The 115343-nt window shown below is 71.8% G+C and carries 88 protein-coding genes, 1 tRNA gene, 7 pseudogenes and 2 riboswitches (1 of these 98 only partly in view); of the genes and pseudogenes, 35 read left to right on the top strand and 61 right to left on the bottom strand.

The features are described from left to right. A pseudogene (locus ACH4PU_RS24375) lies at positions 1 to 519 on the bottom strand (IS5 family transposase); its annotated part reaches 313 nt to the left of the window's first position; the annotation flags it as partial. A gap of 235 nt (positions 520 to 754) precedes the next feature. Here ACH4PU_RS24375 and ACH4PU_RS24370 point away from each other — a divergent pair. Then, positions 755 to 1350 (top strand): annotated as a pseudogene (locus tag ACH4PU_RS24370) (IS5 family transposase); the annotation flags it as partial. Between the two features lie 53 nt (positions 1351 to 1403). Here ACH4PU_RS24370 and ACH4PU_RS24365 read toward each other — a convergent pair. Together ACH4PU_RS24365 and ACH4PU_RS24360 are read right to left on the bottom strand one after the other, a co-directional pair. Further along, positions 1404 to 1691 (bottom strand): hypothetical protein, encoded by a 288-nt coding sequence (locus ACH4PU_RS24365; protein ID WP_398275759.1) that lies wholly within the window; start codon positions 1689 to 1691, stop codon positions 1404 to 1406. A gap of 494 nt (positions 1692 to 2185) precedes the next feature. After that, positions 2186 to 3036 (bottom strand): annotated as a pseudogene (locus ACH4PU_RS24360) (DUF5655 domain-containing protein). Positions 3037 to 3116: 80 nt separating this feature from the next. Here ACH4PU_RS24360 and ACH4PU_RS24355 point away from each other — a divergent pair. The 7 genes from ACH4PU_RS24355 to ACH4PU_RS24325 all read left to right on the top strand — a co-directional run bounded on the left by ACH4PU_RS24355 (position 3117) and on the right by ACH4PU_RS24325 (position 10213). Then, on the top strand, positions 3117 to 3863 hold the full coding sequence (locus tag ACH4PU_RS24355; RefSeq protein WP_398275756.1) for a hypothetical protein: 747 nt from the start codon (positions 3117 to 3119) through the stop codon (positions 3861 to 3863). After that, entirely contained in the window at positions 3773 to 4345 is a 573-nt protein-coding gene (locus ACH4PU_RS24350; protein WP_398275830.1) for a tyrosine-type recombinase/integrase, read from the top strand. The genes ACH4PU_RS24355 and ACH4PU_RS24350 overlap by 91 nt, the downstream gene beginning before the upstream one ends. Positions 4346 to 4442: 97 nt before the next feature. After that, positions 4443 to 4624, top strand: a riboswitch (cobalamin riboswitch). Positions 4625 to 4801: 177 nt separating this feature from the next. Next, complete coding sequence (locus ACH4PU_RS24345; protein WP_398275753.1) at positions 4802 to 6325, top strand: CoA-acylating methylmalonate-semialdehyde dehydrogenase; 1524 nt, start codon at positions 4802 to 4804, stop codon at positions 6323 to 6325. 6 nt (positions 6326 to 6331) lie between these two features. Next, positions 6332 to 7480, top strand: coding sequence for an acyl-CoA dehydrogenase family protein (locus ACH4PU_RS24340; protein ID WP_398275750.1), 1149 nt, complete (start codon positions 6332 to 6334; stop codon positions 7478 to 7480). Continuing rightward, the gene (locus ACH4PU_RS24335) at positions 7477 to 8544 is read left to right on the top strand and encodes an enoyl-CoA hydratase/isomerase family protein (protein ID WP_398275747.1); all 1068 of its coding nucleotides are present in this window, start codon (positions 7477 to 7479) and stop codon (positions 8542 to 8544) included. Before ACH4PU_RS24340 ends, ACH4PU_RS24335 begins: the two co-directional genes overlap by 4 nt. Next, on the top strand, positions 8541 to 9437 hold the full coding sequence (mmsB, locus tag ACH4PU_RS24330) for a 3-hydroxyisobutyrate dehydrogenase (RefSeq protein WP_398275744.1): 897 nt from the start codon (positions 8541 to 8543) through the stop codon (positions 9435 to 9437). The genes ACH4PU_RS24335 and mmsB overlap by 4 nt, the downstream gene beginning before the upstream one ends. Next, positions 9434 to 10213: an enoyl-CoA hydratase gene (locus ACH4PU_RS24325; protein WP_398275741.1), complete on the top strand. Its 780-nt coding sequence runs from the start codon at positions 9434 to 9436 to the stop codon at positions 10211 to 10213. Before mmsB ends, ACH4PU_RS24325 begins: the two co-directional genes overlap by 4 nt. 151 nt (positions 10214 to 10364) lie before the next feature. On the opposite strand, the gene ACH4PU_RS24320 is transcribed toward ACH4PU_RS24325, so the two are convergent. Beyond that, positions 10365 to 11807, bottom strand: a complete 1443-nt coding sequence (locus ACH4PU_RS24320) for a short-chain fatty acyl-CoA regulator family protein (RefSeq protein ID WP_398275738.1) — start codon at positions 11805 to 11807, stop codon at positions 10365 to 10367. Positions 11808 to 12018: 211 nt separating this feature from the next. Between ACH4PU_RS24320 and ACH4PU_RS24315 the strand changes: the two genes are divergently transcribed. Genes ACH4PU_RS24315 through ACH4PU_RS24305 form a run of 3 tightly spaced genes read left to right on the top strand, consistent with a single transcriptional unit; the run spans position 12019 to position 15604 of the window. Beyond that, positions 12019 to 13527, top strand: coding sequence for an MmgE/PrpD family protein (locus tag ACH4PU_RS24315; RefSeq protein ID WP_398275735.1), 1509 nt, complete (start codon positions 12019 to 12021; stop codon positions 13525 to 13527). Beyond that, a complete protein-coding gene (gene prpB / locus ACH4PU_RS24310; RefSeq protein WP_398275732.1) occupies positions 13527 to 14447 on the top strand; it encodes a methylisocitrate lyase in 921 nt (306 codons plus the stop codon). Before ACH4PU_RS24315 ends, prpB begins: the two co-directional genes overlap by 1 nt. A gap of 20 nt (positions 14448 to 14467) precedes the next feature. Next, positions 14468 to 15604, top strand: coding sequence for a bifunctional 2-methylcitrate synthase/citrate synthase (locus ACH4PU_RS24305; RefSeq protein ID WP_398275729.1), 1137 nt, complete (start codon positions 14468 to 14470; stop codon positions 15602 to 15604). 19 nt (positions 15605 to 15623) lie between these two features. On the opposite strand, the pseudogene ACH4PU_RS24300 reads toward ACH4PU_RS24305, so the two are convergent. From ACH4PU_RS24300 to aceA, 7 genes and pseudogenes are all read right to left on the bottom strand, one after another. Further along, a pseudogene (locus tag ACH4PU_RS24300) lies at positions 15624 to 16400 on the bottom strand (tRNA sulfurtransferase); the annotation flags it as partial. Positions 16401 to 16426: 26 nt separating this feature from the next. Continuing rightward, positions 16427 to 17452: a class 1b ribonucleoside-diphosphate reductase subunit beta gene (gene nrdF, locus ACH4PU_RS24295; RefSeq protein WP_398275827.1), complete on the bottom strand. Its 1026-nt coding sequence runs from the start codon at positions 17450 to 17452 to the stop codon at positions 16427 to 16429. A gap of 44 nt (positions 17453 to 17496) precedes the next feature. Continuing rightward, entirely contained in the window at positions 17497 to 19665 is a 2169-nt protein-coding gene (gene nrdE, locus ACH4PU_RS24290) for a class 1b ribonucleoside-diphosphate reductase subunit alpha (RefSeq protein ID WP_398275726.1), read from the bottom strand. Continuing rightward, on the bottom strand, positions 19662 to 20093 hold the full coding sequence (gene nrdI, locus ACH4PU_RS24285; RefSeq protein WP_398275723.1) for a class Ib ribonucleoside-diphosphate reductase assembly flavoprotein NrdI: 432 nt from the start codon (positions 20091 to 20093) through the stop codon (positions 19662 to 19664). The genes nrdE and nrdI overlap by 4 nt, the downstream gene beginning before the upstream one ends. Before the next feature lie 172 nt (positions 20094 to 20265). Continuing rightward, positions 20266 to 20488: riboswitch (cobalamin riboswitch) on the bottom strand. Between the two features lie 244 nt (positions 20489 to 20732). Further along, positions 20733 to 21623 (bottom strand): 3-hydroxybutyryl-CoA dehydrogenase, encoded by an 891-nt coding sequence (locus ACH4PU_RS24280; RefSeq protein WP_398275720.1) that lies wholly within the window; start codon positions 21621 to 21623, stop codon positions 20733 to 20735. Next, positions 21620 to 23212, bottom strand: coding sequence for a malate synthase A (gene aceB, locus ACH4PU_RS24275; RefSeq protein ID WP_398275717.1), 1593 nt, complete (start codon positions 23210 to 23212; stop codon positions 21620 to 21622). The genes ACH4PU_RS24280 and aceB overlap by 4 nt, the downstream gene beginning before the upstream one ends. Before the next feature lie 98 nt (positions 23213 to 23310). Further along, a complete protein-coding gene (gene aceA, locus ACH4PU_RS24270) occupies positions 23311 to 24594 on the bottom strand; it encodes an isocitrate lyase (protein WP_398275714.1) in 1284 nt (427 codons plus the stop codon). A gap of 384 nt (positions 24595 to 24978) precedes the next feature. Between aceA and ACH4PU_RS24265 the strand changes: the two genes are divergently transcribed. Both ACH4PU_RS24265 and ACH4PU_RS24260 read left to right on the top strand, forming a co-directional pair. After that, complete coding sequence (locus tag ACH4PU_RS24265; protein WP_398275711.1) at positions 24979 to 26406, top strand: short-chain fatty acyl-CoA regulator family protein; 1428 nt, start codon at positions 24979 to 24981, stop codon at positions 26404 to 26406. A 1518-nt stretch (positions 26407 to 27924) separates the two neighbouring features. Then, a pseudogene (locus tag ACH4PU_RS24260) lies at positions 27925 to 28237 on the top strand (transposase); the annotation flags it as partial. Between the two features lie 1937 nt (positions 28238 to 30174). Here the strand turns inward: ACH4PU_RS24260 and ACH4PU_RS24255 are convergent. From ACH4PU_RS24255 to ACH4PU_RS24235, 5 genes are all read right to left on the bottom strand, one after another. Further along, positions 30175 to 30873, bottom strand: coding sequence for a hypothetical protein (locus ACH4PU_RS24255; protein WP_398275708.1), 699 nt, complete (start codon positions 30871 to 30873; stop codon positions 30175 to 30177). Then, positions 30870 to 32396 carry a hypothetical protein gene (locus tag ACH4PU_RS24250; RefSeq protein WP_398275705.1) on the bottom strand — a complete coding sequence of 509 codons (1527 nt, stop codon included), beginning with the start codon at positions 32394 to 32396 and terminating at the stop codon, positions 30870 to 30872. The genes ACH4PU_RS24255 and ACH4PU_RS24250 overlap by 4 nt, the downstream gene beginning before the upstream one ends. 1016 nt (positions 32397 to 33412) lie before the next feature. After that, a complete protein-coding gene (locus ACH4PU_RS24245; RefSeq protein WP_398275702.1) occupies positions 33413 to 34195 on the bottom strand; it encodes a hypothetical protein in 783 nt (260 codons plus the stop codon). Positions 34196 to 34331: 136 nt separating this feature from the next. Continuing rightward, on the bottom strand, positions 34332 to 34973 hold the full coding sequence (locus tag ACH4PU_RS24240; protein ID WP_398275699.1) for a Crp/Fnr family transcriptional regulator: 642 nt from the start codon (positions 34971 to 34973) through the stop codon (positions 34332 to 34334). Between the two features lie 50 nt (positions 34974 to 35023). Beyond that, on the bottom strand, positions 35024 to 35515 hold the full coding sequence (locus ACH4PU_RS24235) for a Pycsar system effector family protein (protein WP_398275696.1): 492 nt from the start codon (positions 35513 to 35515) through the stop codon (positions 35024 to 35026). A gap of 478 nt (positions 35516 to 35993) precedes the next feature. Here ACH4PU_RS24235 and ACH4PU_RS24230 point away from each other — a divergent pair. Further along, a pseudogene (locus tag ACH4PU_RS24230) lies at positions 35994 to 37070 on the top strand (tyrosine-type recombinase/integrase); the annotation flags it as partial. Between the two features lie 348 nt (positions 37071 to 37418). On the opposite strand, the gene ACH4PU_RS24225 reads toward ACH4PU_RS24230, so the two are convergent. After that, positions 37419 to 37495: transfer RNA gene (locus tag ACH4PU_RS24225), tRNA-Pro, on the bottom strand. A 193-nt stretch (positions 37496 to 37688) separates the two neighbouring features. On the opposite strand from ACH4PU_RS24225, the gene ACH4PU_RS24220 reads away from it, so the two are divergent. Then, a complete protein-coding gene (locus ACH4PU_RS24220) occupies positions 37689 to 37982 on the top strand; it encodes a YiaA/YiaB family inner membrane protein (RefSeq protein ID WP_185942180.1) in 294 nt (97 codons plus the stop codon). Positions 37983 to 38124: 142 nt separating this feature from the next. After that, the gene (locus tag ACH4PU_RS24215) at positions 38125 to 41364 is read left to right on the top strand and encodes an amidohydrolase family protein (protein ID WP_398275692.1); all 3240 of its coding nucleotides are present in this window, start codon (positions 38125 to 38127) and stop codon (positions 41362 to 41364) included. 177 nt (positions 41365 to 41541) lie between these two features. Here ACH4PU_RS24215 and ACH4PU_RS24210 read toward each other — a convergent pair whose 3' ends face one another. After that, a complete protein-coding gene (locus ACH4PU_RS24210) occupies positions 41542 to 42048 on the bottom strand; it encodes a hypothetical protein (protein ID WP_398275689.1) in 507 nt (168 codons plus the stop codon). Between the two features lie 506 nt (positions 42049 to 42554). Here ACH4PU_RS24210 and ACH4PU_RS24205 point away from each other — a divergent pair. After that, complete coding sequence (locus ACH4PU_RS24205; protein ID WP_398275686.1) at positions 42555 to 43010, top strand: hypothetical protein; 456 nt, start codon at positions 42555 to 42557, stop codon at positions 43008 to 43010. Positions 43011 to 43077: 67 nt separating this feature from the next. Continuing rightward, positions 43078 to 43650 carry a hypothetical protein gene (locus tag ACH4PU_RS24200; protein ID WP_398275683.1) on the top strand — a complete coding sequence of 191 codons (573 nt, stop codon included), beginning with the start codon at positions 43078 to 43080 and terminating at the stop codon, positions 43648 to 43650. 56 nt (positions 43651 to 43706) lie between these two features. On the opposite strand, the gene ACH4PU_RS24195 is transcribed toward ACH4PU_RS24200, so the two are convergent. The 4 genes from ACH4PU_RS24195 to ACH4PU_RS24180 form a co-directional block, all read right to left on the bottom strand. Then, complete coding sequence (locus tag ACH4PU_RS24195) at positions 43707 to 44264, bottom strand: hypothetical protein (RefSeq protein WP_398275680.1); 558 nt, start codon at positions 44262 to 44264, stop codon at positions 43707 to 43709. Between the two features lie 15 nt (positions 44265 to 44279). Beyond that, on the bottom strand, positions 44280 to 45464 hold the full coding sequence (locus tag ACH4PU_RS24190) for an MBL fold metallo-hydrolase (RefSeq protein ID WP_398275824.1): 1185 nt from the start codon (positions 45462 to 45464) through the stop codon (positions 44280 to 44282). Between the two features lie 228 nt (positions 45465 to 45692). Further along, positions 45693 to 46697 carry an aldo/keto reductase gene (locus tag ACH4PU_RS24185; protein ID WP_398275677.1) on the bottom strand — a complete coding sequence of 335 codons (1005 nt, stop codon included), beginning with the start codon at positions 46695 to 46697 and terminating at the stop codon, positions 45693 to 45695. Between the two features lie 212 nt (positions 46698 to 46909). After that, the gene (locus ACH4PU_RS24180; protein WP_398275674.1) at positions 46910 to 47557 is read right to left on the bottom strand and encodes an alpha-ketoglutarate-dependent dioxygenase AlkB family protein; all 648 of its coding nucleotides are present in this window, start codon (positions 47555 to 47557) and stop codon (positions 46910 to 46912) included. 260 nt (positions 47558 to 47817) lie between these two features. Between ACH4PU_RS24180 and ACH4PU_RS24175 the strand changes: the two genes are divergently transcribed. Continuing rightward, complete coding sequence (locus ACH4PU_RS24175) at positions 47818 to 48390, top strand: carboxymuconolactone decarboxylase family protein (RefSeq protein ID WP_398275671.1); 573 nt, start codon at positions 47818 to 47820, stop codon at positions 48388 to 48390. On the opposite strand, the gene ACH4PU_RS24170 is transcribed toward ACH4PU_RS24175, so the two are convergent. The 3 genes from ACH4PU_RS24170 to ACH4PU_RS24160 all read right to left on the bottom strand — a co-directional run bounded on the left by ACH4PU_RS24170 (position 48374) and on the right by ACH4PU_RS24160 (position 50717). Then, positions 48374 to 49201, bottom strand: a complete 828-nt coding sequence (locus ACH4PU_RS24170) for an SAM-dependent methyltransferase (protein WP_398275668.1) — start codon at positions 49199 to 49201, stop codon at positions 48374 to 48376. The two genes, ACH4PU_RS24175 and ACH4PU_RS24170, sit on opposite strands and share 17 nt — an antisense overlap. 385 nt (positions 49202 to 49586) lie before the next feature. Then, on the bottom strand, positions 49587 to 49847 hold the full coding sequence (locus ACH4PU_RS24165; RefSeq protein WP_398275665.1) for a DUF397 domain-containing protein: 261 nt from the start codon (positions 49845 to 49847) through the stop codon (positions 49587 to 49589). 3 nt (positions 49848 to 49850) lie between these two features. Next, the gene (locus ACH4PU_RS24160; protein ID WP_004941346.1) at positions 49851 to 50717 is read right to left on the bottom strand and encodes a helix-turn-helix transcriptional regulator; all 867 of its coding nucleotides are present in this window, start codon (positions 50715 to 50717) and stop codon (positions 49851 to 49853) included. Between the two features lie 146 nt (positions 50718 to 50863). Between ACH4PU_RS24160 and ACH4PU_RS24155 the strand changes: the two genes are divergently transcribed. Continuing rightward, a complete protein-coding gene (locus ACH4PU_RS24155; RefSeq protein WP_224346886.1) occupies positions 50864 to 51334 on the top strand; it encodes an ATP-binding protein in 471 nt (156 codons plus the stop codon). Positions 51335 to 51449: 115 nt separating this feature from the next. Here the strand turns inward: ACH4PU_RS24155 and ACH4PU_RS24150 are convergent, their stop codons facing one another. Further along, complete coding sequence (locus ACH4PU_RS24150) at positions 51450 to 52241, bottom strand: SGNH/GDSL hydrolase family protein (RefSeq protein ID WP_185942191.1); 792 nt, start codon at positions 52239 to 52241, stop codon at positions 51450 to 51452. 168 nt (positions 52242 to 52409) lie between these two features. Here ACH4PU_RS24150 and ACH4PU_RS24145 point away from each other — a divergent pair, with 168 nt between their 5' ends. After that, a complete protein-coding gene (locus ACH4PU_RS24145) occupies positions 52410 to 53204 on the top strand; it encodes a tyrosine-protein phosphatase (protein WP_398275660.1) in 795 nt (264 codons plus the stop codon). Positions 53205 to 53452: 248 nt separating this feature from the next. Here the strand turns inward: ACH4PU_RS24145 and ACH4PU_RS24140 are convergent, their stop codons facing one another. The 17 genes from ACH4PU_RS24140 to ACH4PU_RS24060 form a co-directional block, all read right to left on the bottom strand. Continuing rightward, positions 53453 to 54883, bottom strand: coding sequence for an aspartate aminotransferase family protein (locus ACH4PU_RS24140; RefSeq protein ID WP_398275657.1), 1431 nt, complete (start codon positions 54881 to 54883; stop codon positions 53453 to 53455). After that, entirely contained in the window at positions 54880 to 56775 is a 1896-nt protein-coding gene (dxs, locus tag ACH4PU_RS24135; RefSeq protein WP_398275654.1) for a 1-deoxy-D-xylulose-5-phosphate synthase, read from the bottom strand. Before dxs ends, ACH4PU_RS24140 begins: the two co-directional genes overlap by 4 nt. A gap of 151 nt (positions 56776 to 56926) precedes the next feature. After that, entirely contained in the window at positions 56927 to 58084 is a 1158-nt protein-coding gene (gene ispG / locus ACH4PU_RS24130; protein WP_398275651.1) for a flavodoxin-dependent (E)-4-hydroxy-3-methylbut-2-enyl-diphosphate synthase, read from the bottom strand. Positions 58085 to 58088: 4 nt separating this feature from the next. Then, a complete protein-coding gene (gene hpnH, locus ACH4PU_RS24125) occupies positions 58089 to 59111 on the bottom strand; it encodes an adenosyl-hopene transferase HpnH (RefSeq protein ID WP_398275648.1) in 1023 nt (340 codons plus the stop codon). Positions 59112 to 59116: 5 nt separating this feature from the next. Continuing rightward, on the bottom strand, positions 59117 to 59773 hold the full coding sequence (locus tag ACH4PU_RS24120; RefSeq protein ID WP_398275645.1) for a 1-hydroxy-2-methyl-2-butenyl 4-diphosphate reductase: 657 nt from the start codon (positions 59771 to 59773) through the stop codon (positions 59117 to 59119). Continuing rightward, on the bottom strand, positions 59773 to 61794 hold the full coding sequence (gene shc, locus ACH4PU_RS24115) for a squalene--hopene cyclase (protein ID WP_398275642.1): 2022 nt from the start codon (positions 61792 to 61794) through the stop codon (positions 59773 to 59775). The genes ACH4PU_RS24120 and shc overlap by 1 nt, the downstream gene beginning before the upstream one ends. Before the next feature lie 119 nt (positions 61795 to 61913). Continuing rightward, on the bottom strand, positions 61914 to 62978 hold the full coding sequence (locus tag ACH4PU_RS24110) for a polyprenyl synthetase family protein (protein ID WP_398275639.1): 1065 nt from the start codon (positions 62976 to 62978) through the stop codon (positions 61914 to 61916). A 70-nt stretch (positions 62979 to 63048) separates the two neighbouring features. After that, positions 63049 to 64497, bottom strand: a complete 1449-nt coding sequence (hpnE, locus tag ACH4PU_RS24105) for a hydroxysqualene dehydroxylase HpnE (RefSeq protein ID WP_398275636.1) — start codon at positions 64495 to 64497, stop codon at positions 63049 to 63051. A 103-nt stretch (positions 64498 to 64600) separates the two neighbouring features. Continuing rightward, positions 64601 to 65551: a presqualene diphosphate synthase HpnD gene (gene hpnD / locus ACH4PU_RS24100; RefSeq protein WP_398275633.1), complete on the bottom strand. Its 951-nt coding sequence runs from the start codon at positions 65549 to 65551 to the stop codon at positions 64601 to 64603. Further along, positions 65548 to 66447, bottom strand: coding sequence for a squalene synthase HpnC (hpnC, locus tag ACH4PU_RS24095; protein ID WP_398275630.1), 900 nt, complete (start codon positions 66445 to 66447; stop codon positions 65548 to 65550). The genes hpnD and hpnC overlap by 4 nt, the downstream gene beginning before the upstream one ends. Before the next feature lie 395 nt (positions 66448 to 66842). Further along, positions 66843 to 67631 carry an ABC transporter ATP-binding protein gene (locus ACH4PU_RS24090; protein ID WP_398275627.1) on the bottom strand — a complete coding sequence of 263 codons (789 nt, stop codon included), beginning with the start codon at positions 67629 to 67631 and terminating at the stop codon, positions 66843 to 66845. After that, the gene (locus ACH4PU_RS24085; RefSeq protein ID WP_398275624.1) at positions 67624 to 68568 is read right to left on the bottom strand and encodes an ABC transporter permease; all 945 of its coding nucleotides are present in this window, start codon (positions 68566 to 68568) and stop codon (positions 67624 to 67626) included. Before ACH4PU_RS24085 ends, ACH4PU_RS24090 begins: the two co-directional genes overlap by 8 nt. A 78-nt stretch (positions 68569 to 68646) precedes the next feature. Beyond that, positions 68647 to 69543 (bottom strand): glycosyltransferase family 2 protein, encoded by an 897-nt coding sequence (locus tag ACH4PU_RS24080; RefSeq protein WP_185943393.1) that lies wholly within the window; start codon positions 69541 to 69543, stop codon positions 68647 to 68649. Next, positions 69540 to 70319: a CDP-alcohol phosphatidyltransferase family protein gene (locus ACH4PU_RS24075; protein WP_398275620.1), complete on the bottom strand. Its 780-nt coding sequence runs from the start codon at positions 70317 to 70319 to the stop codon at positions 69540 to 69542. The genes ACH4PU_RS24080 and ACH4PU_RS24075 overlap by 4 nt, the downstream gene beginning before the upstream one ends. After that, positions 70297 to 71358 (bottom strand): iron-containing alcohol dehydrogenase family protein, encoded by a 1062-nt coding sequence (locus ACH4PU_RS24070; RefSeq protein WP_398275617.1) that lies wholly within the window; start codon positions 71356 to 71358, stop codon positions 70297 to 70299. The genes ACH4PU_RS24075 and ACH4PU_RS24070 overlap by 23 nt, the downstream gene beginning before the upstream one ends. Continuing rightward, complete coding sequence (locus ACH4PU_RS24065) at positions 71346 to 72083, bottom strand: sugar phosphate nucleotidyltransferase (protein ID WP_398275614.1); 738 nt, start codon at positions 72081 to 72083, stop codon at positions 71346 to 71348. The genes ACH4PU_RS24070 and ACH4PU_RS24065 overlap by 13 nt, the downstream gene beginning before the upstream one ends. Continuing rightward, a complete protein-coding gene (locus ACH4PU_RS24060; RefSeq protein WP_398275821.1) occupies positions 72080 to 73906 on the bottom strand; it encodes a DUF5941 domain-containing protein in 1827 nt (608 codons plus the stop codon). Before ACH4PU_RS24060 ends, ACH4PU_RS24065 begins: the two co-directional genes overlap by 4 nt. A 265-nt stretch (positions 73907 to 74171) precedes the next feature. On the opposite strand from ACH4PU_RS24060, the gene galE reads away from it, so the two are divergent. The 3 genes from galE to idi all read left to right on the top strand — a co-directional run bounded on the left by galE (position 74172) and on the right by idi (position 76970). Next, positions 74172 to 75158, top strand: a complete 987-nt coding sequence (gene galE / locus ACH4PU_RS24055; protein ID WP_398275611.1) for a UDP-glucose 4-epimerase GalE — start codon at positions 74172 to 74174, stop codon at positions 75156 to 75158. Positions 75159 to 75313: 155 nt separating this feature from the next. After that, complete coding sequence (locus ACH4PU_RS24050) at positions 75314 to 76255, top strand: cation diffusion facilitator family transporter (protein WP_398275608.1); 942 nt, start codon at positions 75314 to 75316, stop codon at positions 76253 to 76255. Between the two features lie 103 nt (positions 76256 to 76358). Next, positions 76359 to 76970: an isopentenyl-diphosphate Delta-isomerase gene (gene idi, locus ACH4PU_RS24045; RefSeq protein WP_398275605.1), complete on the top strand. Its 612-nt coding sequence runs from the start codon at positions 76359 to 76361 to the stop codon at positions 76968 to 76970. Here the strand turns inward: idi and ACH4PU_RS24040 are convergent. Beyond that, on the bottom strand, positions 76945 to 77499 hold the full coding sequence (locus tag ACH4PU_RS24040) for an ATP-binding protein (RefSeq protein ID WP_398275818.1): 555 nt from the start codon (positions 77497 to 77499) through the stop codon (positions 76945 to 76947). The two genes, idi and ACH4PU_RS24040, sit on opposite strands and share 26 nt — an antisense overlap. A gap of 256 nt (positions 77500 to 77755) precedes the next feature. Between ACH4PU_RS24040 and ACH4PU_RS24035 the strand changes: the two genes are divergently transcribed. Beyond that, a complete protein-coding gene (locus tag ACH4PU_RS24035) occupies positions 77756 to 78538 on the top strand; it encodes an enoyl-CoA hydratase/isomerase family protein (RefSeq protein WP_398275602.1) in 783 nt (260 codons plus the stop codon). A gap of 100 nt (positions 78539 to 78638) precedes the next feature. Here the strand turns inward: ACH4PU_RS24035 and ACH4PU_RS24030 are convergent, their stop codons facing one another. Both ACH4PU_RS24030 and ACH4PU_RS24025 read right to left on the bottom strand, forming a co-directional pair. After that, a complete protein-coding gene (locus tag ACH4PU_RS24030; RefSeq protein WP_398275599.1) occupies positions 78639 to 79268 on the bottom strand; it encodes a DJ-1/PfpI family protein in 630 nt (209 codons plus the stop codon). A 48-nt stretch (positions 79269 to 79316) separates the two neighbouring features. After that, complete coding sequence (locus ACH4PU_RS24025) at positions 79317 to 80282, bottom strand: GlxA family transcriptional regulator (RefSeq protein ID WP_398275596.1); 966 nt, start codon at positions 80280 to 80282, stop codon at positions 79317 to 79319. Positions 80283 to 80422: 140 nt separating this feature from the next. Here ACH4PU_RS24025 and ACH4PU_RS24020 point away from each other — a divergent pair, with 140 nt between their 5' ends. Continuing rightward, positions 80423 to 81310, top strand: a complete 888-nt coding sequence (locus tag ACH4PU_RS24020; RefSeq protein WP_398275593.1) for a hypothetical protein — start codon at positions 80423 to 80425, stop codon at positions 81308 to 81310. 75 nt (positions 81311 to 81385) lie between these two features. Next, positions 81386 to 83725: a Tex family protein gene (locus tag ACH4PU_RS24015; protein ID WP_398275590.1), complete on the top strand. Its 2340-nt coding sequence runs from the start codon at positions 81386 to 81388 to the stop codon at positions 83723 to 83725. 208 nt (positions 83726 to 83933) lie between these two features. On the opposite strand, the gene ACH4PU_RS24010 is transcribed toward ACH4PU_RS24015, so the two are convergent. The 3 genes from ACH4PU_RS24010 to ACH4PU_RS24000 form a co-directional block, all read right to left on the bottom strand. Then, positions 83934 to 85349, bottom strand: a complete 1416-nt coding sequence (locus ACH4PU_RS24010) for a M1 family metallopeptidase (RefSeq protein ID WP_398275587.1) — start codon at positions 85347 to 85349, stop codon at positions 83934 to 83936. A 1-nt stretch (position 85350) separates the two neighbouring features. Next, the gene (locus ACH4PU_RS24005) at positions 85351 to 89316 is read right to left on the bottom strand and encodes a Pls/PosA family non-ribosomal peptide synthetase (protein ID WP_398275584.1); all 3966 of its coding nucleotides are present in this window, start codon (positions 89314 to 89316) and stop codon (positions 85351 to 85353) included. 297 nt (positions 89317 to 89613) lie between these two features. Next, positions 89614 to 91251 (bottom strand): ABC-F family ATP-binding cassette domain-containing protein, encoded by a 1638-nt coding sequence (locus tag ACH4PU_RS24000; protein ID WP_398275581.1) that lies wholly within the window; start codon positions 91249 to 91251, stop codon positions 89614 to 89616. 137 nt (positions 91252 to 91388) lie between these two features. Between ACH4PU_RS24000 and ACH4PU_RS23995 the strand changes: the two genes are divergently transcribed. Then, entirely contained in the window at positions 91389 to 92351 is a 963-nt protein-coding gene (locus ACH4PU_RS23995) for an FAD-dependent oxidoreductase (RefSeq protein WP_398275578.1), read from the top strand. Between the two features lie 7 nt (positions 92352 to 92358). Here the strand turns inward: ACH4PU_RS23995 and ACH4PU_RS23990 are convergent, their stop codons facing one another. Continuing rightward, positions 92359 to 94320: a Xaa-Pro dipeptidyl-peptidase gene (locus ACH4PU_RS23990; RefSeq protein WP_398275575.1), complete on the bottom strand. Its 1962-nt coding sequence runs from the start codon at positions 94318 to 94320 to the stop codon at positions 92359 to 92361. Positions 94321 to 94407: 87 nt separating this feature from the next. Next, the gene (locus ACH4PU_RS23985) at positions 94408 to 96309 is read right to left on the bottom strand and encodes a Xaa-Pro dipeptidyl-peptidase (protein ID WP_398275815.1); all 1902 of its coding nucleotides are present in this window, start codon (positions 96307 to 96309) and stop codon (positions 94408 to 94410) included. 216 nt (positions 96310 to 96525) lie between these two features. On the opposite strand from ACH4PU_RS23985, the gene ACH4PU_RS23980 reads away from it, so the two are divergent. The 3 genes from ACH4PU_RS23980 (at position 96526) to ACH4PU_RS23970 (ending at position 99867) form a co-directional block, all read left to right on the top strand. Continuing rightward, positions 96526 to 98073, top strand: a complete 1548-nt coding sequence (locus ACH4PU_RS23980) for a M1 family metallopeptidase (protein ID WP_398275572.1) — start codon at positions 96526 to 96528, stop codon at positions 98071 to 98073. A 253-nt stretch (positions 98074 to 98326) separates the two neighbouring features. Then, positions 98327 to 99094, top strand: coding sequence for a MerR family transcriptional regulator (locus ACH4PU_RS23975; RefSeq protein ID WP_398275569.1), 768 nt, complete (start codon positions 98327 to 98329; stop codon positions 99092 to 99094). Between the two features lie 188 nt (positions 99095 to 99282). After that, complete coding sequence (locus ACH4PU_RS23970; RefSeq protein ID WP_398275566.1) at positions 99283 to 99867, top strand: hemerythrin domain-containing protein; 585 nt, start codon at positions 99283 to 99285, stop codon at positions 99865 to 99867. Positions 99868 to 100010: 143 nt separating this feature from the next. Here the strand turns inward: ACH4PU_RS23970 and ACH4PU_RS23965 are convergent, their stop codons facing one another. The 8 genes from ACH4PU_RS23965 to ACH4PU_RS23930 all read right to left on the bottom strand — a co-directional run bounded on the left by ACH4PU_RS23965 (position 100011) and on the right by ACH4PU_RS23930 (position 108879). Continuing rightward, positions 100011 to 100418: a hypothetical protein gene (locus ACH4PU_RS23965; RefSeq protein WP_398275563.1), complete on the bottom strand. Its 408-nt coding sequence runs from the start codon at positions 100416 to 100418 to the stop codon at positions 100011 to 100013. 191 nt (positions 100419 to 100609) lie between these two features. Then, complete coding sequence (locus ACH4PU_RS23960; RefSeq protein WP_398275560.1) at positions 100610 to 102820, bottom strand: 3-hydroxyacyl-CoA dehydrogenase NAD-binding domain-containing protein; 2211 nt, start codon at positions 102818 to 102820, stop codon at positions 100610 to 100612. A 71-nt stretch (positions 102821 to 102891) separates the two neighbouring features. Then, positions 102892 to 104106: an acetyl-CoA C-acetyltransferase gene (locus tag ACH4PU_RS23955; RefSeq protein WP_398275557.1), complete on the bottom strand. Its 1215-nt coding sequence runs from the start codon at positions 104104 to 104106 to the stop codon at positions 102892 to 102894. A gap of 48 nt (positions 104107 to 104154) precedes the next feature. Then, a complete protein-coding gene (locus ACH4PU_RS23950; protein WP_398275812.1) occupies positions 104155 to 105297 on the bottom strand; it encodes an acyl-CoA dehydrogenase family protein in 1143 nt (380 codons plus the stop codon). 8 nt (positions 105298 to 105305) lie between these two features. Continuing rightward, complete coding sequence (locus ACH4PU_RS23945; RefSeq protein WP_398275554.1) at positions 105306 to 106448, bottom strand: CaiB/BaiF CoA transferase family protein; 1143 nt, start codon at positions 106446 to 106448, stop codon at positions 105306 to 105308. Positions 106449 to 106661: 213 nt separating this feature from the next. Beyond that, entirely contained in the window at positions 106662 to 107030 is a 369-nt protein-coding gene (locus ACH4PU_RS23940) for an MmcQ/YjbR family DNA-binding protein (RefSeq protein ID WP_398275551.1), read from the bottom strand. Positions 107031 to 107145: 115 nt separating this feature from the next. Continuing rightward, positions 107146 to 108069 (bottom strand): dihydrodipicolinate synthase family protein, encoded by a 924-nt coding sequence (locus tag ACH4PU_RS23935; protein WP_398275549.1) that lies wholly within the window; start codon positions 108067 to 108069, stop codon positions 107146 to 107148. Between the two features lie 102 nt (positions 108070 to 108171). Further along, entirely contained in the window at positions 108172 to 108879 is a 708-nt protein-coding gene (locus ACH4PU_RS23930) for an endonuclease V (RefSeq protein WP_398275547.1), read from the bottom strand. A 47-nt stretch (positions 108880 to 108926) separates the two neighbouring features. Here ACH4PU_RS23930 and ACH4PU_RS23925 point away from each other — a divergent pair, with 47 nt between their 5' ends. Both ACH4PU_RS23925 and ACH4PU_RS23920 read left to right on the top strand, forming a co-directional pair. After that, on the top strand, positions 108927 to 109229 hold the full coding sequence (locus ACH4PU_RS23925) for a YciI family protein (RefSeq protein WP_185943420.1): 303 nt from the start codon (positions 108927 to 108929) through the stop codon (positions 109227 to 109229). A 321-nt stretch (positions 109230 to 109550) separates the two neighbouring features. Then, on the top strand, positions 109551 to 109964 hold the full coding sequence (locus ACH4PU_RS23920) for an SsgA family sporulation/cell division regulator (RefSeq protein ID WP_398275543.1): 414 nt from the start codon (positions 109551 to 109553) through the stop codon (positions 109962 to 109964). Between the two features lie 105 nt (positions 109965 to 110069). Here the strand turns inward: ACH4PU_RS23920 and ACH4PU_RS23915 are convergent, their stop codons facing one another. Continuing rightward, positions 110070 to 110576: an inorganic diphosphatase gene (locus ACH4PU_RS23915; RefSeq protein ID WP_398275540.1), complete on the bottom strand. Its 507-nt coding sequence runs from the start codon at positions 110574 to 110576 to the stop codon at positions 110070 to 110072. A gap of 190 nt (positions 110577 to 110766) precedes the next feature. Next, complete coding sequence (locus ACH4PU_RS23910; RefSeq protein ID WP_398275537.1) at positions 110767 to 111828, bottom strand: DMT family transporter; 1062 nt, start codon at positions 111826 to 111828, stop codon at positions 110767 to 110769. A 382-nt stretch (positions 111829 to 112210) separates the two neighbouring features. Between ACH4PU_RS23910 and ACH4PU_RS23905 the strand changes: the two genes are divergently transcribed. Next, positions 112211 to 113776: a flavin monoamine oxidase family protein gene (locus ACH4PU_RS23905; RefSeq protein WP_398275534.1), complete on the top strand. Its 1566-nt coding sequence runs from the start codon at positions 112211 to 112213 to the stop codon at positions 113774 to 113776. Beyond that, a pseudogene (locus ACH4PU_RS23900) lies at positions 113773 to 115343 on the top strand (VioB - polyketide synthase); the annotation flags it as partial. The gene ACH4PU_RS23905 and the pseudogene ACH4PU_RS23900, both read left to right, overlap by 4 nt.

Below are 115343 nucleotides of genomic sequence, written 5' to 3'. Positions count from 1 at the left end.
AGGAGCCGGGTGCCGGCGACGGAGTCCTGCACGCTTGCCGCGGTGACCAGCACGGCCAGCAGGAGACCGATGGTGTCGGTGACGATGCTCCGCTTCCGCCCGAAGATTTTTCTTCCCGGCGTCGACGCCCTGGCCGGCGGCGGGGACGCTGGTGGAGGTCTTGACGCTCTGGGCGTCGATCACGCAGGCCGATGGCTCGGCGTCCCGTCCTTCCTTCTCCCGCAGCAGCCGCCTGAGCAAGCCGTTGAGCTGAGCGAACACGCCTTCCTGCTGCCACTTGGCGAAGTATCCGTAGACCGTGTTCCAGTGCGGGAAGTCGTGCGGGAGGTAGCGCCACTGCACGCCGGTGCGGTCCACATACGAGATCGCGTCCATGATGTCGCGCAGATCGCGCTCGGGCGGCCGGCCGAAGTCCAGGGCCCTGCCGCCGCGCTCGAAGCGCCAGGCCCAGAGCACTGGCTCGATCAACTCCCAGCGAGCATCGGACAGATCACTCGGATACGGGCGTCGCGTCGGCATGCCTTTGGCGTACCGCCGCGAATCGAGTGCGCCCAGGCGCACAGCAGTGGCGACAGAAGCACACAGCCAGGAAGGACCGGGCTTCCTGGGATGAGACAGGCACAAGTCACATCCCGCCCCACCTGTCACCTCGCCAAGCACACAGGCCCCGACAACACCCGGCTACCTCTTCCGCACCGCAATACCACACCTCCAGAACCGCCCCATATGCAGGCAATAAAAACGAAAACGACCTCTGAGTGTGGACTCGACTGTCTGCCGGGCTCATCAGCATGCCGCCGGTGCCCGTAGGCGGCCTGCGAGGGTATCGGGCAAGCGCGCCCGGCCGGCCCACCACCGGAATGACGAGGGGCTGGGCCGGTCCCGTGGTGGATTCTCCAGAAGATTCACCTGGCCCGTGAAGGGGGCCTGCGTCCGCTGGCCTTACTGATCACCCCTGGGCAGTGGGGCGATGCGCCTCAGATGATCCCGGTCCTGGACCGCATCCGTGTCCCGCGCCCGGGTGGCGGACACCCGCGCACGCGCCCTGACCACCTGGGAGGCGACCGCGCCTACAGTTCGCTGCGCAACCGCCGCTATCTGCGTCGGCGGCAGATCAGGCACACCATCCCCGAGCCCAGAAATCAGCAGGCCAACCGCCGACGGCGTGGTAGCTGAGGCGGCCGGCCCACCGGCTTCGACCGGGAACGCTATGCACGGCGCAGTGAAGTGGAGCGAACCATTCTGGCGCTTAAGGGCTTCCGGGCGGTGGCGACGCGATACGAGAAGAGGGCCTACGTGTTTCAAGGTACGGTGACCACCGCTGCCATCCGTCTTTGGCTCCGTGCGTGATGCCCGAGTGGGCCGTTCACGTCAGACACGCTCTGGAGCTTGTCCGGTGGGTCTTAGATGCTGACGCTGCGTCCGCGAGGGACGACGGTGGATTGCCTCGGGGGAACCATCTGGGCCGGGCCCGTGCAGTCCATCGTGGTGAAGACGTGCGCTGCCGTGGTGGTTTTGTTCTGGACCGACAGTGGGGCGTTGAGGTTGCGGAAGCAGCCTGTGGGGTTATCGAAGATGCGTCCGTTGAGGACGAGCTGGCCTGATGCGGCGTATGACGAGCCGGGCAGGGCCAGGCAGAGGGCACCCGCTGCCGCCAGCACGCCAAGGGCCTTGGTGATGTGACCTCGCATGAACTACTCCTGTCGCGGTAGCTGGGGACGACGCTCGATGACTGCCCCACCCCCTCCGTCTCATGTGCACGCTGGCTCGCCAGAGACAGCGCCAAGTTGCGTTAGGAGGCGCTCTCCCGGCGGTCAGCCGCGCAGTGTCCCCTCACACCAGAGAATCCCAGTCCGGTACAGCACTCCGTTGAGCAGCGTCCGGTGATCGGGCCCACTGTCCACCTGCCCCACCGGCCTCCGGCATCGGAAGGTCAAGGTGTTGCCATTGAGCGTTGGTCAGTACATGCCGCCGCACCATGCACAGCTGCTGCCCGGGACGACAGCAGACCCATCAGCTGGCCAAGAGCCATCAGACACTGCCTAGCGAAACCGGGGATCCACTGCACCATAGGAAATCCACCGCCAGTCCATGACCGTCACGTCGAGAGGCCCCAACGAGACCGACCAACAACTCCATCCGCCGTCGCACGCCGCCCGGGCACAGGCCAAGCACCAGCCGGCGCCTACGCCGCTGTGTAGCTGAGCCGGAACAGATCCTGGGCGCGCTCCAGGTCGCGGTCCGTGCGCAGCTGCACTTCCAGGTCGCCGGTCCCATGGTGGCCGAGTCCCGTGACGTCTCGGGTGAAGCCGGGGACGAGGTCGACCTCCTTGGGATTGGCCCTGAGGTAGACGAGCAGCTTGTTCTTCTGCGGTGGGCAGAGGCAGGCGAAGTTCCGCAGGCGCTGGTACGCGCGGTAGCTCTTGCGCTGGACCTTGGTGATGTCGTCGCCGAGCCCCAGCAGAACCTGATCGACCTCGGCGTACAGCTCCTCCATCGCCCCATCGCCCCCTCGGCCACACGGGCACCAGGTGCCGCGGTCTCACTCGCCCGGCGGGTGCGCGGCACCGCCGTCTGGGCGGCGACGGAGGCGACAGTCTCCAGGCCGAAGTGGTCGGTGCCGAAGAAGCGGTAGCGGACCAGGTCGATGCTGCGCCGGTGCTCGCGGACGGCATGGACGTCGTAACGGGTGAAGTTGCCGGCGACGCAGATCAGCCTCGGCGCGCTCCAGAGCACCTGGGCCGCGGCCGCTGCCCCGAGCCGGTCGCGGACCAGGTGCCCAACCTCCGCCTTGTGGTCCACGAGCCAGGACAGGTAGAAGAGCCCCTGGTTGATCACGCCGGCATCCGCTGCGAACCAGCCGACGCTTCGGCGAACGCAATGAACGCCGCAAACTCCGAATGGTTCTCCACCGAGGAAGTCGCCCGCCTCCCCAAGCGTGACCCCTCCACGCTCCGCCGGTGGTGTACCGCAAGGCCGCCGCAAGGGCCGCCCTTCGTGCGGCTCTCGCAGCGCGCGGTGCTGTACAGCGCCCATGACGTTCGGCAGTGGCTCGCAGGCTGCCGGATCGACCCGGCGAGGCCCGCTTGATGATGAAACAGGTTCCGCCGATCGGCGTGAAGCTGTCAGTGGACGTCGAGTACCGGGAAGGCTTCCCCAACCCCCACCGGGCGCGTGTCCGCTGGTTCGACCCCGAGTCGGGCGAGCGCCTGTCCCGCTCGCGGATGCTCTCCACCGATGACGAAGCGCAGGCGTGGGTCGACCGAATGGAGCGCATCGCGCAGCGCGGCGTCAGCCCCGCAGTGGCGACCATGCCCCTTTCGGAATACGGGGAATTGGAATGGGACCTGGCCATGCGCGGCCTGGAGCCTAAGACCATGGACCCCTACGGGGCCGGCTGGCGGCTGTGCGTCGTTCCCGCGATCGGCCACCTCGAAATACCCGTCATCACCAACGGAGTTGTCGACCGTACCGTCTACGGCTGGATCGCCGACGGCCACGGCCGCTCCACGGTCAAGAACTCCATCGCCCCGCTGAACCGGGTCATGGAGCAGGCCGTCCGCGACGGCATCATCGACGTCAATCCGGCCAAGATCACCGGCTGGCAGCGGACGTACCAGCAGGTCGAAGACGAACTCGACGACCCCCGTTCCCTCACCCTGCGTGACTGGGACGCCCTCGACGTCCTGGCCAACGTCCTCGTCGCACGATCGGCCGACCAGTACCTCGGCTGGGGGGCGCCGTCCGCTTCGCCGCCTGCACCGCCGCCCGCATCGGCGAAGTCTCCGGCGTCCGCGCCCGGGACATCGACCGCCGCACCTGGACCGTCCGACGGCAGACCACGCCGGCCCCGGGCGGACTGATCGACAAAGGCACCAAGGACAAGGCCGCCCGCCGCGTGCCCTTGATCGAAGAAGTGCGGCCCCTGGTGGCCCAGCGCCTCCTAGTCGCCGGTCATGACCCCGACGCCCGGCTGTTCACCGGCCCGCGCGGCGGGCGCATCACCACCGCCGTCCTGCGGGACGCCACGCACTGGGACGAGGTCGTCGCCGAACTCGGCTACGAGCATCTGCGCCGTCACAGCCTCCGCCACACCGGGCTGACCTGGATGGCCGACGCGGGCGTGCCCCTGCACGTCCTCCGAGTGATCGCCGGACACGGCTCCCTGCGGACGACCCAGCGCTACCTGCACCCCGACCTGCAGGCGCTCCTCGCCGCCGGCAGGTCCCTCAGCCCCTGGGCACCTGATGCTCGACCAGGCGGCCAGGGCGCCAGGCCCCTGAGGAACGCCCTCTGTCCTGCGGCCTTCCGCGGACCAGACCATGACAAATATCGCCACGGCTAGCCCATGTCCGATTCGTCTCACCTGCGGACCGCCCTCGATGCCCTCGAGGCAGGCACCCAGGAGCAAGCACGCACTGGATTTACTAGGACGTCCAACTATATAGTCGCGAGCACAAGGCCCGCGGTGCAGGGAAGCCGGTGTGATTCCGGCACGGTCCCGCCACTGTGACCGGGGAGTACGCCGTCGAGCAGGACGCCACTGACGAGCACCATGTCGGGAAGGCGGATGGCGCGCGCTGATCCGGGAGTCAGGATACCGGCCGCGGGATGTTCCGTGTTGTCCACGAGGATGGAGCTGACACGCATGGCACCGGTGTATATCCACGACCCTGGTGAGCCCGCCCCCTGACGGGGCTCCGGCCATACGCGCTCTCGCGCCCCCGCGTCCGTACGCCACCCGCGTCCACGGACGGGCCGGCGCGCCATCCCGGATCCCTCCTGACGAGAGCAGGCAGTCATGGTCCGCGAGCACCAACGCGCCTCCGTGCGCGAGTTGACCCACTTTGTCGGCGGCAAACACATCCCGGGCACCTCGGGGGCCTTCGGCGAGGTATACGACCCCAATACCGGCGAGGTCCAGGCTCTGGTGCCCCTCGCGAACCGCACCGAGACCGAGGCGGTCGTCGCCGAGGCCGTCAACGCCCAGCGGGAGTGGGGCGAGTGGAACCCGCAGCGCCGCGCCCGGGTCCTGATGCGGTTCCTCCAGCTCGTCGAGCAGGAGAAGGACGCCCTGGCCCGGCTGCTGTCCGCCGAGCACGGCAAGACGATCGCCGACGCCCACGGCGACCTCCAGCGCGGTCTGGAGGTCGTCGAGTTCGCGGCGGGCATCCCGCACCTGATCAAGGGCGAGTTCACCGACAACGCCGGGACCGGCATCGACGTCCACTCCCTGCGCTCCCCGCTCGGAGTGGTCGCCGGCATCACACCGTTCAACTTTCCCGCGATGATCCCCCTTTGGAAGGCAGCCCCTGCCCTGGCCTGCGGAAACGCTTTCATCCTCAAGCCCTCCGAACGCGACCCGTCGGTCCCGCTGCGGCTGGCCGAACTGTTCCTGGAGGCCGGTCTGCCGCCCGGTGTGCTGAACGTCGTCAACGGTGCCCGCGAGGCCGTCGACACCCTCCTGGAAGATCCCCGCGTGGCGGCGCTCGGCTTCGTCGGCTCCACTCCCATCGCCGCGCACGTTTACACCACCGCGGCCGCCCACGGCAAGCGCGCCCAGTGCTTCGGCGGCGCCAAGAACCACATGATCGTGATGCCGGATGCCGACCTCGACCAGGCGGTCGACGCCCTGATCGGTGCCGGGTACGGCTCGGCCGGTGAGCGCTGCATGGCGATCTCCGTCGCCGTCCCGGTGGGAGAGGACACAGCCGACGCGCTCGTGGCCCGGCTCAAGGAGCGCATCGGTGGGCTGCGGATCGGCCGCAGCGACGACCCCGAGGCCGACTTCGGTCCTCTGATCGGCCGGGATGCGGTCGACCGGGTCCGGTCGTACGTGGACCTGGGTGTCGAGGAGGGCGCTGAACTGATAGTGGACGGGCGGAATTTCGTTCTGGAGGGGCACGAGAACGGCTTCTTCGCCGGCGCCTCCCTCTTCGACCGGGTGACTCCGTCCATGCGCGTCTACCAGGAGGAGATCTTCGGCCCCGTCCTGTCCGTCGTACGCGCCGCGGACTACGAGGAGGCACTACGCCTGCCCAGCGAACACCTCTACGGCAACGGGGTGGCGATCTTCACCCGGGACGGCGACACCGCCCGCGACTTCACCCGCCGCGTGAACACGGGCATGGTCGGTGTCAACGTACCCATCCCGGTCCCGGTCGCCTATCACACCTTCGGCGGCTGGAAACGATCCGGCTTCGGCGACTTGAACCAGCACGGACCGGACGCGATCCGCTTCTACACCCGTACGAAGACGGTCACCTCGCGCTGGCCCGCCGGCCTCAGGGAGGGCGCGAGCTTCACGATCCCCACGATGGGCTGAGCGGCCATGACCCACACCCTGCTCACGGAAGACCAGCGGGCCCTCGTGGAGACCACGCTCGACTTCGCCCAGGATCATCTCGCCCCGCACGCGCTGGACTGGGACCGCGACAAGCACTTCCCCGTGGAGGTGCTGCGCAAGGCGGCCGGGCTCGGCCTCGGTGGTGTCTACGTCCGTGAGGAGTCCGGCGGTTCGGGCCTCGGCCGAGCCGACGGCGTCCTCGTGTTCGAGACCCTCGCCTCCGGCTGCCCGTCCATCGCGGGCTATCTCTCCATCCACAACATGGTCGCGTGGATGATCGACCGCTATGGCGACGAGGCCCAGCGCGAAATGTGGCTGCCGCGTCTGTGTGCCATGGAGGACCTCGCCAGTTACTGCCTGACCGAGCCCGGAGCGGGCTCGGACGCGGCGGCCCTGACGAGCCGTGCCGTACGGGACGGTGACGGCTGGGTGCTCACCGGTGTCAAGCAGTTCATCTCCGGCGCGGGCGCCGCCCAGCTGTATGTGGTGATGGCCCGCACCGGTGGCGAGGGCGCCGACGGAGTGTCCGCGTTCGTCGTCGACAAGGACGACCCCGGACTCTCCTTCGGGCCGAACGAGCGGAAGATGGGCTGGAACGCGCAGCCGACCCGCCAGGTGGTCCTGGACGGGGTTCGTCTCCCCGCGAACCGGCTCCTCGGTCGTGAGGGTGACGGCTTCCGGATCGCCATGAACGGCCTCAACGGCGGCCGTCTCGGCATCGCCGCCTGCTCTCTCGGCGGTGCCCGCAGCGCCCTCGACCGCAGCCTGGCCTACCTCGGTGACCGGGAGGCGTTCGGCGCGCGGCTCCTCGACGCCCAGGCCCTGCGCTTTCGCCTCGCCGACATGGCCACCGAACTCGCCGCCGCCCGCGCTCTGGTGCGGCAGGCCGCGCAGGCACTCGACCGGAGCGATCCACAAGCGCCGTACCTGTGCGCGATGGCGAAGCGGTTCGCCACCGACACCGGCTACTCGGTCGCCGACCGCGCGCTCCAGCTCCACGGCGGTTACGGCTACCTCAGCGAGTACGGCGTCGAGAAGATCGTCCGCGACCTGCGTGTCCATCAGATCCTGGAAGGAACCAACGAGATCATGCGCGTCATCGTGGCCCGCGGCCTGACGGAGGCGTTCGGGTGAGTGACGTCCTGTTCCATACGAGTGGTCACGCCGCCCACATCACCCTCAACCGTCCCAAGGCCCTGAACTCCCTCACCCATGAGATGGTGCTCCGCATCGACGAGGCCCTTACGGAGTGGGAGCACGACCCGGCCGTCGAGGTCGTCGTCGTCACCGGCGAAGGGGAACGCGGCCTGTGCGCCGGCGGTGACATCCGGGCCATTCACGACGACGCACGGGACACCGGCGGAACCGCCTCGGCCGCCTTCTGGCGTGACGAGTACCGCCTCAACGCCCGGATCGCCCGCTACCCGAAGCCGTACGCCGCCGTGATGGACGGCATCGTGATGGGCGGCGGCGTCGGCATCTCCGCGCACGGCAGCGTCCGTATCGTCACCGACCGGTCCAGGGTCGCCCTGCCCGAGACCGGCATCGGCTTCGTCCCCGACGTCGGCAGCACCTACCTGCTCGCCCTCGCCCCTGGAGAACTGGGTACCCACCTCGCGCTGACGGGCACGCCGGTCGACGCCGCGGACGCCCTGCTCTGTGGGCTCGCCGACCACTACGTCCCCTCGGCCTCGCTCCGGCCCCTCGTCGAAGACCTCGCCGAGCTGCCCGTACGCGAGGCGCTCGGCCGTCATGTCCAGGACCCGCCGCCGGGGAAACTGGCCGGCCGACGGGACTGGATCGACGCCTGCTTCTCCGCGGACACCGTCGAGGACATCGTCGAACGACTCCACGCCCAGGACGCACCGGCCGCCACGGAGACCGCCAAGACCCTGCTGACCAAGTCCCCGACCGCGCTCAAGGTCACTCTGGCGGCTCTGCGCCGCGCCCGCCGGCTCGGCTCGCTGGAGCGGGTCCTCGACCAGGAATACCGCGTCTCCCGCGCATGCCTGCGCAGCCCCGACCTGGTGGAGGGCATCCGCGCCCAGGTCATCGACAAGGACCGCGATCCCCGTTGGTCACCGGCGACCCTCGGCGACGTCACCGACGCGGACGTCGAGCGCTTCTTCACCCCTCTCGGCGAGCGTGAACCGGGCATCATCGCCGTCCCCGACACCACCGAGGAGGTGGTCTGGTGAGCCGCACCGTCGCGTTCATCGGACTCGGACACATGGGCGGCCCGATGGCCGCCAACCTGGCCAAGGCCGGCCATCGCGTGATCGGCCACGACCTGGACCTCACGGCCGTGGAGGCCGCCGCCGGAGCCGGTGTCGAGCCCGCCGCGTCCGTGACCGAGGCCGTCGGCGCCGCCGACGTGGTCATCACGATGCTGCCTGCCGGACGCCATGTCCTGGGCCTCTACGACGACATCCTGGCCACCGCCCGCCCCGGCACTCTCTTCGTCGACTGCTCCACCATCGACGTCGCCGACGCGCGCACGGCTCATGAACGAGCCCTCGCCGCCGGGATGCGCGCCCTGGACGCGCCTGTGTCCGGCGGGGTGGTCGGTGCCGAGGCCGCCACTCTGACCTTCATGGCCGGCGGGGACGAGGGTGGGTTCGCCGAGGCGCGCCCGCTGCTGGAGGCCATGGGCCGGAAGACCGTGCACTGCGGCGGACCGGGTGCCGGACAGGCCGCCAAGATCTGCAACAACATGATCCTCGGCGTCTCCATGATCGCTGTCAGCGAGGCGTTCGTCCTCGGCGAGAGCCTCGGGCTGTCCCACCGGGCGCTGTACGAGGTGGCCTCCACGGCCTCGGGGCAGTGCTGGGCCCTCAGTGTCAACTGCCCCGTCCCCGGCCCGGTGCCGACCAGTCCTGCCAACCGCGACTACCGGCCGGGCTTCGCCGCCTCCCTGATGGCCAAGGACCTGGGCCTGGCCGCCCACGCGGCCCAGGAGGGGGGCGTGCGCGTGGAACTCGGTCTCCGCGCCTCCGAGCTGTACGCGGCCTACGCCGAACGGGTCGGTGACGCGGAGGACTTCTCGGGCATCATACGAACCATCAGGAACCGGAGCGGAGAAGCCACGTGACCACCGCCCACGAGACCATCCTGGTCGAACGCAAGGGCCGCACCGCCCTGCTCACCCTCAACCGGCCGAAAGCCCTCAACGCGCTCAACCTCCAGGTGATGAACGAGGTCGTGGCCGCCACCGAGACCCTCGACAGGGACCCGGACTGCGGCTGCATCGTGATCACCGGCTCGGCGAAGGCCTTCGCGGCCGGCGCCGACATCAAGGAGATGCAGCCCCAGGGGTACATGGACATGTACCTCACCGACTGGTTCGCCGCCTGGGATCGGCTCGGACAGCTACGCACCCCGACCATCGCCGCCGTCGCGGGCTACGCCCTCGGCGGAGGCTGTGAGCTGGCCATGCTCTGCGACATCCTGCTCGCCGCCGACACCGCGGTCTTCGGCCAGCCGGAGATCAAGCTCGGTGTGATCCCCGGTATCGGCGGCTCCCAGCGGCTGACCCGTGCGGTGGGCAAAGCCAAGGCCATGGAGCTGTGCCTGACCGGGCGCACCATGGACGCCGCCGAGGCGGAGCGGGCCGGACTGGTCTCACGGGTCGTGCCGGCCGACGAACTGGTCGGGGAGGCACTGGCGGTCGCCGAGACCGTGGCGGGCATGTCGCTTCCGGTGGCCATGATGGCGAAGGAGGCCGTGGGCCGCGCCTTCGAGACCACGCTCACCGAGGGCGTCCGGTTCGAACGCCGACTGTTCCACGCGGTGTTCGCGACCGCTGACCAGAAGGAGGGCATGACCGCCTTCGCCGACAAGCGGTCACCCGTCTTCCGGCACCGCTGAACCACGCGGGGCGTGGGTGGCTCCGGAAGCAGTCCGGGGCCGCTCACGCTCCGTCGGAACGACTACGAGAACAGGGGATCACGGGCCGCCTGCACCAAGCCGTCGCCGAGCTGTTGCGCCGGCCCGCGGGACATCCGGCTGAAGGACGCCATCACACCCCGGTGCTCTCCACCGGATACGGCACGTACGTCCGCCGGTTGGGGTCGGCGGCCAACCGCCCGCCCGCTGGCGGCCGGGCTCGCTGCGCGCAGTCGCGGCGTTCGCAGATCCGGCAGCCGAGGCCGATCGGGGTGGCGGCGCGGGGGTCGTCGAGGGCGACGCCTTCGGCGTAGACGAGCCGGTGGGCGTGGCGCAGCTCGCAGCCGAGGGCGACGGCGAACTCGGCGCGCGGGGCGTGATGGCCGAAGCCCCCTCGGGTGATGGTGCGCGCGACCCAGAAGTACCGCTTGCCGTCCGGCATCTCGGCGACCTGGGTGAGGATCCGGCCGGGCGCGGAGAACGCCTCGTACACCGTCCACAGCGGGCAGGTGCCGCCGAGCCGGGAGAAGTGGAAGTCGGTGGCGGACTGCCGCTTGGAGATGTTCCCGGCCCGGTCGACCCGGAGGAAGGAGAACGGTACGCCGCGTCGTCCGGTGCGTTGGAGGGTGCTGAGACGGTGGGAGACGGTCTCGAAGCCGACGCCGAAGCGGGCGGAGAGCAGCTCGATGTCGTAGCGCACCTCTTCGGCCACCGTGTGGAAGGCGGTGTACGGCATGAGGAGCGCTCCCGCGAAGTAGTTCGCGAGTCCGATACGGGCCAGCGCCGACGATTCCGGCGAGGTCAGCTCGGTGGCGCTGTCGGCGAGTCGGCCGAGGAGCGGGCCGTGCTCCAGCAGGGCGAGCTGGGTGGCGAGCTGGAAGGCGCGCTGGCCGTCGCTGAGCCACGGGGAGAGGAACAGCAACCCGGTATCCGGAGCGAAGCGCCGTGCGTCGCCGGCCCGCCCCGGTGCGGCCTGGACGACGCGGACGCGGTGGCGCTCGGCGAGCAGCGCCGTGAGCGGATCGGCTGCTTTGCCCGGACGCAGGTCGAGGGCGTCGGCGGTCCGTTCGGCCGCGGTGTCGAGCGGCTCGAAGTGGTTGTGGTGGGCGTAGAAGAAGTCCCGTACCTCGTCGTGCGGCTCGGCGGGAGACAGCAGACCACCGGCCGGTCCCGGTGCTCCGAGGGCGGCGGCCTGTTCCACCGTGTCGCGGTAGCGGCGGTGCAGGACGACCAGGGCGCGTGCCACGTCGGGGTGATCGCGCGCGGCCTCGACGATCTCCTCGGGGGCGGGCAGCGGCACCCCGCACGCCTCGTCCGCCAGCGCCGTGCGCAGGTCGGTGGCAAGCCGGTCCTCCTCGGCCTCGGAGAAGAACTCCGCGTCGACCCCGAAGACCTCCGCGATCCGCAGCAGCACGGACGCGGTCAGCGGACGTTGGCTCTGCTCGATCTGGTTGGCGTAGCTGGTGGAGATGCCGAGGGCGCGGGCCATGTCGACCTGGTTCATGCCGTGTTCGCGGCGCAGCCGTCGCAGCTTGGCGTGGGCGTAGACCTTGCGGTCGGCAGCTCCTCGTGGCATGGCGCACATCCTTGTCGCAAGCCGGGAAGTGGGGAGGTTCCTGCAGAGGCTGCTTGCGAACTTAGCATCCGCGTTCTTCGCAGGTTTCGCGGATTCGCAGCTCAGGGATGGAGGGATTCCGCAGTGTGGACAGGTGGCCTGGCGGCCTCGATGCGGGCACGGTCGATAAGACCAGCGCTCACCAGGATCGTCCGCACCCGTGAGGAGCCCCGTGATCGAGCATCACGTCCGTGTCCACCACAGCGCCGACCGCCTTCCGCGCGAGGACCAGCTCGCCTGGAAACTGGCGGCCGTGGCCACCGGCACCGAGGAACCGGACGCCGACAGCGCCGCCATGGCCGTCAACCGGGTGATCGACAACGCCTCGGTGGCCGTGGCGTCGTTGCTGCGCCGCCCGGTCGCCGTCGCCCGCGCCCAGGCCACCGCGCACCGCACCGCAACGCCCGGAGCGTCCGTCTTCGGCACGTCCATCCGGGTCTCCCCCGAGTGGGCCGCCTGGGCGAACGGCACCGCGGTGCGGGAGCTGGACTTCCACGACACCTACCTCGCCGCCGACTACTCCCACCCCGGCGACAACATCCCGCCGCTGCTCGCCGTGGCCCAGCACTCCGGCCGCACCGGCGCCGACCTGCTGCGCGGGGTCGTCGCCGCGTACGAGATCCACGTCGCGCTGGTCAAGGGCATCTGCCTGCACGAGCACCGCATCGACCACGTGGCCCACCTGAGCGCCGCCACCGCGGGCGGGCTGGGAGCGATGCTGCGGCTGCCGACCGAGACGGTGTACCAGGCCGTCCAGCAGGCCGTCCACACCACCACCGCCACCCGGCAGTCGCGCAAGGGCGAGATCTCCAGTTGGAAGGCGTACGCCCCCGCCTTCGCCGGCAAGGCCGCGATCGAGGCCGTCGACCGGGCGATGCGCGGCGAGACCTCCCCTTCGCCGGTCTACGAGGGTGAGGACGGCTTCCTGGCCTGGATGCTCGACGGTCCCGGGTCCGACTACACGGTCCTGCTGCCCGAGTCCGGTGAGGCGCGTCGCGCGATCCTCGACACCTACCCCAAGGAGCACTCCGCCGAGTACCAGGCCCAGGCGGTCATCGACCTCGCACGGCGGCTGCGGGAGAAGACCGGACCGCTCCGGAACGTGCGCTCGGTCGTCCTGCACACCAGTCACCACACCCACCACGTGATCGGCTCGGGTGCGAACGATCCGCAGAAGTACGACCCGACCGCCAGCCGGGAGACGCTCGACCACTCGGTGCCGTACATCTTCGCCGTGGCGCTGGAGGACGGGACGTGGCACCACGAACGCTCCTACGCCCCCGAGCGCGCCCGGCGCCCGGAGACCGTCGCTCTGTGGCAGAAGATCACGACGGTCGAGGACCCGGAGTGGACCCGCCGCTACCACGACCCCGACCCGGCCCGCCGCGCCTTCGGCGGACGCGCGGTGATCACTCTCGACGACGGTTCGGTGGTCGAGGACGAACTCGCCGTCGCCGACGCCCACCCGGCCGGCGCCCGGCCCTTCGACCGCCCCGCGTACGTCGGCAAGTTCCGCACGCTCACCGACGGAATCGTCACCGCGTCCGCCCAGGACGCCTTCCTGGACACCGCCGCCCGCCTCGCCGACCTGCCGGCGGACCGCCTGGACGGCCTGTTCCCGACCGTCGACACCGACGCCGTCGCCGCGTACGACGCGAGCCTGCCGAAGGGACTGTTCTGATGGTGCCGCACACGCGGACCACACCGGCCGAGCGCCGACGGACCTTCCGCGAACGGCTGGCCTCGGGCCGCCTGTTGCGTACCCCCGGCGCGATCAATCCGCTGTCCGCCCGGCTGATCCAGGACGCCGGCTTCGACGCGGTCTACTTGTCGGGCGCGGTGCTCGCCGCGGACCTGGGCCTGCCCGACATCGGTCTGACCACGTCCACCGAGATCGCGGCCCGCGCCCAGCAGACGACCCGCGTCACCGACCTCCCCGTTCTCGTCGACGCGGACACCGGCTTCGGCGAACCCATGAACGCGGCCCGCACCGTCCAGCTCCTGGAGGACGCCGGCCTGGCCGGGCTGCACCTGGAGGACCAGGTCAACCCCAAGCGATGCGGCCATCTGGACGGCAAGACCATCGCGCCCCGCGAGGAGATGGTCCGCCGGGTCCGCGCGGCCGTGGACGCCCGCCGGGACCCGGACTTCCTGCTGATGGCCCGCACCGACGCCCGCTCGGTCGAGGGGCTGGACGCGGCGATCAACCGGGCGAAGGCGTACGTCGACGCCGGCGCGGACGCGGTCTTCCCCGAAGCCCTCGCCGACGTCTCCGAGTACGAGGCGTTCCGCGCGGCGGTGGACGTGCCGCTGCTCGCGAACCTCACCGAGTTCGGCAAGACGCCCCTCCTCGACACGGCCACCCTGGAGAACCTCGGCTACAACATCGCCCTCTATCCGGTGACGCTGCTGCGCATCGCGATGGGAGCGGTCGAGGAGGCGCTCCGCACCATCGCCGCGGAGGGCACCCAGAAGTCCCTGCTTCCGGGCATGCAGACCCGCTCCCGGCTGTACGAACTCCTCCGCTACGAGGAGTACTCGGCCTTCGACTCGGCCGTCTTCGACTTCACCCTCCCGCCCGGCGACCGGCCCGGCACCTGACCCGTGAAGGCAGGCAACCCATGACCACCACCGCGCCCGGGATCCACCGCGGCCTCGCCGGTGTCGTCGTCGACACCACCGGGATCTCCACCGTCATCCAGGAGACCAACTCCCTCACCTACCGCGGCTACCCGGTCCAGGACCTGGCCGCCCGCCGCTCCTTCGAAGAGGTCGCGTTCCTCCTCTGGTACGGCGAACTCCCCGACAAGGGACAGCTCCGCGACTTCCGGGCCCGCGAACGCGCCCTGCGCCCGCTGGACCGCACCACGCGAGAACTGCTGGCCCGGCTGCCCGAGACCTGCCACCCGATGGACGTGCTCCGCACCGCGGTCAGCTTCTTCGGTGCCGAGGACCCCACGGAGGACGACGGCAGCCCCGCCGCCCACCGGGCCAAGTCCCTCACCCTGCTGGCCAGGCTGCCGACCGTGGTCGCGGCGGACCAGCGCCGGCGCCGGGGCCTGGACCCGGTCCCGCCCGACCCTTCCCTCGGGTACGCGGAGAACTTCTTCCACATGTGCTTCGGCAGCGTGCCCGCCCCGGACGTCGTGCGCTGCTTCGAGATCTCGCTCATCCTGTACGCCGAACACAGCTTCAACGCCTCGACGTTCACCGCCCGTGTGGTCACCTCCACCCTCTCGGACCTCTACAGCGCGGTCACGGCCGCGATCGGCGCCCTCAAGGGCCCGCTGCACGGCGGCGCCAACGAGGCCGTGATGCACATGCTGCTGGAGATCGGCGACCCGCGGCGCGCCGAGACGTGGCTGGACGAGGCACTGGCAACCAAGCGGAAGATCATGGGCTTCGGCCACCGGGTCTACAAACACGGCGACTCCCGCGTCCCGATCATGCAGGACGCCCTCGACCGGCTGGCGGCGCGTGCCGCCGACCCCGAGGTGACCAGGCTCGCCACCCTGCACACCGCCCTGCGGCACGCGATGGTCGACCGCAAGGGCATCCACCCCAACCTCGACTACCCGGCGGGCCTCGCCTACCACCTCATGGGCTTCGACATCCCCGCCTTCACGCCGATCTTCGTGATGAGCCGCATCACCGGATGGACGGCGCACATCACCGAGCAGTCGGCGCACAACGCGCTGATCCGCCCGCTGGCCTCGTACGACGGTCCGGGCCGGCGGGCGGTGCCGGGCGCCGCGTAGTCCGCTGTCAGGGGCCCTGTCCGAGCGCGATGACGTGCAGGGACCCGGGCGGCTGGTAGCGGTTGAGCTCCCGGGCCAGGGCGTACGCCTTGTACACGGACGACGGGTTGGTGTAGGGAGCGCCGTTGAAGTGCACGAAGTCGCAGGCCAGGCCTCGTCTCATGGCTCGGAGGGCGGCCACGGGAGAGTCGTACCCCCCGGACAGCAGGACCAGGGCCCGGCCGCTGCAGCCGACGGGCAGCCCGCTCAGGCCCGGGAGCCGTTCCCAGGACAGGTACGTCTCCTTGCGGTCGATCTCCACCGCCAGCGTCACGTCCGGACGGGCGAGGTCCACGCGCAGTCCCGGAACCCCGGCCAGGATCCTGGCTCCGAGGTGCGCGTCCACCTGGGACGAGGTCAGCGGGAACCGTTTGTCACGCCGCTTGGTCCGCACGGCGAACGTGGCGCCGTGCCGGGTGCCTCCCAGCGCGTCGACGGCCGCCGCGGTGATGGCGTCCGGATCGCTGGCCACCCGCACGGCCGGCTCGACGGAGTTGAAGCCGATCACCTTGCGCGCCCGTTCCAGCAACGCCTCTTGGGGTACCTGGCCGCCCAGTACGGTCACGTTCTGGGCGGTCTTGATCCAGGTCGAGCCGCCGATGCCGCGCAGTGCGAGACGCAGGTTGTCGTGCAGCCGCTCGACGAAACGGTGTCGGTTGCGGCCCTTGAGGAAGACCTCACCGTGCTTGAGCAGCACACACGAGCCGTAGGGGCCGGACGGGGTGCAGGGAGCGGGCACTCCGGATTCGCCGGTCATATCAGCCTCTCCGCCATGTCAGCCTCTCAGAAGTCCCAGTCGTCATCGGCCGTGTCCTCCGCCTTGCCCATGACGTAAGAGGAGCCGGAGCCGGAGAAGAAGTCGTGGTTCTCGTCCGCGCCCGGTGACAGGGCTGCCAGGATCTCCGGGTTCACCTCGGTCTCGTCCGCTCCGAAGCGGGCCGGGTACCCCAGGTTCATCAGTGCTTTGTTCGCGTTGTAGCGGACGAAGACGGCCACGTCGTCCATCAGCCCGAGCGGCTCGTACAGCTCACCCGAGTACCGCAGCTCCAGCCGGTACAGCTCGTCCAGCAGCTCGTACGTGAACGCCCGCATCTCCTCCCGCCCGGCCTCGTCGAGCTTCTCCAGGCCACGCTGGTACTTGTAGCCGGAGTAGTAGCCGTGCACGGCCTTGTCGCGCAGGATCAGGCGGATCATGTCGGCGGTGTTGGTGAGCAGTGCGTGGGTGGAGAAGTGCAGCGGCAGGTAGAAGCCGGCATACAGCAGCAGCGACGACAGCAGCGTGGAGGCGACCTTCCGCTTCAACGGGTCGTCGCCGTAGTAATGCGCCAGGACCGCCTTGCAGCGGCGCTGGAGGACGTCGTTGCCCACCGCCCAGCGGTAGGCGTCGTCGATCTCCGGTGTGGTGGAGAGCGTCGAGAACACCGAGGAGTAGCTGCGGGCGTGCACGGCCTGCATGAAGGCGATGTTGGTGTAGACGGCCTCTTCGTGCTCGGTACGGGCGTCCTGGATCTGGACGATCTCGCCGACCGTGGCCTGCACGGTGTCGAGCATGGTCAGGCCGGTGAACACGCGCATGGTGAGCGTACGTTCCTCGGCGGTGAGCCGCTGCTGCCAGGCGTTCACGTCGTTGGAGAGCGGGACCTTCTCGGGAAGCCAGAAGTTGGCGGTGAGCCGGTTCCACACCTCCAGGTCCTTCTCGTCGGTGACGCGGTTCCAGTTGACCGGACGCAACCGGGCGGCCGGGTCGTGGCGGTAGGCGGGAGGGGTGACCGAGGTTTCGGTCATGGGGGCGGCGGGGGCGGTGGTCATCGTCGGTGCCTCGGTGTCGCGGAAGGGGGCGGGGGCGGGGGCGGTCACAGGGTGCAGGACAGGCAGTTCTCGATCTCGGTGCCCTCCAGCGCTTCCTGGCGCAGCCGGATGTAGTAGAGCGTCTTGACGCCCTTACGCCAGGCGTGGATCTGCGCTTTGTTCAGATCGCGGGTGGTGGCCGTGTCCCGGAAGAAGAGCGTGCAGCTCAGGCCCTGGTCGACGTGCTGGGTGGCCGCCGCGTAGGTGTCGATGATCTTCTCGTAGCCGATCTCGTACGCGTCCTGGAAGTACTCCAGGTTGTCGTTGTCCAGGTGCGGCGCCGGGTAGTAGACGCGGCCGAGCTTGCCCTCCTTGCGGATCTCCACCTTCGAGGCGATCGGGTGGATGGAGGCGGTGGAGTCGTTGATGTAGCTGATGGAACCGGTCGGGGGAACCGCCTGGAGGTACTGGTTGTAGATGCCGTGCTCCCGCACGGACCGCTTCAGTTCACGCCAGTCCGCCTGCGTGGGCAGGGTGATCCCCGCGTCGGCGAACAGCTCGCGCACCCGCCGGGTGGCCGGCTCCCAGGCCCGCTCGGTGTACTTGTCGAAGTAGGAGCCGTCCGCGTAGGCGGTCTCCTCGAAGCCGTCGAAGGCCCTGCCGCGTTCCATCGCGATCCGGTTCGAGGCACGCAGCGCGTAGTAGGTGACGGCGTAGAAGTACAGGTTCGTGAAATCGACGCCCTCCTCGCTGCCGTAGTGGATGCGCTGCGAGGCCAGGTAGCCGTGCAGGTTCATCTGGCCGAGGCCGATGGAGTGCGAGAGGTCGTTGCCGCGCGCGACGGACGGCACCGCGTCGATGTGCGACTGGTCGGAGACGGAGGTCAGTCCGCGCACGGCCGTCTCGACGGTCGCGCCGAGGTCGGGTGAGGCCATGGCGGCGGCGATGTTCAGCGAGCCCAGGTTGCAGGAGATGTCCCGGCCGACCGTCTCGTAGCCCAGCGAGGCGTCGTAGGTGCTGGGCGTGTTGACCTGGAGGATCTCCGAGCAGAGGTTGGACATGTTGATCCAGCCCGGGATCGGGTTCGCCCGGTTCACCGTGTCCTCGAACAGCAGGTACGGGTAACCGGACTCGAACTGTAGCTCCGCGACCGTCTTGAAGAATTCCCGCGCGCTCAGCGCGGTCTTCCGGATGCGGGGGTTGGCGACCATGGCGTCGTAGTGCTCGCTGACGGACAGGTCGGACAGCGGCCTGCCGTACTCGCGCTCCACGTCGTACGGCGAGAACAGGTGCATGTCCTCGTTCCGCTTGGCCAGTTCGAAGGTGATGTCGGGTACGACCACACCCAGGGACAGCGTCTTGATGCGGACCTTCTCGTCCGCGTTCTCCCGCTTCGTGTCCAGGAACCGCATGATGTCCGGGTGGTGCGCGTGCAGGTAGACCGCGCCCGCCCCCTGCCGCGCGCCGAGCTGGTTGGCGTACGAGAATGAGTCCTCCAGGAGCTTCATCACCGGGACGACTCCGGACGACTGGTTCTCGATCTTCTTGATCGGGGCACCCTGCTCCCGCAGGTTCGTCAGCAGCAGCGCCACGCCGCCGCCCCGCTTCGACAGCTGGAGGGCGGAGTTGACGCCGCGGCCGATGGACTCCAGGTTGTCCTCGACCCGGAGGAGGAAGCAGGAGACCAGCTCTCCGCGCTGGGCCTTGCCCGCGTTGAGGAAGGTCGGGGTGGCCGGCTGGAAGCGGCCGGTCATCATCTCGTCCACCAGCCGGGAGGCCAGCGCCTCGTCACCGGCGCCGAGGAACAGGGCGGTGGCGACGACCCGGTCCTCGTACCGCTCCAGGTAGCGGGAACCGTCGAAGGTCTTGAGCGAGTACGACGTGTAGTACTTGAACGCACCGAGGAAGGTGCGGAAGCGGTGCTCGTGGGCGTACGCCCGCCGGTACAGGTCCTCCAGGAACTCCCACCGGTAGCACCGGATCGGCGCCTCCTCGTAGTAGTCGTTCCCGATGAGGTAGTCGATCTTCTCCTTCAGCGACCCGAACACCACCGTGTTCGGGTTGACGTGCTGGAGGAAGTACTGGCGGACGGCCTCTCGGTCCTTGTCGAACTGGATGCGGCCGTCGCAGTCGTACATGTTCAGCATGGCGTTCAGCGCGTGGTAGTCCTTGCGCGTGCCGACCGACTCGCGCCGGCCCGCGAGCGCCGTGACCGGTGTGACGAGGGTGTTCATGCCGCCTGCCGCTCCGCCGTCGACGAGTATCGTGTCCAAAATTCCCGCAACCCTTCCCTTACGGCGCGGACGTCGCGGTCTGTGCCCAGCAGTTCGAATCGGTACAGCTCCGGGACCCTGCACTTCGCCGAGATCACCCGGCCGGCCAGGCAGTAGTCGGCCCCGAAGTTGGTGTTGCCGGAGGCGATGACCCCGCGCAGCAGCACCCGGTTGGCCTCGACGTTCAGGAAGCGGATTACCTGCCTGGGGACCGCGCCGGCCCGTTCGCCACCCCCGTAGGTCGGCGTGATCAGCACATACGGCTCGGTCACCTCGGGCATGCCCGTACGGCGCGGATGCAGGGGAATGCGTGTGGCCGGCAGGCCCAGCTTCTCCACGAAACGCCTGGTGTTCTCCGAGACGCTGGAGAAATACACGAGACCGCTCATCGTTCGCCGCCTCCTCTCGCTCGTTCCCGTCTTCGCCCGAGGGCCGGGAGGGGAGGAACGGCGGGGCGCGTACGGCGGGAGACCGGGTGGCGGGAAAACCGATACGCCTCACCCGGGGCCGTGCGTCTGCCACCTGGCCCTCCCTCGGGGCCTCGGAGCGCGCACACCGCTGTCCGGCGTGCGCACCGGTGGCAGGTCTTCGGACTCACGGGCGCGTCTCGTGTCGTACGAGGCTCCTACTGGCCGTCGCTTCCCAGACCCCGTTCTTGGGCCCAGTGCGTATGACGGCGGTCGTTCCCGCTCACCGCTGCGGGGCAGTCCCGGATTCCCACCGGGTTCCCTCTTGCGACGCCAAACACAAAGATGCCCGGCGAACCACCAGCACCGCCAACACTACATCTAGGAATCCAGCGACCGCACACATCCCAGATGTTGTGTCGCGCCCGAAACTTAGGTATACCTAAGTCCTGCCATTGGCCAGAGGGCGGCGGGATCTCCTGTGGGCCGGTTCGCCGTTCCACGCCCGCCATGGCAGACCGGAAGCGGAACGCAGAGAGGGCGGGAAGCGCCGCACCCGCGCTTCCCGCCCCTCCCCCGCGCCCCTGCCAAGGCCCTCACCCCGGCGGTCGTGCGGTTCCCTCAGCCCGTGCCCCGAGCCGCTCGACCGTGGCCGTAGATGTGGAACCCCCGGCCGGCCTTCCGGCCCAGCAGCCCTGCCTCCACCATCCGTTGGAGCAGCGGCGGTGGCGCGTAAAGGGGTTCGCGGAACTCGTCGTAGAGCGACTCCGCGATGGAGACGACGGTGTCCAGGCCGATCAGGTCGGCGAGTTTGAGCGGGCCCATGGGGTGGGCGCAACCGAGCTCCATGCCCGTGTCGATGTCCTGTGCGGTGGCGAAGCCGGACTCCGCCATGCGAACGGCGGCGAGGACATACGGGATGAGCAGGGCGTTGACGACGAAGCCCGCCCGATCCTGGGAGCGGATCACCGTCTTGCCGAGCGTACGGGCCGCGAAGTCCTCGGCCAGGGCGGTCGTCTCGGCCGAGGTGTGCAGCGAGGTCACCACCTCGACCAGCGGCAGCACCGGCACGGGGTTGAAGAAGTGCAGGCCGATCACCCGGTCGGCGCGGGTGGTCGCCATGCCGAGCCGCATGACGGGCAGGGAGGAGGTGTTCGTGGCGAGGACCGCCGCCGGGTCCTCGACGGTCTTGTCAAGGGCGGCGAAGATCTCGGCCTTGGCGTCCGGGTTCTCGACGACGGCCTCGACGACGAGCTGCCGGTCGGCGAGGTCGCCCAGGCTGCCGGTGAAGACGAGCCGGTCCAGAGCGGCGTCGGCGGCCTCGCGGATCAGCTTGCCCCGTCGTACGGCGCGGTCCAGGGAGGCGGCCACGCGGTCCCGGGCGGCGCGGGCGGCGACCGCGTCCACCTCGCACACCACGGTGTCCAGCCCGGCCCTCGCACACACCTCGGCGATCCCCGCGCCCATCTGCCCGCCGCCGACCACGCCGACGCGGGCGATGCCCGCGCTCACGCCCGCTCCGCCGGGCGGCGCACGAGGTGGCGGGTGTAGGCGTCCGGGGTGAAGAACAGGGGCAACTCGCCTGTCATCGCCGTGCGTTCGAAGAGTGCGCGGATGTCGTCGACGGGTGCCCACGGGTAGTCGGCGCCCAGCGCGGCGACCTCGTCGTCGAGCAGCTCCGTCACGGTCTCCCGGTCGATCACCCGGTGCCGTAGCCACTGCCAGATCTGCACCCGGGCGATCTCGGCGGTGGCCGCGTCCTCCATCAGCCCGTCGAGTGCGACCGCTCCCTGGCCCCGCAGCCAGGCGGCGTAGTACCGCAGGGTGACGGAGATGTTGGTGCGCACCCCTTCAGGGGTGGGCGGCCCGCCGATCCGGCGGACGGACAGCAGGTCGGCCGCGGTCACCTCGACGTCGTCACGCGTGCGGTCGAGCTGGTGGGGGCGTTCGCCGAGGACGTTGTCGAAGGCGTCGCGGCAGACGGGGACGAGCGCGGGGTGGGCCACCCAGGACCCGTCGAACCCGTCCTCCGCCTCGCGCTCCTTGTCCAGGCGGACCTTGGCGAACGCGGCCTCGTTCACGGCCGGGTCCTTGCCGGGGACCTGGGCGGCCATGCCACCGATGGCGTGGGCGCCGCGCTTGTGGCAGGTGCGGACGAGGAGTTCGGTGTAGGCCCGCATGAAGGGCGCGGTCATCGTCACCTTCGCGCGGTCGGGAAGGAGGAAGTCGGTGCGGTGGCCGAAGGTCTTGATCAGGCTGAACAGGTAGTCCCAGCGGCCCGCGTTCAACCCGGCGCTGTGCTCGCGCAGTTCGTGGAGGATCTCCTCCATCTCGAACGCGGCGGTGATCGTCTCGATGAGAACGGTGGCGCGGACCGTACCACGAGGGATGCCCAGCAGCTCCTGGGCGAGCAGGAAGACGTCGTTCCACAGCCGGGCCTCGTAGTGGTTCTCCAGCTTGGGGAGGTAGAAGTACGGGCCGTGGCCGGCGTCGATCTGCCGCTGGGCGCAGTGGAAGAAGTAGAGGCCGAAGTCGACGAGCGCGGCGGGCACCGGGCGGCCGTCGTACTCCAGGTGCTCCTCGTCCAGGTGCCAGCCGCGGGGGCGGACCATGATGGTGGCGAGACGTTCGCCGAGCCGGTATTCCTTGCCCTCGGGCGTGGTGAAGTCGATGCGGCGCTCGATGGCGTCGAGCAGGGTGAGCTGTCCGCCGACCAGGTTGTCCCACAGGGGCGCGCTGGCGTCCTCGAAGTCCGCCATCCACACGTGGGCGCCTGAGTTGAGCGCGTTGACGGCCATCCGGCGGTCGGGCGGACCGGTGATCTCCACGCGGCGGTCGGTCAGCCCGGGGGCGGGCGGTGCGACGCGCCAGCCCGGGTCGGTGCGGACGGCCGAGGTGACCACGGGGAAGTCGAGAGGCGAGCCCGACGCCAGTCGCAGCATCCGGCGGCGGCGTTCCTTCATCAGATCCTGTCGGCGCGATGCGAACGCCTCGACGAGCCGGCCGACGAAGTCCAGGGCGGCGGGGGTGAGGATCTCGTCGTGCCGATGGCCGGGCGCGGCCAGGACACGGACCTTCCGGGTGAGTGCGGTGGTGGTCATCGGGCTCTCCTGAGGGGTCGGAGCGGAGGAGGACGGAGACGGTTCGCCCCCCTCCGCCGGCTGGGGGCCGGCCGGTCCGCGGGATCCGGCTCGGCGGCCTAGTGGAACTGCTCTTCCTCCGTGGACCCGGTCAGGGCGGTGGTGGAGGACGCGGGGTTGACGGCGGTGGAGACCAGGTCGAAGTAGCCGGTGCCGACCTCGCGCTGGTGCCTGACGGCGGTGAAGCCCTGCGCCTGGGCGGCGAACTCCCGCTCCTGGAGGTCGACGTAGGCGGTCATGCCGTGTTCGGCGTAGCCGCGGGCGAGGTCGAACATGCCGTGGTTGAGGGAGTGGAAGCCCGCCAGGGTGATGAACTGGAAGCGGTAGCCCATCGCGCCCAGCTCCCGTTGGAACTTGGCGATCCGGTCGTCGTCCAGGGCCGCCTTCCAGTTGAAGGACGGCGAGCAGTTGTAGGCGAGCATCTTGCCCGGGTACCGGGCGTGGATGGCCTCGGCGAACTCCCGGGCCTGCTCCAGGTCGGGGGTGCCGGTCTCGACCCAGATCAGGTCGGCGTAGGGGGCGTACGCCAGGCCGCGGGCGATCACCGGCGCCATGCCGTTGCGCACCCGGTAGAAGCCCTCGGCGGTGCGCTCTCCGGTGACGAACTCGGCGTCGCGCTCGTCGACATCGGTTGTCAGCAGGGTGGCGGCGAGCGCGTCCGTGCGGGCGATGATCAGGGTGGGCACGTCGGCGATGTCGGCGGCGAGGCGGGCCGCGTTCAGGGTGCGGACGTGCTGCGAGGTCGGGACGAGGACCTTGCCGCCGAGGTGGCCGCACTTCTTCTCGGAGGCGAGCTGGTCCTCGTAGTGGATGCCCGCGGCACCGGCGGCGATCATCGCCTTGGTCAGCTCGAACGCGTTGAGTGGCCCGCCGAATCCGGCCTCCGCGTCCGCGACGATCGGCGCGAGCCAGTCGGTGGTGTCGCCGGCGTTCTCGGCGGTGGCGATCTGGTCGGCGCGCAGCAGCGCGTTGTTGATCCGCCGCACCACCTGGGGCACCGAGTTGGCCGGGTACAGGCTCTGGTCCGGGTAGGTGTGGCCGGCCTGGTTGGCGTCGGCGGCCACCTGCCAGCCGGACAGGTAGATGGCCTGCAGGCCGGCCTTGACCTGCTGGACGGCCTGACCGCCGGTGAGCGCGCCGAGCGCGTGGATGTAGTCCTGCTCGTGCAACTGGCGCCAGAGGCGCTCGGCGCCGCGCCGGGCCAGGGTGTGCTCTTCGCGGACGCTGCCGGACAGGCGGATCACCTCGTCGGCGCTGTAGGTGCGCTCGATGCCCTGCCACCGGGGGTCGGTGGACCAGCGGCGTGTCAGGTCCTCGGCCGCCAGTGCCCTCGCTTCTGCCATGACTGTCACCGTCTCCTCGGTTCTGTGCCGGCTGCCAACCCCTGTAGCCCGTAGGAACAGAGGTGGCACTGCATGTCGTATCGCTGGGATATGCGGCCCGCCACCGCCGGGAGCGGGGCTGAGCAACGTTGCCGGTGCGGGCCTCTTCCGACGCCGGAGTCATCGACGCCAGGACAGAGTTGGAGCTCCGGTACCGGGCCTCGCACGCCGGGTCCGGCGGGCCGCACCACGACTCTGACACTGGCACTGAGTGCCATCAACCGGGGATGTATGCCAACCTTTGCAAATCTTCCTGCCGAATTTTGCCAACCTTGCGAAGCCTTGAGGGGTGGGTTGTTCCCCTAGGCTGACCGGATCGGGTTCCCTGCCGGGAGGAGCGGTTCGGTGAGCAAGACGTACGCGGGTGCGCGGCTGAAGCGGCTGCGGGAGGAACGCCGGATGAGCCAGGCGGATCTCGCCCGGGTACTGGGGATCTCCGCGAGTTACCTCAACCAGATGGAGCACGACTCCCGGCCGCTGACCGTGCCCGTGCTGCTCAGGCTGACCGAGGCGTTCGGAGTGGACCCCGGGTTCTTCTCGGAACGGGACACGACACGACTGATGGCCGACCTTCGAGAGGCGCTCGCCGGGGAGATCGCCGAGTCCCGGGTGTCCGCCGCCGATCTCCACGACCTGGCCGCCCGGCTCCCTGGGGTCGCCCAGGTGCTGCTCGAACTCGGCCGTCGCAACCAGCAGCTCTCCGAGCGCCTCGCCGGGGCGGCGGACAGCCGGGACCGGGGCCGGGGTCAGGGTGGGGCAACCACCTCCACACCCCACGAGGAGATCCGCGACTTCTTCTACCGCCGCCAGAACTACCTCCACGACACCGACCTCGCGGCCGAACGCCTGGCCGGCGAGATGGGCATCAGACCCGGAGAAGTGGTCAGGGCCCTCACCGCGAGACTCGCCACGGCACACGGCGTTCACCTGGCCACGGAGCCCGGCGCGCGACTGCACCGCTACGACGGCGGAAGCCGCACCCTTCACCTGTCCGCGCGGCTACGGCCCGGCCAGCGCGCGTTCCGCATGGCGACCCAACTCGCCCTGCTCGAATACGGCGAGGGGATCGACCGGCTGGCCGGCGAGGACTTCCCGCCCGGATCGACACCCCACGCCCTCGCCCGGATCGGCGTCGCCAACTACTTCGCCGCCGCCCTTGTCCTGCCCTACGCCGCCTTTCACGCGGCGGCCGAGGAAGCGCGCTACGACATCGAACGCCTCACCGACCACTTCGGTCTCGGCTACGAGACCATCTGCCATCGACTGAGCACCTTGCAGCGGCCGAGGCTGCGCGGAGTGCCCTTCTCCTTCGTACGCGTCGACCGCGCCGGGAATCTGTCCAAACGCCAGTCCGCGACCGGCTTCCACTTCTCCCGGGCCGGCGGCACCTGCCCCCTGTGGAACGTCTACGAGGCACTGGCCACCCCCGGGCGCATTCACGTCCAGGTCGCCGAAATGCCGGACGGCCAACGGTATTTGTGGACCGCGCGAGCCGTCACCCGAAACCGCGGCGGCTGGGGCGAACCCGGCAAGACGTACGCCATCGGCCTCGGCTGCGAGATCCGTCATGCCCACCGGCTCGTCTACTCCGACGGCCTCGACCTGGCCAATCCCTCCGTCGCCACCCCCATCGGCATGGGGTGCCGGGTCTGTGAACGCCTCGACTGCTCCCAGCGGGCCACACCACCACTCGGCCGTCCGCTGCTCATCGACCAGAACAGCAGCACCTTCGTGCCCTACCCGGTCGGGAACGATCCGGTAGCCGCCGACTGATCGGGCGGCGGTCTCCTCGACGACGTGGCTCGGCACAACGGGACAGGCCCCGGAGGGGCACTCCGGAACACCGCCCTTGGTCGCGTACGCCAGCCGATCGCCGTAGCGCCGCCGGGCGCACGATGGTGCTCGCGCGCCTGCTGTTGCCGCGCGCTCCCGTACGCTCTTGCATAGGCCGGTGACAACACCGGCACCTACTCTCGGGAGGAACGCGCCGCCGCTCTCCTCGACTGGCACCCGCGGTACACCCTCGAAGAGGCCATCCGCGTTTCCCTCGCCTGGTTCGAAAAGCGCGATTCCATCATCGGTACCGACGCATAGGCACAAGGCGCCATGAGCCTCGGCTACCTACCGCCTCTCGACCTGGCGGCCCTCTGACCTGGATGGCCGACGCAGGCGTGCCCCGCACATCTTGCGCGTGGCCGCCGGGCATGGCCCCCCTGCGGACGGCCCGGCGCCACCCGCACCCCGGCCTGCAAGCGCTACCAGCCGCCGGCGAGTCCCTTGTGAGCCACTCCGCAGCGCCCCGCCCTCGCAAAGCCGCTGCCAGCCGGCCTCCATGCCTTGTGAGAAGTCCACAAACGCCCGAATTGCCAAGTGATCTTGGTCCCCAGAGGCACAGGGCCTGATCAGCGGTTTTTCCGGGACGTGGCCCCCAAGTGGTCTCCAAGCGTCTGACGCCCCATCAGGTAGCCGATCGCCAGACCATTAAAAAAAGCCCTCTGACCTGCGTTTTCCCGCAGATCAGAGGGCGTTTTCCCGGTCGGGACGGCGGGATTTGAACCCACGACCCCTTGACCCCCAGTCAAGTACAAGGTCGCCATATCACAGATAACCAGGGCAAATCACCGTGACAGTTCGTTCAGTAACGCGCTGGTTGTCCGTTTACGTGCATGACGTGTGGTCCCCAACTGGTCCCCAGGGTCTCCATCACCTTGGTCGCCTCCCGCAGTTCAGGGTTTGTCAGCTGGCCACAAGGCCACCGCGCGAGCCGAAAGCGGCGCGGCCGATTGCGCACAACGCCTGCCCTGCGGTCGGTGACGCCCTCGTGGTCAAGGCCGCGAACCGGCATGGCACCCGCACGAACAAAGGTGGCGCATGGTGCAAAAATGTGGGCGAAGGGCCGCCGGCCGTGTGAGCATGAGCTCCGGTCACAGCGAGCGACACCCACGTGTACATGCCCCTGTCGACCGTCGTGCACCCCGCCCCCATGGCGGGGGACAGTACAGCGACGGAAGCAGCCGAGGCAACGCGCCTTTATTACGCACGTGCCGACGCTACGACCGTGAACCAGTCGACACCTGCGCCGACACACCGTGGACCGAACGGCCACGAGATCGCCGCACAACTCCAGCGCCCGGTAGGCGGGTACCGAGCCACAGAGTCCCACGGCGAACTGGTCTTCGCCAACATCATGGCCGCCGACCATACGCCCGTCACTGCGCTCAAGCCCTCGATCGCACACTTCGATGACGGGGCCCACAGAAAAAGGCCTCGGCCGACAAGCCCGACCACCATGCGATCGGGCGCTCCCGCGGCGGCCTGAGTACCAAGATCCACCTCGCGGTCGACGGCCGCTGCCGCCCGTTGTGCTTCGTCCTCACGCCCGGCAAGGCCGGCGACGCACCCGCATTCGAGCGCTCATGGCCGCACTGCGCATGCCGAGAGCAATCGGCCGACCGAGCTTCCGGCCCCACACGGTTCTGGCGGACGGTGCCTACTCGTCCCGAACTATCCGAGAGCACCTGCGCAGGCGCAACATCCGGCAGTGATCCCGCAGCCCGCCGACCAGATCGCCCGGCCGCCTTTGCCTCGTGGCTCAGGGGCAGGGACTGCGGGGCAGTTGGCTCAGGAGGGCCAGCAAGGGCTCGTCCCGGCGGTGTTGGTAGGTAGGAGGTCGAAGGGTCGGGGTAGCGGTCTCCGCTATCTTCTGATCGTCGCAAGGCAGTCGGCGCTCATTCAGGAGAGGTCACTTTCTTAGTTTCGGCCTCTATAATTCGCCACAGTTGAATGAGGGGGATTTCGTTCGCGTCTACCGTCTCCGTTTCGCCGCCTTGAGGCATGCAGGCCGCGGATAGATACTGAGGGAGTCCGAGCTCGTTTCGCAGACGACAGAGAACGGCCTGCTCTACGAGGTAGGCATCCTCCCCCGTGGCGATCCGGAAAATTTTAAAAACATCCCACCCATAGCGGCGGTGCACGGCGAGGCGATCAGTTCTGGAAGCGACCCCAGTGATGCCAATTTTATGGGCCCCGAGTTCACGGTGGGTTATCACGTAGAGGATTGCAGGCCCACTGAAGTCAAAATTGGAATTTGAGCAGTAGCGGCAACTGCTCCGACCGCCACGAACGTTACCCAATGTGGGCTTCACTACTCTGCCGCACAAGATGCAGCGGCAACGCCATGGAGTAAGTCGGCCGGGATATTCCTCTAAGGGCTCCAAGCCCGCCTTCCGCATGTCGGCGACGGCGACTGAGGGATGGATTGGCGCTCTCCCTCCACAGTACAGGCAACTGCGCCCGCTGCGAATTTTGCTCCGTGTCGGGTTGACTTCCTTTCCGCAGGTGAGGCAGCGACACCTCCAGGGATAGTTCGCTCCCGTGTATGGTTCGAGAGATTCCAGGCCAGCCTCCCGCATCTCGGCAACGGCAACCTCATGCTCGATCGGAGCGTTCCTTGCACAGTATCGGCAGCCATTCCCTCTACGAATAGTGACCAGCCTGGGCGTAATTTCCTTTCCGCAGGTGAGGCAGCGACACCTCCAGAGATGGTTCGCTCCCGTGTATGGTTCGAGAGGTTCCAGGCCAGCCTCCCGCATCTCGGCAACGGCAACCTCATGCTCGATCGGAGCGTTCCTTGCACAGTATCGGCAGCCACGTCCTCTAAGCACTCCACTCCGCGTCGGGTTGACTTCCTTTCCGCAGGTGAGGCAGCGACACCTCCAGGGATAGTTCGCTCCCGTGTATGGTTCGAGAGGTTCCAGGCCAGCCTCCCGCATCTCCGCAGTAGCGATGTCAGATCCGACTCGGATGTTCCCAGCGCAGTATCGGCAGCCGCTTCCTCTGTTGCGGACATGATTTAGCCTAGGGGCAACGGTGTTTCCGCATGTTGAACACCGCGCTCTCCACGGCTTCTGCGTCCCTGGAAACGGCTCCACGGGCTCCAGTCCGGCTCTGCGCATGTCGGCTACGGCTTGACCTTCAGGGAGGCGCCGCGAGAGGCCCCGTGTTGATTTTCCGCAATGCGAACATCCACCCTGACCGCCACGGATATTGCCGAGCCGGGGGCTGACTTGCTTGTCGCACGTCACGCAACGGCATGGCCAGGGAAGGTTCGTTCGACCCGGGTATGGGACCAGCGGTTCTAACCCGGCCTTCTGCATGTCAGCAAAAGCCTCTAATTCGTCGACCTTTTTACGCAACTTGTCGCCTTCCTGAGGGATATGATTCCACTAAAGAATTACTAGAAGGGTCGCTATTTGGAGCGTGGATGAACATTTTGCCCGACTGGCAGACTCTGAGCCCTGCGCCCCTCAGCCCCCGTTCAGTCGTGCTCGAATCCTCTTCAGGAACGGAAGAGGGTCCCAGAATCCGACGTCTGGAGAATTCCTTGCCTCCGAGACGGCGAGGTGCCGATCCCTGTGCCCGCCACACGGAGGGCACGCTCCTCACCCGCCGCGCCGGTCAGGCGTACGCGCAGGTGGTGGGCATTACAACGCCCTCCATTCCGGCCCGCCGAGCACCATGCACAATGGGTTAAAGTCCCAGTCAGAGCTCGTCGGCTAGGTCGTCCCAGTTCATCTGCTGCAGCACGACACGCGTTGTGGCCAGGAACTGCTGGTGGCGAGCCGGATCGCTCTCCAGCCTCTCCATGACTTGGGCGAGGACGACGGCAGCACGCATAGCTTTGGACTGAGGGTCCTGCGCATTGTGCACATACGGCAATATCTGGGCGTTGAACTCGTCCCACGAGATAGGGAGGTTGCCCTCTCTGTGAAGGTCGATCCACCAGGCACGCGCCGCATCAGCATTGACGAGTACTTCTCTCCTCAGATGGCTGATCCGGTCGACGTCGAGGTGATGTCGCAGCTGTTGCTCTCGACGAGCATCTTCGTACGACTGAGAGCGCGCGCGGTCGTCGGGGGCGAGGCGGAGTGCAATGCTCGCTCTGATCTCCACCGCAGAGCCTTCCGCTGCTGGTCCCCACTCGGACAACCGGAGCGCCAAGGCATTCTGCGCCTCATCGAGCTCCGATGGCATGTACTCGCCCGTGATGTGGCGAGCGATACCGTCGAGTGACTCTCGTGCCACGGAACGCACGATGCCCCGACCCCGTTCTCTCAGCTCGGCGTCGGGGCGGCAGCGCAGTACGCCACTGGCGCTGTAGCGTACGCCGAAGAGTGCTGTGGGCCAGGTGGCGGAGATGCGCAGGCGCATGCTCCGCCGTAGCCCGAAATAGGACATCACTCGGCGGCTTCCTTGTGGCGCTCGTGGTTCCGGATGACCGCTGCTTCGAGGATCTTGCCCCAGAAGGTCTGTTGGAATTCCTCGTCCCTCGCGAAGAAGCGTTTGAGGCTGCTCCGGTAGATCTTGGGCTCGTACACGTCCGCCAGCAGGTCAATCAGCTGATCGTCCGGAAGCTCCCCCTTCTCGGCGTCGGATCCCCACCGGGTCAGCTGTGTGTCCGCGGCCTCCCATGCGTCATCGTCCTTGAGTAACTGTTGCCAGGCCCGTACGAAGCGCGCTCGCCCGTCACGCTCATTCGTCGTGTCGAGCAAGAGCCGTGCCCCCACGGGGCTGGAGGCGAGGGCCAGAAAGGAGACTAAGGCGTGCCGCTTGGGTTGCTGCTCCTCCAGCCAGGTCTTGAGCGCCTTGGCCACTTCAGCCGGGTTGACTTCACTGAGCTTCGCGAAGGCTTCTACCATCGGCTGGGAGGAATACGCGGAATGGGTCGCGGCCCGGGCCAGACGAGTCACAGCAATTGCCGGCTGGCGGAGCGCCAGTTCTCCACCGCAGATCTCCGTGACCAGAGCGACCAGCTCGGCTGGTGGCTTCTTTACAGTCATCCATCGGTACAGCCGGTTCCTGACGTACCTTCCGATCTCAGGGTCCAGGGCTGCGGAGGTGAGGACTTCGACAGCCAGCGAGCGACGGTGCTCGGCGAGGTCTCTTCCGATGCTGTCGATGATGGTGTTGTCGTGTACCTCCGTGGCCAGGTTGAGGAGCGAACTAGCGACGATCCGCGCGTCGTTGTCAGGCAAGCTCTGGTCGGCTGCCACGGCAACGGCCCAGGTGCGCAGCAGTTCCCGCTGGGTCGGGAACTCCTCCCATAGGTGTCGCAGAATCGCTGGCGCCAGGTCGTGCTTGTTTGTGTTGTGGAATACGTGATCACCGTTGGGCGTGAGGTGCGCGGCTTCCAGCCGTCGGCTGGAGGTCGCATCCGAGAGGACGTCCACCGGCTCGCGGGAAAGCTTCAGGTTGTCCAGCAGCATATCGGCCGCTTGGATGACCGACCGTTTCGTCCCGCCGTGCAGCAGTGCGCCAGCCCAGACCATGGAGCGCGTGGCCACGAGCGTGGGCTCCCCGGGCCCCTGTTGCGACGGGCTAAGGAGGGCACCGATGTGCTGGTGCCAGCCCCGGAATTCGTCGACGATGGCGCTCTTGTCATCACCTTCCGCTGCCTCTTGGATGATCCAGGCCAGTCGGCGTGCGTCCTGAGCAGGCGGGTTGGATTCCCAAATACCTTCAAAGGCTCGGTCGTCAAGCCAGCTGATCCTGTGGCTGGCGCCTCGCCGCCGCAGCTCGTGACCGACCAGTGGCTTCGCGTCGGGGGAAGGGAGTCCCATCGTGAACGGTCGCGCTGCTTCCGTCCACGGCCCCTGCCAGCTCTGCGGCGTGGCCAGAACGACGAGGTAGCGATTCGCGACCCTGCCAGTCTCTCCGTAATCGCGCAGCGCGTCACCGAAACGCTGGCCGGGAGGTTCAGGCATCTCTGAGAGGTCCAGGAGATACCTGTGGCCTGGACCGACCGGGAGCTTCGTCACGTCAGGTTTGGACCACTCGGGTTCCAGGTCTATGAAAAGCGACGTGCCGGCAGAAGGACCCACCGTACTGAGCAGGCGAAGCGCTGCCGTCCGTCGTCCGTTTCCTGGGAGCGCGCACAGGACAACGACTCCATACTGAGCGAGGGCTTGCTGGGCCAGCTCCCATCGCCGACTGTCACGTGGTACGACGAAGCGGTCCTCAGCGCAGGCTTGCAGGTCGGTCATGGAGACCGGCTGCGGACGCACATAGTCGTTACCATAGAAGTTCTGCGTGTCCGCTTGGAAACCGTAGCCGCCAGGGGCCACGTCTTGCGTCAGCTGCTTGGCGGGTCGGGCAGGATCACCAGGCTCTGCATCTCCACTCGTTGTCTCCGGTGGTTCCGCAGTTGTGGACCCTTCGGTCTCTTCGTCGGCTTCGTCTTCACAGGCGGGCTCGCCCGTGGGGACGGCGGGAGCGTCAGTCCGGCCGTGCTCGTCCTTTTTTCCCCAGTGCGCTTCGGAATGTGGCCGGGTTCCAGAACTTGCATCCGGTTCTCCGCCATAAGGATGTGAGTCCGGCCGATCCAACGGGGCTCCGGACAAGTCGTCTACGTTGCCGGGCTGCCACGTCTTAGGAAGAAGAGGACCGCCTTCTCCTCGTGGGCTGGGGATTCCGTCCGCAGCAAGGGGCGCCATGGCAGCCGGGTCGATAACGTCCTGGCCGTACCCCCTTCCATCGGAGGCTTCCTGCTCGGGCTCGGGATCTCCAGTGGTCTCGGCTGGATGAGTGTCTCCCATTGGCAACCGGCCGATCCAACCCATGCTCGAGAAGTGCTGCTTGCCTTGCACTGGCGGTGACGGTTCCTCATACTCGGGCACAGTAGGCAGCCCGTCGCCCTGATCGTCGCTGGTGTCTTCGGCGCGAGCACTGGGGTTCGCATCCCGGCCAGACTCCCCGGCCCGCGCGAAGTAGGAATCGTCGGTCACTTCCGCCCCCCGAATCCGTTGAAGTGCTGGTGCTGGCCTTGATAGTTACCGTTTCCGTTTTGTGTGAACGACACCGCTGCGGGAGTGGGCGACGGCGTCTGGGCTTGATCGGGCGTTCGTGTAGACGACTGCTCCGTGCCAGCGTCCGATGTTTCGAAGATGGCAGGATCCGCCAGCCCCCAGTCGAGGCCCGGTACATGTAGCCATGCGGGCTGCTCAAAAGTTTTGACCTTGGCGAGGCTTCGCGCATAGTGCGCAGGAAGGATGCCACCCGTCGCCAGGCCGCTGTGGAACACGTCTTCATGGACACGTTGCGAGATGACGACAGCTGTATTGGTCAGCTCCGGATTAGCACGTGCCAGCAGGTCGCGCAGTGCTTGGTGATCAAGCAGCCGGTGGGTCTCGACCATCGGAACGCCGAGCCCGGTGGGAGGCAACGGGCCGACATGAATACTGACGCGTAACTGCAGGGCTGACTGGCCGGGGTTGTGCGTCCGATGATCGTGCAGAACCCAGCTGAGGGCATCCGGGAAACACCCGACCAGCGCAGGCAACACCTCCGGGTCCACGCCGGCGACGTAGCCATCCCCAGTGTGCTGTGGGAATGCTCGCTGCTCCCACCTCGCGCTCAGGCCCACTGCCGACAGTGCCTGTGCCAGTACCTGCTGGATGTCTGCGTTAACCTGCTGCATTCCGGTGCTGGTGTGCGCACTGAAGCTTCTCGCGTCGACCGCGAGGACTGCGCGGTAGGGCCACAACGGCTCCCAGGACGAGGTCATATACTCCCTCATTTCTTCGTGAAAGGTGCTGGCAAGGTGGTCGCAATTGACTGTGTCGGCAGACGGCGAGGGGCATCGTCCAGCACTGGACCCTCCAACAGTGACGTGGGCCACATTGCGATGTCGTTGCCATGCCCTATTCCTCGAAGAGCCTCGCCAGAGCGGCGGCGTCGTTAACTACCAGACGGCCACGCCCCAGGGTCAGCACCCCGGTGGCGTGGAGGTCCCGGAGAGCAGCCATCACAGATGAACGGCTCATCGCCGCCATGACGGCGAGTTCCTCCCGGTCCATGCCCAGTTGTACGCAGACAGCTCCGTGATCATCAGGAACGCCAACCTCGACTGCCAGATGGCTGACCACGCGCGCAACACGTGCCCGAATCGGCAATCGGGTCAAGGCGGCATGCAGATGTTCGTTCTCCTGCATGCGCTCAACGGCGAGCCGGTACACGGCTCCCTCCAAGGAGTACCGAGCGAGATAGCCGCGGAACGCGTGCGCGAGCACTACGTACCCGGTGCAGGTGGTCACAGCCGTCACCGAGGCCGATCTGGGCCGGTCCAGGAGCGCCCCCATCTCCCCCAGAACCTCGCCCGCACCACGCAGAGCGAGTGGGACACCTTCCCCACTCGGAACTGTCTGTACGACCTTGACGATGCCTTCGGCGAGGGCGATGACGACATTCGCGGTCTCCCCTTGTCTCAACAGCACCGCCCCTCGCGGGTACTGTCGGCGCTGCCCCCGTTTCACGAGATCCGTCCATGCCTCTCCCGACACCACACCGCGAAAGTTCACAGCTCCCCCGTTTGCTTTCTCGATCCGCGCTGCTGCTAACCGATCACCGCGGCGATGGCCAGCGCGCCTGAGCCGGATACCGCTGCCGCGAACGACCACTGCACCCGGCGGTGCTTAGCCCAGGCGATCTCACTCATGACCACCATCTGCCGCGACAACGCGGCCAGAGGATCCCTCTCCCGTAACGCGCCCTCCAGTTGCTCAGGCTCGAAGTGACGCAGATGGCCGAAGAACAAGTAGTCCCCGTCAGGTTCCGGGCCTCGTCGCTCGGACCGCAGATTGGGAGACACAGCCGCTGCTGCGAGGCAGGCGCCCGCCAGGAGCGTCAGAATGCCTGCCCACCCCAGCACCTGCGCCAGAACCGATCCTGTGCGGAATCCGTGGCTGGCCACGGTCAGCACCCCGACCAACGCCAGCAGCGCCGACTGCAGACTGAGCGCGATCGACGCCTTGGTATCCGCCTTCCCCGTCCAATCGGTCAGAGCCGATTGGACCTTCCAGGCTGTGTCTAACGGATCGACTGCCACCAGTGCTTCCGCCCTTCCCAGGCTCCGGACGGCCGCGCCAGCCGACACTCGGCACCAGAATCGCTCACCCTCCACCCGAACCGGCGCGGCACCCGCTCTTCGGCCGAAAATGATCCAGGCCCGAGCACACATATACCGCTCTTATCGTCATCAACCAGAGCATCTGTCTGTGACGGCATTGGAGAACTGCGGCTAGACACAGCTCAGGGACAACTCACGATCGCCACCGAAGGCGACCCAGACTTCGAGCCCCGGCCCCTCATCCAAACGCTGTTGCCTGACTCACTGCCGATCTCGGGCGGGCCTTCCTACCAGAGTGGCGGCAAAGTTGCCGGGCAGACCCTGCGCCCCACCAAGGGATCGCAGCAGGTCAGGGCTGCGCTGACGTCGACGTGGTCGCATGTGGTCGCGGGAACCGCCACGCCTGGATAGACACTGGATGTAGCAGTTCAATGCGCAACCTTTGGAAGCGATCACTATGCGCTCCGCCACTTCTCGAGGGCGCGTCTACCGGCGCTGCGGCTGCCGGGACCACCTGCATAAACAGCTCGGATCACGCTGTCCGCGCCTCCTCGCCGATCCTGATCACGGTGCCTGGACGTTCGCCGTCGACATTCCTCAGGACGCTCCCGGCCGCCACACCGTCCGGCGCGGTGGCTTCCCCGACCGGGACACAGCTGCACAGGCCCTGCGGCGGCTGATCGAGACTGCGGGCGCCGGACTTCTGGCCGATCCAAACGAGACCGTCGCCGACTGCCTGACCGCTTGGTTGCAGGCCAAGGCCATGACGCTCAAGCCGACGACCACGGTCCGCTACCGCGCCTACGTCGACAACGATCTCGTCCCCGCGCTGGGGAAATTCAAGCTCGACGACCTCGGCTACGGGCATATCGCCGCCTTCGTCCGAGCCCAGCTCTCGCGTGGACGAGGTCCGGTCACCGTCCACCGCATCCTCGCCACGCTGTCGAGTGCACTGGGCGAGGCCGTCCGTCACCACCGGCTTGAGCACAACCCCGCACGGCCCACGATCATCCCCCGCCCAGCCGCTGCCGAACGCCACATCTGGACCATCGACGAGGCCGTCAGCTTCCTGCGGTACTGCAACGCCGCGGATCCGCTCATGGCCGACCTCGTCGAAGTTCTCATCGGGACCGGCATGCGCAAGGGAGAAGCGCTCGCGCTGCGCTGGGAGGACGTCCACCTGGACAACCGCGTCCTCTATATACGCACCACGCTCTCCGCGATCGACAACAACCGCCTGGTGATCACCACACCCAAGACCAGGAACAGCAGGAACTGGGTCGCCATCTCAAGCCGCGTCGCCGCCGCCCTCCGCCACCGCAGGCAGGAGAGATGCCCGTCAACCGCCAACGGTCTCGAGGGCGACTTCGTCTTCCACCGCGACGACGGCCGGCCGCTGCACCCGCAGTACGTCCTCAACCACTTCCACTACCTGTGCCGCGAAGCCGGTATCTCCCGCACGACGATCCATGATCTCCGACACCTGTCGGCCACCATCTCGATCAACGCCGGCGTACCGCTCACCGTGGTCTCCAAGACGCTCCGCCATTCGACGCTCTCCACCACGGCGAACGTCTACAGCCACCTCACCACCCAGGCAGCCCGCGAAGCCGTCGACATTATCGACAAAATCCTCACCCAGGCCGACCGGCCACCCACTCCCCCACGACCGATCCCAGCAGCGCGACCGCCCTGCGACCACATCCCCCAGTTGCACAACCAGATGACCACCATCAGACAGCCCACCAGCGCCAGGAACTACCCCAGAACTGTCCAAGCAGCCGTGCGCGCGTGCGACCACCTTGCGACCACAAGCCGACACAACATCAGAAAGGCCGCCCTCGCATCCCTACGAGAACGGCCTCTGACCTGCGAAAATCGCTGGTCGGGACGGCGGGATTTGAACCCACGACCCCTTGACCCCCAGTCAAGTGCGCTACCAAGCTGCGCCACGTCCCGGTGCTCGTCCGGCTCGGGCTGGTGCCCTTGCCGACCGCGCAAGAGAACAATACCGCACGCCGTGGGGTGGTCGCGCACGGATGGGCGGGCGGGGGCGGGGGCCGGGCATGGGTACCGGGGCCCGGGCGGGGCGGGGGGAGATGAGTAGCGGTACTCATGTGGGCCGTGGGCCGGGTCCGCGACGCTTCGGGGCATGAGTACTCCATCGATACAGCGGCCGACGACCACCGCGTTCTACGTCCAGGCCGCCCTCTCGTTCGGACTGTCGCTGGTGGCGCTGGCGGTCGGGATCGTGCGGCTGCCGGTCGGGGCCTGGGAGCGGGGGTTCCTGGGGCTGGGGCTGGTCTTCGTGGTGTCGTCGGCGTTCACGCTGGCCAAGTGCGTGCGGGACCGGCAGGAGGTGGACGAGATCACCAACCGGGTCGACAAGGCGCGGCTCGACAAGCTGCTCATCGAGCAGGACGCGTTCAAGGTCGAGGGGCTGTGACCGGCCTGCGGTGATCCGCGGAGGGGGTGCGGGGGGCCGGCGGGCCCGTGGGGTGTTGACCCCGGCCCCCGCACCGTGAACGATGATCCGATCGAGATCTTCCTCTCGCGCCCCGCGCAACTCCCGCACCCCAGGAGGACAGTTGGACGTCCAGGGCCCCTCGGGCACTCGCCTCTCTCCCCTCTCCCGGCGCAGATTCCTCCAGGCCACCGCGGGCACCGCGGCCGTGGCCGGGATGGCCGGGGCGGTCGGGGTGGTTCCGACGCCGGCGGAGGCGGCACCGGTTTCCCCGGCCGGGGCGGGCTCCGGGGCGCCCGTGCTGTCCTTCACCGCCGCCACCAACGGCTCGGCGTCGCTCTTCGGCGACCGCGTCGTGGCCGAGGTGCAGAACGTCCTGTGGTCGCTGCCCCGCAAGGGCGGGGACGCGGTGGCGATCACGCCGCCGGACCTGGAGCCGACGCGGCCCGTGCACTCCCCGGACGGCCGGCTGCTCGCCGTCTGCGCGTACCGGGGCGGCGGCTTCCACATCTGGACCCTCCGCCCCGACGGGACGGGGCTGCGGCAGCTCACCGACGGCCCCTGGGACGACCGGGGCCCTTCCTGGTCCCCCGACGGCACCCGGATCGCGTTCGCCTCGGAGCGCCAGGGCGACCCGGTGGCCGGCAGCCCGTACCGGATCTGGACGGTGGACGTCCGGACCGGCGCGCTGACCCGGGTGACCGGGCTCAAGGACCAGGACGGGCCGCTCCAGGACGGCGGGTGGGAGGACTTCGACCCGGTCTGGTCGCCGGACGGCAAGCGGCTGCTGTTCGTCCGCGGCCAGGCGACCAAGGACGCGCTGGTGTCCCGGACGGTGGCGTCGGTGCCCGCCGACGGCCGCGGCCCGGTCCGCGTCGAGCACACCGAGACGGCGAAGGCGCAGGTCATGACGCCGACCGTGAGCCCGGGCGGACGGCTGGCGTACCTGCGGACGACCGCCGCCCCCACCGCGTCCTGCGCCCTGGTCGTCGACGGCGCGGCCGTGCCCGTCGACGGCGACGTGGAGCCGGTGCCGCCGCGGTGGATCTCGCGGGACGAGCTGCTGCTGACCGTCGAGGGGCAGTTCCGGGTCGTCCGCGTCACGCCCTCCAGCGGGGGGAAGGAGCCGGGAGCGACGACCGTCGCCACCGTCCCGTTCGCCGCGAAGCTGCCGGTCGACCGGCCGCGGTACCGCGTCAAGCGGTACGACGTCGAGGTCGGCGGCGTGGGCCGGGTACGGGCGGTGCACCTGCCCGCGCTGTCCCCGGACGGCCGCCGGGTCGCGTTCGCCGCGCTGAACGCGCTCTGGGTCGCCGACGTCGACGGCGGCGCGGCGCCCCGCCGCGTGGTCCGCGCCGACGCCACCCGCTACCTCCTCGGCCCGTCCTGGACACCCGACGGCAAGGCGCTGGTCTACGCCGACGACCGCTCCGGGCTGCTGGCCGTCCGCCGGCACGACCTCGACTCCGGCGAGGACGCCGAGCTGGCCGGCGGCGGCCGGGTGAGCCCGGCGCTCTCCCCCGACGGCAAGCGGCTGGCCTGCCTCGACCTCTCCGGCAACCTCCTGGTCCGCGACCTCGCCGCCGGCACCGACCGGGTACTGGCCGCGCCGATGGGCGGCGGCGGGCTGCCGGGCCGGCCGAGCTGGTCGCCCGACGGCCGGTACGTCGCGTACTGCGACCGCAACCGGCTGAACCAGCGCTTCCGCGAGGGCTACAACCTCATCCGCGTCATCGACACGTCCGACGGCACGTCGCGACTGCACGCCCTGGCCCCGCACGCCTCGGTCTCCGACCGCTACGACTCCGGCCCGGTGTGGTCGCCGGACGGCCGCCACATGGCGGTGATCAGCGAGTCCGCGCTGTGGCTGCTGCCGGTGAAGTCCGACGGCACCCCGGCGGGCGCGCCCCGCCGGCTCACCGGCGAGGCGGCCGACCACCCGTCCTGGTCGGCGGACTCCCGCCGGATCCTCTACCTGTCGGCCGGGAAGCTGCGCCTCCTGGATGTCGACAAAAACGAGGCGCGGACCGTCCCCGTCCGGCTCGACTACCGCCGCCCCACGCCCGTCGACACGGTCGTGCACGCCGGACGGTTCTGGGACGGCACCGGGAACACCGTCCGGGAGGACGTCGACGTCCTCGTCCGGGACGGCCGGGTGCACTCCGTCGAGCCGCACCGGGCGGGGCGCGCCGCGCGGCGCCGGGTGGACGCGTCCCGGCGGACGGTGCTCCCCGGCCTGTGGGACGCGCACACCCACCCCTGGCAGATCACCTACGGCGGCCGGCAGACCGCCCTCCAACTCGCCTACGGGATCACCACGGCCGTCTCGCTCGGCGGCGCCTCCTACGAGCAGGCCCGGATCCGCGAGGCCGTGAACGCCGGCGAGCTCGCCGGGCCGCGCCTGCTGACCTGCGGCGAGCTGCTGGACGGCAGCCGGGTCGCGTACAGCATGGGCCGGGCGCACCGCACCCGCGAGGGCCTGCGCCGGTCGCTGTCCCGGGCCGCGGCCCTCGACTGGGACTTCGTGAAGACGTACGTCCGCGCGCCCGGCTGGGTGATCGAGGAGGCGGCCCGGCACGCCCACGACGTGCTGGGGGTGCGCACCGGTTCGCACCTCTGCACCCCGGGCGTCCAGCTCGGCCAGGACCTGACGACCCATCTGCAGGCCACCCAGCGACTGGAGTTCGGGCACGCCACGTCGGCGAGCGGCCGGGCGTACGAGGACGTGCGGGAGATCTACACCCGGACGGACTTCCACATGATCGCGACCATCTTCACCTCGACCCCGCTCATCGGCGAACAGCCGGGCCTCGCCGAGGACCCGCGGGTGACGCGGCTGATGCCGCCGTGGGATGTGGACCTCGTCCGCAAGACCGCAGCCGAACGGCCGACCGGCGACCAACTGGCCACGCTCCGCACCGAGGTGGACGTCTACCGGCGGATCCTCTCCGGCGGCGGTCTCGTCGCCCTCGGCACGGACGCCCCGCTGGTCCCCGTGGGCCTCTCCCTGCACATGGGCCTGCGCGCCCTGCACCGCCACGGCCTCTCCCCCGCCGAGACGCTGCGCACGGCGACGGCGATCCCGGCCCGGGTGTTCGGCGCGGAACGCGACCTCGGCACCCTGGAGACCGGCAAGCTCGCCGACATGACGATCGTCGACGGCGACCCGTTCACCGACTTCGACTCGCTGGTGCGGACGGAGTCGGTGCTCCGCGGCGGCCTCCCCTTCGAGCAGCGGAAGCTCCTCGACGCCTACGCCGGCGACGCGGCCCCGGCGGCCCGGCACGGCAGCTCGACGCACGGCGAATGGCTGGAGGTGGGACGGCTGCTGCGGCGCGACTCGTGCTGCGACCCGGGGCACTGAGAGGCCGGGGGCACTGAGAGGCCGGCCGGCCGGTCCGCGCCGCTCCGAGAGCTCTCGGGCCTACGCGCGCGGCGGTGCCCGGGAGGTGGCCGGGGACCGCCGCGCGACGGTTCAAGCGGTGGCGGGCCGGCGGCGACGCGTGGCCACCGCGTCGGGGACGCGCGGCGCCCGGCTCACCTACTTGCCGTGGTCGCCGTGGTGGTCGCCGTGCCCGCCGTGCCCGTGATGGTCCCGGTCCTCGCCGCGGCCGTGGTGGTGGTCGCGGCCCTCGCCCTTGCCACGGTCGTGGTCACAGTCCGCGCCCCGGCTGGGGTGGTGGTCACAGTTCTCACCCCGGCCGTGGTGGTGGTCACAGTCCGCGCCCCGGCCGTGGTGGTCGCCGTCCCCGCACCCATGGCCGTGGTCGCAGTCGTCACCCCGACCGTGGTCGTCGTGGCCCTTCCCCTCCTTGTGGCCCTTCCCGCTCTCGTGGCCCTTCCCGTCCTTGTGGCCCTTCCGTTCGTCGTGCCGTCCGTGCTCGCAGTCGTGGCCGCACGGGCCGGTGGCCGTCGCGCTGCCCACCCGGGTGTCGGTCGGGGAGTTTTCGGCGGCCGAAGCGGCTCCCGCTCCCGTCATGAAGAGCGCCGCCGCGAACGGGACGGCAGCCATGAACGTGAGGACGCGTGCCTTGCGGGTGCTTGCCATGCCAGTCCTTTCGAACGGCCGGATCCACGCGGACGGCGGTCCGGTCCGAGTCGGCTTTCCGATCGCCTCCAGTTGACACCCGGCCGTCGGGCGAGGGCGTGGCAACCATGGGGTCCTTCATGCTCAAGGGTGTACAGGCCGGTTTAAAATCGCTCATCGATCCAGGCGCATCACGTGCCAACCGCCGTGCCGCGCAGGGCCGGTTGCCGACGCGTCGGAGCCGACCGCGCTTTTCGCCGGATTCCGAAAGCACACGGGAAAACACACAGGGAAACGCACGGGGAATGCGCGGGGAACGCGCGGAGGAACGTTCCCTCCGACGACTCCCGCCCTTTCCGGTCGGCCCATGCCTCCGCGCGCCCCCGCCGCGGCGCCTCGCGCCGCTCGGCCGGGTGAGGAGCCGGTCGACGCCGGCCGCGGTGGCGGCAATTGGCCTGATATGTGGTGTCGTTGTGGGCGAGCGGGCCATAAGTTCGCCGGGTATTCCCGATTTCCGGAGGTGCATCATGAGACGGCACATCCTCACCGGCACGCTCACCGGCGCGCTCGCCGCCGCCGGCCTGATCGTCCCCTTCCAGGCGCACGCCGCGGCTCCGGTCGCGCCGGCCACCCAGTCGTCGGCCACCGTCTGGGACAAGTGCGAGGCCGCGCTCGACTCACCGCACGAGTCCCACACCAACCCGGACGTCATCAACGTCCACGCCGACCTCAAGGGTTGCAAGCAGAAGATGCCGGAGTACTCGATATCCGTCACCCTCTACAAGGAAGGCACGCAGGTCGCGCACGACAGCGGCTCGGGCAAGAACAAGTTCAAGGCACGGGTCGTGGCCAACTGGCCTCCGCCGAAGGGGGAATGTTACTCCTACTCGGCAAAGGCCACCTTCACGATCAAGGCCGACGGGAAGACGCACAGCGCCTCCCTGGAGAACCACAGCCAGGGCAAGATCTGCATCAAGAAGTAGGCACGACCACGGCCGGTACGGCCCCCGTGCCTACCGGCCCCCACCGACCACCGGCGAGGCGAACGACATGACCGGGCACACCCTCTTCCTCGCGGTCACCGACCGAACCGGCCGGACCGGCCGCCCCGACCCGGCCTTCGCCCTCACCACGCTCGCCGTGGACACCGGACGCCTGGAGGAAGCCGAGCAGCGCGCGGCCGACGCGCTCACCGGCCTCGCACCGGACGCGGACTGGATCGGGCTGGCCCCGTCCGTACGACGCGAGGTCGTCGACCGGGTACGCGCGGTGCCGCACCACGCGGTCGACCACACCGAACACGACCGCGACCCGGCACGCTCCGCCTCTCCCCTGGCCGACTGCCTGCGCAGCCTCGCCACCGGCGACACCTTCGCCGGGATCGCCGCGCAGCCGTACGCCGTGTACCTCACCGGCGGCCTCCGCGTCCGCGACCCGGCGTCGGCCCCCCTCCTCGCCGGCGCCCGGTCCGTCCACCCCGACGCCGAAGCCCGCTTCCCCGCCCTGGCCCGCCTCACCACCCTCCTCGCCACGGCCGCCGCTCCCTCGATCGACGCCGTGGTCGTGGACGAGGAGGACCTGTACGACGCCTTCGACCGGTACACCCTCGGCGGACTGGCGTAACCGGAACGCGTCGCCGCTGACACGACCGGTTCCGCCCGCCCCTCCCGCTCCCGTTCTCACACCGCCCCGACGCCGCACCGCCCGCACGCCGTCGCCGGCGAGCCGGTGCCCGGCTCACCCCGCGTCCCGCCGCCGTATCCGCAGGCCCGGCATGTGGGCGCGTGCGACGCGTCCGTCGGCGGGGTCCAGTGGATGACGCGCTCGATCACGACCGGCAGGGGCTCGGTCGGGTGGACCGTCCAGTCGGGGCAGAAGGCGATGTTGTTCCAGCCCTGCCGCCAGGTGCGCCAGCCGTGCGCGGCGCGCCAGGCGGCGCCGGTGGGGTCGTGGCGGCGTCCCCGTGCCTTCTCCGCCAGCCGGTCCGCCGCGCGGGCCCGGACGTGGGCGTTCCAGAGGCACCGGGCGGCGTGGAGTTCGTCGGCGGCGCGGATCAGGGACGCGGGGTCGTCCTCGACGTTCTCCGGGATCCGCGCGCTCAGGGTGAGGTGGTGGTACGTGGCGTGGAAACCGTACGGCGCGAAGTGCACCAGGCAGGAGCGCAGGTCGGAGCGGCGCATCCGGGCCGGGAGGCGCTCGTCGTGGACCCGCCGCAGGTGCAGGTTAAAACTGCTCAACCGGGAAGCCCCCTCTCAGCGTTCGGCCGCGAGGTCCAGCCGTGCCGCCGGAGCCGGGGCCCGGCCGGCGCCGCGTTCCTGGGGGGCTTCCGCCGCGACGGTCTGCCACCAGGGGTCCGGGCGCAGTCCCGCCGCCGGTTCGAACGGCTGGCCGGGGCGGGGGACGGCGTAGCGGACGCCGGCGCGGCGGGCGGCGGTGACGGTGCGTTCGGCGGGCTCGTCCCACGGGTGCGGGGCGAGGTTGAAGGTGCCCCAGTGAATGGGGAGGAGGACGCCGCGCTCGGCGGGGGCGGAGCCCTGGAGGTCGAGGTGGGCGCGCAGGCCCTCCTCCGGTTCCATGTGGATGTCGGGCCAGAACTCGCTGTACGCGCCGATCTGGATCATGGTGGCGTCGAACGGGCCGTAGCGCTCGCCGATGCCGGCGAAGCCGGGGAAGTAACCGGTGTCACCGCTGTGGAACACGCGGTGCCGGGGGCCGGCGATGACCCAGGACGCCCAGAGGGTGTGTTGGGTGTTGCGCAGCGCCCGTCCGCAGAAGTGGCGGGCGGGGGTGGCGGTGAGGGTGAGCTCGCCGACGAACGTCGTCTCGTGCCAGTCGAGTTCGGTGATCTGCCCCGCCGGGATCCCCCAGTGCTCCAGGTGCGCGCCGACGCCGAGCGGTACGACGAACTCCGTGCCGGTCCGGGCCAGCGCGCGGACGGTGGGCATGTCCAGGTGGTCGTAGTGGTCGTGGGAGATGACCACGGCGTCCACCCGGCCGGTCTCGGCGAGCGGTATCGGCACCGGGTGCAGCCGGCGGGGGCCCGCGAAGGCGAACGGCGAGCAGCGCTCGGACCAGACGGGATCGATGAGCACCCGGTGCCCGTCGATCTCGGTGAGCACGGCGGAGTGGCCCATCCAGGTGAGCCGCAGCCCCGACTCGGCGGGTTCCGCCAGGTCGGCGACGGTGGTCGGGTGCACGGGGATGGGGTGGGCGGGGGCGCGGCGGACCCGCTCCTCCTTGCGGAAGTAGGTGGGCAGGTAGCCCAGCATCGAGCGGGTGCTCGGGGTCCGCTCGGGGCCCGGGGGGTTGACGAAGACGCCGCCCGCGAAGTGCGGCGAGCGCAGGATGCGGGCCATCCGCTCCCCCGACGGGTCGGCGCCGAAGGCGGCCGGGCGGAGCGCGTCGAGGGGGTTTCTGGGGACGCGGAAGCCGGTCACGGCACCTCCAGGCATGGGGAACGGTCCGTCTCATTATCGGACGGTCCCGCCCGCCCGCGCCATCGTTGATCGTTTTCCCGCCGGGGAGGCGCCGGATCCGGGGGTCAGGCCGGGTCCGGAAGCCGGGCCGGGAAAGGAAGTCGGGCCGGGTCCGGAGGCCAGGCCCACCCGGAGCTCAGGCCGGATTTGGAGGCCGGCCCGGGTCCGGAGGTCGGGCCGGCCCGGAGGTCAGGCCGGGAGCGGGGCGTCCGCGCCGACCAGCCCGCTCTCGCGCAGTTCCGCCCAGAACGCGGCCGGGATGTCCTCGTTCAGCGCGACCGTGTCCTCGGCGATGCGGCTGGGCCGGGTGGCGCCGGGGATGACGGCGGCGGCCGCCGGGTGGGCGAGGGAGAACTGCAGGGCGGCGGCCTTGATGCTCACGCCGTGCCGCTCGGTGAGGGCCTTGAGCCTGCCGACGCGCTCGACGATCTCCGGCGGGGCCTGCTGGTACTCGAAGTGGGTGCCGCCGGCGAGGACGCCGGAGCTGTACGGACCGCCGACGACCATGTCGACGTTCCGCTCCTGGGCCATGGGGAGCAGGCGGCCCAGCGCGTGCGCGTGGTCGAGCAGGGTGTAGCGGCCGGCGAGCAGGAAGCCGTCGGGCCGGGGCTCGTCCAGGGCCAGGGTCAGCTCGATGGGCTCGGTGCGGTTGACGCCCAGGCCCCACGCCTTGATGACGCCCTCGTCGCGGAGCCGGTCCAGGACGCGGAAGGCCCCGGTGCGGGCCTCTTCGAACTTCCCGACCCACGCGTCGCCGTGGAAGTCCTGGGCGATGTCGTGGACCCAGACGATGTCGAGGCGGTCGACACCCAGGCGCTTGAGGCTGCCCTCGATCGAGCGCTCGGTGGCCTCGGCGGTCCACTCGTGGAGCACCTTGTTGGGGTTGCCGTGCTCGAAGAGGCCGCCCTTCTCGCCGAAGTCGGGGGTGGCGGTCTCGTGCTCGTCGAGGATGACCCGGCCGACCTTGGAGGAGAGCACGTAGGAGTCGCGGGGCTTGCCGGACAGCACCTTGCCCAGGCGCTCCTCGGCCAGGCCGGCGCCGTAGAAGGGAGCGGTGTCGTAGAACCGGATGCCCTGGTCCCAGGCTGCCTCCACGGTGGCGAGGGCGTCCTCCTCGGGGATCGCCCGGAACATGTTGCCGAGGGGGGCGGTGCCGAAGCCCAGCCGGCCGGGCAGGATTTCCTTGAGGGACATGGTGGTGCCTTTTCGATCGGTGTCCGCGTTGCGCGGCGGCCCGGGCGCGGGGAGACGCGTCGAAGGGGCCGCGCGGCCGGGTACGCGGCGGGGTCTGGGCCCGCCGGGCCGGGGCCGCACCGCACGCCTATTTGCATGCGCCGCTTAGCTGCTCCGACAATAGTTGCAGACGCGGGCTAATGCAAACGCCTCACAACTCGTTGGTCCCCGTCTCAGAACCCGCTGACCCGGAGCGTGACGTTCAGCCGCCCGGTCAGCCCGAGCCCCGCCGGAGCCGTGCCCGGGAACGTCCGGGGCACCCCGTGGTACGCGAACCGGGACGGTCCGCCGAAGACGAAAAGGTCGCCGCTGCGCAGCTCGACGTCCGTCCACGGGCGCGTCCTGGTCTCCGTGTTGCCGAACCGGAAGACGCAGGAGTCGCCGAGGCTGAGCGAGACGACGGGGGCGGCGGACCGCTCGTCGCCGTCGCGGTGCAGGCCCATCCGGGCGCCGGCGTCGTAGAAGTTGACCAGCGCGATGTCGTACGGCTCGGGGCCGGCCGGCGTCCCGTACGCGCGCGCCACCGCGTCCCGGGCCAGCGCGCCGAGCCAGTCGGGGAACGGCTTGACCGGGGCGCCGTCGCCGTCGACGACCGTCCGGGCGTACCCGTACGGGTACCAGTGCCAGCCCAGGCACACCGTGCGGACGGACATCTCGCCGCCGTTCGGCATCCGGACGGCCCGCAGGCCCGCGGGCGGTCTCGCCCACTCCCGGCAGGCCCGGAGGAGCCGGTGCTGGGCGGCCTCGTCCAGCCAGCCGGGGACGTGCACGGCTCCCGGCGCCACCTCGGCCGGCGCCCGGGGGAACAGCTCGTCGTGCATGGGTCCAGGCTAGGCGCACCCGGTCGTACGAAGGGCGGGGGCCCGAAACACGCGACGGCCCGGGAATTCTCTTCCCCGAACCTGTCACATCCGCGCGCCCTCGCCCGTCCCCCTCCCGCAAGCGACCACAAGCGACCACAAGCGACCACAAGCGTCACGAGCGATTCCAAGCGATCGCAAGCGACCGCAAAACACGGACCCGGCGGCCGGAACGCACGTCCCGCCGCCGGTCCGAGCGACCCGAGAGGAACGGCACCGCCATGGCCCGCGTCTCCCTGAACCCGCCCGCCACCCCACTGACCCGCCTCGCCGCCCGGTACTGCCGCCGCGCCTACGGCAAGGTGCTCGACCCGCTGCTCGCCATGGGCCACCACGGCGGGGTGCTGCTGGCCACCTCCGTCTTCGAGCTGGCCGTGGGCCGCTGGAAGCGGCTCGACCCGGGCCTCAAGGCGCTGGCCGTGATGGCCTCGGCGGCGTCCATCGGCTGCTCGTGGTGCATGGACTTCGGCTACTGGGAGAACCGGCAGCACGGCATGGCGCACGAGAAGCTGCGCGACGTCCCGCGCTGGCGCGACAGCGACGTCTACACGCCGCTGGAGCGCGACGTGCTGGAGTACGCGGAGGCGATGACGGCGACTCCTCCGACGGTGGACGACGCCCTGGTGGAGCGGTTGCGGAAGCACCTGGACGACGCCCAGCTCGTCGAGCTGACCCAGATGATCTCGGTCGAGAACCTCCGCTCCCGCACCAACGCCGCGCTGGGACTGACCAGTCAGGGCTTCAAGGACAGCTGTGACATCCCGGCCGGGGGCCCGGTCACCGGCCGCCCTTGATCCCCACCCCGCCGTAGAACCCGACCTTGGCCAGCTCCGCCGGGGTCGGCGGCTCGCCGTCCGGGTGCCAGAGCGGCACCTGGACGACGCCGGGGTCCAGCAGCTCGAAGCCGTCGAAGAACGGGACGATGTCCGCGTACGTCCGCAGCGTCACCGAGGCCGTGGCGTTCTTGTAGGCGTCCGCGGCGGCCCGGGCGGCCTCGCTGTGGAAGTCGGTGGTGCCGTGGCTGAGGACGAGGCAGCTCCCCTCGGGCAGCGCCTCGGCCAGGGCGGTGACGATCCCGGCCGGGTCCTCCTCGTCCGGGATGAAGTGCAGGAGGGCGACGAGCAGCAGGGCCACCGGCTGATCGAAGTCGATCATGCGGCGCAGCTCGGGGTGGGCGAGAATCCGCTCCGGTTCCCGCACGTCGGCGAGCAGGAAGCTCGCGTTGCCGTTGTTGGTCAGCTTGGCCCCGGCGTGCGTCGCCACGATCGGGTCGTTGTCGACGTAGACGACGCGGACGTCGGGGTCGGCCTCCTGCGCCACCTCGTGGGTGTTGGGGGAGGTGGGGATGCCGGTGCCGATGTCGATGATCTGGCGCACACCGCTCCGGACGACCTTGCGCACCGCGCGCAGCAGGAAGTCGCGGTTGGCCCGGGCGCCGGGGCGTATGTCGGGTATGACCTCGATGAAACGTTCCGCCGCGGCGCGGTCGACCTCGTAGTTGTCCCAGCCGCCCAGGTAGTAGTCGTACATCCGGGCCGGGTGCGGCCGGCTGGTGTCGATCTCCTCGGCCGCGAATCCCCCGCCGCCCGTGCCCTGCTCCGTCACTCCCTGCCCCTTCCGAACTGTGCGGATCCCGCAAGTGCCCGGCCGATTCCGGTCGTTGCGGTCGTGCGACGGTCCGGCCCCGTGGCCCGTCCGGCGGGTTCCCCTCCCCCGGACCGGCCGACGGCCGTACCGCTTCCCCTGTTCGAGCCCCACTCCGCCGTACCCGCCGATTCACCGCCGGCACCCCCGTGGCCCGCGGTTCACCGTACGGGCGCCGCGGCACCGGGACGACGCCGGGGTCCCCGCCGTGCGGACCCCTCGTCTCGTCCGGTGCGCGGCACCGGCGGAGCGGGACGCCTCTGCCGTCGTCAGCGGCGCGGCGCGCTCCGAAAGGCGCCGAAGCACCGTGCGCCGCCCGGCCGTCGGCCCGCCACCGCTCCGCCGCTCACGGCCGCGGCCCCTCCGCCGCGCCGGCGAGCAGGAAGTCCGCCTCGCCGGCCTTGGCCCCCCTGATGAACGTCTCCATCTCGCTGTGCGTGTAGATCAGCGCGGGCCCCTCCGGGTCCGTGGACTGGCGCAGGGCGACCCGGCCGTCTCTCAGGCGCATGACCTCGACGCAGCTTCCCCCGTTGCCGCCGCTCCACGGCTTGCGCCAGCCCTCGGTGCCGAGGTCGGTGGCGGGCATGCCGTTGTATATGCGATCCATGGTTCAGATCTCCTTACGAATGCCACCCAGGAATGCCTTGGTGGTGTGTGCCGGCGCGGCCTGCGCGCACATCCGGTCCAGTGCCTCCAGGAAGGCCGAGACGTCCTCGCGCTGGTCGAAATAGGAGGCGCCGATGAGGTTTTCGGCGTACGCGATGTCCGGGAGCTCCTCGATGGGGAACCGGAAGATGTGGAACGGCCCGTACATCGCCGGGTGCGGCCCGGCGGCGTACGGGATGACCTGGAGCCGTACGTTCGGCAAGGCGGTGGCCTCGATGAGCCGGTCCACCTGGGCCCGCATCACCTCGGGGCCGCCGATGGGGCGGCGCAGCACCGTCTCGTCCATCACCACCCACAGCAGGGGCGCCTTCTCCCGGACGAGCAGGTTCTGCCGTTCGCGGCGGACGGTGACGGCCCGCTCGATCTCGGCGTCCGGCGCGTGCGGCTGCCCGGCGCGGAGCACCGCGCGGGCGTACGCCTCCGTCTGCAACAGCCCGGGGACGTAGTGCGGTTCGTAGGCGCGGATGAGGTTGGCCTCCCCCTCCAGGCTGACGAACGCGCTGAACCACTCGGGGAGCACGTCCCGGAAGCGGTGCCACCAGCCGGGCCGGTTGGCCTCCCGGGTGAGGGCGAGGAAGCCCTCGACCTCGGCGGGGTCCTCGACGCCGTAGATCCGCAGCAGCTTCTCCACGTACGGGACCTTCAGGCCGACCTCGGCCTTCTCCATCCGGCGGATGGTGGCGTGCGTGACGTCGAGCGCCCGGCCCGCCTCCTGGAAGGAGAGCCCCGCCTGTTCCCGCAGATCGTGCAGCCGCTTGCCGAGTACGACACGCAGCACGGTCGGAGCCCCTGCCGGCCGCGCGTCCCCCACTGTCCCCTCCTCCTGCCGCGCCAACTGCCGTCCTGATGCCCAGCAGTGTGCCACGCAGTTCGCAAAGCCGACAGGCTGTGCTTTCGATTCTGCAATTTACAGACTGAAGCTTGCCACACCTGACTCGCATCGCACATAGTTGCGGAGTGGTCCCCTCCCAAGACGCACCTTTGCTGGGGCGCCGCGGCGGCTGCTTCGGCGGGCGCCCGCAGGCCGCCTACGCCTACGGGTTCAATTTCCCGGCCCTCAACGCCTCGGTGGCGGAGGCGCGAAGACGAGTCCTCACCCGGCTGCGGGAATGGGGCATCGACGAAACCGCTTGCGACGACGCCCGGTTGGTGGTGTCGGAACTCTTCACCAACGCGGTGCGGCACACGGACAGCGACAAGGTCAGCTGCCATCTGCGGGTGAACGAGGCCCTGGTGCGCATAGAGGTCGCGGACCACGGCTGCGCCCCCACCGAACCGCGGGCGCGCTTCAGCGGGACGGACGAGGAGAGCGGACGGGGACTGCTGCTCGTCGGCGCCCTCTCACAGGCGTGGGGGGTACGGCCGGACGACGCGGGGCGCGGCCGGATCGTCTGGGCCGACCTGCCGCACCGGCGGCTCTGTCCATAGGCGGGACGCCCGCCCCCTCCACTTGAGGACCGCATCCGACGGATCGGGCCCCGGCCCTTCCCCCTCACGGGAAAGGACCGGGGCCCGATCCGTGCGCCGTCCGCCCCGTGGACAGCTACAGCGGCAGCAGATCCGGCCGCTTCGGCTCCACGTGGTCGCCCGACGACTCCCCGCGCAGCCGCCGCCCGATCCACGGCACCAGGTGCTCCCGCGCCCAGTGGATGTTGTCCCGCCGCACCTCGGCCGGCGTCCGCTGGTCCTCCGCCGGCCACGGCTGGTCCGGGTCGGCGGGCACCGCCAGGCCCAGCACCTGCGCGGCCCGCAGCGCCACCCGGGTGTGCCCGTCCGGCGAGAGGTGCAGCCGGTCCTCGCTCCAGGCCCGCCGGTCCTGCACCGAGCGCAGCGACCAGAGGTCGAGCACCGGGCAGTCGTGCCGGTCGGCGATGGCACGGACGTGCGCCGTGTACGTGGCGATCTTGCCCCGCAGGTGCTTCAGCAGCGGCACGTCCCGGGTGTCGAAGCCGGTGCACACCAGCACCGTGCCGACCGAGGCCCGGAGATCGGCCACCGCCGCCTCGTACCGCTCGGCCACGTCGTCCGGGTCGGAACCCGGCCGCAGGATGTCATTGCCCCCCGCGCAGAACGTCACCAGATCGGGCGCGAGCTCCTTCGCCCGCGGCACCTGCTCCTCGACGATCTGGTCGAGCAGCCTGCCGCGCACCGCCAGGTTGGCGTACCGGAAGGTGTGTTCCTCCCGCTCGTCGGCCAGGAGTACGGCCAGTCGGTCGGCCCAGCCGATGAACGAGTCGCCGGGCCCCGGATCGCCGACGCCCTCGGTGAAGCTGTCCCCGACGGCTGCGTACGACCCGATCGCGCTCTTGCTCATTGAATTCGAATCGTCTGCCACGTCAGCACATCATTCCTGCTCGTGAGTGACCTACGCCACCGTAACCAGGGGTTGACGTGCCGTGATGTATCCCACCCCGATTGAGTCACCTCATGCGGAATAAGGCGGACGTAAGGTCGGAGCGGCGCCGTGTGCCCCTCGGCGCCGCCGACGACCCGAGGAGCGCCCGTGCCCCAGACGCCGCAGGTCCCCACGACCGAACCCCTGCTCGCGGGGGTCCGCAACTTCCGCGACCTGGGCGGCCTCCCGGCCGCCGACGGACGGCGCGTACGGCCCGGCGTCCTCTTCCGCAGCGGCCACCTCGCGCGGGCCACCGGGCCGGACACGGCGTTCCTGGGCTCGCTCGGCCTGCACACCGTCCTCGACTTCCGCAACGCCGCCGACATCGCGAGCCAGGGCCCGGACGTGCCGCTGCCCGGCGTCCGGTACGTCAACATCCCCATGAGCGACCAGGCGGACGGCGACGAGTTCTGGCGGATGGTCCACCAGGGCACCCCGGAGCAACTACGCACCGTCCTCTCCGACGGCCGCGCCGCCGCCCGCATGACCGCCTCCTACCGGTCGATCATCACCCACCGCACCACCGAACACGCCCGCGTCCTGCGCACCCTCGCCGACGGCGACGTCCCCGCCCTCCTGCACTGCGCCGCCGGCAAGGACCGGGCGGGCCTCGCCGTCGCCGTCACCCTCCTCGCCCTCGGCGTCCCACGCGACGCCGTCGAGGCGGACTACCTGCTGTCCGACGCACCGCACCGGCGGTTCCCGGTGCGGCGGAAGGTCGCTCTGCCGGCGGAAGTGACGGAGCTGCTCTCGCCGTTGTTCGCGGCGCGGGCGGAGTATCTGGCGGAGGCGTTCGCGACGATCGACGAGACGTGGGGGTCGGTGGAGCGGTACCTCTCCGAGGGGTTGGGGTTCCCGGCGGAGGACCGGGAGCGGCTGCGGGAGCGTCTGCTGACGGCCTGACGGCCTGAGGGTGCCCCGGTCCCGCCCTTTCGCCGTTTCCTGGGGCTGCGGCCCCAGACCCCGCTTGTCGCGGCTTCGCCGCTCGCCCTCAATCGCCGGACGGGCTGAATCGTGCGCCCGGGCCGGAATTCAGCCCGTCCGGCACTTGAGGACAACCGCGCGAAGCGCGGTTTCGGGGGTCCGGGGGCTTGCCCCCGGGAATCGGCGAAGTGGGGGTGCCCCCTCTGGGGGAGGGACCGGGGCACCCCTCACCGGTTCACCACGGCCTGCTTCACCAGCGTCCGCCCGAAGTCCCACATCAACGACCCGCCCCCATGCGCCTCGTCCATCACGGCGGTGAACGCCGCGACGAAGCGGTCGACCTCCCGCTCCCCGATGACGAGCGGCGGAATCAGCTTGATGACCTCCAGGTGGTCCCCCGACACCTGCGTCAGGATCCGGTGCTTCTGGAGCAGCGGCACCACCACCATCTGCGCGAACAGCCCCTTCCGGGCGGCCTGCAGCATGGTCCACCGCCCGCGCAGCGCCAGCGACTTCGGCCGGCCGAACTCGATGCCGATCATCAGCCCCCGGCCGCGGACGTCGTGCAGCAGCTCGTACTTGTCGACGAGGGCGGACAGCCGCGACCGCAGCAGATCACCGGTGTCACGGGCGTTCTCGACGACGCGCTCGTCCTCCATCACCGACAGGACGGCCAGTCCGGCCGCCATCGCCTGGGCGTTGGAGCCGAAGCTGGCGGAGTGGACGAGGACGCGGTCCATGGAGGAGTAGACCTTCTTGAAGATCCAGTCCTTGCCCAGGGTGGCGCCGACGGGGACGTAGCCGCCGGACAGCGACTTGGCCACGCACACCAGGTCCGGCTCGACGCCCTGCTCGTGCTGGTAGGCGAAGAACTTCCCCGTACGGCCCAGCCCCGTCTGCACCTCGTCGGCGATGAGCAGCGCCTTGTGCCGGTGCAGCAGTTCCTGCGCGGCGCGGAGGAAGCCGGGCGGGGGCAGGTGGACGCCCTTGCCCTGGACGGGTTCGACGACGAACGCGGCGACGTCGCCGCGCCGCAGCTCCCGCTCCAGCGCGTCCAGGTCGCCCAGTTCGATCGCCGTGTCCGGGAGCAGCGGGGCGAAGCCGTCGCGGAACCCGCTCTCGCCGTTGACGGACAGGGAGCCGGTGGTGAGCCCGTGGAAGGCGTGGGCGCAGTAGAGGACGCGCGGCTTGCCGGTGGCGTACCGGGCGAACTTCAAAGCCGTCTCGACCGCCTCCGTACCGCTGTTGCCGAAGAACACCCGGTCCAGGTGCGGGGTGTACGCGAGCAGCTTCTCGGCCAGCAGGCCGGGCAGCGGCGGGCAGTCGAAGCGGGTGAGGTCGGCGAGGGAGGCGTCGAGCACGTCGTGCAGGGCCTTGCGGACGACGGGGTGGTGGCGGCCGAGGCCCATCACGCCGAAGCCGGCGAGCATGTCGAGGTAGTCGTCGCCGTCGGCGTCCCAGAAGTAGGCGCCCTCGGCCCGCTCGTAGACCTTGTCGAAGCCGATGGTGTGCAGCATCCGCGGCAGTTGGTGGTTGAGGTGCCGGGCGTGCAGCTCGTACCGTTCGCCCCCGCGCTCGGCGAGCAGCCGGGCGAGGTCGAAGCCCTTGGTGGTGGTGTCCTCGATGGCGGTGGTGTCCTCGGTGGGTCCGACGGTCATGCGTTCTCCTTGCGGGCCAGGACCGCGCTGATCCGGCCGGCGATCTCGGCGGGGGTGAGGCCCAGGTCGGCCAGCACCTCGGAGCGTTTCGCGTGGGCGAGGAACTGCTCCGGGATGCCGATGGTCTCGACGGGCAGGTCGACGTCCGCGTCGCGCAGCGCCTGGGCCACGGCCCAGCCGACGCCGCCGGTGCGGCTGTTGTCCTCGACGACGGCCACCATCCGGTGTCCGGCGGCGAGGGCGGGCAGTCCGGGGTCGACCGGCTTGACCCAGCGCGGGTCGACGACGGTGCAGCCGGTGCCGCGGGCGGCCAGCAGGTCGGCGGCCTCCAGCGCGACCTCGGCCATGGTCCCGACGGAGACGAGCAGCACGTCGTCGGACGTCTCCGCGGACGTCTCCGCGCGGTACAGGACGTCCATGCCGCCGACGCGGTCCACCGCCGGGATGTCCGCCCCGACGGTCGCCTTGGGGAAGCGGACGACGGTGGGGGCGTCGGAGACGTCGACGGCCTCGCGGAGCTGGTCGCGCAGCCGGGTGGCGTCGCGCGGGGCGGCGATCCGCAGGCCGGGGACGACCTGGAGGACGGACATGTCCCACATGCCGTTGTGCGACGGACCGTCGGTGCCGGTGACACCGGCCCGGTCGAGGACGAAGGTGACGCCGCACCGGTGCAGGGCGACGTCCATCAGCACCTGGTCGAAGGCCCGGTTGAGGAAGGTGGCGTAGACGGCGAAGACCGGGTGCAGCCCGCCCGTCGCCAGCCCGGCCGCGGACGTCGCGGCGTGCTGCTCGGCGATGCCCACGTCCCAGACCCGCTCCGGGAAGCGCTCGGCGAACTTCGTCAGGCCGACGGGATGGAGCATCGCGGCCGTGAGCGCCACCACGTCCGGCCGCTCGGCGCCGATGCGGGCCATCTCGTCGCCGAAGACCGAGGTCCACGAGGTGCCGGTGGCGGGGGTGAGCGGCGCGCCGGTGAGCGAGTTCATCACGCCGACGGTGTGGAAGCGGTCGGCCTCGTCCTCCAGGGCGGGCCGGTAGCCTCGCCCTTTCTCCGTCCGCACATGCACCAGGACGGGCCCGTGGAAGCGCTTGGCGCGGCGCAGCGCGGACTCGACGGCGGCGATGTCGTGCCCGTCTATCGGCCCGAGGTACTTCAGGCCGAGGTCCTCGAACATGCCCTGCGGGGCGAAGGCGTCCTTGAAGCCCTTCTTCGCGCCGTGCAGCGACTCGTAGAGGGGCCTGCCGATCAGCGGCAGGCCCTGGATCGTCTCCTTGCCGTGGGCGAGGAACCGCTCGTAGGCGTCGGTGGTGCGCAGGGTGGCCAGGTGGTCGGCGAGGCCGCCGATGGTGGGGGCGTACGACCGCTCGTTGTCGTTGACGACGATGATCAGCGGCCGGTCCTTGGCGGCGGCGATGTTGTTGAGCGCCTCCCAGGCCATGCCGCCGGTGAGGGCGCCGTCGCCGATGACGGCGACGACATGCCGGTTCCAGTGGCCGAGCACCTGGTTGGCCTTGGCGAGGCCGTCGGCCCAGCTCAGGACGGTGGAGGCGTGGCTGTTCTCGATGACGTCGTGCTCGGACTCCTCGCGGGAGGGGTAGCCGGAGAGGCCGCCCTTGCTGCGGAGCTTGGAGAAGTCCTGACGGCCCGTCAGCAGCTTGTGGACGTACGACTGGTGTCCGGTGTCCCAGAGGACGCGGTCGGAGGGCGAGTCGAAGGAGCGGTGCAGCGCGATGGTGAGCTCGACGACGCCGAGGTTGGGGCCGAGGTGGCCGCCGGTCCTGGCGACGGCGTGCACCAGGAAGTGGCGGATCTCCTCCGCCAGTTCGTCCAGGTCCTCCGCGCCCAGCGCTTTCAGGTCCCGCGGACCGCGGATGTTCTCCAGCAACGACACGCCGGCCCCCTCCTTAGCTCAGTCGGCCTTGTCTGTTCCGGGTCCCCGACCGGGCCTTCCGTGCCGTCCGGATCTCTCCGGGCACCCTCCGGCCCCGTCGGCTCCCCGGGTCGTCCCCGGCCCCTCGCGCCGGGTCCCGTGTCGGTCCTCGCTAGCCGGCCACGGTGACGGCGGGCGGCCCGGAGGGCGTACCCGCCGCCGCCATGTCACCGGCCAGCTTCATCGCTTCGTCGATGAGGGTCTCGACGATCTTCGACTCGGGGACGGTCTTGATGACCTCGCCCTTGACGAAGATCTGCCCCTTGCCGTTGCCGGACGCCACACCCAGGTCCGCCTCACGCGCCTCACCCGGACCGTTGACCACGCAGCCCATCACCGCCACCCGCAGCGGCACCTCCATGCCCTCCAGACCCGCGGTCACCTCGTCCGCCAGCTTGTACACGTCCACCTGCGCCCGCCCGCACGACGGACACGAGACGATCTCCAGCCGGCGCTGACGCAGGTTGAGCGACTCCAGGATCTGGATGCCGACCTTGACCTCCTCCGCCGGCGGCGCCGACAGCGAGACGCGGATGGTGTCGCCGATGCCCTCCGCCAGCAGCGCACCGAACGCCACCGCCGACTTGATCGTCCCCTGGAAGGCGGGACCCGCCTCCGTCACACCCAGGTGCAGCGGGTAGTCGCACCGCGCCGCGAGCTGCCGGTAGGCGTTGACCATCACCACCGGGTCGTTGTGCTTGACGGAGATCTTGATGTCGCGGAAGCCGTGCTCCTCGAACAGCGACGCCTCCCACAAAGCCGACTCCACCAGCGCCTCGGGAGTGGCCTTGCCGTACTTCCGCAGCAGACGCCGGTCCAGCGACCCCGCGTTCACCCCGATGCGGATCGGCGTGCCGGCCTCCGAGGCCGCCTTCGCGATCTCCTTGACCTTGTCGTCGAACTGCTTGATGTTCCCCGGATTGACCCGCACCGCCGCACAGCCCGCGTCGATCGCCGCGAACACGTACTTCGGCTGGAAGTGGATGTCCGCGATCACCGGGATCTGCGACTTCGCCGCGATCACCTTCAACGCGTCCGCGTCGTCCTGCGTCGGACACGCCACCCGCACGATCTGGCAGCCGGAGGCGGTCAGCTCCGCGATCTGCTGGAGCGTCGCACCGATGTCCGACGTCCGCGTCGTCGTCATCGACTGCACCGACACCGGCGCGTCCCCGCCCACCGCCACCGACCCGACCCGGATCCGCCGGCTGGGCCGGCGGACGGCGATCCGGGCGGGGACGGACGGCGTTCCCAGCGAAACCGTCGTCACGGCGTCAGTCCCGGTTGCCCGAGACGGTCTCGCGGACGGCGCGCAGCGACTCCTTGAGCGAGCCCATGGTCGCCAGTACGGCGGTGGGCTCGTAGCCGCAGTGCGCCATGCAGTTGGCGCACCGCGGGTCCTTGCCGCGGCCGTACTTGTCCCAGTCGGTCTCCTCGACCAGCTGCCGGTAGGTGGGCACGTACCCGTCGCTCATCAGGTAGCAGGGGCGCTGCCAGCCGAAGAGCGAGTAGTTGGGGATGGCCCAGGCGGTGCAGGGGAAGTCGGCCTTGCCCTCCAGGAAGTCCAGGAAGAGGGGGCTGTGGTTGAGCCGCCACCGCTTCCGGTTGCCGCCGGAGAACGCCTTGGAGAACAGCTCCCGGGTCTGCTCGACGCCCAGGAAGTGGTCCTGGTCGGGGGCCTTCTCGTAGGCGTAGGCGGGCGAGATCATCATCTCGTCCACCTTCAGGTCGTCGTTGAGGTAGTTGAGCACCTCGACGATGGTCTGAGGGGTGTCGGTGTTGAAGAAGGTCGAGTTGGTGGTGACCCGGAAGCCGCGCCGCTTGGCCTCCTTTATGGCCGCCACCGCCTCGTCGAAGACGCCTTCCTTCGCCACGGACTCGTCGTGCCGCTCGCGCAGCCCGTCGATGTGCACCGCGAACGCGAAGTACGGCGAGGGCGTGAACTTGTCGAGCTTCTTGCGCAGCAGCATCGCGTTGGTGCAGAGGAAGACGTACTTCCTCTTGGCCACCAACTGCCGCACGATCTCGTCGATCTGAGGGTGCATCAGGGGTTCGCCGCCGGCGATGGAGACCATCGGCGCGCCGGACTCCAGCACCGCGCCGACCGCCTGCGCCACCGGCATGCGCTGCTTCAGGATCCCCGCCGGGTGCTGGATCTTGCCGCAGCCCTCGCACTTGAGGTTGCACGCGAAGAGCGGTTCCAGTTCCACGATCAACGGGAACTTCTCCCGCCTGCGCAGCTTCTGTTCAGCGAGATAGGTACCGACGCGGATGGACTGACGAAGCGGCATTGCCATCTGGCTCACCTCCTGGGGAGCAGCAAAGAACGGTGCCATGCAAAAAAGGCCGGAAGGACGGTGCGCAGCACGCGGAATGCCGATATTCCACCGCGCAGGGTCCCGATGCGGACAAGCTCGTGTTCGGGAGCGTCCACGACCACTCGGACGGCCGCAACCGGACGCGGACCGGCCCGGACGGCGCTTCTGAGCGTGGCGGCGGACTCCATGTCCACCGCGAGCGCTCCCGAGGCGTGCAGGGCGGATCGTTCCGCCCCGCGCACCACATGGTCGGAACCTACCAGTGGGCCGGTGTGGATGGTCCGCCTGGGTACCACCCGGGCGAGCTCCTTGGCGAGGAGCTCCACACCGGCGCACTCGGTGTACCCCTCGGCGTCCCGGGTCTCGTCGGCGACGACCAGGTCCCCGGGGTGCATCCCGGGGGCGAGGCCGGCGCAGAAGCCGGTGGCGATCACGGCGGCGTCGGCGAGCGCGGCGTACCTGCCGTCGCCGCCGAGCGCCGCGGTCACGGCACGGTCCGCCGCCTGCGGGCCCATGCCCGTGCGCAGGATGGTGGCGGAGCCCGCCGCGCCGTGCCGGCCGCCGCGCAGGGCGAGGCGCTCGATGCCCAGGGCGCAGGCGACCAGCAGGGGCGCTACGGGTGGTTCCGTGCCGGGGGTCATCACGCCTCCCGGGCAGCGAAGGGTTCGCCGTGCAGGTAGCGGCCGAGGGCCGTGAGCGGGAACACCTGCCGGTACAGGTGGTAGTTGATGGAGAAGTCCCAGGGGAAGCCGGTACCGGTGAAGTAGGGCTCGTCCCACGAGCCGTCCGGGCGCTGGGTCCCGGCCAGCCAGGCCACCCCGCGTTCGACGGCGGGGCTGTCCCGCTCTCCCGCTGCCAGCAAGGCCAGCAGGGCCCAGGCGGTCTGGGAGGCGGTGGACTCCCCGCGCCCCATCCAGTCGGCGTCCCGGTAGGAGCGGAGGTCCTCGCCCCAGCCGCCGTCGGCGTTCTGGACGCTCTCCAGCCAGGCGACGGCCCGCCGGAGGGCGGGGTGGGAGCCGGGGAGGCCGGCGGCGACGAGGGCGGGGACCACCGCACCCGTCCCGTAGACGTAGTTGACGCCCCAGCGGCCGAACCAGGCGCCGCACTCCTCCTGTTCGGCGAGCAGCCACTCGATGCCCCCGCGGGCCCGGGGGTCGTGCTGTTTGCCGAGGACGGCCAGCGCCTCCACCACGTGGGCGGTCACGTCCGCCGAGGGCGGGTCGATGACCTCGCCGAAGTCGCAGAACGGGAGCCGGTTGGGGAAGGGGCTGGTGTTGTCGACGTCGAACGCGGCCCACGCGCCGTTCCTCGACCGCATGCCCACGGTCCACCGCATGGCCCGCCGGACGGCCTCCTGGACGCGCGCCGGGTCCGGGTGCCGGACGCGCAGCAGCGCGAGCACCACCTCGGCGGTGTCGTCGACGTCAGGGTAGTTGTCGTTGTGGAACTCGAACGCCCAGGCGCCGGGCTCCAGTCGGGGGCGCCGCACGGACCAGTCGCCGGGCCGCAGGACCTGTTCGTCGAGCATCCAGTCGGCGGCCTTGACCAGCGCCGGGTGGTCGGGGGCGAGGCCGGCGTCGGCGAGCGCGATGGTGGCCAGGCAGGTGTCCCAGACCGGGGACTGGCACGCCTCGATCATCCGGACCGGCTCGCCGTCGGCGTCCTCGTGCCAGACGGCGAAGCGGTCCAGCGACTTCAGGCCCGCGCGCAGCACCGGGTGGTCCAGGTCGTAGCCGAGGAGGTGGAGGGCGATGACGGAGTAGACCGCCGGGGGCTGGATGCCGCCCCAGCAGCCGTCGTTCTCCTGGCGTTCGACGATCCAGCGGGCGGCGGCGTTGAGCGCCGCGCGGCGCAGCGGGCGGACGGCGACCCTGCGGTAGGCGTGCAGCGCCTTGTCCAGGCGCTGGAAGAAGCCGTCCCAGCTGGCGGCCGGCGCGGGCGGGCGCGGCGGGTTGGGGCGGCGGGGGTCGGTGTGCAGCTCGTCGAGGGCGAACGGCGCGGGCCGTACGGGCCGGTGGGCGCCGACGACGGTGAGCGGCACGATGGTCTGCCGGGCCCAGCAGGCGAAGTCGTAGATGTTCAGCGGCATCCACTTGGGGAGGAACATGATCTCCGGAGGCATCTCCGGGAGGTCCTCCCACTTCCACCAGCCGAAGAGGGCCAGCCAGATGCGGGTGAAGACCCGGGTGGCGGCGATGCCGCCGCGCTCGCGGACCCAGGCGGAGGCGGCGGCCATGTGCGGCTCGTCCGGGGCGTCCCCGGCGAGCCGGAGGGCGACGTACGCCTCGACGGTGGCGGACAGCTCCCCCGGCCCGCCGAGGAAGGTGGCCCAGGTGCCGTCGGGCCGCTGCTGGGAGCGGATCCAGCGGGCGGCGGCGCGGGTGGTGCGGTCGTCCCTGATGCCCAGGAACTGGCGGAGCAGCAGGTCCTCGGCGTCCATGGTGACGTTGGTCTCCAGGTCGCCCTTCCACCATCCCTGCTCGTTCTGGTGGGACAGGAGGTACTCGGTCGCCCGGGCGGTGGCCCGCTCGGCGGCGGCGCGGACGGCGGCCGGTGCTCCGCCGGCCGCCTCCTCCTTCACTTCTGTCACAGCGATGGCGCTGTGACCGGCCTCGGCCGCACGGGGCAGCAGTGCCCCGGCGCCGTCGGTCGTCGCTGTCATGGTTTCCCCTAATGCAGTGAGTTGCTTCTCTGCCGTACTGCCGTACCTGGGGTTTCCGTCGACCGACGCGAGCAGCGCACCGGCCGGCGACCGCGATGGCTAGTTCGGGTGAATACTCATCATCTCTTTCGTACTACAACGAAGTCCGACAGCGCGACGAGACGGGCCCGGATCTCTGACGGGATGTCAACTCCGTCCAGCGCCTCGATCGCCGTCGCGTGCTGCCGGCGGGCCTCCTGGGAGGTCCACTCCCGGCCGCCGGCCTCCTCGATCAACGCCGCGCGGCTGGCGAATTCTTCCTCGTCGAAGTCGGCGAGCTGGGAATCCGTCAGCTTGGCGTCCTCGGCCAGGATGGTCGCGAGCCGCTCGGAGGCCGGCCCGCCCGCCGCCAGGGCGGCCACGACCGGCAGCGACTTCTTGCGCTGCCGCAGATCGCTCCAGGTCTGTTTACCGGTGGCCTCCGGGTCGCCCCAGATGCCGAGCAGGTCGTCGACCGCCTGGAAGGCCAGGCCCATGTGGTAGCCGTACGCCTCCAGGACGTCGGCCGTGCGGTCGTCGGCGCCGCCGAGCACCGCGCCGATGGAGGCGGCGCAGGCCAGCAGGGCGCCGGTCTTGTTGCCCTCCATCTCCAGGCACTCCGCCACGGTGACCCGCTCGCGGTGCTCGTAGGAGATGTCCTGGGCCTGGCCGTCGATGAGCTTGCGGGTCGCGGTGGTCAGCCGGCGGGTGGCCCGGCCGGCCTCGGCCGTGCCCAGCTCCAGCAACACCTCGTTCGCGAGCGCGAAGAGAGCGTCGCCGACGAGGATGGCCTGCGCCGGGCCGTGCACCTTCCAGACGGTGTCGCGGTGCCGGCGCTGCTCGTCGCCGTCCATCAGGTCGTCGTGCAGCAGCGAGAAGTTGTGCACGAGCTCCACGGCCACCGCCCCCGGCACGCCCGTCTCCGGGGCGGCGCCGGCGGCCTCGGCCGAGAGCAGGGCCAGGGCGGGGCGGACGGCCTTGCCGCTGTCGGCGTCCGTCGGCCGCCCGTCGACGTCGATCCAGCCGAAGTGGTAGGCGGCCACGGTGTCCATCGGTGCCGCGAGCCGGTTGACGGCGGCACGCAACACCGGCGCGGCGAGCGTCCGTCCGCGCTCCAACAGGGCGCTGACGTCGCCGGTATCGCAGGCTGGGATCGCCGAAGTCACGGTCTCTCCTCTGGTGATCGTGCTCACGCGCGCCCCGTTCGGGGGGCGGGCGCCTGGAGGGCTCGCTGGGTCATACCGCCTCCCGCACGGGGCTGCGATAGGTCCGGCCGAGCCCGGAGAGGGCCGCGTCGGCGGCGCTGAGACCACTGCGCACGGCGCCCTCCATGGTCGCGGGCCAGCCGGTTGCGGTCCACGCGCCGGCCAGGAACAGGCCGGGCGCGTCGGTCCGGGCGCCCGGCCGCAGCCGGCCGACGCCCGGTGTGGGGGCGAACGTCGCTGTCCGCTCCCGGGTCACGAAGAAGTCCCGCACGCCGGCGCCGCGGGCGGCCGGCAGCAGCCGCTCCAGCTCGGGCAGGTAGCGCGCCCGCAGCTCGGCGACCGGGCGCTCGATGTCGTCCTGCGCGGCCGACTGGGAGACCGCCAGGTACTGCCCGGTCGCGCTGCGGTCCGCCAGCCCGGAGGAGTGTGTCCGGTCGAAGACCCACTGCACGGGAGACCCGAGCGCCGTGAAGAACGGCTGCCGCAGGACTTTGCGATCATAAATCACATGCAGGTTGAGGATCGGCGCGGTGCCGATCTCCAGCAGCCGCCCGGCGTCGGGCAGCGCGCCGTCCGGCAGCAGCGCGTGCGTCTCGCGCTGCGGGACGGCGAGCACCACGGCGTCGGCGTCCAGCCGCTCACCGGTGCCGGGACCGCTCTCGGCCTCCACCCGCCAGCCGCCGCCGTCGGCCCGGGTGAGCCCGGTGACGCGGGTGCGCAGCGCGACCCGCACTCCGGCCTTGTCCAGCGCGGCGCGGGCCCGGGTGTCGTGCAGCTCGCCCAGCGGGACGCCCGCCCAGCCGATGTCGGCGGCGCCGGGCTCGGAGAGCAGCCCGGTCTTGAAGACCTTGGCGGCCAGCCCCAGCGACGCCTGGTCGGCGGTGGCGTTCAGCGTGGCGACGCCCACCAGGTCCCACAGCGCCTCGACGGTACGGGCCGACTGCCCGTGGCGGTGCAGCCAGGTGGCGAAGTCGACGTCGTCCAGCGCCGGGTCGGCGGGGTCGAGCCCGCGCAGCGCCAGCGCGGCGCGCCCGACGCTCATCCGCTCGGCGAACGACAGGTGCGGGTACGTGGCCAGGCTGGCGGCCAGGTGCAGCGGGACCGGCAGCGCGGCCCGGCGCAGCCGGCCCAGCCGCGGGCGTCCGGAGCGGTGGCCGACGTCCAGGACGGGGACGTCGAGGCGGTCCTGCACGGTGGCGAGGTGGCCCGCGTCGATCCGGTCGAGGAACCAGCGGTAGGCGGTGCAGCAGCGCAGGAAGACGTGCTGGCCGTTGTCGACGGTCAGCTCCCCGCGCCGGAACGAGAAGGCGAGGCCGCCCAGCCGGGGGCGGCCCTCCAGCAGCGTGACCCGGAGCCCGGCGGCGGCGAGTTCGAGCGCCGCGGTGACCCCGGCGAGCCCGCCGCCGACCACCACGGCGGCCGACCCGTCGGGGCGGCCCGACCGGCCGGCGGGTACGGCGGGTGCGTCCGTCTCCGTCATGCTCCCACCCTTCTGGCTGCTGTCAGGGACGCGTCCGCGCCGTCGGAGGTTGCGCCCGCAAGTGGCCGGCGCGCGTCCGGCCCGCCGCCGCGGGCGGGGCTCATCAAGCGCGCCCCCTGGCGGTCTGCCGGTGGACGCTGCGCGCGTCGTAACCGGACAGCCCGCGGACTGCCACCAGGGCCTTCTCCCGGCCGGGCAGCGAGACCCGGCCGCGCAGCACGGCCTGCGGGGTCTCGGCGATGCGGTCGAGCAGCCGGCGGTAGATGCCGGACATCGCGGCGACGCAGGCACCGCTGCGCCGGTCGAGCATCGGCAGCAGCCGCATGCCCTCGGCGAACAGCGCGCGGGCGCGCCGGACCTCGAAGGCCACCAGGCCGGTGAAGTCGGCGCCCTCCGGCGGGACGGCGGAGCCGAACCCGGCCGAGCAGCCGAACTTGGCGAGGTCGTCGGAGGGGAGGTAGGTACGGCCGTTGGCCGCGTCCTCCCGGACGTCACGCAGGATGTTGGTGAGCTGGAGCGCCAGCCCCAGCGTATTGGCGTACTCGGGGGCGCGTTCGGCATCCCGCGCGCCGGGCACGGTGCCGAACACGCCGAGCGAGAGCCGTCCGATCGACCCCGCGACACAGCGGCAGTACACCGCCAGGTCGTCCCAGGTCTCGTAGGTCTCGCCGCGAACGTCCATCTGAACGCCGTCGATCAGTTCGTCGAGCGCGCCGAGCGGAATGGGAAAGCGCCGCGCGGCGTGCGCCAGGGCGACGGCCACCGGGTCGGTGTCGTCCTCCTCGACGCCGCCGTCCCTTATCCGGTCCAGTACGGCGCGCGTCTCCTCCAGCCGGAGCCGCTTGGACTCGATGTCCAGCGGCCCGTCCCCGATGTCGTCGACCCGCCGGGAGAAGGCGTAGAGCGCCGACATGGCCCGCCGCTTGGCGGTGGGCAGCAGCCTGATCCCATAGCTGAAGTTGCCGGCCTGCTGTCCGGTGACGGCCTCGCAGTAGCTGTACGCGGCGAGTACCGGTGCGGACGCGTGTGGCGTTCCGATCACGGTCCCGCTCACCCCTCTCTTCGCAGTGTCGCCCCCACCTCGCGCAGCAGGCTGAGCTTGGTGGGCTTGGGCGGTCCGGGGAGTACGTCGTGTCCCGCGGCGGCGACCGCCCGGAGCGCGGCCCTCCCCCCGCCCACGAACCCCGCGAGCAACAGCTTCAGCCTGCCGTGGACGCTACCCACCAGGGGGGTCCCTTCATTCAGCAGGCACCGGGCGCGTTCCGCCTCGAACGCGACCAGGGCGCGCACCGACGCGCCCGCACTGGGCCGCGCGAGGTCGGCCTCACTCACCCGGAATCGGTCCATGTCCTCGGCCGGGAGGTAGATCCTGTCACGTGCCAGGTCCTCGGCCACGTCCTGGAGGTGCTCGACGATCTGGAGCGCCGTGCAGACCGCGTCCGAGCGGCGGATCCGCTCGGGGCTGGCCGTGCCGGTGACCCCGAGGACGAGCCGTCCGACGGGGTTCGCCGACAGCTCGCAGTAGGCGACCAGGTCGTCGTAGGTGGCGTAGCGGCGCACCCGCTGGTCCATCCGGTTGGCCTCGATCAGGCCCAGGAAGGGCTCCGGGGTGAGGCCGTGCCGGCGGACCATCGGCCGGATCCGCCGCAGCAGCGGATGGCGCGGGCCCGTGCCGTGGGCGGCGAAGACCCGCCGCAGGTCGGCCTCGAAGGCGTCGAGCATCGCGAGCCGGTCGTCCGCCTGCTCGCGGTCGAGGCCCAGCAGCTCGGCGTCGCGCCCGCCGGGGGCCACGTCGCCGTCGCCGATGTCGTCGACCAGCCGCGCGTACCCGTAGATCGCCATCAGGTCGTCACGCCGGGCGCGCGGCAGGAAGAACGGCGCGACCGGGAAGTTCTCGTGCGCGGCCTTGTCGAGCACGGCACGCGCGTGCGCGTCCGTCCCCGCGGTCATCGCGGGCTGCCCGGACCACAGACGGCGTATGCGCCTCTGATCTGGAGAGGCCCCGCAGCCATCACAGCCATCGCCGTCACATCTCCCGTTCTACACTGCCGACCCAGAACATCCTATTTCGGACACGCCGCAGCGCGGCCTCCTGCCCCGCTCCCCCGTGAGCCGCCCCTGAAACGCCCCCGGTGCCCGGCACCGCCGGGCGCCTCCCTGGCACAGCACGCTACAGCGTACGCCGTACAAGCACGCGGTCTTCGCCGAGGTCCGTGCTTGATCCATACAATGCCACGCCTTGCCGGACCCGTCCCAGTCAATATGCGCGTCCATGTCATTTTCCGACACGGAAACGGAGACGGGCCTCCCGCCGCGCGATCGCGGCGGGAGGCCCGATTCCGCCCTCAGCGGGCGGTCTCCTTCTCATAGGCCCGGACGACCTCGTCCGTGGGCCCGTCCATCAGCAGCTCGCCGCGTTCCAGCCAGAGGACCCGGTCGCACGTGTCCCGGATCGAGCGGTTGTTGTGGCTGACCAGGAAGACCGTGCCGGCCTCCTGGCGCAGCTCGCGCACCCGCGCCTCCGAGCGCTTCTGGAAGGACCGGTCACCGGTGGCCAGCGCCTCGTCGATCATCAGCACGTCGTGCTTCTTCGCCGCGGCGATGGAGAAGCGCAGCCGGGCCGCCATGCCGGACGAGTACGTCCGCATCGGCAGTGTGATGAAGTCGCCCTTCTCGTTGATGCCCGAGAAGTCGACGATGTCCTGGTAGCGCTCGCGGATCTCCTCGTGGGTCATGCCCATCGCGAGACCGCCGAGGATGACGTTCCGCTCGCCGGTGAGGTCGTTCATCATCGCGGCGTTGACGCCCAGCAGGGACGGCTGGCCGTCGGTGTAGACCTTGCCGCGCTCGGTGGGCAGCAGCCCGGCGATGGCCTTCAGCAGCGTGGACTTGCCCGAGCCGTTGGAGCCGATGAGGCCGATGGCCTGGCCGCGGTACGCGGTGAAGCTCACCCCCTTGACGGCGTGCACCTCGCGCACCCCGGCGCCCGGGGAGCGCTTGACGATCCGGTTGAGCGCGGCGGTGGCGCTGCCCCGGCCGGTGTTGCCGCCGTAGACGCGGTAGACGATGTGCACGTCGTCCGCGATCACGGTGGGGATAGGGGCCCCGTCGGGGGCGGTGCTCTGCTCAGCCACGGCCGTACTGCTCCTCAGCCTTCCAGAAGTACACGAAGCCCCCGAGGCCGACGAGGACGGCCCAGCCGACCGCCAGCAGCCACACGTGCGAGGGCAGCGTGATGTGCTTGCTCGCCGCGTGACTGGTGATCAGCGACGACCGCATCAGGTCGATGTAGACCGCGGCCGGGTTGGCGCTCAGCACGTCGACGAGCCAGCCGGGCGCGTGCGCCTTCTTCAGCGCCTCGACCATGTTGTACATCACACCGGACGCGTACAGCCACGTCCGCAGGATGAACGGCAGGAGCTGGGCCAGGTCCGGGGTCTTGCTGCCCAGCCGGGCCAGGACCAGCGACAGGCCGGTGTTGAAGACGAACTGCAGCACCAGCACCGGCACGATCAGCAGCCAGGACAGCGCCGGCATATGACCGAAACCGATCAGGAACACAAAGACCACGCACATCGAGAACAGCAGCTGCTGGAGCTGCTGCAGTGCGAAGGAGATCGGCAGCGCGGCCCGTGGGAAGTGCAGGGCGCGCACCAGCCCCAGGTTGCCCGAGATGGCCCGGACCCCGGAGAGGGCCGAGCTCTGGGTGAAGGTGAAGACGAACACGCCGGTCACCAGGAAGGGGATGTAGGTGCCCATCCCCATGCCCTTGCTCTGCTGCATCAGCAAGCCGAAGATCAGCAGATAGACCATGGCGTTCAGCAGGGGCGTGGCCACGTGCCAGAGCTGCCCCAGCTTGGCCTTGCTGTACTGGGCCGTCATCTTGGCCCGGGAGAAGGCAAGGATGAAGTGCCGCCGGTCCCACAGCTGCCGGGAGTACTCCGGCAGCGACGGGCGGGCGCCGCTGACCGACAGGCCGTACTTCCTGGCCAGCTCGGCGGCCGACAGTCCGGCGTCGGGTGATGGTGCAGCACTCATGGCGACCGCACTGCCGTGCGTTGTCTCGCTCACTGTTGACACTTTCGTCCTCAAGGTGCGCTGCCGGGGACGGGCCCCCGGCAGCGCCCGATGCTCTCAGACAAGAGCTTGTCAGATCACCGGCGGGCGACCCAGCCGGGTCAGGCGCCACACGGTACGCCACTTCATGGGCCGGCGCGGACCGCACGGCGTCGTCCAGCCCTCCTTGAAACCGCCGAACCAGGCGCGGAGCGCCGGCATCGAGGGCTTCCTGGCCAGGGTGAGCAGCATCCACACCCCGAGGTAGACCGGGACGAGGAGGGCCGGCAGGTTGCGGCGGGCCAGCCAGACCCGGTTGCGGGCCACCATGCGGTGGTAGACCGCGTGCCGGCTGGGGGCGGTGGTCGGGTGGTGCAGGACCATGTCCGCCCGGTAGTCGATCATCCAGCCCGCGTCGAGGGCCCGCCAGGCGAGGTCGGTCTCCTCGTGCGCGTAGAAGAACTCGTCCGGCAGGCAGCCCGCGTCGGCGAACACCCGGGTGCGGGCCGCGTTGGCGCCGCCCAGGAAGGTGGTCACCCGGGAGGAGCGCATCGGGTCCGAGGCGCGCAGCCGGGGGACGTGCCGGCGCTGGGTGACACCGGTGTCCGGATCGGCGATCCGGAAGCTGATGATGCCCAGCTTCGGGTCGGCCTCGAACGCGCGGCGGCAGAGCTCCGCCGTGTCCTGGTTGGGCAGCAGGCCGTCGTCGTCCAGGAAGAGGAGGACGTCGACGTCGCGCCCCGCCGGGCCGAACGCCTCGATGCCGACGTTGCGGCCGGCCGGGATGCCCACGTTCTCGGGCAGCTCGACGGTCCGCACCGACAGCCCGGGGACGTGCACCTCGGGCAGCGGCGCGCCGTTGCCCACGATGACGACCTCGATCGGGTCGCCGTCCTGCTTGGCGACCGACTCCAGCAGCGCGCGCAGCTCGGCGGGGCGGTTGCCCATGGTGAGGACGACCGCGCCGACCTTCAGGCCCCGGGCGCTCATCGCAGCCTGCTGGAGGCGAGGATGGACACGAGGTGCAGCAGCGTCTGCAGGACGGCGATGCCGGCGAGGACGGCGGTGCCGAGGCGGGTGAAGAAGAGGTCGCCCCGGGCCTGGTCCAGGATCGCGAGGAGCACGATCAGCAGCGACGCCTCGATGCCAAGGATCAGCCGGTGGAACTGCAGTGCCGCGGCGGCCTTGCGGGCCAGGGCCATGCCGGAGGAACGCGGCTCGGCCGCGGCCTCCTTGACCGGCGGCATGCCGTTCTGATGGCGGGCGACGCCGACGAGGTCGGTCTCCGCCTTGATCAGGACGGCGCCGAGCGCGGCGAGCGTGCCGAGGAAGGCCCACAGCCAGTCGATGCGGCCGCCGCCCCAGAGGTCGGCGGCGCGCAGGCCGAGGCCGAGGAGGACGGCGGCGTCGCACAGGTAGGCGCCGACCCGGTCCAGGTAGACCCCGGACATCGAGTACTGCTTCTTCCAGCGGGCGATCTCGCCGTCGACGCAGTCCAGCAGCAGGTAGAGCTGGACGGCGACGGCGCCGAGCACGGCGCCCGCGATCCCGGGCACCAGCAGGGCCGGGGCCGCGAGAACGCCCGCGACGGTCATCAGGTAGGTGAGCTGGTTGGGCGTCACACGGGTGTTCACCAGGTGGCGGTCCACCCGCAGCGAGATCTCCCGCATGTACAGGCGGCCGGCCCAGTGCTCACCGCTGCGCCGGTCCTTCACCCCCGCGGGGTGGACGACCGGCCGGAGTTCAGCGACTGACGGTTTCTGCATAGTCGGCGTATGCGTCCCTGATCTGGTCGGTGGTGAGGGCGAGGTGTTCCAGGATGGTGTACCGCCCGGGCCGGGTCTGCGGAGCGAACTCCACGGCGCGGACGAACTCGTCCTCGGTGAACCCGATGTCGCCGGGGAGCACGGGCAGGTCGTGCCGGCGCAGGGCCTCGACCATCAGCGCGGACTCCTCGCGGGCACCGCGGAGGTGCATGGCGAAGGCGGCGCCGAGGCCGCACTGCTCGCCGTGCGGGGCGGCGCGCTTGGGGAAGAGCAGGTCGAAGGCGTGGTTGATCTCGTGGCAGGCGCCGGAGGCCGGGCGGCTGTCGCCGGCCACGGACATCGAGATGCCGGTGAGCACCAGGCCCTCGGCGAGCACCTGGAGGAACCCGTCGTCGTCGACGTTGCCGGGGTGGCGCAGCACGGCCTCACCGGCCTGCCGGGCCAGCGCGGCGGCCAGGCCGTCGATGGCCTCGCCGCGCACCCGGTTGGCCAGCTCCCAGTCCGCGACGGCGGAGATGTTGGAGATGGCGTCGCCGATGCCCGAGCGGACGTAGCGGCCGGGGGCCTGGCGGATGACGTCGAGGTCGATGACGACGGCGATGGGGTTGGGCACGCCGTACGAGCCGCGGCCCGCGTCGTTGTCGAGGGTGGCGACCGGCGAGCAGAGACCGTCGTGGGAGAGGTTCGTGGCCACGGCGACCAGCGGCAGGCCGATGCGCGCGGCGGCGAACTTCGCACAGTCGATGATCTTGCCGCCGCCCAGGCCCACGACGGCGTCGTAGTGGCCCGACTTCATGGCGTCGGCCAGCTTGATGGCGTCGTCGAGGGTGCCGCCGCCGACCTCGTACCAGGTGGCGCCGGGCAGCGCCGGGGCGAGCCGCTTGCGCAGCGCCGCCCCGGAGCCGCCGCTGATCGCGACGGCGAGCTTGCCGGAGCTGGAGATCCGCTGGTCCGCGAGGACCATGGCGAGATCGTCCAGGGCCCCGGCCCGGATGTCGACGACGACCGGCGAGGGGATGAGCCTCGTCAGTACTGGCACGCGATCTCCCGGCCCTTGGCGAGGTCGTCGTGGTTGTCGATCTCGACCCACTTGATGTCGCCGATGGGGGCCACGTCGATCTTGAAGCCGCGGTTGACCAGCTCCTGGTAGCCGTCCTCGTAGTAGAGGTCGGGGTCCTTCTCGAAGGTGACCTTGAGGGCGTCGGCGAGCTCGGCGCCGGCCTCGGCCTCGATCAGGGTGACGCCGATGTACTCGCCGGTCGCGGTGGCCGGGTCCATCAGCTTGGTGATGCGCTGGACGCCCTTCTCGGGGCCCACGATGACCTTCATCTCCTCGTCGGCGAGGTTCTTCACCGTGTCGAGGGCGAGGATGATCTTCTGGCCGTTGCCGCGGGCGTCGAGCAGGGTCTTCTCGACGGAGACCGGGTGCACGGTGTCGCCGTTGGCGAGGATCACGCCGCGGCCGAGGACCTCACGGGCGCACCACAGGGAGTAGGCGTTGTTCCACTCCTCGGCCTTGTCGTTGTCGATCAGGGTGAGCTTGAGGCCGTACTTCTCCTCCAGCGCCGCCTGCCGCGCGTACACGGCCTCCTTGCGGTAACCGACGACGATCGCGACCTCGGTCAGACCGACCTCCGCGAAGTTGGCCAGGGTGAGGTCGAGGACGGTGGTCTCGCCGTCGACCGGCACCAGGGCCTTCGGAAGGGTGTCGGTGTAGGGGCGCAGACGGCGTCCGGCGCCGGCTGCCAGCACGAGGCCGATCATGCGGGTTCTCCTGTTTCGTCGTGTACTGCGGGCGCCCCGGAGGACACCCAGAAGCGGATGCTCTCGATGAGCACCGCCAGGGCGATGCCGGCCGCGAGGACCGTCAGCGCGATCGTGAAGCCTTGGCCCTGCCACAGGACGGCGGCGACGGTGACCGCCAGGGCCCGTCCCTCGTGGCCGCCGATCATCCGGACCAGCCAGTGCGGGGGCGCGCCGGTGCCGCCGCGGATGCGGTACACCGTGTCGTAGTGATGGTAGGCGACCGCGGCGACCAGTCCGAACGCCGCGGGAAGCGCTCCGTCGACGTCCGAACGCGCGGCCAGGATCAGGATCGCCAGGTATTCGGCGGCCCGGAGGACGGGCGGGAGCAGCCAGTCGAGGGGACCCTTGAGGGGGCTGGAGACCGCGAGGCCGGTGAGGATCGCGTAGACCGCGGCACCCGCGACACCCAGGGGGCTGCCGAAGGGCTTGACCAGCAGCGGGACCAGCAGCGCGGCGGTGCCGAGGAGGCCCAGCAGCGGGACGGTCACGGCGCCCTTGACGCGGGTGAGCCGGGAGACGGTCTCGGCGATCGGGCCGGAGTCGGTGAGCTCGTACAGCGCCCGGGCGGCGCGGTCGGTGCGGCGGGCCTTGCGGGTCACCGAGCGCAGGACGCGGCCCGCGGTGGTGTAGCAGGCGGCGAAGGCGCAGCCGATCAGGAGCACGATGAAGACGACGCGCGGCGTGGTGAGCGCGGTGAGGACGGCTATCAGCGCCCAGCGCTCGCCGATCGGCAGGATGATCATGCGGCGGGCCCAGACCGTCCAGCCGACGCTGTCCAGCTTCCCGGAGAGCGCCGCGGTCGGGCTGGTGTTCGCCGTGGCGTCGTGGTTGGCCTCGTTGAACGCGAAGTCCACCACGTGCCGGCAGGTCTGGAGGACCATCGCGCCGAGCGCCAGCGCCCACACGTCCTCACCGCCGCGGGCGGCACCCAGCGCCAGGCCCGCGTAGTAGGCGTACTCCTTGGCCCGGTCGAAGGTGGCGTCGAGCCAGGCGCCGAGCGTCGAGTACTGGAGCGAGTAGCGGGCGAGCTGGCCGTCGGTGCAGTCGAGCACGAACGAGAAGAGCAGCAGCAGGCCGGCGGCGACGAACCCGGGGCGGGTGCCGGTCGCCGCGCAGCCCGCCGCGATCAGCGCCGTCAGCAGCGAGGCGGTCGTCACCTGATTAGGGGTGAATCCGCGCCGGGCGCACCAGCGGGCGATGTAACGCGAGTATGGGCTGATGCAGAAGGTGGTGAAGAACCCGTCGCGGGACTTCACGGCGTTCCGCAGCCGCACGGCCTCGTCGTCGGTGGCCGCGACGGCCGCCTCGGCGTGCGCCCGGGCCGGGGCGTCCGGGGGGACGTCGGCGACGAGGACGCCCAGCTCGGGGCGGTGCACGGCGACGCCGTGCGCCTCCAGACCGGCGGCCAGGGCGTCCGGCAGGACGTCGAGCGGAGAGGCCGGCGCGGCCGGGATGCCGGCGTAGGCGCCCACCCGGTGCCGCCCGTCGGCGAGCGCGACGACATCGCCCAGCGCGGCCCGGGCCTCGGGCTGCACCGTGAGGGCGCCGTGCACCGCGGCGGCGGGGAAGCGGGGGTCGGTCAGCGCGAGCCGGAGGCTGTGGAGGTGCCCGACGAAGCGGTGGTCGACGAGGGCGAGCCGGGCGTGGGCCGGGGCGGCCGCCAGGACGGCGGACACCTCGGCGGCGTCGGCCGCCACGCGCACGTCGAAGCCCAGGGACCGCAGGTCGCCCTCCAGGGAGGAGCCGACGGGCGGCAAACCGGTGAGGATGGCGGTCGACAGACGAACTCACTCCTTGGAAGCGTGCCTGGCCGCCTCGGGTCCGCAGGTGTCCGGGCAGCGGTGGTGCCGCGCGGGGGCCCCGGCGTCGGTGGCGAGCGGCACGTCGGCAGAGGCTATCGGATCACTGGAAGCCGCCGTTCACCGCCGGGTGCGGCGGCCCGGGCCTCACGAGGAGGACGTCCGGGGCGCCGCCGTGGTTCCCGGCCCGTCCGGACCCGGCCCGGCGCGGGGCGGCGGGGTGCCCGGACTGGTCTAGGGTGCCGTCATGACGTGGCTGATCACAGGTGGGGCCGGGTACATCGGGGCCCATGTGGCGCGGGCGATGACGGAGGCCGGCGAGCGGGTGGCCGTCCTGGACGACCTGTCCAGCGGTGACGCGGCGCGGCTGCCCGAGGGCGTCCCTCTGGTGCGCGGCTCGGTCCTGGACCGGGAGGCCGTCGACCGCGCGCTGAAGGAGCACGGGGTGACCGGTGTGGTGCACCTCGCGGCCAAGAAGCAGGTCGGGGAGTCGGTCGAGCGGCCGCTGCTGTACTACCGGGAGAACGTGCACGGGCTGACCGTGCTGCTGGAGGCCGTCGTCGCGGCGGGTGTGCGGAGCTTCGTCTTCTCCTCCTCCGCGGCCGTCTACGGGATGCCGGACGTCGACCTGGTCACCGAGGCGACGCCGTGCCTGCCGATCAACCCCTACGGGGAGACCAAGCTGGCCGGCGAGTGGCTGGTCCGGGCCGTGGGCGCCGCGCACGGCCTGTCGACCGCCTGCCTCCGCTACTTCAACGTGGCGGGCGCGGCCCGGCCGGAGCTGGCGGACACCGGTGTGTTCAACATCATCCCGATGATGTTCGACCGGATCACCCGGGGTGAGCGCCCGCGGATCTTCGGGGACGACTACGCGACCCCGGACGGCACCTGCGTCCGCGACTACATCCACATCGAGGACCTGGCCACCGCGCACCTGGCCGCGGCCCGCCGGCTGGCGGAGCGGCCGGAGCCGGGCGGCCTGACGCTGAACGTGGGCACCGGCCGCGGGGTGTCCGTCCGGGAGATGGCGGACCTGATCGGCGAGGTCAGCGGCCGCCCGGGGCTGACGCCCGAGGTGGGCCCGCGCCGTCCGGGCGACCCGGCCCGGGTGGTCGCCGCCAACGACCTGATCACCGGGACGCTCGGCTGGAGCCCGCGCCACGACGTGCGGAGCATGGTCGTCTCGGCCTGGGAGGGCTGGCGGCTGCGCCACCCGGACGCGTCCGCCGACTGAACCCGGGACGTCCCTCGAACCGGTGGAATCCTCGCAGGTCAGCGGGGATGACAACGGTGTTCGGTGTCGCGTTGCCCAGGGCCCCCCGCCCGTAGTTCACTGAGGAGCCGGGCGGCACCCCGCCGCCGGGGACCGGTACGCGGGAGGCGGCGTTCATGGGTGCAGGGCACGACCACGGCCACGCGCACGGCGGTTCCCCGCCGACCGGCACCGCGGCGGCGGCCTACCGGGGGCGGCTGCGGATCGCCCTGGGCATCACGCTCGCGGTGCTGGTGGCGGAGATCGCCGGCACGATGCTGACCGGTTCGCTGGCGCTGCTGGCCGACGCCGGCCACATGGCGACGGACGCGGTGGGCGTCGGGATGGCGCTGGTCGCGATCCACTTCGCCAACCGGCCGAGCGGCGGCCGGCGCACCTACGGCTACGCGCGCGCCGAGATCCTGGCGGCGTTGCTGAACTGCCTGCTGCTGCTCGGCGTCGGCGGCTACATCCTCTTCGAGGCGGTCCAGCGGCTGACCGCGCCGACGGAGGTGCCGGGCGGAACGACGGTGGTCTTCGGTCTGGTGGGCGTGGTCGCCAACCTGATCTCGCTGTCCCTGCTGATGCGCGGGCAGAAGGAGAGCCTCAACGTGCGCGGGGCGTTCCTGGAGGTCCTCTCGGACGCGCTGGGGTCACTGGCGGTGGTGATCTCCGCCCTGGTGATCATGGCAACGGGCTGGACCCGGGCGGACCCGGTGGCCTCGCTGCTGATCGGGCTGATGATCGTGCCCCGGACGCTGAAGCTGCTGCGCGAGGCGCTGGACGTGCTGCTGGAGGCCGCGCCCCGGGACGTGGACATGGACGAGGTGCGGGCGCACATCACGGCGCTGCCGGGGGTGACGGGCCTGCACGACCTGCACGTCTGGACGATCACCTCGGGGATGCCGGTGCTGTCGGCGCACGTGGTGGTGGACCGGGCGGCGCTGGACGCGGCCGGGCACGAGCGGATGCTGCGGGACCTCCAGGGCTGCCTCGGGGAGCACTTCGCCGTCGAGCACTGCACCTTCCAGCTGGAACCGGGAGGGTACGCGGAGCGCGAGGCGCGGCTCTGCCACTGATCCGCGCCCGTCCGCGTGCTTCCGCCTGCCCCGGGTCCCCGCGTTCCGCCCGGGTCGCCGTGGGGCAGACTTGAGGGCCAAGACCGACACCCGAGGATGGTCAATGCCGATCACATCAGCCGAGGGCCGCTCCGCCGATTCCGCCGCGGCCCCCGCCTCCCCCGAAGCCGCTGAACCGATCATGCTGGAGCTGGTCGACGAGGACGGCAGAACCATCGGGACCGCCGAGAAGGTCTCCGCGCACCTCGCCCCCGGCCGGCTGCACCGCGCCTTCTCGGTCTTCCTCTTCGACGAACAGGGGCGGCTGCTGCTCCAGCGCCGGGCGCTGGGCAAGTACCACTCCCCCGGCGTGTGGTCCAACACCTGCTGCGGGCACCCGTACCCCGGCGAGCTCCCCTTCGTGGCGGCGGCCCGGCGCACGGCCGAGGAGCTGGGCGTGGCCCCCGAGCTGCTGCGGGCGGCGGGCACGGTGCGCTACAACCACCCGGACCCGCTGTCGGGGCTGGTGGAGCAGGAGTACAACCACCTCTTCGTCGGCACCGTGCGGGCCACCCCGGAGCCGGACCCGGAGGAGGTGGAGGAGTACGCCTATGTGACCCCCGCCGAGCTGGAGAAGCTGATGTCCGAGGTGACGTTCTCGGCGTGGTTCATGACGGTGCTGGACACGGCGCGGCCGGCCGTCCGCGAGGTCATCGGGGCCGGGGCGGGCTGGTAGGGCCGACGGGGCGGGGAGGGGCGGGCGCGGCGGCGAGGGGCAGGACGGCCCAGACGACCTTGCCGCCGCCCGCGGTGTGCTCGACGTCGTAGCTGCCGCCGGCCTCGTCCACCACGGCCTGCACCAGCAGCAGCCCCCGGCCGCCGATCCGCTCCTCGTCGGGGACCAGCGGGCGGGGCCGGTAGGGGTGACCGTCCTCGACGGCCACCCGCACCTCCGCCGGGCCGACGGAGACCTCGACGGTGAGCTCCGGGGAGAGCAGCGCGGCGTGCTGGACGGCGTTGGTGACCAGCTCGGAGACGATCAGCAGCAGGCCGTCCAGCAGATCGGCGGCGAGCGGCACCTTCTGACGGCGCATCAGGTCGGCGACGCCGTGCCGGGCCCGGGGCACCGAGGTGGGGAGCGCGGGGGCGGTGAACCGCCAGCAGCCCTGCCGGGCGGGGCGGCCGGCAGGGCCGGCCGGCTCGCGGGGCGCCGCGGGCGGCGGGGCCTGGCCCGGCTCGGGCGGGACGCTCCCGACGATCTCCATGTCCGATACCAACCCCTCGCCGTGGCTCCACCGCACACGACGAGTGTTGGGAAGACCACAGTCCGCGCGGACAGCTGATCAGAAGTCGCCGTCAATCGACGCTATTTGATCGCGTGCGTATGCCGCAGTCACTCTCGCGACTGTTCCTGGCTGCCCTGATCGTCGTTCGCGGAACGCTCCCGACCAGGTCGCTTCGCCCGCACTCACGAGCGTTCCCCGGCGGACCACCCCCGGCCGTCCGGTTAGCATCCGTCACATGGAGCCCGCACTGCACCTGGACATCGCCGGCGGCACGGCGACGATCCGCATCGCCCACCCCGCCAAGCGGAACGCCATGACACCCGCCATGTGGCGGGCGCTCCCCCCGCTGCTGGAGCGCTGCGCCGCGGACCCGGGCGTCCGGGTCCTGGTACTGACCGGCGAGGGCGACACCTTCTGCGCGGGCGCCGACATCGCCTCCCTCACCGCGGGCGGCGAGGGCGACCCGCGCGACCTGGCCGTCGCCGCCGAGGAGGCGCTGGCGGCCTTCCCCAAACCGACGCTCGCGGCCGTGCGCGGCCACTGCGTCGGCGGCGGCTGCCAGCTCGCCGTCGCCTGCGACCTCCGGTTCGCCGCCGAGGGCGCCCTCTTCGGCGTCACCCCGGCCCGGCTGGGCGTCGTCTACGCGGCCTCGTCCACCCGCCGGCTCACCGGCCTGGTCGGCCCGGCGGCCGCCCGGTACCTGCTGTACTCCGCCGAACTCATCGGCACTGAACGGGCGTTGCGCACCGGCCTGGTGGACGAGGTGTGGGCACCGGACGAACTGGACGCCCGCGTCGCCGGGTTCGCCCGGCTGCTCGCCTCCCGCTCCCAGCTCACCCAGGCCGCGGCGAAGGAGTTCACCCGGCCCGGGCCGGTGCCGGCGGAGCGCGTGGCCCACTGGGCGGAGCTCGGGCACGCCGGCGCCGACCTGACCGAGGGGGTCACGGCGTTCCTGGAGCGCAGGGAGCCGCGGTTCACCTGGAACGTGCCGGCCCCGGCCGCTCGGAACGGGGAGTGACGCCTCGCGGCAGTCCGGCGCCCGGACGGAGGACCGACGTCCCGCCGGGAGGCTGACGTCGCGCCGGAAGGCGGGCGGCCGTCCCGAGGTTGACGACCCGTCACTCCTTGCCGCGCACCCGCTTCCACTCGGTCACGAGCTCGGCGGGGGCCGAGTGGACCGACCCCGCCGAGTACGGCGGCCGGGGGTCGTACTCGACGATCAGCTGGATCGACTGCGCCGTGCGGTCGTCCGCCAGCCGGCCCGCCAGGGTCAGGCCCATGTCGATCCCGGCGGAGACGCCGGCGGCCGTCACGTACTTGCCGTCGGTCACCACCCGCTCGTCGGACGGCTCGGCGCCGTACCCGGCGAGCTGCGGCCGCGAGAGCCAGTGGCCCGTGGCCCGGCGGCCCGTCAGCAGCCCGGCCGCCCCGAGGATCAGCGCGCCGGTGCACACCGACGTGGTCCAGCGCGTGTGCCGGTCCGCCGTGCGCAGCCAGTCGTGCACGGGACCGGGTTCCAGGGGGAGGTTGGCCTCGGGGCCGCCCGGCACGACGATCACGTCGGGGTCGGTGACCTCGTCGAACACGGCGTCGGCGACCAGGGCGAGCATGTCCCGGTCGTCGCGCACGGGCCCGCGCCGCTCGGCGACGAGGACCGCCTCGGCGCCGGGGAGCCGGCTCAGGATCTCGTAGGGGCCGGTGACGTCGAGGACGGTGAAACCGGGGAAGAGGAGGATGGCGATCCGCACGGGTGGCCTTTCGAGTGGGTTTTCGGTGGCGTCAGGGGTCCGGTGGCATCAGGCGGCAGCGGGGCGGACGCCGCGCCGGTACGCGCCCGGCGGGGCGTCCAGGGCGCGCCGGAAGGCCCGGCGCATCGCCTCGGGCGTGCCGTAGCCGCAGCGCCGGGAGATCTCCTCGACGCCGTCCGCCGTCTCCTCCAGCAGCCGCCGGGCCGTCTCCAGGCGCACCCGGCCGACGTAGCGGCCGGGCGGTACGCCGACCTCCGCCCGGAAGGCCCGGGCGAAGTGGCGCGGCGACAGCCCGGCGCGGGCCGCGAGGGCCTCGACGCTCAGGTCGGCGCCGGGGTGCTCGGCGATCCACTGCTGGAGGTCCCGCAGCGCGGGGCGGCGGGGGGTCTGCGCGGCGAGCTGGGCGCTGAACTGCCGCTGGCCGCCCGGGCGCCGGAGGTAGACGACCAGATAGCGGGCGACCGCGAGGGCGACGGCCCGGCCGAGGTCCTCCTCGACCAGCGCCAGCGCGAGGTCCACGCCGGCCGTCACCCCGGCCGAGGTGGCGACGCTGCCGTCCCGTACGTACACGGGCTCGGTCTCCAGCCGGACGGCGGGGAAGCGCTCGGCGAAGCCGTCGCAGTACGCCCAGTGGGTGGTGGCCCGGCGGCCGTCCAGCAGCCCGGCGGCGGCCAGCAGGAACGCCCCCGTGCACACGGAGACCAGCCGGCCGGCGCGCGGACCGTGCTCGCGCAGCAGCCCGACGAGCCGCGGGTCCGGCTCGGTGACGCCCCGGCCGCCGGGGACGAGCAGCACGTCCGGGGCGGGCGCGGCGTCCAGGGCGCCGTCGGGCGTCAGGAGCAGGCCGCTGCCGGTGCGCACCGGCCGGCCGTCGACGGTGGCGGTCCGCACCCGGTACGCGCCGGGGTCGCCGACCGTCACCCCGGCCTGGGTGAACACTTCGAGCGGGCCGGTGACGTCGAGGCTCTGGACCCCCTCGTGGAGGACGATGAGCACGGTGCGGCGAGGCGTCATGATCACATGCTGGTCCCGGGGGCGGGTGGCGGCAATGACGTCCTTCCCACCTTTCCTGCCACGGCGGACGCCCTTGCCGGACGTTCCCGGGCGCTTTCCGGTCTTCCGCGCCGGGCCGCCCGCCGCCTAGCGTGCGGGGCATGACCACTACCGTGATCCTTTCCGCCGGCCGCCGCTGCCAGACCGCGCTCGAAGCCGTGCACGTCTTCTCGTACTTCAGCCCCGAGACCGTCCGGGAGTTCGCCGCGTTCGGCGTGGAGGACGGGCACACCCGGTACTTCGCCGAGCGGGCCGGCGCCATGGGGCGGGTCGGCGCGGGCGCGGTGACGGCGGCGTTCCACGTGTTCAAGCACGAGCTGGTGGCCCGTCACGTCCCCGTGGTGTGGGAGCGGGTGGCGCCGCAGGAGGCGGTGGCCGCGCGGCTGCGCGCCTGCGACGCGGCCCTGCGCCGGATACTCGGGGACGAGGCCGTCGCCTCGCCGGAGATCGCCGAGGCCGCGGAGCTCGCGCTGCGCGCGGCGGAGGCGGGCGAGCGCGCGTCCCGGCCGCTGTACGCCGCCCAGGCGGACCAGCCCGTTCCCGACGCCCCGCACCTGGCCCTGTGGCACGCGGCGACCCTGCTCCGCGAGCACCGCGGCGGCGGACACCTGGCGGCGCTGGCCGGTGCCGGCCTCGACCCCGTCGAGGCGCTGGTCAGCCATGCGGCCGGCCGGGACGGCAGTGCGCTGTCCCGGCGGCTGCTGCGCACCCGCGGGTGGAGCGCGGAGGAGCTGGCCGAGGGCGCGCGGCGGCTGCGCGAGCGCGGGCTGTTCACGGCCGACGGGACACTCACCCCGGCGGGCGCGGAACTGCGGCGGGACGTCGAGGAGGCGACCGACCGCCTGGACGCCGGGCCGTGGGAGCACCTGGGCCCGGCGGGCACAGAGCGGTTGACGGAGCTGGCCGGGGACCTGGCCGCCCGGATCGCGGCCGCCGGGGGGTCGCCGACGGGTTCGCCGCGCCCGGCGGACGGCTCCGCCGAGGGCTGAGCCGGGGGCGGCGCGGCCCGCGTTGTCCGAGGCACCTGCCACAATGCGAAGCGCAGTCCGAAGAGAAAGCGGAGCGTGATCGTGACGGCAACCGGTACGTCGGTCGAAGGCAGGATCGCCGAGGAGCTCGGTGTACAGGAGCGGCAGGTGAAGGCGGCCGTCGACTTGCTCGACGGAGGGGCGACCGTGCCGTTCGTCGCCCGGTACCGCAAGGAGGCGACCGGCGCGCTGGACGACGCCCAGCTCCGCACCCTGGAGGAGCGGCTGCGCTACCTGCGCGAGCTGGAGGAGCGGCGGGCCGCCGTCCTGGAGTCGGTGCGCTCGCAGGGCAAGCTGGACGCCGCGCTGGAGGCGCGGATCCGCGAGGCCGACTCCAAGGCCCGGCTGGAGGACATCTACCTGCCGTTCAAGCCGAAGCGGCGGACGAAGGCGCAGATCGCCCGCGAGGCGGGCCTGGAGCCGCTGGCCGAGGGGCTGCTGGCCGACCCCGGCGTCGAACCGCTCGCCGCTGCCGCCGCCTTCGTCGACGCGGACAAGGGCGTCGCCGACGCGGCCGCCGCGCTGGAGGGCGCCCGGGCGATCCTCACCGAGCGGTTCGCGGAGGACGCGGACCTGATCGGCGAGCTGCGCGAGCGGATGTGGACGCGGGGCCGGCTGGTCGCCAAGGTGCGGTCCGGGAAGGAGGAGGCGGGCGCCAAGTTCGCCGACTACTTCGACTTCGCCGAGCCGTTCACCGAACTGCCCTCGCACCGGGTGCTCGCCATGCTGCGCGGCGAGAAGGAAGAGGTGCTCGACCTCGTCCTGGAGCCGGAGCCGGCCGGCGAGGCGGCGGCGGGCCCGAGCGCGTACGAGCAGGCCGTCGCCCGCCGGTTCGGCGTGGCCGACCGGGGCCGGCCGGGCGACAAGTGGCTGGGCGACACGGTCCGCTGGGCGTGGCGCACCCGCATCCTCGTCCACCTCGGCATCGACCTGCGGCTGCGGCTGCGCCAGGCCGCCGAGGACGAGGCGGTCCGCGTCTTCGCCGCCAACCTGCGCGACCTGCTGCTCGCCGCCCCGGCCGGCACCCGCGCCACGATGGGCCTCGACCCGGGCTTCCGTACGGGCGTGAAGGTCGCCGTCGTCGACGCCACCGGCAAGGTCGCGGCCACGGAGACCATCTACCCGCACGTCCCGCAGAACAAGTGGGACGCCTCCCTGGCCACCCTCGCCCGGCTCGCCAAGGAGCACGGCGTCGAGCTCGTCGCCATCGGCAACGGCACGGCCTCCCGGGAGACGGACCGGCTGGCCGCCGACCTGATCGGCCGTCACCCCGAGCTCGGGCTCACCAAGGTGATGGTCTCCGAGGCGGGCGCCTCGGTGTACTCCGCCTCCGCGTTCGCCTCGCAGGAGCTGCCGGGGATGGACGTGTCGCTGCGCGGCGCGGTGTCCATCGCGCGGCGGCTCCAGGACCCGCTGGCCGAGCTCGTGAAGATCGACCCCAAGTCGATCGGGGTCGGCCAGTACCAGCACGACCTGTCCGAGGTGAAGCTGTCGCGCTCGCTCGACGCGGTCGTCGAGGACTGCGTCAACGGCGTCGGCGTCGACGTCAACACGGCGTCCGCGCCGCTGCTCTCCCGCGTCTCCGGCATCAGCTCCGGCCTCGCCGACAACATCGTCGCCCACCGCGACGCGAACGGTCCCTTCCGCTCCCGCAAGGCGCTCAAGGACGTGGCCCGGCTCGGCCCCAAGGCGTACGAGCAGTGCGCCGGCTTCCTCCGCATCCGCGGGGGTGACGATCCGCTGGACGGGTCCAGCGTGCACCCCGAGGCGTATCCGGTGGTGCGGGCGATGGCCAAGCGGACGGGGAGCGATGTCGCCGCTCTCGTGGGCAACACGGGTGTGCTGCGGTCGCTGCGGGCCGAGGAGTTCGTCGACGATTCGTTCGGTCTGCCGACGGTGACGGACATCCTGCGCGAGCTGGAGAAGCCGGGGCGGGACCCGCGGCCCGCGTTCAAGACGGCCTCCTTCAAGGAGGGTGTGGAGAAGATCGGGGATCTGGCGGCGGGGATGATCCTTGAGGGGGTCGTCACCAACGTCGCCGCTTTCGGGGCGTTCGTGGATGTGGGGGTGCATCAGGATGGGCTGGTGCACGTGTCCGCGATGTCGCGGAACTTCGTCAAAGATCCGCGGGATGTGGTCAAGCCCGGGGACATCGTGCGGGTGAAGGTGCTGGAGGTCGACATTCCGCGGAAGCGGATTTCGCTGACGCTCCGTCTGGACGACGAGGCTTCCGCTTCCTCTCGGCGGGAGCCTCGCGAGAACCGGCGTGGTGGGACGCCTCGGCCTCGCCGTGAGGCGCAGGCGCCCGCGGCGGGTGGGGCTATGGCCGATGCGTTGCGGCGCGCGGGGTTGGTGCGGCCGGAGGGCCGCCGGTAGGGAGCCCCAGTCCCGCCCCTTCGCCGATTCCTGGGGGCTGCGCCCCCAGACCCCCCTTGTCGCGGCTTCGCCGCTCGTCCTCAAACGCCGGACGGGCTGGGTTTCCAGCCCGTCCGGCGTTTGAGGACAACCGCGCGCAGCGCGGTTACGGGGGTGCGGGGGCTTGCCCCCGCGAGAAACGGTGAAGGGGCGGGACCGGGGCACCCCCCTACCGCCGGAACTCCGGCACCCGCTTCTCGTACAGCCACGGCCCCAGCACGTCCTCCACATCCCGCGCCACGACGCGCCCCGCGTGCGTGAGGAACCCGGGAGTGTCCGCGCTCCCGCCCCGCCGCGTCTCGTGCCACGTCCGCAGGACGCGGAAGAAGGGATCGTCGCCGACGGCCAGGCGCAGAGCGTGCAAGGCGCAAGCGCCCCGCACATACACCCGGTCGTCGAACAAATGCCGCCGCCCCGGATCGGCGATCCGCAGGTTCTGGCGGCGGCCCGCCAGGTCGGTGCGGGAGCGCCGGGCCAGGGTGTCCGCGTCGTCCTCGCCGAGGTGCTCGGACCAGAGCCACTCCGCGTAGGTGGCGAAGCCCTCGTTGAGCCAGATGTGCTGCCAGTCGGCGAGGCTGACGCTGTTGCCGAACCACTGGTGGGCCGTCTCGTGGGCGACGAGGGTCTCCCAGCCGCGCCGGCCGTCCATGTGGTTGCGGCCGAAGACGGAGAGGGTCTGGTTCTCCACGGGGGCGGCCAGTTCGGCGTCGACGACGGTGACGCCGTAGGACTCGAACGGGTAGGGGCCGAAGAGGTCCGTGTAGAGGCGGAGGATGCGGCCCTGGCGGGCGAGGTCGTGGCGGACGCGGTCGACGGCCCCGGCGGGGCAGGCGACGTGTACGGGGACGGGTGCGCCGGAGACGTCCTCCTCGGTCCAGGTCTCGCGGTGGAAGCGGCCGGTGTAGAGAGCGGCGAGGTAGCAGGCCATCGGGCCGGGGTGGTGGTAGGTCCAGCGAGTGGCGCCGTCCTCCTCCCGGTGGTCGACGAGGGAGCCGTTGGCGAGCGCGTCGTAGCCGGCCGGGACGGTGATCTCGAAGGTGTAGGCGGCCTTGTCGTCGGGGCGGTCGTTGCAGGGGAACCAAGATGGCGCCCCCACCGGCTGGGAGGCGACGAGCGTGCCGTCGTGCTCGTCGCCGGTGCGGTCCCAGCCGATCGGGCCGTACGGCGAGTGGACGGGCCGGGGACGTCCGCCGTAGCGGACGTCCAGGGTGAAGGGGCGGCCCGGTTCCAGCGTGCGGTCGGCCGTGATCCGGAGTTTGCCGTCGCGGTGCCGGAAGGCGACCGGGCGGTCGTCGAGGAGGACCTCGTCGACCGTGAGTTTCGCCAGGTCGAGTTCGACGGAGTCGAGGGCGCCGTTGGCCGTCGCCTCGATCCGGGCGCGGCCGTCGAGCCGGTGGCGGCGCGGGTCGTAGTCGAGCTCCAGGTGGTAGGCGAGGGTGCGGTGGGCGTACGAGCCGTGCTGCGGGAAGTAGCGCTCCTCGCGGGCGGGCCGGCGGTGACCGCCGCCGCCGATGGCGGCGGCGGTCACCGGGACGGCCAGCGCCGCGAGGAGGACGCGGCGGCTGCAGGTGTGTCGGGCTCCCATGTCACGCGGCGGCTTCCCGGTCCGGAGCGGCTGTGGGCGCCGCGGCGGTCCGCTGTCCGGCGATCGGGTTGCCCGCCCAGCGGGTGCCCGGCGGGACGGTCTCGCCGCGCATGACGAGGGAGGACGGGGCGATGGCGGTGTGGGCGCCGACGGTGGTGCCCGGGAGCACGATGCCGTGCGGGCCGAGGGAGGCGCCCTCGGCGAGGTGGACGGTGTCCATGCGCATGATCCGGTCGTGGAAGAGGTGGGTCTGGAGGACGCAGCCGCGGTTGACGGTGACCCCGTCGCCGAGGGTGATGAGGTCGGTCTCCGGCAGCCAGTGGGTGTCGCACCACACACCCCGGCCGATGCGGACGCCCAGGGTGCGCAGCCACCAGTTGAGCACGGGGGTACCGGTGAAGGGTCCCGCCAACCAGGGGACGGCGAGGGATTCCACGAACGTGTCGAAGAGTTCGTTCCGCCAGACGAAGGAGCTCCACAGCGGGTGCTCGCCGCTCCGGAAGCGGCCCATGAGCAGCCACTTGGCGGCGGTGGCGAGGAGCCCGGCGAGAATGCCGCCGACCGCCAGCAGGGGCGCGGCGACCAGCGCTGCGAGGCCGAGGCCGCCGTGGCCGAAGGCCCACTGTTCGCCGATCAGCACCATGTCGGCCAGGGCGAGGCCGCACATGAGCGGCAGTATCCGGCACAGTTCGACGCCGGCGCGGGCCAGGACGAGTCTCCGCGGCGGGGCGAAGGTGCGTCCGGCGTCGGCGACGGTGGCGACGCGGGGCAGCGGCATGGCGGGCCGGCCCAGCCAGGAGGTGCCGGGCTCGCTGTGCTCGGGCGCGTCGGAGAGGACGCCGACCAGGCCGTGGTCCGGGACGGAACGGCCGGGGCCGATGATGCCGGAGTTGCCGAGGAAGGCCCGGCGGCCGACGTGCGCGGTGCCCAGGCGGAGCCAGCCGCCGCGCAGTTCGTAGGGGGCGACGAGGGTGTCGTCGGCGAGGAACGCGCCGTCGTCGACGGTGAGCAGGGACGGCAGCGGCAGGACGGTGGAGAGTTCGGCGCCGCGGCCGATGCGGGCGCCGAGCATCCGCATCCATACGGGGGTGGCGAGGCTGGCGTAGACGGGGAAGAGGTTGCGCCGGGTGCCGTCCAGCAGCCGGGTGATCACCCAGGCGCGCCAGGCGACGCCGCCGCAGGCGGGGTGGAGGCCGGCGCTGATGCCCCGGTTGAGGACGCGGACCGTGCCGGCGACGACGAGCATCCAGCAGACCGTGGTGACGGCGGTGAGGACGGGGACGGCGAGCAGCAGGCTGACGGCGACCGAGGTGAGCGAGGCGCTGTCCTTGATCAGCCAGAAGGTGGCGGCGAGGGCGGGCGCGGCGGCGAGGACGGGCAGCAGGGGCATCCCGAGCAGGGCCAGGGCGTAGGCGGCGGACCAGCGCCGGGAGCGCTCGCGGCGGGGCTCCGGCCAGTCCTCGGCCGGGCGGACCGGGCCGCTCGCGTGGTGGGCGGCGGCGTCCGGGCGGGCGGGCGATCCCACCCAGGTCTCGCCCGCGGGGACGTGGCCGTCGAGGCAGGCGCCGGGCGCCAGTTCGGCGCCGTCGCCCAGTGAGGAACCGGGCATCAGCATGCTGCGGTGGCCGGCGCGGGAGTCGGCGCCGAGCCGGACCGGGCCGATGTGCAGGGTCTCGCCGTCGATCCACCAGCCGGCGATGTCGGCCTCGGGCTCGACGCTGGCCCCGTCGCCGAACTCGGCGAGGCCGGTGACCGGGGGCATGGCGTGGAGGGAGACGTTCCGGCCGGCGGCGCAGCCGAGGGCGCGGGCGTACCAGCGGGCCCAGGGGGTGCCCATCAGGGAGGGCACGCCGAAGGCGGCGACGGTGCGTTCGGCGGTCCACAGCCGCAGGTGGACGCGGCCGCCGCGCGGGTGGGCGCCCGGGGTGATCCCGCGGGTGAGGACGCGGGCGGCGAGGGCGCCGATCGCGAACCGTCCCGGGGCGCTGAACAGCAGCAGCCAGGCCAGGGCCACCAGCCACCAGGAGGTGTGCGGAGCCCAGACCTGCGGCGCGAAGACGCCGAGGAGGTTGTCGGCGACGGCGAGGCCGGTCAGCAGGCGCAGGCCCTGGACGCCGTAGAGGACGGTCTGCACCAGGATCTGCGCGGCGCCGGTGCGGCGGCGCAGTGGACGGACGATCCGGCGGGGCCCGGTGTCCTCGACGGGGGTGTCGAGCGCGTCGATGTGCGCGGCCATGTCCCGGAGGACGGTGTTCCGGTAGAGGCCGGCGACGGAGACGCCGGGGTGGTGCTCGCGCAGGGCCGAGGCCATGCGGGCGGCGGTGAGGCTGGTGCCGCCCATGGTGACGAAGTCGGAGTCGGCGCCGGGCCGGACGCCGAGCAGCTCCTCCCAGAGGTCGGCGAGCCGGCCGGCCGTACCGTGCAGTTCCTCGCCCGCTCCGGGGGCGGCGGCGCCGGTGGTGGGGAGCGGCCAGGGCAGGGCGTCGCGGTCGACCTTGCCGGAGGTGCGGGTGGGCAGCTCGTCGACCTCGGCGAGGACGGGGACGAGCGCGGCGGGCAGCCGTTCGGTGAGCCGGGCGCGGGCGGCGGCCGGGTCGAACCCGGGGGCGGGGACCAGGTAGCCGACGAGGAGCTGGGAGCCGGACGGGGTGGTGCGGACGGCCGCCGCGGCGCCGTGGACGTCGGGGAGCTCGCCGAGGGCGGCGTCGATCTCGCCGAGCTCGATCCGCCGGCCGCCCAGTTTGACCTGGTCGTCGGCGCGGCCGGTGAAGACCAGGCCCTCCTCGTCGGCCCGGACGAGGTCGCCGGTGCGGTAGGCGCGGTCGCTGTTGAGGGCCGGGCAGGGCGGGAAGCGGTCGGCGTCCTTGGCGGGGTCGAGGTAGCGGCCGACGCCGACGCCGGCGATCACCAGTTCGCCCTCGGCGCCGTACGGCACGGGCTCGCCGTCCTCGCCGACCACGGCGAGCTCCCAGCCGTCGAGCGGCAGGCCGATGCGGACGGGCTCGCCGGGCTCCATGCGGGCGGCGCAGGCGACGACGGTGGTCTCGGTGGGCCCGTAGGTGTTCCACATCTCGCGGCCGGGGACGGCGAACCGCTCGACGAGGCCGGGCGGGCAGGCCTCGCCGCCGACGATCAGCAGCCGCACCCGGTCCAGGGACTCCCGGGGCCAGAGGGCGGCGAGGGTGGGAACGGTGGAGACGACGGTGACGGCCCGCTCGACGAGCCAGGGGCCCAGCTCGTGACCGGCGCGGACCAGCGAGCGGGGGGCGGGTACCAGGCAGGCGCCGTGCCGCCAGGCCAGCCACATCTCCTCGCAGGAGGCGTCGAAGGCGACGGAGAGGCCGGCCAGCACCCGGTCGCCGGGGCCGAGCGGCTCGTCCTGGAGGAAGAGGGCGGCCTCGGCGTCGGCGAAGGCGGCGGCGCTGCGGTGGGAGACGGCGACGCCCTTGGGGGCGCCGGTGGAGCCGGAGGTGAAGATGATCCAGGCGTCGTCCTCGGGCAGCGGCTGCCGGGGTCCGGCGGCTCCGGGCTTTCGGCGGCCGAGGGCGAGCGCGCAGTCGCCGGTGAGGACGGCGCAGACCTCGGCCTCGCGGAAGACGGTGGCGGCCCGCTCCTCGGGGTCGTCGGCGTCGACGGGGACGTAGGCGGCGGAGCAGCGGAGGACGGCGAGGATGGCGAGGTAGAGCTCGGCGGTGCCGGAGGGGATCCGGACGCCGACCCGGTCGCCCGGCCCGATCCCGGCGCGGCGCAGCCGCTCGGCCCGGGTCTCGACCTCCGCGCACAGCTCCCGGTAAGTGAGGACACCGGTCTCGGTGTCGAGGGCCGGGGCGTCGGGGTGGCCGGCGGCGGTGGCGTCGAGGACGTCCATCAGGGTGCGCTCCCCCGGCGGCGGGGCGCTGCCGTACAGCGCCCGCCCCGCCGGCGGAGCCAGCGGGGTGGGGGTGGAACTGGAGAGAGTCGGGGACATGGCCTTACGCCTCAATTCGACGGTGGGTTGCGGACGCCTCTAGGACGTCCGCACCCACAGACGTCGCTCCGCGCCCACGGGTTCGTAAAAGCGTTGCCAACGTTCCGCATATCGAACGAGTGGCGGGGGATGCCTCGGGCGCACTCTTTTCTCACGGTACGTGCCGTTTCACAGGAAAACCACGGTTTTCGGCCAGACGGGCGACGGTGACGGCTTGGCGAAGAGTTGACCTGCGACGAAGGTTTTTTTCGGGCCGAAGTTCATCCGAAAGGATCAGGAGGACAGGGAACCGCGCCCTCATCGCTCCATGATCCGGCCGTCCTCGACCCTGATCCGCCGGGTGGTGCGCACCGCGTCCAGCATCCTCCGGTCGTGCGTGACCAGCAGCAAGGTGCCCGAGTACGAGGCGAGGGCCGACTCGAGCTGCTCGATGGCCGGCAGGTCAAGGTGGTTGGTGGGCTCGTCGAGCACCAGCAGGTTGACGCCGCGGGCCTGGAGCAGCGCCAGCGCGGCCCGGGTCCGCTCGCCCGGTGAGAGGGTCACGGCGGGGCGCAGCACATGCTCGGCCTTGAGGCCGAACTTGGCGAGCAGCGTCCGCACGTCGGCGGGCACCAGCTCGGGGACGGCCGCCCCGAACGCGTCCAGCAGCGTCTCCGTGCCGAAGAACAGGGCCCGCGCCTGGTCCACCTCGCCGACGATTACGCCCGGACCGAGCGCGGCCGAGCCCTCGGCCGGCGGGAGCCGGCCCAGCAGCGTGGCCAGCAGGGTGGACTTCCCGGAACCGTTGGCGCCGGTCACGGCGACCCGGTCGGCCCAGTCGATCTGGAGGTCCACCGGACCGAGGGTGAAGGAGCCGCGGCGCACCACGGCACCGCGCAGGGTGGCCACCACGTTGCCCGAGCGGGGCGCGGCGGCGATCTCCATCTTGAGCTGCCACTCCTTGCGCGGCTCCTCGACGGTCTCCAGCCGCTCGATGAGCCGCTCGGTCTGCCGGGCCTTGGACGCCTGCTTCTCGCTGGCCTCGATCCGCGTCTTCCGGGTGATCTTGTCGATGTCGTTGCCCTTGCGGCGGGCGTTGCGGACGCCCTTCTCCATCCAGTTCCGCTGGGTGCGGGCGCGGGCCTCCAGGGCGGCGCGGGTGTCCGCGTACTCCTCGTACGCCTCGCGCGCCTGCCGGCGGGCCCGCTCGCGCTCGTCCAGGTAGGAGCCGTAGCCGCCGCCGAAGAGGGTGATCTGCTGCTGGGCGAGGTCCAGCTCCAGCACCTGGTCGACGGTGCGGGTGAGGAACTCGCGGTCGTGGCTGACCAGGACGGTGCCCGCGCGCAGCCCGGTGACGAAGGTCTCCAGGCGCTCCAGGCCGTCCAGGTCGAGGTCGTTGGTGGGCTCGTCGAGCAGGAACACGTCGTAGCGGCTGAGCAGCAGCGAGGCCAGGCCGGCGCGGGCCGCCTGGCCGCCCGACAGGTCCGTCATGGGCCGGTCGAGGCCGACGGTGAGGCCGAGCGAGCCGACGACCTCCTCCGCCCGCTCGTCCAGGTCGGCCGCGCCGAGCGCCAGCCAGCGCTCCAGCGCGACGGCGTACGCGTCGTCGGCGCCGGGCGCGCCCGCGGCCAGCGCCTCGGTGGTGGTGTCCAGGGCGGCCTGCGCGGCGGCGACGCCGGTGCGCCGGGCCAGGAACGCGCGCACCGTCTCCCCCGGCCGCCGCTCCGGCTCCTGCGGGAGGTGCCCGACGGTGGCGGTGGGCGGGCTGATCCGGACCGAGCCCTCGTCGGGCTCCGCGAGCCCGGCGAGCATCCGCAGCAGGGTGGACTTCCCGGCGCCGTTGGCCCCGACGAGCCCGATCACGTCGCCGGGGGCGACGACCAGGTCCAGCCCGGCGAAGAGGGTGCGGTCGCCGTGGCCGGCGGCGAGGTTCTTGGCGACGAGGGTGGCGTTCATGTCGGGGCCGACTCTATCGGTCCGCGCCGGTCCGGCCCCGCCGGCCGGGGCGCGGGGCCCCCGCGACGAGCCGGTCATTCCCCCAGCGCTCGGCAATCCCCGCCCAACGGCCCCCGCCTCTCGGTACCTTCACTCCCATGGTGAGCGATGCGATCGTCATCGGATCCGGCGTCATCGGCCTGACCACCGCCGTCCTCCTCGCGGAACGGGGGCTGCGGGTCGAGGTGTGGACGCGGGAGACGGCCGTGCGGACCACCTCCGCGGTGGCCGGGGGCCTGTGGTGGCCCTACCGTGCCGAACCGGCCGCCGCCGTGGCCGCCTGGTCGCTCGCGTCCCTGCCCGTCCTGGCCGGCCTGGCCCGGCGGCCGGAGGAGACCGGGGTGCGCATGGTGGACGGGGTGCACGCCGGCGTCTCCGCCGGCGGACTGGGCGCGTGGGCGGCCGGGGTGCCCGGGCTGCGCGACGCGGAGCCGTACGAGACGCCGCGCGGCTACGACCGGGCCGTCCGCGCCCGGCTGCCGCTGATCGACATGCCCGCGCACCTGGGATACCTCCAGCGCCGCCTGGGCCGGGCCGGCGGCACCGTCACCCTCCGCCCGGTCGCCGCCCTCGCCGACGCGGCCCGCGCGGCCCCGGTCGTCGTCAACTGCACCGGCCTGGGCGCCGGACCGCTCGTCGGCGACCCGCACCTGCACCCGGTGCGCGGCCAGCTCGTCGTCGTCGAGAACCCGGGGATACGCGAGTGGTTCACCGCCGCCGACGACGGGACGGGCGACCCCGCCTACCTCCTCCCCCAGCCGTACGGCCTGGTCCTCGGCGGGACGGCCCGCGCCCATGTGTGGGACCGCACGCCGACGCCGTCCCTGGCCCAGGCGATCATCGCCCGGTGCGCCCGGGTGCACCCGGGCCTCACCCGGGCCCGCGTCCTGGCCCACCGCGCCGGACTGCGCCCCGCCCGGCACCGGGTCCGCCTGGAGGCGGAGCGGCTGCCGGACGGGGCGCGGCTGGTGCACAACTACGGGCACGGCGGGTCGGGGGTCACCGTCTCCTGGGGGTGCGCCCGGGAGGCGGCGGAACTGGCGCTGAACGACGGGCCGTAGGGCCGGGTCAGGGCAGTCGCGTCAGTCGCGGCGCCCCCAGGCCGTACGGGTGGGCCGGCCCGGCCGGGGGCCGGACCCCGCCCTTGGTGGCGCGGACGAACGCCGCGTAGCCGCCGACCAGCGGCAGGTTCGCCGAGGTCGAGGCCAGGTCGAGGGTCAACCGCGGGGTGGTGGAGGCCGGTTCGATCAGGCCGCGGTCGGTGCCCGCGACGATCAGCGCCAGCCGGTGGCCGGCCGGGACGACGTGGTCGGTCGCGGCGAGGTCGAGGGTGATGGTGTACGGGGTGCCGGGGGTGACGGCCCGGGTGCGCCTGCCGCTCCCCCAGTGGCCGAGGTCGGCCCAGCCGCGGCTGAAGACGGTGTGGTCGACCCGTGCGGTCTTGGCCTCGGTCCGCTGGAAGCAGCCGGTGTCCCCGGGGGTGCCGGCGCCCCAGCAGGTGCGGTCGGCGAGGGTGGTGATGCCCTCGGCGTCGTCGGCGTAGTCGCGGATGGTGGCCGGGCCGAGGTCGACGAGGACGGCGGAGAGGTGGGCGGACGCGGTGGACGGGGTCACCCGCAGCCGGACCGTGGAGGAGCCGGAGAGCCGCAGGTCACGGGCGAGCGGGCGGGTGACGAAGCCGGCCTTCGACGGGGTGCTCCGGTCGATCGCCGCCGCCCAGTCGTTCTCGCCGAGCGCCGGGTCGTCGGTGAACTCGGCGGTGCTGCCCGGCCGCGCGGGGTCCAGGCCGAGCACGCCCGGCCCCTGTGCGGGCCCCGCCGCCGGGCGCAGGGTGGTGGCCCGGGTGCCGGCGGGCGGCCAGACGCGGTCGGTGGTCCACTGGTCGGGCGCCCGCTCGACGTCGGCCATCGGCTCGCGCTCGACGCCGTTGTCGTAGCCCATCAGGTAGTGGTCGAACCAGCGGTGCAGCGTGCGCACCCAGGCGTCGCGCCGGAAGTCGAACGGGTCGACGTGCCCGGTCTGCGAAAGCCAGAGTTTCCGCTCGACGCCGTTGGCGGCGAGCGCGTCCCACCACTGGCCGAGGTTCTTGGTGCGGACGTTGAGGTCCTGCATGCCGTGCACGGCGAGGACGCTGGCGCGGACGTTGCCCGCGTCGCGGACGTAGTCGCGCTCGCTCCACAGCGGCGTCCGGTCGCCGTTGCGCGGCGCTCCCTCGACCAGCTTCCGCTGGACGTCCTGGCAGCGGGCGCGCGCCTCGTCGCTCTCGACGCGCGAGGCGAGGCCGTCGGGGCCGCTGCCGAAGAGCGCGGCGCCCTTGGCGAAGTAGTAGTCGTACCAGGAGCTGATGGCGCCGATGGGGACGATGGTCTTGAGGCCCTGGACACCGGTGGCGGCGACGCCGTTGGCGATCGTGCCGTCGTAGCTCTTGCCGATCATGCCGACGGCGCCGGTGGTCCAGTCCGCTTTCACCGACGTGCTCCCGGTGCGCGAACCGTACGCGCGCGCCCGTCCGTTGAGCCAGTCGACGACGGCCTTGGCGGACTGGACGTCCGAGCGCCCGCCGACGTCGACGCAGCCGTCGGAGCGGTTCGTTCCGGCGAGGTCGACGAGCACGACGGCGTAGCCGCGCGGGACGAAGTAGTTGTCGTAGAAGAGGGGGAACTGGACGGGCTTCCCCTGGGCGTCGTACGTCTTCTTCTGGCTCTCGTTGCCGCGTCCGCAGCAGGAGTAGTACGGGCTCGCGTCCATGATCACGGGGACGCGGACGCCCTTCTCGGCGGCCTCGCGGGGCCGGATGACGTCCACGGCGACCCGGTCCGTGCCGCCGGCGCGGGTGGGCGCCTCGACCCAGACGGACTCGCGGACGGCGCGGTCGTAGGAGTAGACGGGTCTGCTCTCGCCGGTGTGTCTTCCGGGGGGCGCGGCCTGGGCCGCGCCCGGTGGTGCGGCGAGGACGGCCAGCAGCGACGCCAGGGCCGCGAGGACTGAAGTGGTCCAGGATATGCGGGTGTTCCGCGTGGGTTTCGGCACGGGCGGGAGCGTACGCGCGTCGACCGCGGTGCAGAAGGGGTGCGGGGCGGCCTCCGGGAGGCGGGGGCCGCCCCGCGCACCGCCGTCTCAGGTCCGGTCGTCGCCCGTGGCGCGCGCGAAGGTCCGGTAGCCGCCGACCACGGGCAGTTCCGCCGCGCTGCCGGCGAGGTCCACGGTCAGCTTCGGCGTGGACGCCGGGGCGTCGATGTACGGCTTGTCCGTACCGGCCACGATCAGGGCCAGCCGGTGGCCGGCCGGGATCACGTGGTCGGCCGTGCCGAGGTCGAGGGTGATGTCGTACTGCTTGCCGGGCGTGATCTCCCGCCGGGGGAAGCCCGCGTAGTGGCCGAGGTCGGCCCAGCCGCGGCTGAAGACGGTCTGTTCGACCTTCTTGGTGGCGGGGACGGCCTTCTTGAAGCAGCCGGTGTCCCCGGCGGTGCCGCTGCCGAAGCACTCCTTCTCCGGGAGGACCGAGACGCCGCCGCCGTTCTTGTAGTCCCGGATGGTGTCCGGGCCGAGGTCGACGAGGACGGCCGACAGCGTCGCCGAGCCGGTGGTCGGGGTGACCTTCAGGGTCACCGAGCCATGTCCGGACAGCCGGAGATCACGGTGGAGCGGCCTGGTGGTGAACGAGGCCTTGGCCGGGGTCGGCCGGTCGGCGTCCGCCGCCCAGTCGAGCTCGCCGAGGGCGGGGTCGTCGGTGAACTCGGCCGTGGCGCCGGCCTTCGCGGGCTCGGCACCCAGCGTTCCCACCCCCGCGACCGGCCCGGCGGCCGGGCGCACGGTGGCGCGGCCGGTGCCGCTCGGCGGCCAGACCGGGTCGGTGGTCCACTGACCGGGGGCCCGCTCGACGTCGGCCATCGGCTCCTTGTCGATGCCGTTGTCGTAGCCCATCAGGTAGTGGTCGAACCACCGGTGGAGGGTGCTCACCCACTCCTGGCGGCGGAATTCGAACGGGTCGGTATGCGCCGCCGTCGAAAGCCAGATCTTGCGCTCGACGCCGTTCTCGGCCAGGGCGTCCCACCACTTGTCGAGGTGCTGGGTGCGGACGTTGAGGTCCTGGAGGCCGTGGACGGCGAAGACGCTGGCACGGACCTTGTCGGCGCCGCGCACGTAGTCGCGGTCCTGCCACATGCCGGTCCAGTTGCCGTCGCGCGGCGCGCCCTCGATCAGGGCGCGGTCCATGGCCTTGCAGCGGGCCTTGACCTCGTCGGTCTCGACCCAGCGCGCGTGGCCGGCGATGCCCTCGGTGGAGTTGGTCGACGCGCCCTTGTAGAAGTAGTAGCCGTACCAGGAGCTGGGCCCGGAGATGGGGACGACGGTCTTCAGGCCCTCGACGCCGGTGGCGGCCAGGCCGTTGGCGATCGAGCCGTCGTAGCTCTTGCCGATCAGGCCGACGGAACCGGTGGTCCAGTCGGCGTCGGCGCCGCCGTCCCCGGTGCGCGAGGTGTAGCCGTGCGCCCGGCCGTTGAACCAGTCGACGACCGACTTGGCCGCCGCGATGTCCGAGGGACCGCCCACGTCCGAACAGCCGTCGGAGCGGTTGGTGCCGGGCGTGTCGACCAGGGCGACGGCGTAGCCGCGCGGGACGAAGTAGTTGTCGTAGTAGAGCGGGAACTGAAGCGGTTTGCCCTGCTCGTCGTAGGTCTTGACCTGGCTCTCGGGGCCCCGGCCGATGCTCTGGAAGTACGGGCTGGCGTTCATGATCACGGGGACCTTGCGGCCCTGCTCGGCCGCTTCCCGGGGCCGGATGATGTCCACGGCCACCCGGTCCGTGCGCCCGTCGCCGTCGCTGTCCTTCCCCGTCTCGACGTAGACGGTCTCCCGGACGGCCTGGTCATAGGAGTAGACCGGAGTGCTCTCCTCGCCGCTCCGCCCGGAGGAAGCGGCCTGCGCGGGAGCCGGTGCCGCGACGAGAGCGGCCAGGAGCGCGGTGGCGGCGGCCGGAACCGTACGTTTCAAGAAACCCTTGTTGCGTATGTGACGCATGTTGTTCTGCACGGACGGACGCTAACCCAGCCAACTCCCGCGCTACAAAGGCGATATGACGTACCGTCGAGTCGGTACGGCGAGGCATAGTGTGCTGCTCCGCTCATGACGGCCGGATGTCAGTCGTATGTCTGGATTCGTCATGGACATTCCCACCCCGCAGGTGAGTGCATAGGCTGCGATCGATCTTCCGCCCCCTACGAGTTGGAGTGTCTCGTGCGTCACAGACTCCTCGTTCCGAGCGCCGCCGCCGCTGCCGCCTTCCTGCTGCTCGCGGTCCCCGCGTCGGCGGCCGACGGCACGCCGGGCGCGCCGGGCATCGGAGACTCCTACTACCCGGACGCCGGCAACGGCGGCTACGACGTCTCCCACTACGACCTGAGGCTCAAGTACCAGCCGAAGAACGACCGGCTGGAGGGCACCGCGACCATCACCGCCACCACGACGCAGGCGCTGTCCCGCTTCAACCTCGATCTGCTGCTGGACGTCAGCGACGTCCTGGTCAACGGCAAGAAGGCCGCGTTCAGGAAGACGGGCACCCACGAGCTGGAGATCACTCCGGCCGCGGACCTCCCCCAGGGCAAGCAGATCACCGTCGTCGTCCGGTACAGCGGCACCCCGTCCGCGGTGAAGGTGAACGGCTCGTCCGCCTGGCAGCGCACGCCGGACGGCGGCATCGCCGCGCAGGAGCCGGAGTCGGCCGCCTGGTGGTTCCCCAGCAACGACCACCCGCGCGACAAGGCCACGTACGACATCTCGGTGTCCGTCCCCGACGACGTGCAGGCGATCAGCAACGGCGTCCTCGCCTCGAAGACCTCCAAGCTCGGCTGGACGCGCTGGAACTGGCGCTCCACCAAGCCGCAGGCGAGCTACCTCACCACGCTGGCCGTCGGCAAGTTCGAGATCACCACGGACACCACGGCCAACGGCCTGCCCGTGATCAACGCCTACAGCAAGGACCTGGGCGACAACCTGGAGCCGGCGAAGGCGAGCGTCGAGCGGAGCGCCGAGGTCATCGACTGGGAGAGCACCGTCTTCGGCCCGTACCCGTTCACGGCCGTCGGCGGCTATGTGCCCAACGTCCCCACGCACTTCTCCCTGGAGACGCAGACCCGGCCGTTCTACAGCCCGGCGCCGTTCGCCAACGGCGCGAACGTCTCGCTCATCGTGCACGAGCTGGCCCACCAGTGGTTCGGTGACAGCGTCTCGGTGAAGAACTGGCGGGACATCTGGGTCAACGAGGGCTTCGCCACCTACGCGCAGTGGCTGTGGTCGGAGAAGGAGGGCGAGGGCACGGCGCAGCAGCTCGCCGACTACACCTACGCGCAGTCCCCGGCGGGTGACAAGTTCTGGACGGTCAAGCCCGGTGACCCGGGCGCGGACAAGCAGTTCGACGGCGCCGTCTACCAGCGGGGGGCCATCGCCCTCCAGGCGCTGCGCAACACGGTCGGCGACAAGGTGTTCTTCGAGACGCTCAAGGGCTGGACGGCGAAGAACCGGTACGGCAACGGGTCCGTGCAGGACTTCGTGGCCCACGCCGAGCAGGTCTCCGGCAAGAAGCTGAAGCCGCTCTTCGACACCTGGCTGTTCACCACGTCCAAGCCGAGCGCGGCGGAGGCGGCCAAGGCGGGGATCGGCCTGCCGGCGAAGGCGGGGGCGAAGTCCCAGGCCCGTGAGGGCGGTGCGTCGCTCGCCGCCCAGAAGCCGGCGCGGCCCGCGTCCTGGCCGAAGATCCAGGAGGCGCTCCGGACGCACGGGCACTGACCCGCACGGCACAGCACGGCACACCGGCCCGGATCCGAGCGGATCCGGGCCGGTGACGCGGGGACCCACTCCGGCGGCGCGACCGGCCGGCCGGACCGCCCTGTCCCAGCCGGTGATCGGCGGTCCGCTCTTACAGCGGTGGTGAGACACCCCTACTGTTGCACTGCCGCGTCCGCCGGACGCGCGAGGCATGGGTACGGGAGCGGCTGGTGCGGCCGGTGAGGTCCGTGAGCCGGGGAGCGAGGCGCAGGGCATGGCGACGGAGACGGGGGAGCCGGAGCTCCTCACCATCGACGAACTGGCCGCCCGCGCCGGGGTGACCGTCCGCACCATCCGCTTCTACAGCACACGCGGCCTGCTCCCGCCGCCCGCGCTCGGCCCCCGCCGCGTGGGCCACTACGGCCCCGGCCACCTCTCCCGTCTCGCGCTGATCGAGGAGTTGCAGCACCAGGGGCTGACGCTCGCCGCCATCGAGCGCTACCTGCGCCGGCTGCCGGACGACCTCAGCGCCCACGACCTGGCCATTCACCGGGCCGTGGTGGCCTCCTGGGTCCCAGACTGCACCGAGGAGATCACCCACGCCGATCTGGAGCGCCGCGCGGGCCGCCCGCTGGCGGAGGACGACATCGCCAAGCTCGCCGCCATGGACGTCCTGGAGCGCCGGCCGGGCCCCGGGGACTCCGGGGAGCCGGAAGGCGCGGCGCGCTTCCGCGTCGACCCGGGCCTCCTCGCGCTGGGCACCCAGCTGCTGGCCGTCCCCGCGTCGCTGGGCACGGTCCTCGCCGCGCGCACGGTCCTGCTCGACCACGCCCGGGCCACCGCGCACGAGCTGACCCGGCTGTTCCACGAGGAGGTGTGGGGTCCGTACGAGGCCCGGGAGACGGACCCGGCGGAGGTGGAGGCGATGAAGTCGCTGTCGGCGCACATGCAGCCGCTGGTGGTGCAGGCGCTGGTCACCGCGTTCCAGCGGGCGCTGCGGGAGGAGCTGCGCCGGACGTACGGGACGGGCGGACAGGGCTGACGACCGGGGTGCACGGGCCGCCGTGCCGCCCGCCCGTGCACCCCCTAGGGTGGTAATCCGGGGCCTGACGTTTCCCCGTGGCGTGTCCGGACATCCGCGAGTCACGTGATCGCCGGAGCACGGACGTCGTTCCACCGGCGTTCTTCCGGATCACGATCCGCGCCCGAGAACGACAGGGAGGCAACCTCATGAGTGGTGCGAAGTCCGACCGGGAACAGGCCGCCCGGCTGCCCGAAGGCGACGTCGTGGCCGTCCTGCTGGCGCAGCACGCCCGCATCCGGGAGCTCTTCGCCGACGTCAAGGCGGCGGACGGGGAGCACAAGAAGCAGGCGTTCGACGAGCTGAGGGCGCTGCTGGCCGTCCACGAGACGGCGGAGGAGATGGTCGTCCGGCCCGTGGCCCGCGACACCGCCGGCAAGAAGGAGGCGGACGCCCGCAACGCGGAGGAGGCGGAGGCGAACAAGGTCCTCGCCCGGCTGGAGAAGATGGACGTCGGCAGCCCGGAATTCGACGCGCAGCTGCGCGAGTTCGAGAAGGCCGTGGTGGAACACGCCGAGCACGAGGAGCGCGAGGAGTTCCCCACGCTGCGGGCGGGCCGCGACGAGGCCCAGCTCAAGCGCATGGGAACGATGCTCCGCGCGGCCGAGAAGGTCGCCCCCACCCACCCGCACCCGGTGGCGGCCGGCTCCACGGCCGCGCAGTGGAGCGTGGGCCCGATCGCGTCCCTGGTGGACCGCACGAAGGACGCGATCAAGGGGGCCATGGCGCACTGACGGCGCTTCGTGGACGGCACTCCGTGGACGCCGCCCGGTGGTCCTGTGAGGGCCACCGGGGCGGCGCCCGGGTGCCGCCCCGGTCCCGCGAACCCGGCGGGGACCCGTGGCCGCGGCCCGGCGGCCGGCCGGCGCCCCTCGGCTCAGACGGAGCGGGCCGCGTCCTCGACGAGCCATACGGCGGCGCCGGCCGCGGCCGGCAGCACCACGACCACCTGCGCCATCAGCGCCACCGGCACCTTGGCGCCGACCGCGGCCCGGCCGGACTCCGCGTACTCCAGAGCGAACCGCTTGATCACCGTCCGGTGCCCGACGACAGACAGCGGCGCCAGGAGCAGGAACGCGGCACAGCCCGGCACCATCGCCTGCGGCGGATAACCGCCCACGACACCGGCCCCGACGAGGAAGGCCAGCCCCGTCACCGCGGACACGCCGGCCTTCAGTCTGGCCTTGCCCGGTGGTCTGAGGGGCAGCCAGAACGCCAGGTCCACGACCAATCCGACGGCGACGGCGACCCACCAGACGTTCATGGGCAGATGTGCGGCGCGCATGGCGCTCCTGTCGTTCGTGGTCGTCCGGGGGCGCCCGGCGTCGTCCGTGGGTTCCGTGGCCGTCCGTGGTCGTCCGTCGAGGAGCACGGCCACCGCACAGCATAGGAAGCCCGGCCGTCGGCGCCCGGAGCGGGCCGCCTTGACGGCCCGTCCGGACGGCGCCGAAGCGCCGGCCCTTCGCGACCTCCCCGTCAGTCCTTGAAGAACTCCCCCCGCTCCGCCTTCTCCAGCAGCAGCGGCGACGGCGCGAAGCGGTCGCCGTACGCCGTCTGGAGTTCGCGCGCGCGGGCGGTGAAGCCGGCCGGCCCGCCGGGGTAGCCGTTGACGTACTGGAGGGCGCCGCCGGTCCAGCCGGGGAAGCCGATGCCGAGGAGGGAGCCGATGTTGGCGTCGGCGACCGAGGTGAGGACGCCCTCCTCCAGACAGCGGACGGTGTCCAGCGCCTCGGCGAACAGCATCCGCTCCTGGAGCTCGGTCAGCGGGATGTCGGCCGGCTTCACCGCGCGGCCGAAGTGCTCGGCCAGGCCCGGCCACAGGCCCGTCCGGCGGCCGTCCTCGTAGTCGTAGAAGCCGGCGCCGCCCGCGCGGCCGGTGCGCCCGAACTCGTCGATCATCCGGTCGATGACGGCGTCCGCCGGGTGCGGGGTCCAGGTGCCGCCGGCCGCCTCGGTGGCGCGGCGGGCCTCCTCGCGGATGCGGCGGGGCAGGGTGAGGGTGAGCTCGTCCATCAGGGAGAGCACCTTGGCGGGGTAGCCGGCCTGGGCGGCGGCCTGTTCCACGGTGGCGGCGGGCACGCCCTCGCCGATCATGGCGACGCCCTCGGAGATGAACCGGCCGATCACCCGCGAGGTGAAGAAACCGCGCGAGTCGTTGACGACGATGGGCGTCTTGCGGAGCTGCCGCACCAGGTCGAAGGCGCGGGCCAGGGCCTCGTCGCCGGTGCGCTCGCCCTTGATGATCTCGATGAGCGGCATCTTGTCGACGGGCGAGAAGAAGTGCAGCCCGACGAAGTCGGCGGGCCGCTCGACGCCCTCGGCGAGCAGGGTGATGGGCAGGGTCGAGGTGTTGGAGCAGAGCAGCGCGTCGGGGGCGACGACGTGCTGGATCTCCTGGAACACCTTGTGCTTCAGGGCCGGGTCCTCGAAGACGGCCTCGATGACGGCGTCGCAGCCGGCCAGGTCGGCCGGGTCGGCGGTGGGGGTGATGCGGGCGAGGAGCGCGTCCCGCTGCTCCTCTGTCGTCCGCCCCTTGGCCAGGGCCTTGGCGAGCAGCCCGGCCGAGTACTCCTTGCCCTTGCGGGCGTTGTCGAGCGAGACGTCCTTGAGGACGACGTCGATGCCGGCGCGGGCGCAGGCGTAGGCGATGCCGGCGCCCATCATGCCGGCGCCCAGGACGGCGGCCTTGCGGACCTTCCGCTGTTCCGGCCCCGCGGGCCGGCTGCGGCCGGCGTTGACCGCCTGGAGGTCGAAGAAGAACGCCTGGATCATGTTCTTGCTCGTCTGCCCGGTGGCCAGGTCCACGAAGTACCGGGACTCGATGGTCGAGGCGGTCTCGAAGTCGACCTGGGCGCCTTCGACGGCCGCGGCGAGGATGCTGCGGGGGGCCGGGTAGGGGGCGCCCGACGTCTGCTTGACGAGCGTCGCCGGGAAGGCGGGCAGGTTGGCGGCGAGGGCCGGGTGGGACGGCGTCCCGCCGGGCATCCGGTAGCCGTCGGTGTCCCAGGGCTGCCGCGACTCGGGGTGGGCGAGGACGAACTCCCGCGCCTTGGCGAGGAGTTCCTCTGGGCTGTCGACGACCTCGTGGACGAGCCCGGCCTCCAGCGCCCGCCGGGGGCTGTACTGGGTGCCCTGGACGAGGACCTTCAGCAGCGCGTCGGCGATGCCCAGGAGGCGTACGGTACGGGTGACGCCACCGCCGCCGGGCAGCAGGCCGAGGGTGACCTCCGGCAGCCCGAACTTCGCGCCGGGCGCGTCGAGGGCGATCCGGTGGTGGCAGGCGAGGGCGATCTCGAACCCCCCGCCGAGCGCCGCGCCGTTGAGGGCGGCGACGACCGGGACGCCGAGGGTCTCGATGCGGCGCAGGTCGTGCTTGAGCTCCTGGGTGGCCTGGAACGCGGTCTCCGCGTCCTCCGGCCGGAGCGCGATGAGCTCGCGCAGGTCGCCGCCGGCGAAGAAGGTCTTCTTCGCGGAAGTGAAGACCACGCCACGGACGGACTCCCGTTCGGCCTCCAGGCGGTCGGCGACCGCCGTGAGGGAGGACTGGAAGTTCCGGTTCATGGTGTTGGCGGACTGGTTCGGGTCGTCGAGGACGAGGGTGACGATGCCGTCGGCGTCCTGTTCCCAGCGGATGGTCTCGGCGGGGCTGGGGGTGCTGGGAGTGTCGGTGGTTCCGGTGGTGCTCATGGTGGGGTTCTCCTGGAGGTCTGGGTGGCGGGTACGGCCGGGGCGGGACGGAATCCGGTGCTGCCCGCCGCTCACAGGCGCTCGACGACGGTGGCGACGCCCATGCCCCCGCCCACGCACAGCGTGACCAGCCCGTACCGCTTGCCCTGGCGCTCCAGTTCGTCGACGACCGTACCCAGGAGCATCGCCCCGGTGGCGCCGAGCGGGTGGCCGAGGGCGATGGCCCCGCCGTTGACGTTGATCTTCTCCAGGCCGATGCCCATGTCGTCGGCGAAGCGCAGCACGACGGCGGCGAACGCCTCGTTCATCTCGACGAGGTCGATGTCGTCGATGGTCAGCCCGGCCTTGGCCAGGGCCTTGCGGCAGGCGGGCGCGGGGCCGGTGAGCATGATGGTCGGCTCGGAGCCGGAGACCGCGGCGGAGACGATCCGGGCGCGCGGGGTGAGTCCGTAGCGCTCGCCGGTCCGCTCGTTGCCGATGGCGACGAGGGCGGCGCCGTCGACGATGCCGGAGGAGTTGCCGGCGTGGTGGACGTGGTCGATCCGCTCCACCCAGTGGTACTTGGCCAGGGCCACGGCGTCGAAGCCGGCCGCCTCACCGATGCCGGCGAAGGACGGCTTGAGCTTGGCGAGGGTCTCGGGGGTGGTGCCGGGGCGCAGGTGCTCGTCGCGGTCGAGGACGACGAGCTCGTTGCGGTCGCGAACGGGGACGACGGAGCGGTCGAAGCGGCCCTCCTTCCAGGCCCGGGCGGCGTTCTCCTGGGAGCGGGCGGCGAAGGCGTCCACGTCGTGGCGGGTGTAGCCGCCGAGGGTGGCGATGAGGTCGGCGCTGACGCCCTGGGGGACGAAGCCGGTGGCGAAGTTGGTCATCGGGTCGCCGAACCAGGCGCCGCCGTCGGAGGCCATGGGCACCCGGGACATGGACTCGACGCCGCCCGCGAGGACCAGGTCCTCCCACCCCGAACGCACCTTGGCGGCGGCCGTGTTGACGGCTTCGAGGCCGGAGGCACAGAAGCGGTTCTGCTGGACGCCGGCGACGGTCTCGGGCAGCCCCGCGGCGACGGCGGCGATCCGCGCGATGTCCGAGCCCTGCTCGCCGACGGGGCTGACCACGCCGAGCACGATGTCGTCGATCGCGGCGGGGTCGAGGTCCGGGAAGCGGCGCCGCAGCTCGTGGAGGAGTCCGACGACGAGGTCGATGGGCTTGGTGCCGTGCAGGGAGCCGTTCGCCTTGCCGCGGCCCCTGGGGGTGCGGATGGCGTCGTAGACGTACGCTTCGGTGCTCAAGTTCGGCAACCTTCCTGGGGATGGGTCTCGATAACGCGGTCGGGCGGGTCAGGCCAGCAGCGAACGGCCGATGATCTCCTTCATGATCTCGGTCGTGCCGCCGTAGATCGTCTGGATCCGGCCGTCGGTGAAGGCCCGGGCGACCGGGTACTCGGCCATATAGCCGTACCCGCCGTGCAGTTGGAGGCACCGGTCGGCGACGCGCTTCTGCAGCTCGGTCGCCCACCACTTGGCCATCGACGCGTGGGCGGTGTCGAGCCGCCCGCCGGCGTGCTCCTCCACGCAGCGGTCGACGAAGACCCGGGTGACGGCGCATTCGGTGGCCATCTCCGCGAGCTCGAAGCGGATGTGCTGGAACCGGGCGAGCGGCCGGCCGAACGCCTCGCGCTCCTTGACGTACCGGGTGGTGATCTCCACCAGGTGCTCGGCGACGGCCGCGGCGGAGACGGCGATCTGCAGCCGCTCCTGCGGGAGGTTGGCCATGAGGTGGCCGAACGCGCCGTGCAGGTCCCCGAGCAGGTTCTCCTTGGGGACGCGGACGTCGTCGAAGAAGAGCTCGGCGGTGTCCTGCGCCTTCTGCCCGATCTTGGCGAGGTTCCGGCCGCGCTCGAACCCTTCCATGCCGCGTTCGACGACGAGCAGGCTGAGTCCCCTGGCCCCGCCCTCGGGGGTGGTCCGGGCCACGACGATCACCAGGTCGGCGAGGATCCCGTTGGAGATGAACGTCTTGGAGCCGTCGAGCAGCCAGTGGTCGCCCGCGTCCACGGCCGTCGTGCGGATCCCCTGCAGATCGGAGCCGGCCCCGGGCTCGGTCATGGCGATGGCGGTGACCGTCTCGCCGCTGCAGAAGCCGGGCAGCCAGCGCCGCTTCTGCTCCTCGGTGGCGAGGGCGGTGAGGTACGGCCCGATGATGTCGTTGTGCAGCCCGGCGGCGAACCCGGCCGCGCCCGCGCGGGCGAACTCCTCGGCGAGGACGACGCCGAACCGGAAGTCCGGGGTGCCCCCGCCGCCGTACTCCTCGGGCACGGCGAGCCCGAGCAGCCCCTGCTTGCCGGCCGCCCGCCAGACGTCGCGGGCGACCACGCCGTCCTCCTCCCACCGCTCGTAGTGCGGCGCGACCTCGCGGTCGAGGAAGGTCCGGACGGTGGCCCGGAAGGCGTCGTGCCGGTCGTCGAAAAGCCGGCGCTCCATCGCTTGCATCACTGCGGGCCCTTCTCTGGGAGGCTGCGGAGGCGGGGGACGCCCCAGTCGCGGGCGACCTCCTCGGTGTGCGCACCGGGCGGCGCGGGCGGCCGGCGGAGGGAGCCCGGGGTGGCGGAGAAGCGGGGCGCGGGGGCGGGCTGGACGACGCCGTCGCGGTCGGCGAAGGTGCCGCGGGCGGCGAGGTGCGGATGGCCGGGGGCCTCGCGCAGCGAGAGGACGGGCGCGACGCAGGCGTCCGTCCCTTCGAACACCGCCGTCCACTCGGCCCGGGTACGCCCCCGGAACCGCTCGGCGACGGCGTCCCTCAGCTCCCCCCACCGCCCGGGATCGTCCCGCGCGGTGGCCTCCGCGTCATCCAGCCCCAGCAACCGTACGAACTCCCCGTAGAACCGCGGCTCGAGCGCCCCGACGGCCATGTGCCCGCCGTCGGACGTCTCGTAGACGCCGTAGAAGGGCGCGCCGCCGTCCAGCAGGTTGCCGCCGCGCCGGTCCTGCCAGGCGCCGGCGGCGAGCATGCCGTGGAGCATGGCGGTGAGATGGGCGGTGCCGTCGACGATGGCGGCGTCGACGACCTGCCCGGTGCCGGTGGCCCGGGCGTGCAGGAGTGCGGAGAGGACGCCGACGACGAGGTACAGCGAGCCGCCGGCGTAGTCGCCGAGCAGGTTGGCGGGCGGGTACGGCGGCCCGCCGGCCGGGCCGGTCAGCCCGAGCGCGCCGGTGACGGCGATGTAGCCGATGTCGTGCCCGGCGGCCCGCGCGAGCGGCCCGTCCTGCCCCCACCCGGTCATCCGCCCGTACACCAGCCGGGGGTTGCGTTCGAGGCACGGCCCGGGCCCGACGCCGAGCCGCTCGGCGACCCCGGGCCGGTACCCCTCCAGCAGCACGTCGGCCCGCCCGACGAGGTCGAGCACGGCCTCCACCCCGCCGTCCGCCTTCAGGTCGACGCCCACGGAGCGCTTGTTGCGGTGGGTGACGTCCCGCCGCGGATCGATGCCCAGCCCGGGCCCCTCCGGCCGGTCCACGCGGACCACATCGGCCCCCAGGTCCCCCAGCAGCATCCCGGCGAACGGCCCGGGCCCGATCCCGGCCAGCTCGACGACCCGCACCCCGGCGAGCGGCCCACCCGCTACATCTGCCATCCGGCTCGCTCCCCGTGACCGTCGCCCTGCCGACACGACGTCTCTCTGACGAAATCTCCGACGAAAACCCTGCCGAGCTCTCCGACGAAATCTCTGTGACGAATCTCTATGACAAGACCGCTGTAACACTCGCGATGTTAAGAACGTGTTCCACTCTCCACAAGCCCCGGGCGACGGACGCCACTTGACGGGCGGCGAGCGGCAGCCCGTACGTCACCCGTCGAGCCGCGCCACCAACCGCTTCGGCGCGATGGTGCGGTAGCGCTCCTCCACCCAGTCGCAGAGCAGCTCCACGGGCGCACCCCCGGCCGCGAGCGGCACGGACACCCAGCCGGACCGGCCCAGCCCGTACCCCGAGGGCGCGGCACCGGGCACGGCGAGGGCATGGCCGTGCGCCTCCTCGTCCCGCAGCTTGACGCTGATCCCGGGCGCCTCCGCGCCCTCGGCCCCCAGGAACACGAAGATCTTCTTGTTGACCTTGACGACGGCACTCTCGCCCCAGGGGAACTCCTCGACGGCCTCGGGGAGGGAGAGGGCGAACTCGCGGATCCTGGCGCGGGTACTGCGGGGCGCGGACGGCATGGGGGCTCCGGTGGTGGGTGGCGGTGATCGTTGGCGTCCACGCTAGGGGCTGACACCGCCGCGCTCCCGCCGGCCCCTGTTCACGGGGCTGGCCGCGCCGGGCGGGAGCGCCCGTTCACAGCAGTCCGCCGTCCTTCAGCAGGCGTTCCACCTCCCGCACCGCGTCCTCCGGCAGCGGCCGCAGCGGTGCCGCCGTGGTCCGGCAGTCGATCACTCCGAGGAGTTCCAGCGCCGCCTTGAAGGCCCCCACGGCCGCCGCCGTGCCGCTCATGTCCGACGTGTCGCCCGCGCGGATCAGGGTCTGGAGGGTGGTGAGGCGGTTCTGTTCGGCGACCGCTTCCGGCCAGCGGCCGGCTTGGGCGTGGGTGTGGAGGCGGGTGTAGGCGGCCGGGTCGACGTTGCCGAGGCCGGCGACGACGCCGTCGGCGCCGATCAGGAGGGCGGCGTCGGCGGTGAGTTCGGAGCCGGTGAGGACGGCGAAGTCGCGGTCCAGGCCGCGGCGGCGGAGGGCCACCAGGAGGTGGCGCAGGGTGTCGAGGTCGCCGCTGCTGTCCTTGAGGCCGGCGAGGGTGCGGTCCTCGGCGAGGTCCAGGAGGACGGCGGGCGGCAGCTTGGTGTGGACGCGGGAGGGGATGTCGTAGGCGATCAGGGGCAGGCCCGTCTCGGCATGCACGCGGCGGAAGTGGTCGGCCGTCTCGGCGGGGCGGGTGTCCGTGTAGAACGGCGCGGTGGCCACGAGGGCGTCGGCGCCCAGCGCGGCCGCCTCCCGCGCGCGCTCCCGTACCCGCGGGGTGGTCGTGTCGATGACGCCGGCGAGGACGGGGACGCGTCCGGCCGCCGCCTCGACGGTGGTCCGCACGACCGTACGGCGCTGCTCGTCGGTGAGGAAGACGGCCTCGCCGCAGGTGCCGAGCGCGAACAGCGCCGAGGCGCCGCCGTCCAGGACGTGCTCGACGAGCCGGCGCAGGGAGCCGGTGTCGACGGCACCGTCGGGGGTGAGGGGGGTGCAGAGGGGCGGGATGAATCCGGTCGGTCGCACGGGGTCCTCCGGGGTCGGTCGGCGGGCGGCCTGTTGTGGCCTGCCTACCCCGGCGGCGGGTCCGCCAAGAGGCGACCGCCGCCCCTCCCCTTCACGTCCCCTTCACCGCGCCTCCGCCAGCACCTTCCGGCACAGCGCGTCCGCCGCGCGGGTCGTCTCCGGGAGGCGGTAGCGGCGGGCCAGGCCGAGGGTGTGGGCGCAGGCGCGGTCCAGGTTCACGCGGTGGCCGACGGAGACGTACACCGGTTTGACGCCCTCCCGGGTGCGCAGGGCGCGGCCGACCTCCTCGTCCCCGTCCAGCAGGGGCGCCGCGTCGCCCCGGGCCGGTCCGGGCGGCGCGTGACGGAAGGTGAACGGGTTCTTCGCGACCCCGATCGTCGGCAGTCCCGTCAGCACGCCCAGGTGCGCGGCGAGGCCGAAGCGGCGGGGGTGGGCGAGGCCGTAGCCGTCGCAGACGACGAGGTCCGGGGTGGCGGGCAGCCGGCCGAGCGCGGTCAGGACCGTCGGTATCTCGCGGAAGGCGAGCAGCCCGGGGACGTACGGGAACGCCACCCGGCCGACGGCCGTGGCCTCCGCGACGACGCGCAGGGTGCGGGTGTCGAGGGCGACGGCCGCGGCGGCGACGAGGTCGCGGTCGTCGTCGTACGCGACGTCGACACCCACGGCGGTCAGCCCGGCGCCGGGCGCGGGACCGGGTTCGTCGAGGATCACGCGCTCCCGGAGCGCGTTCTGCACGGCGAGCGCCTCCGCCTCGGTGGTGGGCCAGTCGGGGGGCGGTTCACCGGTCGTGTCATCAGTCGTGTGGTTCATGGCGAGGACACCGTACGGGACGGCCGCCCGGGCCGTAGCCTGTGATCATGTTCGTACTGGAGCTGACCTACATCGCGCCGCTCGACCGCGTGGAAGCCGCGCACGCCGAACACCTCGCCTGGCTGGACGCGCACTACGCGTCGGGGGTGTTCCTCGCCTCCGGGCGCAAGGTGCCCCGGGACGGCGGCGTCATCCTCGCGGTCGGCGAGGACCGGGCGAAGATGGAGGAGATCACGCGGAGCGATCCGTTCTCGGTGGCGGGGGTATGCGAGTACACGATCACCGAGTTCGTCCCGACGAAGACGGCGCCGGCGCTGGAGGCGTACCGGGAGCAGCGGCCCCCGTCCTGAGCCGGGAGCCGCAGGGGGACACAGGGACCAATTCGCCTTTTTCGTCGTGTGGTTGCCCGCTTCGCGACCGCCGCCGTGACCACTGCGGCGGCAGAGGCGTCAGGCAACGGAAGCCTGGTAAGCGCGAACCCTCACTCTTGGCGGAAGTGCTCGCCTTCGTAGGCATTCATAGGCAGAGGCATGAAATGCCCTGTTCAATCAAGGGTCGTGACGCATCTCACGCTCGAATCCAGCACTGAGTCCCGCGATCCGCCGTCTCACCCTGCGGAGTGCCCCGGCCCCCGCCATCGGGAAGACCAACCAACCGCAAGGGAGAAGGCGTTGCCCACCGTCATCGACCAGGCCGTCCAGGCCCGACTCATCGCGTCCTCCCCCCAGTCCCGTTCCGTCCCCGCCCAGCTCCGGTACCGGCGCGCCGACCCCTTCGCCGTGCGCATCGCCTTCCCGCCGGCCGCCTCGCTCGACGGCGCCGAGGTCGAGTGGGCGTTCGCGCGCGAACTGCTGGCCGGGGGGCTGCTGTCCCCGTCGGGCGGCGGTGACGTCCGGGTCTGGCCGTGCGGGCCGGAGCGGACGGTCCTGGAGTTCCACGCGCCGGAGGGCGTGGCCATGGTGCAGATCGACACCGCCGAACTGCGCGGGTTCCTGGCGCGTTCGTACGCGCTGGTGCCGGTGGGCGGCGAGGCCGGCTGCCTCGACGTCGACGGGGGTGTCGAGGCGCTGCTGCGTCAGCTCTGAATACCGACCGGTCGGATTGGCGTGGGGAGAGCTGTGGGGAGGCGGCTCCGGCCGCCGGCCGTCCGGTGGGTTCCGGGAGCGTCCGGCGGCGCGTGCCGCGGCTCCCTAGCGGGCCGGACCTTCCGTCGCGTCCCCGGCGCGGGCGCGGACGCGGGAGGCGAGGATCTCCGCCTCGGCCGCCGCGCGGTCGGCCCAGCAGGCGTTCTCGACGGACTTGCCCGGTTCCAGTTCCTTGTAGACCTCGAAGAAGTGCTGGATCTCCAGCCGGTCGTACTCGGGGAGGTGGCGCAGGTCGCGCAGGTGCTCGTGGCGGGGGTCGGCGGCCGGCACACAGAGCACCTTGTCGTCCTCGCCCTGTTCGTCCCGCATCCGGAACATGCCGATCGCCCGGCAGCGGACCACCACCCCGGGGAACGTGGGGTCCCCGGCCAGGACGAGGGCGTCCAGCGGCTGCCCGTCGGCGCCCAGGGTGCCGTCCACGTAGCCGTAGTCGGCGGGGTACCGGGTGGACGTGAAGAGCAGCCGGTCCAGCCGGATGCGCCCGAGCCGGTGGTCCATCTCGTACTTGTTGCGGCTGCCTTGCGGGATCTCCACGACGACGTCGAAGTCCACGGGCGCTCCTCGGTAGACGGCGGCGCGTCGGCTCTGACGCGGCCGGCACCCATGGTGGCGCCGCGGGCGCACGGGCACCACGGTGCGGTTCCGGCCCGGGCGGCCGCTTCCGCGGTGGCACGCCAACCGGGTTGCCCGGCTTGCCCGTTACGTCGCTCCCCTGCGCGGCGGCGGGCCGCGGAGGGCGCCGTCAGCCCGTCCGGGACCGCTGCCGCGCCGGCGACGAGACCAGGCACCGCCGGCCGGAGCGGGTGACGGGCCTCCGGACCGCCGAGCCGGGAGGCGGCCCGGCGAGCGGAGTGGACGGACCGTACGCGCCGGGGCCGTCGAGCGGTGACGCGCCCCCCGGCACCCGCCCTTCCCGTCGTGGGCCGACGAGACCGGCCGGCGGCGCCTCCGCCTCCGCCGCCCCTGGTGCCTCCGGTGCCCCCGCCGCGCCCCGGAACGTCAGCATGATCACCCCCGCCGCCGCGGCGGCGCCCGCCAGCCCGGCGAGCACCCCGCCCGTCAGGCCGTAGCGGAACGCCTCGCCCAGGCAGCAGACCCCCACGGCGGCGGCCACGACGGGGTTGGCGACGGTGACGGTGGCCAGCGGGGCCGCGAGGCCCGCGCCGCGGTAGGACGCCTGGGAGAGGAGCATGCCCGCCGAGGCCAGGACCGCCGTGATGACGAGCGTGGGCAGGAGCGCACCCGTCCGGTGCCCGGTGACGTCCTCGGCCGCGGCCTTGGTGAAGACCGAGCCCATGCCGAAGGCGACGCCCGCCGCCGTGGCCAGGAGGACGCCGCGGACGACGGGCCGTCGCAGCCGGCGGGCGACGAGGGCCGTCAGGGCCACGGCGGCGCCCATTCCCCCGGCGAGCAGCGGCCGTTCGCCGGCGGGGAGGGATTCGGTGCCGGGCGGTCCGGTGAGCGCGAGCAGGCCGGCGAGGCCGCCGGTGGCCAGCAGCGCCCCGCGGTACCCGGCGGCGCCGACCGGCCGGTGCGCGAAGACGGCGGCCATGGGCAGCGCGAAGACGATCGTGAGCGCCCCCATCGGCTGCACCAGGCTCAGCGGCCCCCAGGCGAGCGCCAGCACGTGCAGCCCGGCGCCCAGGCCGGTCAGGGCCACGGCACCCCACCAGGCCCCGCTGCGCAGCGGCCCGCGGATGCCGCCGCCGGCCGTCACGGCGACCCGCTCCTGCACGATGGCCGCCGCCGCGTAGCAGACGGCGGACACCAGGCAGAGCAGGACCGAGAGCGCCAGGAGGCTCACGGGGTGCCCCTGTGGTCCGTACCGTCGTCCTTCATACCTTCCACGATGCCGCGCCCCGCGCGCTGCGTCCTCGTCCCTGGGAACGGGGTTCTCCGTACTCCCGATGGAGTACGACCCCGCGGTGGCCCGCCGCGCGGGTCGCAGCAGGTCGGGCGGTCCTTCCGTCGCGCGGCGGACGAGCGCCCCGCGTGATCCGCGGTCCGCAACGGCCCGGGGTCCCGCTTATCCCCTGCGCGTAATTCCTCTACGCCTCCCGCCGGCCGACCTGCCGGAATACCCACAAGTCCGCCCTGTCCGGAAAAACCGTTGTGCGACTCCCGATCCCGTGACGTCTTTAGGAACCACAAAATGGAAATAGGTCGCATTTGCGGGGGGAACCACGATGTCCGGCACGTCTGAAGTCTGGCATGTGCACACATTCGACGAGAGTTTCGGCGGGAGCGGGCGGGACCGGCCGCGCGTCCTGGTGCTGGGGGCCGGGGTGGCCGGGCTCACCACCGCCTACGAGCTGGAACGCCGCGGCTTCCACGTCGAGGTGATCGAGGGCAACACCCGTATCGGCGGACGCGTCCACACCCACCGCTTCGGCACCGGACCGGGCGCGCCGGCGGTGGAGCTGGGCGCCATGCGCATTCCGGCGCACCACCGCCTCACCCTCGAATACATCGACCGGATGGGGCTGACGGGAAATCTGCGCCGGTTCACCACGCTCCTCTCCGAGGAGAACGCCTTCCTGCGCATCCCCTCGGGTTTCGTCCGGGTCAGGGACGCCTCCGGGCCGCTGTGCGCGGGTTTCCGCGCCGAGCTCGCGCTGCGCGGCGCCGACCGCCGGTACGACGCCCCGACCATCGCCTTCGGCGCCTGGCTGACCGCCGTCGTCGACGCCACCGCCCCGCCCGAGCTGCGCGCGGCGCTCCGCGACGACCTGCACCGCCAGCTCCTCGACCTCGTCGCCCGCCTCGACCCGGCCCCCCACCTGCGCGGGCCGGCCCGCGACCGGATCGACCTGCACTCCCTGTTCTCCGCCCATCCGGAGATCCGCACCGGGTGCAGCGGGCGCCTCAACAGCTTCCTGGACGACATCCTGACCGAGACCAGCCCGGCCCTGCTCCGCCTGCACGGCGGCATGGACCAGCTGCCGCGCCGGCTCGCCGGCCGGCTCAAGGGCCGCCTCTCCTGCGGGCGGCGGGTCGTCGGCATCGACGTCCGGGACGACGGCGTGCTCGTGCGCGTCCGCGCCGGGGCGCGCACCACGGTGGAACACGCCGACTTCGTCGTCTGCACCCTGCCCTTCCCGGCGCTCCGGCGGCTCGACCTGACCGGCGTCGACGACGACAAGCGCGCCGTGCTGGAGGACGTCGTCTACTGCCCGGCGACCAAGGTGGCCCTCCACTGCCGGGAGCCCTTCTGGCGGGAGGAGGGCATCCGGGGCGGCGCGTCGTTCACCGGGGGGCTGATACGCCAGACCTACTACCCGGCGGTGGACGACGCCGCGGTGGACGCGGTGGACGGTCCCGCCGCCGGCCACGGCGCCGCGCTGCTCGCCAGCTACACGATCGGCGACGAGGCCGAGCGGCTCGGCCGGCTGCCGGCCCGCCGGCGGCACCGGCTCGTCCTCGACGAGCTCGCCGCCGCCCACCCCCGGCTGCGGCGGCCCGGCATGGTGCTGGGTTCGGCGAGCGCCGTCTGGGGGCTGTCGCGGTGGAGCGGCGGCTGCGCCACCCGCTGGGGCAGGTCGGCGGCCGAGTGCGAGATGGAACGGCTGCGCGCCGCCCGGCCGGTCGGCCGGCTGTTCTTCGCGGGCGAGCACTGCTCCACCGCGCCCGCCTGGATCGAGGGCGCCATCGAGTCCGCGCTGCACGCCGTCCACCAGGTCGTCCACTACGCGCCGCCGGTCCGCGTCCCGGGCGCGAACGGCCGCCGGGGGCGCGCGGGGGCCCTGCGGTGAGCGTCTTCGACCTGCCCCGGCTGCACTTCGCCGGCGTCGCCACCACCCGGCTGCCCACCGGGCCGCGCAACGGTCTGGTGGACGTGACGGGCCCGCGCGCCCTCGTCGACGACGGGCCGGAGCCCGTCCCGTTCCCCGCCGACCGGCCGGCCGGTGAGTACCACGCCTGGCTGCGCCGCCGCGGACCCCGCTACGACCGCGGCGGACGCCCGTGCCCGGACGGCGAGTTCAGCGTGGCGACGGGCTGGAACCTCGACGGGAACGGGCACTTCCTCTTCGACGCGCGCGTCACCGCCGTCCAGGGACCCGACGGGCGGACGGACACCGATGACCCGGTCGTCGGGCGCGCCGTGGACGTCTGGGGCCACTACAACCCGTACCTGCGCACCACCGTCAACCGGGCCCGGGTCTTCGACCTCGATCCCGCGTCTCGGTGGACGACGGCGCTGATGACGGGCCGGTTCGGCGTCGGCCGGCTGGGGCGCTCGCATGACGACGGCTATCTGTTCACCGGTGGGGTCACCGGCTTCCAGCCGCCCCGCTGGGTGCAGTTCGGACGGATCCTGGACGTCGGCGAGCACCTGCTCGCCGAGCAGTTGCGGTACGCCGCCGTGCACCAGTTCGTGGTCGTCCGCGAGGAGGCGGAGTGGCTGCCCGGCGCGGTCCGCTCCCCCGTCGCGGAGGCACTGCGGGCGGCGGTCGCGGAGGGCGGTGCGGACGGGCTCGTCGTCCGGTTCGCCCTGGACGGTATGAGCTCCCCCGCCGTCCCCGACGCCCCCGGCCACTGGCGCGTCCGGGGCACGGTCGCCCCTTGGTACGCCCACGAGTTGCGCACCTATCCGGCGGGGCGGCTGCTGGAGCCGGTCGCCGGGAGCCCGTTGCGCCATCTCTCGGTGCGGCTGACGGACGGCCTGGTGGTCCTGGACATGATCACCGCCGTGCCGGTCACGCACCGGGCGGCGGAGGCGGGGCCGGGCCCCCTGCACGCGCTCGGGCCGGCCCTGGACCTGGGCGACCTGGAGCTGCGGACGGCGTCGGGGGCGCTCGTCGCCCGGCTGCCCGCCGGCGCGTACCCGTCGGACGAGACGTCGGGGCTCGTCACGGTGGCTCGGGCCGCCGGCGCTCCGGACGCCGCGGACGAGCGGCTGTTCCTGATCCGGACGGGGCCCGGCGGGCGGCGGCGGACGCTGCTGGCCGAGCGGGAGGCCGTCGTGCAGTCGGACGACGCGCTCGTGGTGCTCCACCACCGCGACCGCGCGCGCGGCGCCGACCACGCCGTCCGTGTGCGCCTGCGCTCGTTCGTCCGCGGGCGCCCGGCGCCCGTGGAGGTGCGCGTACGCCAGTACTACAACCCGCGTGCGCTGCCCGCCGACCGCGTGGCGGGCACGCCGGGGGCGCGCTGCGCGGACGCTGTGGTGCTGGGGTTGCGGGCGGGGCGGGACGAGGGGGCGGGTGGGGAATCGATTACCGGTCCGGGGGGCGGCCCGGGTGGTGGGGCGGGGGGTGGGTCCGGTGGCGGGCCCGGTGGTAGGTCCGGTGATGGAGAGGGCGCTGGCCCAGGCGGCAG

The organism is Streptomyces sp. NPDC021100, from assembly GCF_044333095.1.
Taxonomy (GTDB): domain Bacteria; phylum Actinomycetota; class Actinomycetes; order Streptomycetales; family Streptomycetaceae; genus Streptomyces.
This window is presented reverse-complemented; position numbering and strand designations above follow the sequence as displayed.

What these genes read in the sequence shown, in the direction of transcription:
- ACH4PU_RS24340 (WP_398275750.1), top strand. Translation starts at nt 6,332, where the DNA reads ATGACCCACACCCTGCTCACGGAAGACCAGCGGGCCCTCGTGGAGACC.
- ACH4PU_RS24050 (WP_398275608.1), top strand. Translation starts at nt 75,314, where the DNA reads ATGGGTGCAGGGCACGACCACGGCCACGCGCACGGCGGTTCCCCGCCG.
- shc (WP_398275642.1), bottom strand. Translation starts at nt 61,794, where the DNA reads ATGACAGCGACGACCGACGGCGCCGGGGCACTGCTGCCCCGTGCGGCC.
- ACH4PU_RS24025 (WP_398275596.1), bottom strand. Translation starts at nt 80,282, where the DNA reads ATGACGCCTCGCCGCACCGTGCTCATCGTCCTCCACGAGGGGGTCCAG.
- nrdI (WP_398275723.1), bottom strand. Translation starts at nt 20,093, where the DNA reads ATGAGCGGTCTCGTGTATTTCTCCAGCGTCTCGGAGAACACCAGGCGT.
- ACH4PU_RS23995 (WP_398275578.1), top strand. Translation starts at nt 91,389, where the DNA reads ATGGTGAGCGATGCGATCGTCATCGGATCCGGCGTCATCGGCCTGACC.
- nrdE (WP_398275726.1), bottom strand. Translation starts at nt 19,665, where the DNA reads ATGAACACCCTCGTCACACCGGTCACGGCGCTCGCGGGCCGGCGCGAG.
- idi (WP_398275605.1), top strand. Translation starts at nt 76,359, where the DNA reads ATGCCGATCACATCAGCCGAGGGCCGCTCCGCCGATTCCGCCGCGGCC.
- ACH4PU_RS24220 (WP_185942180.1), top strand. Translation starts at nt 37,689, where the DNA reads ATGAGTACTCCATCGATACAGCGGCCGACGACCACCGCGTTCTACGTC.
- ACH4PU_RS23985 (WP_398275815.1), bottom strand. Translation starts at nt 96,309, where the DNA reads ATGCGTCACATACGCAACAAGGGTTTCTTGAAACGTACGGTTCCGGCC.
- ACH4PU_RS23970 (WP_398275566.1), top strand. Translation starts at nt 99,283, where the DNA reads ATGAGTGGTGCGAAGTCCGACCGGGAACAGGCCGCCCGGCTGCCCGAA.
- ACH4PU_RS24010 (WP_398275587.1), bottom strand. Translation starts at nt 85,349, where the DNA reads ATGGGAGCCCGACACACCTGCAGCCGCCGCGTCCTCCTCGCGGCGCTG.
- ACH4PU_RS24000 (WP_398275581.1), bottom strand. Translation starts at nt 91,251, where the DNA reads ATGAACGCCACCCTCGTCGCCAAGAACCTCGCCGCCGGCCACGGCGAC.
- ACH4PU_RS23940 (WP_398275551.1), bottom strand. Translation starts at nt 107,030, where the DNA reads ATGCCGTCCGCGCCCCGCAGTACCCGCGCCAGGATCCGCGAGTTCGCC.
- ACH4PU_RS24250 (WP_398275705.1), bottom strand. Translation starts at nt 32,396, where the DNA reads ATGCCTGAACCTCCCGGCCAGCGTTTCGGTGACGCGCTGCGCGATTAC.
- ACH4PU_RS23965 (WP_398275563.1), bottom strand. Translation starts at nt 100,418, where the DNA reads ATGCGCGCCGCACATCTGCCCATGAACGTCTGGTGGGTCGCCGTCGCC.
- ACH4PU_RS24080 (WP_185943393.1), bottom strand. Translation starts at nt 69,543, where the DNA reads ATGAGCGCCCGGGGCCTGAAGGTCGGCGCGGTCGTCCTCACCATGGGC.
- ACH4PU_RS24035 (WP_398275602.1), top strand. Translation starts at nt 77,756, where the DNA reads ATGGAGCCCGCACTGCACCTGGACATCGCCGGCGGCACGGCGACGATC.
- ACH4PU_RS24210 (WP_398275689.1), bottom strand. Translation starts at nt 42,048, where the DNA reads ATGGCAAGCACCCGCAAGGCACGCGTCCTCACGTTCATGGCTGCCGTC.
- nrdF (WP_398275827.1), bottom strand. Translation starts at nt 17,452, where the DNA reads ATGACCACCGCCCCCGCCGCCCCCATGACCGAAACCTCGGTCACCCCT.
- ACH4PU_RS23930 (WP_398275547.1), bottom strand. Translation starts at nt 108,879, where the DNA reads ATGAACCACACGACTGATGACACGACCGGTGAACCGCCCCCCGACTGG.
- ACH4PU_RS23905 (WP_398275534.1), top strand. Translation starts at nt 112,211, where the DNA reads ATGTCCGGCACGTCTGAAGTCTGGCATGTGCACACATTCGACGAGAGT.
- ACH4PU_RS24305 (WP_398275729.1), top strand. Translation starts at nt 14,468, where the DNA reads ATGACCACCACCGCGCCCGGGATCCACCGCGGCCTCGCCGGTGTCGTC.
- ACH4PU_RS24345 (WP_398275753.1), top strand. Translation starts at nt 4,802, where the DNA reads ATGGTCCGCGAGCACCAACGCGCCTCCGTGCGCGAGTTGACCCACTTT.
- ACH4PU_RS23960 (WP_398275560.1), bottom strand. Translation starts at nt 102,820, where the DNA reads ATGAGCACCACCGGAACCACCGACACTCCCAGCACCCCCAGCCCCGCC.
- prpB (WP_398275732.1), top strand. Translation starts at nt 13,527, where the DNA reads ATGGTGCCGCACACGCGGACCACACCGGCCGAGCGCCGACGGACCTTC.
- ACH4PU_RS24165 (WP_398275665.1), bottom strand. Translation starts at nt 49,847, where the DNA reads ATGGATCGCATATACAACGGCATGCCCGCCACCGACCTCGGCACCGAG.
- galE (WP_398275611.1), top strand. Translation starts at nt 74,172, where the DNA reads ATGACGTGGCTGATCACAGGTGGGGCCGGGTACATCGGGGCCCATGTG.
- ACH4PU_RS24245 (WP_398275702.1), bottom strand. Translation starts at nt 34,195, where the DNA reads ATGACCTCGTCCTGGGAGCCGTTGTGGCCCTACCGCGCAGTCCTCGCG.
- ACH4PU_RS24180 (WP_398275674.1), bottom strand. Translation starts at nt 47,557, where the DNA reads ATGCACGACGAGCTGTTCCCCCGGGCGCCGGCCGAGGTGGCGCCGGGA.
- hpnC (WP_398275630.1), bottom strand. Translation starts at nt 66,447, where the DNA reads ATGACCGCGGGGACGGACGCGCACGCGCGTGCCGTGCTCGACAAGGCC.
- ACH4PU_RS24020 (WP_398275593.1), top strand. Translation starts at nt 80,423, where the DNA reads ATGACCACTACCGTGATCCTTTCCGCCGGCCGCCGCTGCCAGACCGCG.
- ACH4PU_RS24365 (WP_398275759.1), bottom strand. Translation starts at nt 1,691, where the DNA reads ATGCGAGGTCACATCACCAAGGCCCTTGGCGTGCTGGCGGCAGCGGGT.
- ACH4PU_RS23975 (WP_398275569.1), top strand. Translation starts at nt 98,327, where the DNA reads ATGGCGACGGAGACGGGGGAGCCGGAGCTCCTCACCATCGACGAACTG.
- aceA (WP_398275714.1), bottom strand. Translation starts at nt 24,594, where the DNA reads ATGGCAGAAGCGAGGGCACTGGCGGCCGAGGACCTGACACGCCGCTGG.
- aceB (WP_398275717.1), bottom strand. Translation starts at nt 23,212, where the DNA reads ATGACCACCACCGCACTCACCCGGAAGGTCCGTGTCCTGGCCGCGCCC.
- ACH4PU_RS23950 (WP_398275812.1), bottom strand. Translation starts at nt 105,297, where the DNA reads ATGGAGCGCCGGCTTTTCGACGACCGGCACGACGCCTTCCGGGCCACC.
- ACH4PU_RS24320 (WP_398275738.1), bottom strand. Translation starts at nt 11,807, where the DNA reads ATGCCACGAGGAGCTGCCGACCGCAAGGTCTACGCCCACGCCAAGCTG.
- ACH4PU_RS24175 (WP_398275671.1), top strand. Translation starts at nt 47,818, where the DNA reads ATGGCCCGCGTCTCCCTGAACCCGCCCGCCACCCCACTGACCCGCCTC.
- ACH4PU_RS24140 (WP_398275657.1), bottom strand. Translation starts at nt 54,883, where the DNA reads ATGACCGTCGGACCCACCGAGGACACCACCGCCATCGAGGACACCACC.
- ACH4PU_RS24185 (WP_398275677.1), bottom strand. Translation starts at nt 46,697, where the DNA reads ATGTCCCTCAAGGAAATCCTGCCCGGCCGGCTGGGCTTCGGCACCGCC.
- ACH4PU_RS24065 (WP_398275614.1), bottom strand. Translation starts at nt 72,083, where the DNA reads ATGATCGGCCTCGTGCTGGCAGCCGGCGCCGGACGCCGTCTGCGCCCC.
- hpnH (WP_398275648.1), bottom strand. Translation starts at nt 59,111, where the DNA reads ATGGCAATGCCGCTTCGTCAGTCCATCCGCGTCGGTACCTATCTCGCT.
- hpnE (WP_398275636.1), bottom strand. Translation starts at nt 64,497, where the DNA reads ATGACGGAGACGGACGCACCCGCCGTACCCGCCGGCCGGTCGGGCCGC.
- ACH4PU_RS24075 (WP_398275620.1), bottom strand. Translation starts at nt 70,319, where the DNA reads ATGCAGAAACCGTCAGTCGCTGAACTCCGGCCGGTCGTCCACCCCGCG.
- ACH4PU_RS24040 (WP_398275818.1), bottom strand. Translation starts at nt 77,499, where the DNA reads ATGGAGATCGTCGGGAGCGTCCCGCCCGAGCCGGGCCAGGCCCCGCCG.
- ACH4PU_RS24205 (WP_398275686.1), top strand. Translation starts at nt 42,555, where the DNA reads ATGAGACGGCACATCCTCACCGGCACGCTCACCGGCGCGCTCGCCGCC.
- ACH4PU_RS23945 (WP_398275554.1), bottom strand. Translation starts at nt 106,448, where the DNA reads ATGGCAGATGTAGCGGGTGGGCCGCTCGCCGGGGTGCGGGTCGTCGAG.
- ACH4PU_RS23925 (WP_185943420.1), top strand. Translation starts at nt 108,927, where the DNA reads ATGTTCGTACTGGAGCTGACCTACATCGCGCCGCTCGACCGCGTGGAA.
- ACH4PU_RS24005 (WP_398275584.1), bottom strand. Translation starts at nt 89,316, where the DNA reads ATGTCCCCGACTCTCTCCAGTTCCACCCCCACCCCGCTGGCTCCGCCG.
- ACH4PU_RS24120 (WP_398275645.1), bottom strand. Translation starts at nt 59,773, where the DNA reads ATGACCCCCGGCACGGAACCACCCGTAGCGCCCCTGCTGGTCGCCTGC.
- ACH4PU_RS24200 (WP_398275683.1), top strand. Translation starts at nt 43,078, where the DNA reads ATGACCGGGCACACCCTCTTCCTCGCGGTCACCGACCGAACCGGCCGG.